The 84,170-nt window shown below is 69.0% G+C and carries 86 protein-coding genes; 36 read left to right on the top strand and 50 right to left on the bottom strand.

The genetic code is table 11. The features are described 5' to 3' along the window. Window positions 1-244 precede the first annotated feature (244 nt). The 3 genes from G7A98_RS14680 to G7A98_RS14670 form a co-directional block, all read right to left on the bottom strand. Window positions 245-2,539, bottom strand: a complete 2,295-nt coding sequence (locus G7A98_RS14680; protein WP_163650424.1) for an ATP-dependent DNA helicase — start codon at window positions 2,537-2,539, stop codon at window positions 245-247. Next, complete coding sequence (locus tag G7A98_RS14675; RefSeq protein WP_163650423.1) at window positions 2,536-4,185, bottom strand: VRR-NUC domain-containing protein; 1,650 nt, start codon at window positions 4,183-4,185, stop codon at window positions 2,536-2,538. Before G7A98_RS14675 ends, G7A98_RS14680 begins: the two co-directional genes overlap by 4 nt. A gap of 227 nt (window positions 4,186-4,412) precedes the next feature. Beyond that, window positions 4,413-5,036: a YbhB/YbcL family Raf kinase inhibitor-like protein gene (locus G7A98_RS14670; protein ID WP_163650422.1), complete on the bottom strand. Its 624-nt coding sequence runs from the start codon at window positions 5,034-5,036 to the stop codon at window positions 4,413-4,415. A gap of 143 nt (window positions 5,037-5,179) precedes the next feature. Between G7A98_RS14670 and aguA the strand changes: the two genes are divergently transcribed. From aguA to G7A98_RS14655, 3 genes are all read left to right on the top strand, one after another. Further along, a complete protein-coding gene (gene aguA, locus G7A98_RS14665) occupies window positions 5,180-6,292 on the top strand; it encodes an agmatine deiminase (protein WP_163650421.1) in 1,113 nt (370 codons plus the stop codon). Between the two features lie 120 nt (window positions 6,293-6,412). Next, window positions 6,413-7,915 carry a CoA-acylating methylmalonate-semialdehyde dehydrogenase gene (locus tag G7A98_RS14660; protein WP_163650420.1) on the top strand — a complete coding sequence of 501 codons (1,503 nt, stop codon included), beginning with the start codon at window positions 6,413-6,415 and terminating at the stop codon, window positions 7,913-7,915. Window positions 7,916-8,027: 112 nt separating this feature from the next. Continuing rightward, window positions 8,028-8,453, top strand: coding sequence for a hypothetical protein (locus tag G7A98_RS14655; protein WP_163650419.1), 426 nt, complete (start codon window positions 8,028-8,030; stop codon window positions 8,451-8,453). A 5-nt stretch (window positions 8,454-8,458) separates the two neighbouring features. Here the strand turns inward: G7A98_RS14655 and G7A98_RS14650 are convergent, their stop codons facing one another. Both G7A98_RS14650 and G7A98_RS14645 read right to left on the bottom strand, forming a co-directional pair. After that, window positions 8,459-8,644: a hypothetical protein gene (locus G7A98_RS14650; RefSeq protein ID WP_163650418.1), complete on the bottom strand. Its 186-nt coding sequence runs from the start codon at window positions 8,642-8,644 to the stop codon at window positions 8,459-8,461. A gap of 111 nt (window positions 8,645-8,755) precedes the next feature. Beyond that, window positions 8,756-10,390, bottom strand: coding sequence for a BCCT family transporter (locus tag G7A98_RS14645; protein WP_163650417.1), 1,635 nt, complete (start codon window positions 10,388-10,390; stop codon window positions 8,756-8,758). Window positions 10,391-10,651: 261 nt separating this feature from the next. Between G7A98_RS14645 and G7A98_RS14640 the strand changes: the two genes are divergently transcribed. The 6 genes from G7A98_RS14640 (at window position 10,652) to G7A98_RS14615 (ending at window position 16,176) form a co-directional block, all read left to right on the top strand. Further along, a complete protein-coding gene (locus tag G7A98_RS14640) occupies window positions 10,652-11,353 on the top strand; it encodes a thermostable hemolysin (protein ID WP_163650416.1) in 702 nt (233 codons plus the stop codon). Beyond that, window positions 11,346-12,842: an AMP-binding protein gene (locus G7A98_RS14635; protein WP_163650415.1), complete on the top strand. Its 1,497-nt coding sequence runs from the start codon at window positions 11,346-11,348 to the stop codon at window positions 12,840-12,842. Before G7A98_RS14640 ends, G7A98_RS14635 begins: the two co-directional genes overlap by 8 nt. Continuing rightward, the gene (locus G7A98_RS14630) at window positions 12,839-13,522 is read left to right on the top strand and encodes an iron-containing redox enzyme family protein (RefSeq protein ID WP_163650414.1); all 684 of its coding nucleotides are present in this window, start codon (window positions 12,839-12,841) and stop codon (window positions 13,520-13,522) included. The genes G7A98_RS14635 and G7A98_RS14630 overlap by 4 nt, the downstream gene beginning before the upstream one ends. Beyond that, window positions 13,509-14,294: an SDR family oxidoreductase gene (locus G7A98_RS14625; protein ID WP_163650413.1), complete on the top strand. Its 786-nt coding sequence runs from the start codon at window positions 13,509-13,511 to the stop codon at window positions 14,292-14,294. Before G7A98_RS14630 ends, G7A98_RS14625 begins: the two co-directional genes overlap by 14 nt. Before the next feature lie 27 nt (window positions 14,295-14,321). Continuing rightward, the gene (locus G7A98_RS14620; protein ID WP_205596285.1) at window positions 14,322-14,987 is read left to right on the top strand and encodes a hypothetical protein; all 666 of its coding nucleotides are present in this window, start codon (window positions 14,322-14,324) and stop codon (window positions 14,985-14,987) included. A gap of 196 nt (window positions 14,988-15,183) precedes the next feature. After that, entirely contained in the window at window positions 15,184-16,176 is a 993-nt protein-coding gene (locus G7A98_RS14615; RefSeq protein ID WP_163650412.1) for an LLM class flavin-dependent oxidoreductase, read from the top strand. Window positions 16,177-16,218: 42 nt separating this feature from the next. Here G7A98_RS14615 and tal (G7A98_RS14610) read toward each other — a convergent pair whose 3' ends face one another. The 16 genes from tal (G7A98_RS14610) to G7A98_RS14535 form a co-directional block, all read right to left on the bottom strand. Next, a complete protein-coding gene (tal, locus tag G7A98_RS14610; RefSeq protein WP_163650411.1) occupies window positions 16,219-17,172 on the bottom strand; it encodes a transaldolase in 954 nt (317 codons plus the stop codon). Window positions 17,173-17,213: 41 nt separating this feature from the next. After that, window positions 17,214-18,710, bottom strand: a complete 1,497-nt coding sequence (xylB, locus tag G7A98_RS14605; RefSeq protein WP_163650410.1) for a xylulokinase — start codon at window positions 18,708-18,710, stop codon at window positions 17,214-17,216. Window positions 18,711-18,732: 22 nt separating this feature from the next. Then, on the bottom strand, window positions 18,733-20,205 hold the full coding sequence (locus tag G7A98_RS14600) for a mannitol dehydrogenase family protein (RefSeq protein WP_163650409.1): 1,473 nt from the start codon (window positions 20,203-20,205) through the stop codon (window positions 18,733-18,735). A gap of 128 nt (window positions 20,206-20,333) precedes the next feature. Continuing rightward, a complete protein-coding gene (tal, locus tag G7A98_RS14595) occupies window positions 20,334-21,287 on the bottom strand; it encodes a transaldolase (protein WP_163650408.1) in 954 nt (317 codons plus the stop codon). Between the two features lie 30 nt (window positions 21,288-21,317). Further along, window positions 21,318-22,805, bottom strand: a complete 1,488-nt coding sequence (locus G7A98_RS14590; protein ID WP_163650407.1) for a mannitol dehydrogenase family protein — start codon at window positions 22,803-22,805, stop codon at window positions 21,318-21,320. A gap of 76 nt (window positions 22,806-22,881) precedes the next feature. Continuing rightward, the gene (locus tag G7A98_RS14585; RefSeq protein ID WP_163650406.1) at window positions 22,882-23,505 is read right to left on the bottom strand and encodes a nucleoside triphosphate hydrolase; all 624 of its coding nucleotides are present in this window, start codon (window positions 23,503-23,505) and stop codon (window positions 22,882-22,884) included. Between the two features lie 2 nt (window positions 23,506-23,507). After that, window positions 23,508-24,296, bottom strand: coding sequence for an L-iditol 2-dehydrogenase (locus tag G7A98_RS14580; protein ID WP_163650405.1), 789 nt, complete (start codon window positions 24,294-24,296; stop codon window positions 23,508-23,510). A gap of 27 nt (window positions 24,297-24,323) precedes the next feature. Next, window positions 24,324-24,995 carry an HAD-IA family hydrolase gene (locus tag G7A98_RS14575; RefSeq protein WP_163650404.1) on the bottom strand — a complete coding sequence of 224 codons (672 nt, stop codon included), beginning with the start codon at window positions 24,993-24,995 and terminating at the stop codon, window positions 24,324-24,326. Between the two features lie 10 nt (window positions 24,996-25,005). Beyond that, complete coding sequence (gene ugpC / locus G7A98_RS14570) at window positions 25,006-26,151, bottom strand: sn-glycerol-3-phosphate ABC transporter ATP-binding protein UgpC (RefSeq protein WP_163650403.1); 1,146 nt, start codon at window positions 26,149-26,151, stop codon at window positions 25,006-25,008. A gap of 106 nt (window positions 26,152-26,257) precedes the next feature. Next, on the bottom strand, window positions 26,258-27,079 hold the full coding sequence (locus tag G7A98_RS14565; protein ID WP_163650402.1) for a carbohydrate ABC transporter permease: 822 nt from the start codon (window positions 27,077-27,079) through the stop codon (window positions 26,258-26,260). Between the two features lie 8 nt (window positions 27,080-27,087). Next, complete coding sequence (locus tag G7A98_RS14560; protein ID WP_205596284.1) at window positions 27,088-27,939, bottom strand: sugar ABC transporter permease; 852 nt, start codon at window positions 27,937-27,939, stop codon at window positions 27,088-27,090. 126 nt (window positions 27,940-28,065) lie between these two features. Beyond that, window positions 28,066-29,376, bottom strand: coding sequence for a sugar ABC transporter substrate-binding protein (locus G7A98_RS14555; RefSeq protein WP_163650400.1), 1,311 nt, complete (start codon window positions 29,374-29,376; stop codon window positions 28,066-28,068). A gap of 154 nt (window positions 29,377-29,530) precedes the next feature. Then, complete coding sequence (locus tag G7A98_RS14550) at window positions 29,531-30,487, bottom strand: sugar-binding transcriptional regulator (protein ID WP_163650399.1); 957 nt, start codon at window positions 30,485-30,487, stop codon at window positions 29,531-29,533. Window positions 30,488-30,565: 78 nt separating this feature from the next. Then, window positions 30,566-31,942, bottom strand: coding sequence for a HAMP domain-containing sensor histidine kinase (locus G7A98_RS14545; RefSeq protein WP_205596283.1), 1,377 nt, complete (start codon window positions 31,940-31,942; stop codon window positions 30,566-30,568). Continuing rightward, window positions 31,939-32,610: a response regulator transcription factor gene (locus G7A98_RS14540; protein ID WP_163650398.1), complete on the bottom strand. Its 672-nt coding sequence runs from the start codon at window positions 32,608-32,610 to the stop codon at window positions 31,939-31,941. The genes G7A98_RS14545 and G7A98_RS14540 overlap by 4 nt, the downstream gene beginning before the upstream one ends. Window positions 32,611-32,617: 7 nt before the next feature. Continuing rightward, window positions 32,618-32,956 carry a PepSY domain-containing protein gene (locus G7A98_RS14535; RefSeq protein WP_240464761.1) on the bottom strand — a complete coding sequence of 113 codons (339 nt, stop codon included), beginning with the start codon at window positions 32,954-32,956 and terminating at the stop codon, window positions 32,618-32,620. Between the two features lie 181 nt (window positions 32,957-33,137). On the opposite strand from G7A98_RS14535, the gene G7A98_RS14530 reads away from it, so the two are divergent. Beyond that, a complete protein-coding gene (locus tag G7A98_RS14530; protein ID WP_163650396.1) occupies window positions 33,138-33,548 on the top strand; it encodes a hypothetical protein in 411 nt (136 codons plus the stop codon). A 38-nt stretch (window positions 33,549-33,586) separates the two neighbouring features. Beyond that, complete coding sequence (locus G7A98_RS14525) at window positions 33,587-33,961, top strand: hypothetical protein (RefSeq protein WP_163650395.1); 375 nt, start codon at window positions 33,587-33,589, stop codon at window positions 33,959-33,961. 217 nt (window positions 33,962-34,178) lie between these two features. Here G7A98_RS14525 and G7A98_RS14520 read toward each other — a convergent pair whose 3' ends face one another. Further along, on the bottom strand, window positions 34,179-35,024 hold the full coding sequence (locus tag G7A98_RS14520) for an ion transporter (protein ID WP_163650394.1): 846 nt from the start codon (window positions 35,022-35,024) through the stop codon (window positions 34,179-34,181). A 132-nt stretch (window positions 35,025-35,156) separates the two neighbouring features. Beyond that, window positions 35,157-36,341 carry a 4-hydroxybenzoate 3-monooxygenase gene (pobA, locus tag G7A98_RS14515; RefSeq protein ID WP_163650393.1) on the bottom strand — a complete coding sequence of 395 codons (1,185 nt, stop codon included), beginning with the start codon at window positions 36,339-36,341 and terminating at the stop codon, window positions 35,157-35,159. A gap of 167 nt (window positions 36,342-36,508) precedes the next feature. Between pobA and G7A98_RS14510 the strand changes: the two genes are divergently transcribed. Together G7A98_RS14510 and G7A98_RS14505 are read left to right on the top strand one after the other, a co-directional pair. Further along, window positions 36,509-37,393: a helix-turn-helix domain-containing protein gene (locus G7A98_RS14510; RefSeq protein ID WP_163650392.1), complete on the top strand. Its 885-nt coding sequence runs from the start codon at window positions 36,509-36,511 to the stop codon at window positions 37,391-37,393. Between the two features lie 128 nt (window positions 37,394-37,521). Beyond that, window positions 37,522-38,964, top strand: a complete 1,443-nt coding sequence (locus G7A98_RS14505; RefSeq protein ID WP_205596282.1) for a multicopper oxidase domain-containing protein — start codon at window positions 37,522-37,524, stop codon at window positions 38,962-38,964. A 112-nt stretch (window positions 38,965-39,076) separates the two neighbouring features. Here G7A98_RS14505 and fghA read toward each other — a convergent pair whose 3' ends face one another. Together fghA and G7A98_RS14495 are read right to left on the bottom strand one after the other, a co-directional pair. Next, complete coding sequence (gene fghA, locus G7A98_RS14500) at window positions 39,077-39,931, bottom strand: S-formylglutathione hydrolase (RefSeq protein ID WP_163650391.1); 855 nt, start codon at window positions 39,929-39,931, stop codon at window positions 39,077-39,079. A 129-nt stretch (window positions 39,932-40,060) separates the two neighbouring features. Next, complete coding sequence (locus G7A98_RS14495) at window positions 40,061-41,170, bottom strand: S-(hydroxymethyl)glutathione dehydrogenase/class III alcohol dehydrogenase (RefSeq protein ID WP_110062489.1); 1,110 nt, start codon at window positions 41,168-41,170, stop codon at window positions 40,061-40,063. 146 nt (window positions 41,171-41,316) lie between these two features. Here G7A98_RS14495 and G7A98_RS14490 point away from each other — a divergent pair, with 146 nt between their 5' ends. Further along, window positions 41,317-42,219, top strand: a complete 903-nt coding sequence (locus G7A98_RS14490; RefSeq protein ID WP_110062490.1) for a LysR substrate-binding domain-containing protein — start codon at window positions 41,317-41,319, stop codon at window positions 42,217-42,219. Here G7A98_RS14490 and G7A98_RS14485 read toward each other — a convergent pair. Together G7A98_RS14485 and G7A98_RS14480 are read right to left on the bottom strand one after the other, a co-directional pair. Next, complete coding sequence (locus G7A98_RS14485) at window positions 42,205-42,942, bottom strand: Crp/Fnr family transcriptional regulator (protein ID WP_163650390.1); 738 nt, start codon at window positions 42,940-42,942, stop codon at window positions 42,205-42,207. The genes G7A98_RS14490 and G7A98_RS14485 overlap by 15 nt on opposite strands. Window positions 42,943-43,112: 170 nt before the next feature. After that, the gene (locus G7A98_RS14480; RefSeq protein WP_110062492.1) at window positions 43,113-44,492 is read right to left on the bottom strand and encodes an L-serine ammonia-lyase; all 1,380 of its coding nucleotides are present in this window, start codon (window positions 44,490-44,492) and stop codon (window positions 43,113-43,115) included. Window positions 44,493-44,636: 144 nt separating this feature from the next. On the opposite strand from G7A98_RS14480, the gene G7A98_RS14475 reads away from it, so the two are divergent. Next, on the top strand, window positions 44,637-45,572 hold the full coding sequence (locus tag G7A98_RS14475; RefSeq protein ID WP_163650389.1) for a LysR substrate-binding domain-containing protein: 936 nt from the start codon (window positions 44,637-44,639) through the stop codon (window positions 45,570-45,572). A gap of 63 nt (window positions 45,573-45,635) precedes the next feature. Here G7A98_RS14475 and rpoD read toward each other — a convergent pair whose 3' ends face one another. The 3 genes from rpoD to rpsU form a co-directional block, all read right to left on the bottom strand. Next, window positions 45,636-47,498: an RNA polymerase sigma factor RpoD gene (rpoD, locus tag G7A98_RS14470; protein ID WP_163650388.1), complete on the bottom strand. Its 1,863-nt coding sequence runs from the start codon at window positions 47,496-47,498 to the stop codon at window positions 45,636-45,638. Window positions 47,499-47,732: 234 nt separating this feature from the next. Then, complete coding sequence (gene dnaG, locus G7A98_RS14465; RefSeq protein WP_163650387.1) at window positions 47,733-49,550, bottom strand: DNA primase; 1,818 nt, start codon at window positions 49,548-49,550, stop codon at window positions 47,733-47,735. A gap of 145 nt (window positions 49,551-49,695) precedes the next feature. Continuing rightward, window positions 49,696-49,911 (bottom strand): 30S ribosomal protein S21, encoded by a 216-nt coding sequence (gene rpsU / locus G7A98_RS14460; RefSeq protein ID WP_031382407.1) that lies wholly within the window; start codon window positions 49,909-49,911, stop codon window positions 49,696-49,698. 433 nt (window positions 49,912-50,344) lie between these two features. Between rpsU and tsaD the strand changes: the two genes are divergently transcribed. Further along, entirely contained in the window at window positions 50,345-51,382 is a 1,038-nt protein-coding gene (tsaD, locus tag G7A98_RS14455) for a tRNA (adenosine(37)-N6)-threonylcarbamoyltransferase complex transferase subunit TsaD (protein WP_163650386.1), read from the top strand. Further along, window positions 51,372-51,518, top strand: a complete 147-nt coding sequence (locus tag G7A98_RS14450) for a hypothetical protein (protein WP_163650385.1) — start codon at window positions 51,372-51,374, stop codon at window positions 51,516-51,518. The genes tsaD and G7A98_RS14450 overlap by 11 nt, the downstream gene beginning before the upstream one ends. Window positions 51,519-51,524: 6 nt before the next feature. Here the strand turns inward: G7A98_RS14450 and plsY are convergent, their stop codons facing one another. After that, window positions 51,525-52,121 carry a glycerol-3-phosphate 1-O-acyltransferase PlsY gene (gene plsY, locus G7A98_RS14445; protein WP_163650384.1) on the bottom strand — a complete coding sequence of 199 codons (597 nt, stop codon included), beginning with the start codon at window positions 52,119-52,121 and terminating at the stop codon, window positions 51,525-51,527. A gap of 87 nt (window positions 52,122-52,208) precedes the next feature. Here plsY and folB point away from each other — a divergent pair, with 87 nt between their 5' ends. Both folB and folK read left to right on the top strand, forming a co-directional pair. Continuing rightward, on the top strand, window positions 52,209-52,562 hold the full coding sequence (folB, locus tag G7A98_RS14440) for a dihydroneopterin aldolase (protein WP_163650426.1): 354 nt from the start codon (window positions 52,209-52,211) through the stop codon (window positions 52,560-52,562). Beyond that, window positions 52,562-53,101 carry a 2-amino-4-hydroxy-6-hydroxymethyldihydropteridine diphosphokinase gene (gene folK / locus G7A98_RS14435; protein WP_163650383.1) on the top strand — a complete coding sequence of 180 codons (540 nt, stop codon included), beginning with the start codon at window positions 52,562-52,564 and terminating at the stop codon, window positions 53,099-53,101. Before folB ends, folK begins: the two co-directional genes overlap by 1 nt. 15 nt (window positions 53,102-53,116) lie before the next feature. On the opposite strand, the gene G7A98_RS14430 is transcribed toward folK, so the two are convergent. Genes G7A98_RS14430 through G7A98_RS14395 form a run of 8 tightly spaced genes read right to left on the bottom strand, consistent with a single transcriptional unit; the run spans window position 53,117 to window position 61,498 of the window. Continuing rightward, entirely contained in the window at window positions 53,117-54,259 is a 1,143-nt protein-coding gene (locus G7A98_RS14430) for a polynucleotide adenylyltransferase (protein ID WP_163650382.1), read from the bottom strand. After that, complete coding sequence (gene glpE, locus G7A98_RS14425) at window positions 54,256-54,585, bottom strand: thiosulfate sulfurtransferase GlpE (RefSeq protein ID WP_163650381.1); 330 nt, start codon at window positions 54,583-54,585, stop codon at window positions 54,256-54,258. The genes G7A98_RS14430 and glpE overlap by 4 nt, the downstream gene beginning before the upstream one ends. A 33-nt stretch (window positions 54,586-54,618) precedes the next feature. After that, window positions 54,619-55,446, bottom strand: coding sequence for a symmetrical bis(5'-nucleosyl)-tetraphosphatase (locus G7A98_RS14420; protein WP_163650380.1), 828 nt, complete (start codon window positions 55,444-55,446; stop codon window positions 54,619-54,621). Window positions 55,447-55,476: 30 nt separating this feature from the next. Beyond that, window positions 55,477-55,860 (bottom strand): Co2+/Mg2+ efflux protein ApaG, encoded by a 384-nt coding sequence (apaG, locus tag G7A98_RS14415; RefSeq protein WP_163650425.1) that lies wholly within the window; start codon window positions 55,858-55,860, stop codon window positions 55,477-55,479. Next, window positions 55,860-56,681, bottom strand: a complete 822-nt coding sequence (rsmA, locus tag G7A98_RS14410) for a 16S rRNA (adenine(1518)-N(6)/adenine(1519)-N(6))-dimethyltransferase RsmA (RefSeq protein ID WP_163650379.1) — start codon at window positions 56,679-56,681, stop codon at window positions 55,860-55,862. Before rsmA ends, apaG begins: the two co-directional genes overlap by 1 nt. A gap of 52 nt (window positions 56,682-56,733) precedes the next feature. After that, window positions 56,734-57,765: a 4-hydroxythreonine-4-phosphate dehydrogenase PdxA gene (gene pdxA, locus G7A98_RS14405; protein ID WP_163650378.1), complete on the bottom strand. Its 1,032-nt coding sequence runs from the start codon at window positions 57,763-57,765 to the stop codon at window positions 56,734-56,736. Further along, the gene (locus G7A98_RS14400) at window positions 57,762-59,063 is read right to left on the bottom strand and encodes a peptidylprolyl isomerase (RefSeq protein ID WP_163650377.1); all 1,302 of its coding nucleotides are present in this window, start codon (window positions 59,061-59,063) and stop codon (window positions 57,762-57,764) included. Before G7A98_RS14400 ends, pdxA begins: the two co-directional genes overlap by 4 nt. Before the next feature lie 17 nt (window positions 59,064-59,080). After that, on the bottom strand, window positions 59,081-61,498 hold the full coding sequence (locus tag G7A98_RS14395) for an LPS-assembly protein LptD (RefSeq protein WP_163650376.1): 2,418 nt from the start codon (window positions 61,496-61,498) through the stop codon (window positions 59,081-59,083). 135 nt (window positions 61,499-61,633) lie between these two features. Between G7A98_RS14395 and G7A98_RS14390 the strand changes: the two genes are divergently transcribed. The 3 genes from G7A98_RS14390 to G7A98_RS14380 are packed head-to-tail and all read left to right on the top strand — an operon-like array spanning window position 61,634 to window position 63,812. Then, complete coding sequence (locus tag G7A98_RS14390; RefSeq protein ID WP_163650375.1) at window positions 61,634-62,668, top strand: phosphotransferase; 1,035 nt, start codon at window positions 61,634-61,636, stop codon at window positions 62,666-62,668. After that, the gene (gene murU / locus G7A98_RS14385) at window positions 62,665-63,333 is read left to right on the top strand and encodes an N-acetylmuramate alpha-1-phosphate uridylyltransferase MurU (RefSeq protein ID WP_163650374.1); all 669 of its coding nucleotides are present in this window, start codon (window positions 62,665-62,667) and stop codon (window positions 63,331-63,333) included. The genes G7A98_RS14390 and murU overlap by 4 nt, the downstream gene beginning before the upstream one ends. A gap of 53 nt (window positions 63,334-63,386) precedes the next feature. Next, entirely contained in the window at window positions 63,387-63,812 is a 426-nt protein-coding gene (locus G7A98_RS14380; protein ID WP_163650373.1) for an OsmC family protein, read from the top strand. 65 nt (window positions 63,813-63,877) lie between these two features. Here the strand turns inward: G7A98_RS14380 and coq7 are convergent, their stop codons facing one another. The 6 genes from coq7 to phaR form a co-directional block, all read right to left on the bottom strand. Beyond that, window positions 63,878-64,519: a 2-polyprenyl-3-methyl-6-methoxy-1,4-benzoquinone monooxygenase gene (coq7, locus tag G7A98_RS14375; protein WP_163650372.1), complete on the bottom strand. Its 642-nt coding sequence runs from the start codon at window positions 64,517-64,519 to the stop codon at window positions 63,878-63,880. 121 nt (window positions 64,520-64,640) lie between these two features. Continuing rightward, window positions 64,641-64,982, bottom strand: coding sequence for a histidine triad nucleotide-binding protein (locus G7A98_RS14370; RefSeq protein WP_163650371.1), 342 nt, complete (start codon window positions 64,980-64,982; stop codon window positions 64,641-64,643). A gap of 36 nt (window positions 64,983-65,018) precedes the next feature. After that, complete coding sequence (locus G7A98_RS14365) at window positions 65,019-65,891, bottom strand: phosphoribulokinase (RefSeq protein WP_163650370.1); 873 nt, start codon at window positions 65,889-65,891, stop codon at window positions 65,019-65,021. Window position 65,892: 1 nt separating this feature from the next. Beyond that, on the bottom strand, window positions 65,893-66,336 hold the full coding sequence (locus G7A98_RS14360; RefSeq protein ID WP_163650369.1) for a thioesterase family protein: 444 nt from the start codon (window positions 66,334-66,336) through the stop codon (window positions 65,893-65,895). Window positions 66,337-66,363: 27 nt separating this feature from the next. Continuing rightward, window positions 66,364-67,650 (bottom strand): phosphoribosylamine--glycine ligase, encoded by a 1,287-nt coding sequence (gene purD / locus G7A98_RS14355; RefSeq protein WP_163650368.1) that lies wholly within the window; start codon window positions 67,648-67,650, stop codon window positions 66,364-66,366. A 95-nt stretch (window positions 67,651-67,745) separates the two neighbouring features. Next, on the bottom strand, window positions 67,746-68,198 hold the full coding sequence (gene phaR / locus G7A98_RS14350) for a polyhydroxyalkanoate synthesis repressor PhaR (protein ID WP_163650367.1): 453 nt from the start codon (window positions 68,196-68,198) through the stop codon (window positions 67,746-67,748). A 118-nt stretch (window positions 68,199-68,316) separates the two neighbouring features. Between phaR and G7A98_RS14345 the strand changes: the two genes are divergently transcribed. Continuing rightward, a complete protein-coding gene (locus tag G7A98_RS14345; RefSeq protein WP_163650366.1) occupies window positions 68,317-69,030 on the top strand; it encodes a 16S rRNA (uracil(1498)-N(3))-methyltransferase in 714 nt (237 codons plus the stop codon). A gap of 231 nt (window positions 69,031-69,261) precedes the next feature. Further along, the gene (locus G7A98_RS16840; protein ID WP_163650365.1) at window positions 69,262-70,599 is read left to right on the top strand and encodes a methyl-accepting chemotaxis protein; all 1,338 of its coding nucleotides are present in this window, start codon (window positions 69,262-69,264) and stop codon (window positions 70,597-70,599) included. A gap of 2 nt (window positions 70,600-70,601) precedes the next feature. On the opposite strand, the gene G7A98_RS14335 is transcribed toward G7A98_RS16840, so the two are convergent. Next, on the bottom strand, window positions 70,602-71,879 hold the full coding sequence (locus tag G7A98_RS14335; RefSeq protein WP_163650364.1) for a lytic murein transglycosylase: 1,278 nt from the start codon (window positions 71,877-71,879) through the stop codon (window positions 70,602-70,604). 140 nt (window positions 71,880-72,019) lie between these two features. Between G7A98_RS14335 and G7A98_RS14330 the strand changes: the two genes are divergently transcribed. Then, entirely contained in the window at window positions 72,020-72,949 is a 930-nt protein-coding gene (locus G7A98_RS14330) for a co-chaperone YbbN (RefSeq protein WP_163650363.1), read from the top strand. Between the two features lie 82 nt (window positions 72,950-73,031). Here G7A98_RS14330 and G7A98_RS14325 read toward each other — a convergent pair whose 3' ends face one another. Continuing rightward, window positions 73,032-74,186 carry a PatB family C-S lyase gene (locus G7A98_RS14325; protein WP_163650362.1) on the bottom strand — a complete coding sequence of 385 codons (1,155 nt, stop codon included), beginning with the start codon at window positions 74,184-74,186 and terminating at the stop codon, window positions 73,032-73,034. 52 nt (window positions 74,187-74,238) lie between these two features. Here G7A98_RS14325 and G7A98_RS14320 point away from each other — a divergent pair, with 52 nt between their 5' ends. From G7A98_RS14320 to G7A98_RS14285, 8 genes are all read left to right on the top strand, one after another. Further along, window positions 74,239-74,664 carry a hypothetical protein gene (locus G7A98_RS14320; protein ID WP_163650361.1) on the top strand — a complete coding sequence of 142 codons (426 nt, stop codon included), beginning with the start codon at window positions 74,239-74,241 and terminating at the stop codon, window positions 74,662-74,664. A 401-nt stretch (window positions 74,665-75,065) separates the two neighbouring features. After that, on the top strand, window positions 75,066-75,881 hold the full coding sequence (locus G7A98_RS14315) for a hypothetical protein (RefSeq protein ID WP_163650360.1): 816 nt from the start codon (window positions 75,066-75,068) through the stop codon (window positions 75,879-75,881). 48 nt (window positions 75,882-75,929) lie between these two features. Further along, window positions 75,930-76,340: a thioesterase family protein gene (locus G7A98_RS14310; protein WP_163650359.1), complete on the top strand. Its 411-nt coding sequence runs from the start codon at window positions 75,930-75,932 to the stop codon at window positions 76,338-76,340. Then, window positions 76,337-76,807, top strand: a complete 471-nt coding sequence (gene ybaK / locus G7A98_RS14305; RefSeq protein ID WP_163650358.1) for a Cys-tRNA(Pro) deacylase — start codon at window positions 76,337-76,339, stop codon at window positions 76,805-76,807. Before G7A98_RS14310 ends, ybaK begins: the two co-directional genes overlap by 4 nt. Before the next feature lie 26 nt (window positions 76,808-76,833). Continuing rightward, complete coding sequence (locus tag G7A98_RS14300) at window positions 76,834-77,163, top strand: hypothetical protein (protein WP_163650357.1); 330 nt, start codon at window positions 76,834-76,836, stop codon at window positions 77,161-77,163. Then, the gene (locus tag G7A98_RS14295; RefSeq protein WP_163650356.1) at window positions 77,132-77,653 is read left to right on the top strand and encodes a DUF501 domain-containing protein; all 522 of its coding nucleotides are present in this window, start codon (window positions 77,132-77,134) and stop codon (window positions 77,651-77,653) included. The genes G7A98_RS14300 and G7A98_RS14295 overlap by 32 nt, the downstream gene beginning before the upstream one ends. Before the next feature lie 24 nt (window positions 77,654-77,677). Next, a complete protein-coding gene (locus G7A98_RS14290) occupies window positions 77,678-78,232 on the top strand; it encodes a TIGR00730 family Rossman fold protein (protein WP_163650355.1) in 555 nt (184 codons plus the stop codon). Window positions 78,233-78,287: 55 nt separating this feature from the next. After that, window positions 78,288-79,274, top strand: coding sequence for an NAD(P)H-quinone oxidoreductase (locus G7A98_RS14285; protein ID WP_163650354.1), 987 nt, complete (start codon window positions 78,288-78,290; stop codon window positions 79,272-79,274). Window positions 79,275-79,295: 21 nt separating this feature from the next. Here the strand turns inward: G7A98_RS14285 and G7A98_RS14280 are convergent, their stop codons facing one another. Beyond that, window positions 79,296-79,814 (bottom strand): hypothetical protein, encoded by a 519-nt coding sequence (locus tag G7A98_RS14280; protein ID WP_163650353.1) that lies wholly within the window; start codon window positions 79,812-79,814, stop codon window positions 79,296-79,298. A 175-nt stretch (window positions 79,815-79,989) separates the two neighbouring features. Beyond that, the gene (locus tag G7A98_RS14275; RefSeq protein ID WP_163650352.1) at window positions 79,990-80,499 is read right to left on the bottom strand and encodes a tetratricopeptide repeat protein; all 510 of its coding nucleotides are present in this window, start codon (window positions 80,497-80,499) and stop codon (window positions 79,990-79,992) included. A 221-nt stretch (window positions 80,500-80,720) separates the two neighbouring features. Between G7A98_RS14275 and G7A98_RS14270 the strand changes: the two genes are divergently transcribed. From G7A98_RS14270 to G7A98_RS14260, 3 genes are all read left to right on the top strand, one after another. Beyond that, on the top strand, window positions 80,721-81,752 hold the full coding sequence (locus G7A98_RS14270; RefSeq protein WP_163650351.1) for an NADP(H)-dependent aldo-keto reductase: 1,032 nt from the start codon (window positions 80,721-80,723) through the stop codon (window positions 81,750-81,752). Between the two features lie 93 nt (window positions 81,753-81,845). Continuing rightward, the gene (gene yaaA, locus G7A98_RS14265) at window positions 81,846-82,628 is read left to right on the top strand and encodes a peroxide stress protein YaaA (protein ID WP_163650350.1); all 783 of its coding nucleotides are present in this window, start codon (window positions 81,846-81,848) and stop codon (window positions 82,626-82,628) included. A gap of 107 nt (window positions 82,629-82,735) precedes the next feature. Further along, complete coding sequence (locus G7A98_RS14260) at window positions 82,736-83,560, top strand: TIM44-like domain-containing protein (protein ID WP_163650349.1); 825 nt, start codon at window positions 82,736-82,738, stop codon at window positions 83,558-83,560. 83 nt (window positions 83,561-83,643) lie between these two features. On the opposite strand, the gene G7A98_RS14255 is transcribed toward G7A98_RS14260, so the two are convergent. Further along, window positions 83,644-83,841 (bottom strand): hypothetical protein, encoded by a 198-nt coding sequence (locus tag G7A98_RS14255; protein WP_163650348.1) that lies wholly within the window; start codon window positions 83,839-83,841, stop codon window positions 83,644-83,646. Window positions 83,842-84,170: the final 329 nt, after the last annotated feature.

Raw genomic sequence — 84,170 nt, 5'->3', positions numbered from 1 at the left:
CCCTCCACCCCGGCAAGTCTTCTCCATACTGCCCGTGTTGGGTCATTTCCAACATACAAGCGACTTCAGTCGCGATGCACCTGCCACCGGACCCGTCGTCGGGGATGAATCCCCTCCCACAAGGTGGTGCCCGATTGCACCGGAGAACCGGCCCTTTTGTGGGAGCGACTTCAGTCGCGATGCACCTGCCACCGGATCCGTCGTCGGGGATGCTGTCGGCCTTGGCGCTCCACTCTGTCCCGACTCATGCCTCCTCGGGGTCGAGCCGCCACCAGGCCGGCAGCAGCCGCTCCACCTCGCGGCGGCGAAAGCGATCGTCGATCAGGTGCACCACGCCGCGATCCGCCGGGGTACGGATCACCCGGCCGGCCGCCTGGACCACCTTCTGCACGCCGGGATACAGGTAGGCGTAGTCGTAGCCGCGGCCGAACAGCGCGGCCAGCCGCTCGCGCAGCTGCTCGGTGACCGGGTTGACCTGCGGCAGGCCCAGCGTGGCGACGAAGGCGCCGATCAGTCGCTCGCCGGGCAGGTCCACGCCCTCGGCGAAGGCCCCGCCGAGCACGGCGAAGCCGATGCCCTGCCCGCCCGCGACGAAGCGGTCGAGAAACGCCTGGCGGGCCGCCTCGTCCATGCGACGCTGCTGGCACCAGACCGGAATCTCGGGGTGGTGCTGCCGAAAGCGCTCGGTCACCTGCTCGAGATAGGCGTGGCTGCTGAAGAACGCCAGGTAGTTGCCCGGTCGGGCGCGGTACTGCTCGGCCATCAGCGTGGCGATGGGGGTGAGCGACGCCGGGCGATCGGCGTAGCGGGTCGAGATGTGCGCGCTGCGCCGCACCGTCAGCTGCGCCGCCGAAAAGGGGGACGGCACGGCCTGCCAGGGCGTGTCGGCGGGCAGCCCGAGCAGATCCCGGTAATAGGTGCTCGGCCCGAGCGTCGCCGAGAACAGCACCGTGGCATGGGCCGCGGCGAAGCGCTCGGCGAGGAACGCAGCCGGCAGCACATTGCGACAGCACAGCCGCGACAGGCGCGTGCCGCGCCGCCCCGGCCACTCGTGACAGTCGAACAGCGAGTGCGCGCCGAAGCGCTCGGTCAGGCGCACCAGCTGCAGGGCATCGAGCATGAAGGACAGCAGCGCCGGGTCGGGCATCGGCGTGCCGGCCGTCGGTGCCTGGGACAGATGGTCGGCGATCGCCTGCACGAGTCGCTGCAGGGCGCCCAGCCATTGCGTCGGCGGGCCGTCGAGCACCCGGTAGCCCGCGTCCGTCTCATCCTCCGCGTGCAGCGCCCGCCACTGCCGATCGAGCGCCTCCAGCGGGCGACGCAGCGCGCCCGGTGCGTGCCGCTTCAGGGCCAGCAGCTCGCCCCGGTCGAGCGCGGCGGTGTACATGCCGCGCCCGCGTTCGACCAGGTTGTGGGCCTCGTCGACCAGCACCGCGACGCGCCATTCCTGCTCGCGGGCCAGGGCGTGCAGCATGGCATGGGTGTCGAAGTAGTAGTTGTAGTCGCCGATGACCACGTCGCACCAGCGTGCCAGTTCCTGGGCCAGGTAGTAGGGGCAGACCTCATGCGCCAGGGCGATCTCGCGCACGCTCTCGCGGTCGAGCCGGGCCTGGTGTACCGCCGCCTCGCGCGCCGCGGGCAGCCGGTCGTAGAAGCCGCGGGCCAGCGGGCAGGCCTCCCCGTGGCAGGCCTTGTCGGGATGCTCGCAGGCCTTGTCGCGGGCCACCAGCTCGAGCACGCGCAGCGGCAGGGCCGACGCCGGTGCCTCATCGCCCGCGAGGGTGGCCAGGGCGTCCAGCGCCAGCCGCCGCCCCGGGGTCTTGGCGGTCAGGAAGAACACACGGTCGAGTTCGCGGCGCGGCAGTGCCTTGAGCGCGGGAAACAGCGTGCCCAGCGTCTTGCCGATGCCGGTCGGCGCCTCCAGCAGCAGCGCCCGCCCGGTGGCCGCCGCCTTGTAGGCGGCCTCCGCCAGTTCGCGCTGGCCGGGGCGAAAGGCGGCGTGGGGAAAGCCCAGCGCCTCGAGGGCCGCATCGCGCGCGACGCGATGCGCCGCCTCCTGCCGCGCCCAGGCCAGGAAACGCGCGCAGTGCTCGACGAAGAAGGCCTCCAGTTCGGCGGCGTCGCACGTGACCTCGAGCGCCGTCTCGCGCTGGGTGGCGATGTCGAGATAGACCAGCGCCAGCGTCAGCTCGGCATGGCCGCGCTCGCGGCACAGCAGCGCCCCGTAGAGCTTGACCTGCGCCCAGTGCAGCGCGCGCTGGTTGTCGGGCATCAGCGCCAGGTCGCCGCGATGGGTCTTGATCTCCTCGAGGCGTCGCCGCTCGGGATCGAAGCCGTCGGCGCGGCCGCGCACGACCAGCTCGCCGTGGCGACCCTCCAGCGGCAGTTCGCGCTGGTAGTCGGCGCCGCGCCGGGCGGTCACCAGGGCGTGCCCGGCCATGCCCTCCTGGGCCGAGGGCGCCGGGGTGAAGCGCCGGTCGAGATCGCCGCTGCGCGCGGTGAAGGCGCACAGGGTACGCACCGCGACGCACAGGGTCATGACGCCATGTCCCGCCAGCGCACGTGGCACACCGCCGCCGGCAGGTCGTGACGGGCGAAGAACTCGAGCCAGTGGCGCTGGTTGTCCTGCAGGCGGTCGCCCGGCCCCTTCACCTCGAGCATCCGGTAGCGCCGCTCGTCGGGCCAGAACTGGATCAGGTCCGGCAGGCCGGCGCGATGGGCCACCGGGTCCTGAAGCAGCCGCCCGAAGCACAGCCGCAGGTGCGCGGCCGGCAGGCAGGCCAGCGCCCGCTCGAGCAGCGTGTCGTCGAGCAGCGCCCAGTCGACGAAGGGCGACTGCAGCCCGGCCTTGTCGCGATGGTGGCGCCGGATGGCTTCCTGATAGGTGCCGTCATCGAGCCGGGCCAGGCAAGCCTCGAACAGCGCCGCCCGCCGCGTGCAGAAATCGCCCTGGGCGAGATCGGCCGGCCCGCGCTGGAAGGGGTGAAAGAAGGCCCCGGGCAGGGGCGCGAAGATCGCCTCCCAGCACAGCAGGCCGAACAGGCCGGGGATCAGGCCGTTCTCGACGTAGTGCACCGGCGCCTGCGGGGTGGCGAGATGCTCGCGCACCGCCCATTCGACGCGCCCGGGCCCCGGCGCCAGTGCCAGTGTGTGGGTCGCGACCGCCGGGGCCGCCGCCGCAGGCAACGGCGCCCGCCCCAGCCGCCGATGCAGGCGCGCCTGGATGCGTCGGGCCTGGCGGCGCTCGACGTCGCCCCGCGGGTCGGCGGCGATCGCCTCGGCCAGCGCCAGCGCCCGTTCATGGCGGTCGCTGCGCTCGAGCACCCGCAGCCACCGGCAGCGCGCCTCGGGGTGCGTGGACTCGGTATACAGCGCCTCGGCCTCGGCCAGCTCGCCGCCGCGCTCGGCCTCACGCCCCAGCCGGTAGAGCAGCTTGGCCCGGCGCGCCTCGAGCCAGGGGTGAGCCTGTCTCGGCGGCACCTCGGCGCACAGCGTCGCGACCGCCTCGCCGGCCTCGAGCCGCTCGCGGCAGCGCTGCAGCTGCAGGTAGGTGTCGACGTCGGCCCGGCCGGCGAAGGCCCGCGCCTCCGGCGGGAAGGCCACCGTCTCGTAACGTGCCCGGCCCAGTTCGGCGAGCACGAAGGTCGACCAGTCCTGGCGCAGGTTGCCGAAGAACATCAGGCGCAGCCGCTCGCACAGCGCATCGATCGTCAGCGTGTAGACCGCGCCGTCATCCAGCCCCCAGTCGCGCGGCGAGTGCGGCTCGGCGAAGCGCTCGCCCAGCGCCGCGAGCCACTGCGCCTTGCGGGCGCGGCGCAACCCGGCCGCGGCCAGCGGTTCGGCGAACAGCCGGGCCAGGTCCGCGCGGGGCAACAATGCAAACAGCGCGTCCAGCGACAGGGCAGCATCGGCGCTCACCCAGCCTTGATCCAGCAACGGGCCGATGGCCGGCGCGAGCGGGCCGATCTCTGCATAGTCGAGGGTGGCGGGCCGAAAGTGGCGCCCCTTGCGCATCACCATGCGCGCCAGCAGCGCCTGGGCGGGCACCGGCAAGTTCGGGAAACGGCTCAGGAAGTCACGCTCGGCGGCGTCGAACAGGTCAGCGTAGCGCCGCTCGAGCCAGTCCAGCACGAAGCGGAAGTTGTGCAGGTAGTAGAGCGGGTCGTCGAGGGTCGGACGGACCATGGCGCCCCCGGAAACTGGATGGGCATCCATGGTACGTCGCGCACGGGCCGGCGGCAATCGCCGTTGGCTCTGACGAGGGCGCCGGGAGCAGGTTGAAGAGGGGGTCCTACGCCATGGATGGCGTAGGTAGCGCCCATGGAGGGGTTCACAGCGCCCCCTCGCAGACCTGCCGACGGATCAGCCCGAGTCATGTGGCAGCCATCAGCCATAGCCCTGCCGGGACGTGCTCAGCGCAGCTCGGGATTCAGGGTATAGGTGCCGGTGACGGTGGCCTGGCCCAGGATATGGCCCTGCATCGCGCCCAGCGCCTCGTCGCCGGTGAACGTGCATTTCATGTCCAGCGACTCGACGTCCAGCGCATAGACGGTGAAGTGATAGCGGTGGACGAGGGCGTCGTTCCACGGCGGGCAGGGGCCGTCGTAGCCGCCGTAGGTACCGCCCATGTCCGGGTCGCCGGCGAGAAAGTCGGTGAAGGTGTTGATGCCTTCCAGCCCCAGCGCGCTCCTGCCGGACTGCTTGCCCTTGGGTGTCACCCCGTCGGCGGCGGCGCCCTCCTCGATGCCGTGCGTGGAGGCCGGCACATTGACCAGCACCCAGTGGTAGAAGTCCACCCGCGGCATGTCGGCGGCGATGGTCTTGCCCTGCTGGTTGGCGTCCGACGCATCGCTGGGCACGTCGGGGTCGCAGACGATCACCGCGAAGCTTTTGGTGCCCTGGGGGATATCGGTCCAGTGCAGGGCCGGGTTGCGGTTGGGGCCCAGCGTCATCGGCTCGCCGTCGCCCGGCACGCCGAAGGCGAATGTCTCGGGAATCGGCTGCTGATCCTCGATACCCTGAACGGTCAGCTTCATCACCACCTCCATGGTTGCAGGAAGAGTTGCAGGAATAAGCGCATATCAGCCTAGCCCAGACGACCGGGGCTCGACCAGACGCCCGGCGGCGGAACAATGCTAGGCTGAAGGCCTGTCCTTCCGATGCGGCGCTACGCGACACCATGAACCACCCTGTTTCTCCTCTTACTCCCGCCGAGCTGGGCTTTCGCATGCCCGCCGAGTTCGCCCCGCACGAGGCCTGCTGGATGCTCTGGCCGCAGCGCCCCGACAACTGGCGCTACGGCGCCAAGCCGGCCCAGGCCGCATTCGTCGAGGTGGCCACGGCCATCGCCGAGAGCGAGACGGTGTTCGTCGGCGTCAACGACGACCAGTACGAGAACGCTCGCAATCGCCTGCCGAGCCACATTCGGGTGATCGAACTCTCCAGCAACGACGCCTGGATGCGCGACGTAGGGCCGACCTTTCTCACCCATGCGGACGGCCGCCTGGCGATGGTCGACTGGGAGTTCAACGCCTGGGGCGGGCTCCACGGCGGGCTCTACTTCCCCTGGGACAAGGACCGCCGCATTCGCCGCAAGATCGCCGACGTACTCGGCATTGAGCGCTTCGTCGCCCCGCTGGTGGTCGAGGGCGGGGCCATTCACGTCGACGGCGAGGGCACCCTGATCACTACCGAGGAGTGCCTGCTCAACCCCAACCGCAACCCGGATCTCGGCCGGGCCGAGATCGAACGGTTGTTGCGTGCCTACCTGGGGGTCGAGACGATCATCTGGCTACCGCGCGGCTGCTATCAGGACGAGACCGACGGCCACGTCGACAACCTGTGCTGCTTCGTCGCCCCCGGCGAGGTGGCGCTGACCTGGACCGACGACGAGCACGACCCGCAGCACGCCATCTCCCGCGAGGCGCTGGCGATCCTCGAGGCCGCCACCGACGCCCGCGGTCGGCGGCTCACCGTGCACCGGCTGCCGATGCCCGGCCCGCTGACCATCGCCGAAGCCGAGGCCGGCGGCGTCGACCGCCTGTCGAGCTCACGGCCGCGCCAGAGCGGCGACCGCCTGGCCGGCTCCTACGTCAACTTCTACATCGGCAACTCGGTGGTGGTGATGCCCCGGCTCGACCCGGCCCACGACGACGCGGCCTGGGCGATCCTCGAACGGCTGTTCCCGGGCCGCCGGGTGATCGGCATCGACGCCCGCGAGATCCTGCTCGGCGGCGGCAACATCCACTGCATCACCCAGCAGCAGCCGGCCGCACGCCCCTGCCGGCCATGAGACTCTCGTCGGTCTGCCCGCCGACCACCGGCTGTGCGAGACTGGATGGCCCGGCTGGCCCTGCGACCGGGCCGCACAGGCAGTCCCACCGACACTACGCGACGAGCCAAGGACCTTCCCATGCACCAGATTCCGCACTACCTCAACGGCAAGATCGTCACCGGACGCAGCGAACGCGTCGCCCCGGTCTACAACCCCGCCACCGGCGAGCAGCGCGCTCAAGTTTCCCTGGCTTGCGCCGACGAGGCCCGCGAGGCCGTGCGTATCGCCGACGCGGCGTTTGCCGAGTGGTCGAAGGTCTCGCCGCTCAAGCGCGCCCGCGTCCTGTTTCGGTTCAAGGCGCTGGTCGAGCAGCATGCCGACGAGATCGCCACCCTGATCTCGCAGGAGCACGGCAAGGTGTTCTCCGACGCCAGGGGCGAGCTGACCCGCGGCCTCGAGGTGGTCGAGTTCGCCTGCGGCATCCCCCACCTGCAGAAGGGCGAGCATTCGATGAACGTCGGCAGCGGCGTCGACAGTTTCTCGCTGATGCAGCCGCTGGGCGTGTGCGCCGGCATCTCGCCGTTCAACTTTCCGGCGATGGTGCCGATGTGGATGTTCCCCATTGCGCTCGCCTGCGGCAACACCTTCGTAATGAAGCCCTCCGAGAAGGACCCGTCGACGCCGCTGCGCCTCGCCGAACTGCTCACCGAGGCCGGCCTGCCCGACGGCGTGTTCAACGTGATCAACGGCGACAAGGAGGCGGTCGACGTGCTGCTCACCGACGAACGCGTCCAGGCGGTGAGCTTCGTCGGCTCCACGCCGATCGCCGAGTCCATCTACGCCACCGGCTCGGCCCACGGCAAGCGGGTCCAGGCGCTGGGCGGCGCCAAGAACCACATGGTGATCATGCCCGACGCCGATCTCGATCAGGCGGTGGATGCGCTGATGGGCGCCGCCTACGGCAGTGCCGGCGAGCGCTGCATGGCGATCTCGGTGGCCGTGCCGGTGGGCGAGCAGACCGCCGAACGCCTGCGCGGGAAACTCGTCGAGAAGCTCGCCACCCTCCGCGTCGGCCCGGGGCTGGTCGACGGCCCGGACAACGACATGGGGCCGCTGGTCACCCGCGAGCATCTGGAGAAGGTCCGCGGCTATATCCAGACCGGCGTGGACGAAGGCGCCGAACTGGTCATCGACGGCCGCGAGACTGTGGTCGACAACGCCGGCAACGGCTTCTTCATCGGCGGCACCCTGTTCGATCACGTCAAGCCGGGCATGCGCATCCACCGCGAGGAGATCTTCGGCCCGGTACTGGCGATCGCCCGGGCGGCGAGCTTCGACGAGGCGGTGGCGATGATCAACGCCCACGAGTACGGCAACGGTACGGCGATCTTCACCCGCGACGGCGACGCCGCACGCCAGTACTGCGAGCGGATCCAGGTGGGCATGGTCGGCGTCAACGTGCCGATCCCGGTCCCCATGGCCTTCCACAGCTTCGGCGGCTGGAAGCGCTCGCTGTTCGGCCCGCTGCACATGCACGGCCCCGACGGCGTGCGCTTCTACACCCGCATGAAGACCATCACCCAGCGCTGGCCCAGCGGCATCCGTGAGGAGACCAACCACTTCACCATGCCGACCCACTGAGCGGGCGACGCCGGCGTCTGGCCTGGGTGCCGAGGCGCCGGCACAACATCGGGGCTGATTCCGCCCGATCGTGAACCATACTGGCAGGGGCACTCATCCCCGGGAGCCCGCCATGTCTCGCTTCATCCTGCTCGCCTTCGTCGCCGGCTTTCTCGCCGTGCTCTGCTTCCATCAGCCCGCGGTGGGCCTGCTGCACGCCTACGGTGTGATCCCCTTCGCGCCCTACGGCACGTCGCCGGTGGCGCCACTGGGCGTGCCGCAGTGGCTGTCGGCAAGCTTCTGGGGCGGCGTCTGGGGCGTGGTCATGCTCGGCCTGTTCGCCCGCTGGCGCGTCGAACACGGCCTGTGGTGGAAGAGCGGGCTGTTCGGCGCCATCGTGCTGACCCTGGTCGCCCTGCTGGTGGTGTTCCCGCTCAAGGGTCGCGGCCTGGTCCCGGCGGTCCTGCCGATCGGCGCTATCGTCAATGGCGCCTGGGGGCTGGGCATGTGGATCTTCATCCGAAGCATCATCGCCCGTCAGGGGGCGCCGCGACCCTGAGCGCCTTACAGCAGCGCCATGCCCAGGGCGACGGCGCCGACGATCAACGCCGTGACGACGCTGATCGTCACCAGGATATCGAGCCACCGATCGCCGTTGCCGAGCCGGCGGCCGAGCGCCGGGCGGCGCGGTTGACGCCGCCGGGTGGCGCCGCGACGGGCATGACGGGGAGTGCGTCCGGCCTGGGGCATGGGAAGGCTTCGTTGCTCGGGGTCATCGCCTCACCATAAGCATCCGCCGACCGCTTCACCAGTGCCGAATGCGGCGAGGCCGTGCCCGGCACCGGGCCGGGCACGGCAGGCTCAGAAGCCCTCGCGGGGATTGATGCGGCGATTGACCACCTCCGGCGCGCGCCGGTAGCGATCGGCCTCGGCGAGCTCGTCTGCCTCGAAGACGTCCGCCCCCACCGGCGTCTCGCCGTGACGACGATAGAGGGCGGTGAGCATCGCCTTGCGGTCGCCGCGCAGCTCCTTGAGCAGCACGAACACCATGCCGTAGAGGATGAAGGTGAACGGCAGCGCCGAGAGCACCGAGGCCGACTGCAGCCCCTTCAGGCCGCCGGCGATCAGCAGCGTCAGGCAGATCGCGGCGATCAGCAGCCCCCAGCTGATGCGCTTGTAGAGCGGCGGGTTGATCGAGCCGCCGTCGGTCATCTGGGCGACGATGTAGGTCGCCGAGTCGGCGGAGGTCACCAGGAAGATGAAGATCAGCAGCAGCGCGACGATCGACAGCACCGGGGTGAACGGCATCAGCTCGAACATCTGGAACAGCGCCGAGGTGATGTTGTCGTCGGTGGCGGCGGCCAGGCCCACGTCCCCGGTCAGCTCCATGTTGAGCGCCGCGCCGCCGAACACGCCGATCCACAGGCAGGCCAGCAGCGGCGGCATCACCAGCACGCCGAACACGTACTCCTTGATGGTGCGCCCCCGCGAGATGCGCGCCACGAAGGTGCCCACGAACGGCGACCAGGCGATCACCCAGGCCCAGTAGAAGACCGTCCAGTTACGGGCCCATCCACTTTCCTCGAAGGGCGAGGTGCGCAGACTCATGCCGATGAAATGCTGCAGGTAGTCGCCTATGCCCAGGGTGATGGTCTTGAGGATCGCCAGCGTCGGCCCGGTGGCCAGCACATAGAGCATCAGCGAGAAGCACAGCACCAGGTTGATGTTGGAGAGCCGCTTGATGCCCTTGTCGAGCCCGCCCCAGGCCGAGGCCATGTAGCAGACGAACATCGCGCCCATGATGCTGAACTTCCAGAAGGCGCTCTCCTCGACGCCGAACACCGACTTCAGGCCGCCGTTGATCTGCAGCACGGCCAGGCCGATCGAGGTGGCCACCCCCATGATCGTCGCCACCACCGCGAAGACATCCAGCGCCGGCCCCAGCTTGCGCAGCCCGGGTCGCTTGGCGGTCACCGACGACAGCACCGACGACACCAGCCCGGCCTGCCCCTTGCGGAACTGGAAGTAGGCGATGATCAGCCCGACGATCGAGAACGCCGCCCACTGGTGGATACCCCAGTCGAAGAAGCTGTACTGGATGGCGTAGCGCGCCGCCTGGGCGGTTTCCGGCTCGCGATCGCCGAACGGCGGGTGCAGGAAGTGCGTCATCGGCTCGGCCATGCCGTAGAACACCAGCCCCACCCCGAAGCCGGCGGCCAGCAGCATGGCCACCCAGGAGAAGAAGCTGTACGAGGGCTTGGAATCCTGGGGCCCCAGGCGAATCTTGCCGTACTTGCTCAGCGCCAGCGCGATCAGGAAGATCACGAAGCCGAACACCGAGAACAGATAGAACCAGCCGAAATAGCGGCCGATGGCATCGAGCGCCGTGTTGGCGGCGGCGCCGAACCGGTCGGGGAAGGCCGCTCCCGTGCCGACCAGCACCATGATGATAAGGGCAGACGCGAGAAATACGCGCTGCCGACCCAGATTGGCCATGACGTCTCCTCATCCTGAGAATTCGCAGTCAATCGCCGCAGCGATCACCCACTGACTGCCGTGGTTTCCGCGCATCCGTCGCGCCCCACGGGCAGGCGGGCCCCGACACTACCGGCGGCGTCCCGACCTGTCACCACCAAGGTCGTTCAGATCGCCGAGGCGCGCCACCCTGCAACCGTATCGTTCTGTTCGCCGCCATTAAGAAACCGTTAAGGCGCGGCCATCAGGCTATCTCCGAGCTTCCTTCCCGAGGATGATGCCATGCACGACTCCAAGCGCCCGGCCGCACCGCTGCCACGCCCATCGACGCGGGTCTGGCGCGAGGCCAGCGACGCCGAACGCCCCACGCTGCAGGCCTTCATCGCCGATGGCTATGCCCGGGAGCACGGGGCCCGGCTGCAGCACTTCCAGCCGCGCCTGTTCGGGCTGTGGCAGGACGGTGTGCTGCAGGCCGCCCTGGGCGTGAGTCGCGCCGGCGATCATCCGCTGTTTCTCGAGCACTACCTGGACATGCCCGTCGAACGACGGCTGGCCGAGGTGCTGGCCACCCCCGTCGACCGCTCGCGGCTGGTCGAGGTCGGCAACCTGGCCGCCCGGCGCCGCGGGCTGCTGCGGCCCCTGATCATCCGGCTGATCGAGACCCTGGTCGCCGAAGGCATGCAGTGGCTGGTGTTCACCGCCACCCGCCAGGTCCGCAACGCCTTCCGGCGGCTGGGCCTGGAGGCCTGGCCGCTGGCCGAGGCCCACCCGGGCCGACTCGGCGACGCCGGCCAGGATTGGGGACGCTACTACACCCATGCACCGCTGGTGATGGGCGGCGACATGACCCGCGCCTGGCGACACCTGCAGGCGCCTCGTGCCGACGTCACCGCCTCCCTGGCCGCCCGACCCTCGTCACTCCGGCAAGCGCCGCCTCCACACGGCCATGACGACACCGCGTTGCCGGAGTGTGCCCATGTCTGAGCGCTTCCACCGCCACCTCACGCACCTGGCCCGCACCCGCCCGGCGGCCATCGCGCTCGAGGACGCCCGTCGACGGCTGAGCTACGCCGCGCTGGTCGCCGAGATCAACACCCGCGTCACGCGCCTGCAGGCCGTCGATGCCGGGCGTGTCGGCCTGGCCCTGGACAACGGCATTGACTGGGCGCTGTGGGATCTGGCGCTGCTGGTCACCGGCCGGGTCAACGTGCCCCTGCCGGGCTTCTTCTCGCCCGCCCAGCTCACCCATGTCACCGGGCAGGCCGGGCTCGACTCCCTGATCGGCCCGCCCGAACTCGGCGAGGCGCTGGGCTTCACTCCCGGCCCCGACCCGGCGCTGGCCCGGCGCCGGGTCGACACGCCTCCCGCCCTGCCCGCCGACACCACCAAGATCACCTTCACCTCGGGCACCAGCGGCACGCCCAGGGGCGTGTGCCTGGACGCCGAGGCCCCGCTGCGGGTCGCCGAGAGCCTCGCCGCGATCGCCACCGAGTGCCGCGTGCAGCGCCATCTGGCCCTGCTGCCACTGGCCACCCTGCTGGAAAACGTCGGCGGGCTCTACGCCCCGCTGTGGATGGGGGCGACCAGCGTGCTGCCGGGGCTGGCCACGCTCGGCTGGCAGGGCGCCAGCGGTTTCGACGTGACGGCCGCGCGGCGCCAGCTCGAGCACCACCGGCCGCACAGCCTGATCCTGGTGCCGCAGCTGCTCGAGGCGCTGCTCGCCGACCCCGGCGGCCCGGCACGCTTTCCCGGGCGCTTTATCGCCGTGGGCGGCGCCCGGGTCTCGCCGCACCTGCTGGAACGCGCGCGCGGCATCGGCTGGCCGGTCTTCGAGGGCTACGGGCTCTCCGAATGCGCCTCGGTGGTCAGCGTCAACCGCCCCGGCGACGACCGGCCCGGCAGCGTGGGCCGCCCCCTGCCCCATGTCCGCGTCACCCTCGCCGAGGATGGCGAGATCCAGGTCGCCGGCAACCTGATGCTCGGCTACCTGGGCGACGAATCGCCGATGCCGACGGCCTGGCCCACCGGCGACCTGGGCCGCCGCGAGGCCGGCCGCCTGATCCTCGAAGGGCGACGCAAGCAGCTGTTCATCACCGCCTACGGCCGCAACGTCGACCCGGCCTGGGTCGAGGCCGAACTCACTGCCGAGCCGGCGATCGCCCAGGCCTGGGTGCATGGCGAGGCGCTGCCCGCCAACCGCGCCCTGCTGGTGCCGGCCCACGGCGGCATCGACGAGGCCCGGCTCGCGGCCGCCGTCGCCGCCGCCAACGCGCGCCTGCCGGACTACGCCCGCATCACCCACTGGCGGCGCAGCGCCCCCTTTACCCCGGCCGAGGGCCTTTGCACCGCCAATGGGCGGCTGCGGCGCGAGGCGCTGGCCGCACGCTATCGCGACTGGCTCGACGCCCCACTCGAGGCCCAGGCGGCCCCGCTGCCGACCGAACGATCGACCGAATCGGAGAACACACCATGAGCGCCTATCAGGAACTCGAGCAGGCGACCCAGCCCGAACGCGACTGGCTGCTCGCCACGCCGGTCATCCAGCGCGCCCTCGACGGGCGCATCGACCGCGCCACCTACCTGGCCTTCCTCGCCCAGGCCTATCACCACGTCAGCCATACGGTGCCGCTGATGATGGCCTGCGGCGCCCGGCTGCCCGCCCACCACGAGTGGCTGCGCGAGGCGCTGGTCGAATACATCGCGGAGGAGCATGGCCACCAGCAGTGGATTCTCGACGACATCCGCGCCGCCGGCGGCGACCCGCAACAGGCCGCAGCCGGCCGCCCCGCCCCGGCCACCGAGCTGATGGTCCGCCATGTGCGCGACGTGATCACCCATGACAATCCGGTGGGCTTCTTCGGCATGGTCTTCGTGCTCGAGGGCACCAGCACCGCGCTGGCCACCCGGGCCGCCGGGGCGATCCGCGAGGGGCTCGGCCTGCCGCCGGAAGCCTTTCGCTACCTGGCCTCCCACGGCGAGCTCGACGTCGGCCACCTGGCCTTCTTCCAGGGGCTGATCGACCGACTCGATGCCACCGACCTGGCTGCCGTGATCGACACCGCACGCATGGTCTACCGCCTCTACGGTGCCATGTTCCGCGGCCTCGACCACCCCGCCGACGCCACCGAGGAGCTCGCGCATGCACTGGTCTGAACGTCGCATCCTGCTCACCGGTGCCTCCGGCGGCATCGGCCGCGCCCTGGCCGAGACCCTGCGCGACGCCGGCGCCTACCTGCTGCTGGTCGGCCGCAACACCGGCGTGCTCGAGGCCATGGCCGCCCAGGCGCCGGAACGCAGTGACTGGTTCGCCGCCGACCTGGGCCGCGCCGAGGAGCGCCAGGCGCTGGTCGAGTTCGCCCGCGAGCAGGGCATCGACACACTGATCAACGCCGCCGGCGTCAATCACTTCGGTCTGTTCGCCCAGCAACCGGCGGAAAGTCTCGACACGCTGATCCACCTCAACGTCACCGCCACGCTGCAACTCACGCGGGCGCTGCTACCGCTGCTCGAGACCGCCGACGACGCCTGGATCGTCAACATCGGCTCGACCTTCGGTGCCATCGGCTACCCGGGGTACGCCGGGTACTGCGCCAGCAAGGCCGCATTGCGCGGCTTCTCGCAGGCCCTGCGCCGCGAGCTGGCCGATACCGCGATCCGCGTGCACTACATCGCCCCGCGCGCCACGCGCACGGCAATGAACGATACCGCGGTGGAGGCCCTGAACGCCGAACTCGGCAATGCCATGGACGCCCCGGAAAGCGTCGCCCGCGCCGTGCTCGACAGCGTCGAACGCGGCATCCCCGAGCGCCACCTGGGCCGGCCCGAGCGCCTGTTCGTGCGTCTCAACGCCCTGCTGCCCGGCGTGGTCGACCGCGCCCTGCGGCGTCAGCTGGCCACCATCCAACGCTTCGCCGGCCGCTCCTGAGCGCGGCGAGAATCCCGGAGACCGATCATGTCAGCCACCTCCCGCTTCTTCCGTCATGGTCGCCGCCTTGCGGCGATCGCCGGCCTGGCCCTGACCCTCTCGCCCGGCGCCTGGGCGATGAGCGACGCCGTCGCCGGCGGCGTCCACGAGCTGCAGAGCCGCTGGGCGCGGATCCAGTACCGCACACCGGAGGGCAAGCGCGTCGACGGCTTCGACCAGCTCTACCGGCGCGCCGAGACGCTGATCGACGAGCACCCCGGCGCCGCCGAGCTGTACGTCTGGGCCGGGATCATCCGCAGTAGCGAGGCCGGTGCCAAGGGCGGGCTGGGCGCGCTGTCGCTGGTCAAGGAGGCCCGGAAGGACCTGGAGAAGGCCCTGTCGCTGGACGGCACGGCGCTCGACGGCTCGGCCTACACCAGCCTCGGCGCCCTCTACTACCAGGTGCCCGGCTGGCCGATCGGCTTCGGCGACGACGACAAGGCCCGGGCGATGCTGCAGAAGGGGCTGTCACTCAACCCCGACGGCATCGATCCGCTCTACTTCTGGGGCGACTACCTGCATGACCAGGGCCACGACGCCGAGGCCCGCCAGGCCCTGGAAAAGGCCCTGAAGGCCGCGCCGCGCCCGGGCCGCGAGGTGGCCGACCAGGGGCGGCGCCAGCAGATCCACGAACTGCTCGGCAAGCTGGACTGACCTCTCCTGCGGCGAGGCAGGACTATTGCAGATAGCTGAAACATGACCGGGCTGAGCCGGCGGCAGGCCTCGTCAAAGCCAATGGCGATTGCCTTGGGCGGCGAGGCCGGGGCTTGTGTTGCCGGCCCCGCGCCCCCAGAGTGGAGCAATATTGAGCCGACTAACGACTCACCCGATCGCTCCACCGAGGTTCCGCATGTCCCGACTCGCTTCCACCCCGCTGTCCGTGCTCGACCTGGCGCCGATCCGCCAGAATGCCAGCATCGCCGAGACCTTCGCCGCCAGTGTTGACCTGGCCCGCCAGGTCGAGGCGCTGGGCTTCACTCGCTACTGGCTGGCCGAGCATCACAACATGGACGGCATCGCCAGTGCCGCGACCAGCGTGCTGATCGGCCACATCGCCGGTGCCACCTCGCGGATTCGCGTCGGTGCCGGCGGCATCATGCTGCCCAATCACCCGCCGCTGGTGATCGCCGAGCAGTTCGGCACCCTCGAGACCCTCTACCCCGGACGCATTGACCTGGGCCTGGGCCGCGCCCCGGGCTCCGACGGCGCGACCATGGCGGCGCTGCGCCGCGACCCCTACGCCGGCGTCAACGACTTCCCCGACCGCCTCGAGGAGCTGCGTGGCTACCTCGACGACCCGGCCCCGAATCAGCGCATCCGGGCGGTCCCCGGCCAGGGCACCCACGTGCCCCTCTGGCTGCTCGGTTCGAGCGGCTTCAGCGCCCAGCTGGCCGCCCGGCTGGGCCTGCCCTTCGCCTTCGCCTCGCACTTCGCCCCCGGCTACCTGCTCGAGGCGCTGCAGCTGTATCGCAGCCAGTTCCAGCCCTCGGCGGTGCTCGACGCGCCCTACGCCATGGTCGGCCTGCCGCTGATCGCCGCCGACAACGACGCCCACGCCGCGTATCTCGCAACCACGGCCCAGCAGAAGTTCCTCAACCTGATTCGCGGGCGCAGCCTGCGCTCGGCCCCGCCGGTGGAGAGTCTCGACTGGACGCCCCGCGAGCGGGCCGCGGTAATGCAGAACCTGGGCGCCGCCGTGGTGGGCGGCCCGGAGACCGTCCGCCAGGGGCTGGACACGATTCTGGAGCAGACGCAGGCCGATGAGCTGATGCTGGTCACCGATGTCTACGACCCCGAGGATCGGCAACGCTCCTTCGAGATCGTCGGCGAGCTGCGTCGGTAACCCGCAAAGCGCCGGCCCTGGCGGGGCCGGCGATGCCATCATTCAGCCCTCGAGACGCTCGGCGATCAGGCCCTCGAGCTTGCGCTGGTCGTCGGCGAAGCGGCGGATGCCCTCGGCCAGCTTGTCGTTGGCCATGGCGTCCTGGTTGTGACCCCAGCGGAACTGGGCCTCGGTAAGCGGCGTCAGGCGCTCGGTCGTGTCGCCGATGTCGCTGACCTTGCGCTCGACCTCGCCCTCGCTCGAGGCCAGTTCCTCGAGCAGCGCCGGCGAGATGGTCAGGCGGTTGCAGCCGGCCAGCGCCAGCACCTGCCCCGTGTTGCGGAAGCTCGCCCCCATCACCACGGTGGCATAGCCGTAGCGGCTGGCCACGTCGCACACGCCGCGCACGAAGCGCACCCCGGGGTCAGTCTCCGGCGTGTAGTCCTCGCCGGTCTCCTTCTTGTACCAGTCGGTGACCCGGCCGACGAACGGCGAGATCAGGTACACGCCGGCGTCGAAGCAGGCCTGCGCCTGGGCCTCGCTGAACAGCAGGGTCAGGTTGCACTGGATGCCTTCCTTCTCGAGCACCTCCGCGGCGCGGATGCCCTCCCAGGTCGAGGCCAGCTTGATCAGGATGCGCTCGCGGCCCACGCCGTGGCGTTCGTAGAGCTCGATCAGCTGGTGCGCCTTGGCAATGCTCGCCTCGCGATCGAAGGACAGTCGCGCCGGCACCTCGGTGGAGACGCGACCGGGCACGATCCCGGCAATCTCGCTGCCGATCGCCACCGACAGCCGGTCCACGGCCTGCTCGATGCGCGACTCGGCATCGGCGACGTCCTGTTTCACCCGCGCCAGGGTCTCGTCGATCAGCGCCTGATGGCCGGGCAGGTCGAAGGCCTTGAGGATCAGCGACGGGTTGGTGGTGGCATCGTGGGGTTGATAACGGCGGATGGCCTCCAGATCACCGGTATCGGCAACCACCAGGGAGAGGCGTTTCAGCGCGTCGAGTTGGTTCATGGCTTGTCGTCCTGACTGTCGTTCAATGAATGCATCCGCGATCACGGCGCCACGGCATGGTGCCTCTGCAGCGCCTGCCGGTAGCGGTGATAGAGTTCATCATACCGCGCCCTGGCCTCGGGCTGGGGACGCGTTCGCGTCTGCGCGTCGAGGCTCACCAGCCGCTCGCAGAGCGCGGCCAGCGACTCGCCCGAACCGCGCGCGGCGGACTCGCACCAGGCGGCCTGGATCGCCGCGCCCAGCGCCGCGGCCTCGGTGAGCGTCGGGCAGACTACCTCCACGCCCAGCACATCGGCGACGATCTGTCGCCATACCGCGCTTCGCGCGCCGCCGCCGACCAGGCGGACCTGGCTGGCTTCCGCGGCCAGCGGCCCGAGCAGCTCGAGCCCGTAGCGCATGCCGAAGGTGGCGCCTTCCACCACCGCCCGGCACAGGTTGGCGGCGGTGGTGTTGAGGCTGGTCAGCCCCAGGAAGCTGGCGGTGGCGTGCGGCAGGGCGGGCACCCGCTCGCCGTTGAAGAACGGCAGCACCATGACCCCATCGGCGCCCACCGGCGCCGACGCCACCCGTTCGCCGAAGGCGGCGACGTCGAGGCCGAACAGCTCGCGCACCCGGGTGGTCGCCGAGGTCACGTTCATGGTGCACACCAGCGGCAGCCAGCCGCCGCTGCTGGCACAGAAGTTGGCGACCAGGCCCGCGTCGTCGATCACCGGGGCCTCGGCAAAGGCGCACACCGTCCCGGAGGTGCCCAGGCTCAGCGTCACCAGCCCGGGGGCGATGTTGCCGGTGCCGATCGCCGCCATCATGTTGTCGCCACCGCCGCTGGCGACCAGCACGTCGTCGGCGAGCCCCAGCTCCCGGGCCACCGAGGAGCGCACCCGGCCCACCGCCTCGTGGGACTCGATCAGCCGCGGCAGCACATGCCCGGGGTCGAGTTCCGGCGCGATGGCCGCGAACACCTCAGGGTGCCAGCGACGCGCCCGGGTGTCGAAGTAGCCGGTACCCGAGGCATCGCCGCACTCGGTGACCCGTTCGCCGGTGAGCCAGAAGTTGAGGTAGTCGTGGGGTAGCAGCAACGTGTCGATGCGCCGATAGGCCTCGGGATGCCGCTCGCGCAGCCAGGCCACCTTGGAGGCGGTATAGCCGGTCTGCAGCAGCAGGCCCAGCGTGTCGAGGCAGCCCCGGGGCCCGCCCAGCGCCTCGATCAGCGCCTCGTTGTGCAGCGCCGTCTCGGTGTCGCACCACAGCTTGGCCGGGTACACCGGCTCGCCCTCGGCGTCCAGCGCGACCATGCCGTGCTGCTGGCCGGAGACGCCGATGGCGCGGATCAAGCGGGCGTCGATGCCCGCCGCGGCGACGGCCTCGGCGAAGGCACCACGCAACGCGTCGAGCCAGTCGTCGACGGCCTGCTCGCGACGCCCGCCCTCGCCCTCGATCAGCCGATGGGCCCGGCTGCCCTCGCCGACGATGGTGCCTCGCTCGACGTCGACGATCACCACCTTGGTGCTCTGGGTACCGCAATCCACGCCAACATACATGCCTACTCTCCCACGGTTTTGCTCATTCTTCAGCAACATAGCGCCTGATGGCGGCACGAACGCCCTGGGCGTCGATGATATCGAGCCACTTGGCAAAAGCGCCCAGGAATGGCCGCGACTCGGCCAGATCGTTGAAAACCTCGCGGATCGCCAGAAAGGCGCGAGGCTCGCGAACGGATTCCCGTGCCCCCGCCATCAGGCGTGCCGACAGGGGGTCGGAGAGCGCCGCTACCCCTGTCGACCCGCCGGCCACCCGGCAATAACAACACCAGAGTGCCAGCTCGAGCGCCAGCCCGCCGACGGGGAAACCACGGCCCAGCGCATCTCTGATCGCGGGCAGGATGAACTTCGGCTGCCGCGTCGAACCGTTGGCACACAGCCGCGACACGGTATCGCCAATCTCGGCGTTGCCGAAGCGCTCGACGATCCGCGCCAGGTACGCCGGGTAGGCGACACCCTCGATTTCCTCCAGGGCGGGCATGATCTCCCGCTGCTGCAGCGCGAGCAGCCAGTCGCGAATGTCCGGGTCGGCCATGGCGCGATGCACGTGATGGTGTCCCAGCAGGGCCGACGCATAGGCGATGCTGGCATGGCCCGCGTTGAGGATTCGCAGCTTCATCGTCTCGTAGGCCGCCACGTCGTCGACGAACTCGACGCCCACCCTCTCCAGCGGCGGACGACCGGCACAGAATCGATCCTCGATCACCCATTGCCGGAAGGGCTCACACACCACGGGAGCGGCATCCTCGATGCCGAAACGCCGGCTGACCAGTTCACGCTCGCGGGCAGTGGTGGGGGGCGTGATGCAGTCGACCATCGAGTTGGGGAAGGTCGCCTCCCGCCGGATCCATCCGGCCAGGTCAGCGTCGATGAGCTCGGCCAGGCCGACGACCGACCGGCGCGTCACGTCGCCATTGCCGGGAAGGTTGTCGCAGGAAAGCACGCTGAAGGGGGGCAGGCCCTTCGCCCGACGCTCGGCCAACGCCTTGACCATCATGCCGAAGACGGTCCGGGGACGCGCCGGGTCGGCCGCGTCGGCCCGGATTCGGGGATGACTGGCATCGAATCGGCCGGTGGCGGCATCGAGAAAGTAGCCCCCTTCGGTGATGGTCAGGGAGACGATACGCACACGCGGGTCGGCCAGCGCCCCGACGATGGCCGTCGACACGACGGGAACGAAGTCGACCATGGCGCCCACTACCCGGGCGGACACCGCCCCCGGCCCGAGATCGACCACGGTGGAGAGCCAGTCCTGCTGGCGCAAGCGCCTGCGCATCCGGACATCCGCCGGCATCACCCCGGAGCCGACGATCGCCCAGTCATGGGCTTCGCCCTGCGCGAAGAGGCGATCCAGGTAGGTCGCCATGTGCGAACGGTGAAAGTTGCCCAGCCCGATATGGAGGATCCCCGGGCGCAGTCCGCGACGATCATAGGCCGGCACCGCCACCCGGTGCCGGACGGCGGCCAGCGACTTCTGCGTAAGCGCATCACCCATTCACTTCTCCCGGCCCCTTCAGGCTGGCGCCCCCTGCAAGCCCCGTCGGTCGATACACTGTAGCATCGCCTTGCCTTCCCGTGATGATGCCCCCGGCGCCAGGCGCCGCGCCCGGGGCGGGCCTGCGATCAGCCCAGCCGCTCGGCGAGGCGTGCCTCCAGGCGGCGCTGGTCCTCGTCGAACCGGCGGATGCCCTCGGCCAGCTTGTCGTTGGCCATGGCGTCCTGATTGTGGCCCCAGCGGAAGGCGGGCTCGGTGAGCGGCCCGGGGCGCTTACCGGCGGCGGCGGGGATCTCCACCGCCCGAGCGACCTCGCCTTCCTCCGCCGCCAGCTCTTCGAGCAAGGACGGCGAAATGGTCAGTCGCGGGCAGCCCGCCAGCGCCAGCACCTGGCCGACGGTGCGGAAGCTCGCGCCCATCACCACGGTGTCGTAGCCGCCATGCCCGGCCCGCTGGCACACGCCCTGCACGAAGCGTACGCCGGGGTCCTCCTCGGGGGCATAGTCGCGGCCGGTGGCCTTCTTGTACCAGTCGGTGACCCGGCCGACGAAGGGCGAGACGAGGAAGACGCCGGCGTCGAAACAGGCCTGGGCCTGGGCCTCGCTGAACAGCAGGGTCAGGTTGCACTGGATGCCCTCGCGCTCGAGGCGCTCGGCGGCGCGGATGCCTTCCCAGGTGGAGGCCAGCTTGATCAGCACGCGATCAGGATCCACGCCGCGCCGCTCGTAGAGCTCGATCAGCTCAAGGGCCTTGCGCACGCTGGCCTCCTCGTCGAAGGAGAGGCGTGCGGCCACCTCGGTGGAGATCCGCCCGGGGATGTGCCGGGCGATCTCGGCCCCCTTGGCCACGGCAAGGCGATCGACGGCGTGCTCCACCCTCGCCTGGCGATCCTGAAACTCGGCCCGCAGGGCGGCCAGCTCCTCGTCGATCAGTGCCTGATAGCCCGGCAGGTCGAAGGCCTTGAGCAGCAACGAGGGATTGGTGGTGGCGTCATGGGGCCGGTAGCGCTTGATGGCCTCCAGGTCGCCGGTGTCGGCGACCACCAGGGAAAGCGTCTTCAGACTATCGAGTCGCGTGGTCACGGGAGGTTCCTCCTGGGGAGCGGGATGCGATCAGGAAATGCCGTGGCGGCCGGCCAGGGCCTCCAGGGTGGCCCGCGCGCCCTTGGCGTGCAGACTCGCCAGGACCCCGAGATAGGCCTCGCGGAAGCGCTCGTCGTCGGCCAGATCGCCGAACAGCCGGCGGTTCTCGATGAAGGCCGCGGGCCGCGTGCGATTGTCGGCGGCGAGCGTCATCAGCTCGTCCCTGAGCCGGTCGACCACCTCGATCGGCTCGCCCTGCTCGTCGACGCCCTCGGCGTAGCGCGCCCAGCTCGCCACCACCGCGGCACTGCGCCGGAACTCGCCGCCGCGCTCGAGCTGCTCGCGGATCACCGGCAGCAGCCACTTGGGAATCCGGTCGGAACTCTCGGCACACAGCCGCGCCAGGGTGTCGCGGATCTCGGGGTTGGCGAAGCGCTCGATCAGCGTCTGGCGGTACGCGGCGAGATCGACGCCCGGCACCGGCGCGAGGGTGGGCGTGGCCTCGCGGGTCATGTAGTCGAGCAGGAACTCGACGAACAGCGGGTCCTGGCAGACCTCATGGGCGTAACGGTAACCGGCCAGATAGCCGAAGTAGGCCAGTGCCTGGTGGCTGGCGTTGAGCAGGCGCAGCTTCATCAGCTCGTAGGGAATCACGTCGTCGACCATCTGCACGCCGACCCGCTCGAGCGGCGGGCGGCCCAGGGGAAATTGATCCTCGAGCACCCACTGGGTGAACGGCTCGCAGACCACCGGCCAGCGGTCGTCGATGCCGAAGCGTTCACTCAGTGCGGCGATGTCGTCGGCCGTGGTCACCGGGGTGATGCGATCGACCATGGCGTTGGGAAAGCTCACCTCGGTCTCGAGCCAAGCGCCCAGCTCGGCGTCGAGCGCCCGGGCATGGGCGGTGAACATCTTGCGGGCGACGTCGCCGTTGCCCTGGATGTTGTCGCAGGACATCACCGTGAACGGCGCGATGCCGCGCTCGCGACGCCGGCGCAGGGCGGCGACCACCAGCCCGAACGGAGTGCGCGGCGCGTCGGGCTCGGCGAGATCATGGGCGACGTCGGGCTGGCTCAGGTCGTAGTCGCCGGTGACGTGATGGAAGTTGTAGCCACCCTCGGTGACGGTCAGCGAGACGATGCGCGTCGCCGGGTCGGCCATGCGCTCGATTACCGCCTCGCGATCGTCGGGCGCGTAGAGATAGTCGACGATCGAGCCGATCACCCGCGGCTCGTAGCGTCCGTCGGGGTGCTTGACCACCAGGGTGTAGAGGTGGTCCTGCGCGGCCAGGGCATCGCGCATGCGCGTGTCGCCGGGCATCACGCCGACGCCGACGATGCCCCAGTCGAGCGCCTCGCCGCGATTCATCAGTTCATCCAGGTACATCGCCTGGTGGGCACGGTGGAAACCGCCCACGCCGAAATGAACGATGCCCGGCGTCACCCGACGCCGGTCGTAGGCGGGCACGGCCACCGGCGGACCGAGACGATCCAGGGTGGCATTGCTGAGAGTGGACATGAAGGGCACTCCTTGCCGCAAGCGGCAATCGAGAATGAGTGAACGGGGGCTGAGGCGAGCGCGGTCGGCGACTGCCCTAGCTCCAGCGAAGGTCGGGCTGTATCGACTCGGCCTTGATCAGCCGCGCATTGAGCATGTCCTTTTGACAGGCCTTGGCGAAGGCGGCCTGGCGATCCTGGCCCATGTCCAGCCAACGCTGGATCAGGCGCGCCTCGAGCACCTCGTCGGCCACTTCCAGAAACAGCGTCATGTCGAACAGCGGATGCAGCTCGCGCCAGGGGTCGCGCTCGAGCAGCAGGTAGTTGCCCTCGACGATGACGATGCGGTGTTCGAGGGTGATCAGGCGTCCGCCGGCACGCGCCAGGTCGAGGGGTCGATCGAACACCGGCACGGCGACACTCTTGTCCGCACGCCGGATACGCATCAGATCCTGATGCAGGCCATCGACATCGAAGGTCTCCGGCGCGCCCTTGATGGGCACCATTTCCTGGCGTTCCAGCACCGCATTGTCGAAGTGATAGCCATCCATGGGCACCACCGCGGCGATGCCTGGCCGTCGCTCGTTGATCTCGCGGCACAGCCACTCCGAGAGAAGCGACTTGCCAGCGGCGGGCGGCCCGGCCATCGCAACGATGAAGCGTTCGCTGTCGGCGGCCATGTCGAGAAGATGCGCCGCCATGTCTTGGATATTCGGATTCATGTTCAGCTCATCCAGTTGCCGCCGTCGACGTTGAGGGTCTGGGCGACGACATAGTCGCTGTCGTCGCTGGCCAGGAACACCGCCGCCCCCACGTGATCCTCCGGGCGGCCCATGCGGCCGTAGGGCACCGCCTCGCCCACCAGGCGCTTCTTCTCGCCCGGCGGGCGATCCTCGTAGCGGGCGAACAGGGCATCGACCTCGTCCCACATCGGCGTGTCGACCACGCCGGGAGCGATGCCGTTGACGTTGATGCGGTGCTTGATCAGGTCAAGCCCGCAGGATTGAGTCAGGCTGATCACCGCCGCCTTGGAGGCGCAGTACATGCTGACCAGCGCCTCGCCGCGCCGCCCGGCCTGCGAGGCCATGTTGATGACCTTGCCGCCCTCGCCGCGCGCGACCATGCGCGCCGCCACCGCCTGCAGGGTGAAGAAGGTGCCCTTGACGTTGACCCCGAACTGCCGGTCGTAGCTGGCCTCGCTGACCTCCAGCACCGGCGCCATGTCGAACACCGCAGCGTTGTTGACCAGGATGTCGATGGGCCCCAGCTGCGCCTCGACGGTGTCGATCATCGCCTCACGCGAGGCCGCGTCGCAGACGTCGAGCGCCACCGCCATCACCGGTGCGTCGCTGCCGCGGACGGCCTTGAGCTCGGCCACCGCCCGCTCGGCGGCGGCGAGATCGATGTCGGCGATCGCCACGCGGGCGCCCTCCTCCAGATAGCGGGTGGCGATGGCCAGACCGATGCCGCGCGCCCCGCCGGTTACCACTGCCGTACGCTTGTCGAGTTTCATGGAATGTCCTTGTCGATGGTGGCGTCGTCACCCGCGGCGCTGCCGCCAGCGGGCGACGCAGTCGCCGAGTTGCGTCATGTGCGTGAGCACGTCCCGGGCGCCGGCCTCGCGCAGCCGCTCGGCGTGGCCGTCCTCGATGTGGCTGGCGCCGGTGAAGCCGATGACCGTCATGCCCGCGGCCCGGGCCGCCTGCGCCCCCGAGACACTGTCCTCGACCACCAGGCAGTCGCCGGGCGCGACATCGAGGCTGCGCGCCGCCAGCCGATAGACATCCGGCGCCGGCTTGGGACGGGCCACCTGCTCGGCGGTGAACAGCGGCGCCTGCCCCAGCCGGGCGTCGAGCCCGGTGCTGGCCAGCGAGGCCAGCACCCGCCGCCGGCTGCTGTTGGAAACGATCGCCAGCGGCAGGTCGAGGGCGTCGATCGCCTCGGCAACCCCGGCCATGGCCTCGAGCTCCTCGGCCAGGCGGGCCTCGATCGCCGCGTCGATACGCGCCAGGGCATCGCCGGGCAGGCGGTGGGCGCTGAGCCCTTCCAGGTGCTCGAGGATCGCCGCCGTGGTCATGCCCAGCGCCAGGCGCAGCTCGTGCTCGGCGGCGAGGTCGGGCAGCCAGGCGGCGAGGCGTTCGCGCAGCACGCCCTCGGCGATCGCCTCGCTGTCGACCAGCACGCCGTCGCAGTCGAAGATCAGCAGATCCACGTGCGCCTCCTCAGCGGTCATTGCCGGACGGCGAGGCGCGGTTCTCCTTGCGCTCGACGTTGACCAGCGGGTGACGCTCGAGGCTCGCCAGCGCCAGGCCGTCTTCCGCGAACAGGTGCGCGCGGCCCGGCTCGAAGCTGAAGCGAACCTCGTCGTGGACGCGATGGCTGACGTCACCGTCGGCCACCAGGATCCATTCGCCGCCATCGGCGTCCAGATACAGGGAGGTGACCCCGCCGAGGCGCTCGATCACCACGATCTTTCCGCTCAGCGGGCCGCGGTCATCGAGGGTCAGGTGTTCGGGGCGGATACCCAGGGTCAGGGTATCGCCGGACCGACAGTCGCTGCCGTCGACCGGCACCCGGCACTCGCCGCCACCGGGCAGGCGTACCGAGACGCCCTCGGCGTTGGCGTCGAGCACTTCGACATCGGCGAAGTTCATCTTCGGCGAGCCGATGAAGCCGGCCACGAATCGGTTGCGCGGGTGGTGGTAGAGCTCCATCGGCGAGCCGACCTGCTCGACCACTCCGCCCTGCAGCACGACGATCTTGTCGGCCATGGTCATCGCCTCGATCTGGTCGTGGGTGACGTAGATCATGGTGGCGTCGAGCTCGTCGTGCAGGCGCGCCAGCTCGATGCGCATCTGCACGCGCAGCGCGGCATCGAGGTTGGAGAGCGGCTCGTCGAACAGGAAGATGCTGGGATTGCGCACGATCGCCCGGCCAATCGCCACGCGCTGGCGCTGGCCGCCAGACAGGGCCCTGGGCTTGCGATCGAGGAGGTTCTCGAGCTGCAGGATGCGCGCCGCCTCGAGCACCTTCTGACGGCGCTCGGCCTTGGACACGCCGGCCAGGCGCAGGCTGAAGCCCATGTTGTCCTCGACGGTCATGTGCGGATAGAGCGCGTAGCTCTGGAAGACCATCGCCAGACCGCGTTCGGCCGGGCCGACCTCGTTGATGCGCTGGCCGTCGACCTTGATGTCGCCGCTGGAGGCGCTCTCCAGCCCGGCGATCATGCGCAGCAGGGTCGACTTGCCGCAGCCGGAAGGCCCGACGAAGACCACGAATTCCCGGTCCTTGACCTCCAGGTCGATCCCCTTGATGACCTGGGTGTCGCCGAATTCCTTGACGATGTTGTTGAGTTCGAGCGTTGCCATGGTGAATTCCTTGTTTGACGGCGCCGAAGGTCAGGCCACGGACCCTCTGTTTCTGCCTGTATTCGAGAGCTCCAGCCGAGGATCGGCGATGCCGCATCGTCGAAGCCTATTTCACCGCACCGAAGGTGAGACCGCGAACCATCTGTTTCTGGGTCATCCAGCCCAGGATCAGGATCGGCGCGATGGCCATCGTCGAGGCGGCGGAGAGCTTGGCCCAGAACAGCCCCTCGGGGCTCGAGAACGAGGCGATGAAGGCGGTCAGCGGGGCCGCGTCGGAGGTCGTCAGGTTGAGGCTCCAGAAGGCCTCGTTCCAGCTCAGGATCACCGACAGCAATCCAGTGGAGGCGATGCCCGGCAGGGTCAGCGGCATCAGCAGGTAGAGGACCTCCTGCAGGGTGCCGGCACCGTCCATGCGGCCCGCCTCGAGGATGTCCCTGGGCACGTCCTTGAAGAAGGTGTAGAGCATCCACACCACGATCGGCAGGTTCATCAGCATGTAGACGATGGTCAGCCCGGTCAGGCTGTCGAGCAGCCCCAGATCGCGGAAGATCAGGTAGATCGGCATCAGCACCCCGACCGGCGGCAGCATCTTGGTGGAGAGCATCCACAGCAGGGTGCCGCGGGTGCGCGGCGTGGGCAGGAAGGCCATCGAGTAGGCCGCCGGGACCGCCACCAGCAAGGCCAGCAGCGTCGAGCCGACCGAGACGATCACGCTGTTGAGGGCGAACTTGACGTAGTCGGCCCGCGCCATGACCTCGTGATAGCCGGCCAGGGTCGGGTCGAAGAACAGGCTCGGCGGCGTGGCCACCGCCTCGCCCTCGGTCTTGAAGCTGGTGAGGATCATCCAGAAGATCGGGAAGAACACCACCAGCGCGATGAACCAGGCCAGCAGCGTGAGCACGAGTTTCTTGGAGAGTGTCTGATTCATGGTCCACCTCAGGTCTCGAGATTCTTGGCCACGGTGCGGACCAGGAAGATCGCCACGATGTTGGCCAGGACGATGGCGATGACGCCGCCGGCCGAGGCCCCGCCCACGTCGAAGTCGAGCAGCGCGCGGATGTAGATCAGGTAGGCCAGGTTGGTCGAGGCCAGCCCCGGGCCGCCCGAGGTGGTGACGAAGATCTCGGCGAAGATCGTCAGCAGGAAGATCATCTCGATCATGATCACCACGCTGATCGCCCGCTTGAGGTGCGGCAGGGTGATGAACCAGAAGATCGCGATGGGGCCGGCACCGTCCATGCGCGCCGCCTCGACCTGATCGTCGTCAAGGGACTGGATGGCGGTGAGCAGGATCAGCAGCGCGAACGGCAGCCACTCCCAGGAGACGATGATCACGATCGAGGTCAGCGGCAGCGACGAGAACCAGTCGACGGCGTGGAAGCCGAACAGGTTGAACAGCCAGGCCAGTACCCCGTTGACCGGGTGCATCATCATGTTCTTCCAGATCAGCGCGCTGACCGTGGGCATGACGAAGAACGGCGCGATCACCAGCAGCCGGGCGATGCCGCGGCCGAAGAATTCCTGCTGGAAGAGCACCGCCAGCAGCGTGCCGCCGACCACGGTGATCGCCAGCACCCAGCCGACCAGCAGCAGGGTGTTGCCCATCGCCGTCCACAGCGCCGGGTCGGTGAGCAGGTAGGTGTAGTTGTCGAGTCCGGCGAAGCCGGAAATCATCGGGTTGAGAAGGTTGTAGCGCTGGAAGGAGAACCACAGGGTCATGCCCAGCGGTACCAGCATCCACAGCAGCAGCATGGACACCGCGGGCGCCTGGAGGAAGAGCGTACGCATCCCTCCGACGGTGCGGCCGGAAGCTCTATCGCGCATGGCTGAACCCATCTGAAAACGTGACTGGGGAAAGGGGCCGGGGGCGGGCCCCGGCCAAGGACACGGCACGCAGGCCGTGCATTTGCCTGATCAGTAGTAGCCGGCCTGGCGCATGGTGCGATCGGCGGCACGCTGGGCGGCGCTCAGGGCCTGATCGACGCTGCGCTGCCCGGCCAGGGCGGCGGCGATCATCTGGCCGACCTGGGTGCCGATGGCCTGGAACTCGGGAATGTCGGCATACTGCACCCCGGTGTAGGGCACCGGCTTGGCGCTCGGATCGGTGGGATCGGCGGTCTGGATCGCCTTGAGCACGAAGTCGGCGAAGGGCGCCGCCTTCTGGTAATTGGCGTTCTGATATGTGGATTCACGGGTGCCCGGCGGCACGCTGGTCCAGCCCTTCTTCTCGCCCACCAGCTTCACGTAGTCCTTGGAAGTCGCCCAGGTGATGAAGGTCTGCGCGGCGTCCTTGGCGTGGGACGATTTGGGAATCGCCAGCGCCCACGACCACAGCCAGTGCGAGCCCTTGGGCGTCTCGGCGATCGGCGCCGGGGCGAAGCCCAGCTCGTCGGCGACCTGGGATTCGTCGGGGTTGTAGATGCGCCCCGCGGCGGAGGTGGCGTCGACCCACATGCCGCACTTGCCGCTGGAGAACAGCGCCTGGTTCTCGTTGAAGCCGTTGGAGGTCGCCCCCGGCGGACCGTAGTTGTTCATCAGGTCGACGTAGAAGTTGATCGCCTTGTGCCAGGCCGGCGAGTCGATCTCGGGGTGCCAGTCCTCGTCGAACCAGCGGCCGCCGTAGGTGTTCACCAGGGTCGACAGGAAGGCCATGTTCTCGCCCCAGCCCGGCTTGCCGCGCAGGCAGATGCCGTAGACGCCGTTGTCGGGGTCGTTGACCTGGCTCGCCCAGTCGTGCACCTCGTCCCAGGTCGGCTGCTCGGGGACCTCGATGCCGGCCTTGTCGAACAGGTCCTTGCGGTAGTACATCATCGAGCTCTCGCCGTAGAACGGCAGCGCGTAGAGCGAGCCGTCATGGCTCAGGCCGTCGCGGATCGGCTTGAGGATGTCGGCCTTGTCGTAGTCCTCGGGCAGGTTGTCGAGCTGGGTCAGCCAGCCCTGCTTGGCCCAGATCGGGACCTCGTAGGTGCCGATGGTCATGACATCGAACTGGCCGCCGTCGGTGGCGATGTCGGTGGTCAGGCGCTGACGCAGGACGTTTTCCTCGAGCACCACCCAGTCGAGCTTGATGTCCGGGTGGGCCTTCTCGAACTCGTCGGTCAGCCCCTGCATGATGATCATGTCGTTGTTGTTGACCGTGGCCACGGTGATGGTCTCGGCATTGGCGGAGACGGAAGCCAGGGCCATGGCTCCCGCCAGCGGAATGATGGCGTGCTGTAACCGCATGTCGCGCTCCTTGGAGGAGATTGTTGGGCTTGTTTTTGATCAATCTACTCAATGACCTTTCAAATGATCATTTACGACCCCAAAAAAAGCAAACCGCCGCCCTTAGACTTTGGCCGCACGTCGCCCGACGAGGCCGCGCTCGTCGGCCGCGGCGTCACGGCTCCCCCTGCTCGAGAATGTAGCGCGCCGCCGCCTCGTCGGTGACCAGGCCCTGCAGCCAGCCGCCGCGCAACGCGGCGAGAATCGCCGGCCCCTTGTCGCGCCCGCCGGCCAGCCCGACCAGCGTCTGCCCGGCGAGCCGCTCCAGCGGCAGGCTGGTGATCCGTCGGGTGATCGGACAGTCGATCAGTTCGCCGCGGGCGTCCATCGGCCAGCCCAGCAGCTCGCCCACCGCCCCCGCCTCCAGCAGCTCGGTCAGTTCCGCCGCGCTGATGAAGTGGTCCTGAAAGAGCGTGGCCTGCGGATCGATGCGACCGATGCCGATGAAGCCGGCCTCCGCCTGCATGGCCACCGCACTCACCGCCTGGACCAGGTGCTGGGCGAGCAGCGCCTCCTTCTCGGTCACCGAGGCGGCGACCACCGGCGCCGGCAGCAGGAAGCGCTCGGCGCCGGTCTTGTCGGCGAGCACCATGACGCCGTCGTAGCGGTTGGCCGAGCCGTCGCGGGCGACGTTGCCCACCAGCGAGACGAAGCGGTGCTGCGGGCGCTCGAGGCGGCTGAGCGCCTCGACCGTGGCACGCACCACCCGCCCCGTGCCCAGCGACAGGGTCAACGGCTGGTCGCGATCGATGTAACGCGACAGCCGCTCGGCACCGGCCAGGGCGAGGAAGGCCGCGCTGTCGTCGTGATGCTCGGGGTCGGCGGGCACCACGTCGCAGAAGGCCAGACCGAACCGCGACACCAGCGCTTCACTCATGGCCATGCAGTTGGCCAGCGGGTGGTCGATGTGCACCTTGACCAGCCCTTCCTGACGCGCCAGCGCCAGCAGGCGCTGCACGCCGGGGCGCGACACGCCCAGCTGGCCGGCGATCTCGTCCTGGGTGCGTCCGCCCACGTAGGAGAGCCAGGCGGCGCGCGCCGCCTGGTCGAGCTTGCGTTCGTACTTGTCCATGCCGCAGAGAATCCTCCTGGCGAGTGATTTCGGCCATCAGGCTGACGAATGCGGCGATACCCTACACCACGCCGGGCCTCAGCGCCGCCCCGGCGCTCGCCCGCCGGGCAGCACGGCCCGGGCCGCCAGGCCGCCGAGCGAGGCCGTCTCGAGGCTCAGCGAACCGCCGTAGAGACCCATCAGGTCCTCGACGATCGCCAGGCCCAGCCCCGAGCCCGAGCGGTGCTCGTCGAGGCGGGCACCACGGGCCAGGGCCGCGCGACGCTGTTCGGCGGTCATTCCCGGGCCGTCGTCCTCGATGCACAGTACCACCGTGCCGGCCTCCTCGTGCAGGCTCAGCCGCACCCGCGAACGCGCCCAGCGCAGGGCATTGTCGAGCAGGTTGCCGACCAGCTCCTGCAGGTCCTGCGGGTCCATGCGCACCGTCAGTTCGGGATCGAGCTCGCGCTCGAGGGCGATCCCGCGACGACCGGCCAGCCGTGCCAGGCCGTCGACCACCGGGGCGACCGCCTCGCCGACCCGGACCCGGCCGGTGAGTGTCGAGCCACCCGCCGCCGAGGCTCGGGCAAGATGGTGGCGTACCGCCTCGTCGATGCGCCCCAGCTCGTCGTGCACCTGGCGGCGCTGGGCCTCGGGCAGGCGCTCGGAGACGGTCCTGAGCACGCTGACCGGGGTCTTCAGGGCATGCGCCAGGTTGCCGGCGGCACTGCGGCCGCGCTCGATCAAGCGGCGATCGCGCTCGAGCACCTCGTTCATGGCCCCGGCCAGTTCGCTGAGCTCCCCGGGCAGACGGGTATCCAGACGCTCGCCGGCGCCGGACTCGACGCGCTCGAGATCCGCATGCAGGCGCCGCAACGGCGCCAGTCCCCAGCGAATCTGCAGCGCCAGCCCGCCGAGCAGCAGCGCCCCCAGCGCCAGCAGCGACAGGCCCAGCAGCCACTCGAAGCGCGCCACCTCGGCATCGAGTTCCTCGCGGGAGACGGCCACGCTGACGTGCAGCGGGCGCGGCCAGCCCGGCAGCCGCACATCGCGCTCGATGACCCGCAGCAGTTCGCCGCGCGGCCCCCGGATATTGCGCACACTGACCCCGTCGACCGTCGTCACCGGCAGCCGCTGGTCCCACAGCGAGCGCGAGACCAGCGCGGTGTCGTGGCGGTCGGTGACCTGCCAGTACCAGCCGGAGAACACCCGCTCGAAGCGCGCATCGCCCAGCGAGCGCGTCATCGTCAGCTGGTCGTGCTGGGCATCGTAGCCAAGGTCCGCCAGCACCACCTGCAGCAGCGAGGACAGCCGCTGATCGAAGGCGGCGGTCGCCGATTCGCGGAAGTTGTAGGCCAGCCCCAGCCCGGCCAGCGGCAACACCACCAGCACCAGCGCCAGCGCCGCGGCGAGCAGCCGCTGGCCCAGCGTCCAGCCGGCCGGCCGCGCCAGCCAGGCGCGCAGGCGTGCCGTCACCCCTCGTCCTCGAGGGCCACGGCGCGATAGCCCTGACCGCGCAGCGTCTCGATGCGCCCGCTGCCCAGCTTGCGGCGCAGCCGGCTGATCTGCACGTCGATGACGTTGGAGTCGGGCTCCTGATCACGGTCGTAGACGTGTTCGGCGAGCTCGGCACGGCTGACGATGCGCGGCGCGGCATGCATCAGGTAGGCGAGCAGCCGCGACTCCTGCGCGGTCAGCGTCACCGGCCGCCCGGCGACGCTGACGCTGGCGGAGTGAGTGTCGTAGGTCAGCTCGCCGAGCGTCAGCACCGGATGCGCATGGCCGTGGCTGCGCCGTACCAGCGCCCGCAGGCGGAACAGCACCTCGGCGGTCTCGAACGGCTTGGTGACGTAGTCGTCGGCACCGGCGGAGAAGCCCGCCGCCTTGTCCGACCAGCGCTCGCGGGCGGTGAGCACCAGCACCGGCAGGTCGATGGCGGCGTCGCGCCACTGCCCCAGCCAGCGGGTGCCGTCGCCGTCGGGCAGCCCCAGGTCGAGCACCACGGCATCGTAGCGCTCGGTGCGCACCAGGAAGTCGGCCTCGCCGCCGGTGCCGGCGATCTCCACGAGCAGGCCGGCATCGCGCAGGGCCTCGCCGAGCGCCTCGGCCAGTGCCCGATCGTCTTCGACCAGTAGAATCTTCATGGTGTTGTCAGCGTCGCTTCATGGCTTCGATATCCGGCCCCCGGCTGTCGACCAGCTCGCCGGTCGCGGCGTCGAAGACGAACTCGACCAGCTGTCCGTCGGGGCCGATCATCTCGATATCGTAACGGATGGCGTCGTCCTCGTGCTCGAGCTCGACCTCGAGAATCTGCCCCGCGTAGCGCTGCTGCAGCCAGTCGAGCACGCCGGGCAGCGCCACCAGCCGACCGGCGCGGACGGCGTCGTGCAGGCCGTGCCAGTCATCCTCGGCCGCGGCCGGGGGCAGGCTGACCAGCGTCGTGCCCAGCACGACGACACCGGCCGCCAGGATGCGGTTGCATGCGTTCATGGCCCCCATCCTGCCAGCGCCCGCCTGAACGCCTGATGAATCGTCCGGCCGCATGAACCCACCATGAATGCATTCTTCAGCTCACGGCAAGGTGGCGCGGCGTACAACGGGTCATGACGCCGACGGTCACCGCCCGGCGGACCGACGCATCGGCATTCGTTGCACGACAAGGAGACTCGCCATGACACCCCTGCGCCTGATGATGCTCCCCGTCGCCTTCACCGGCGGACTTTCCGGCCTGGCCCTGGCCGACGAGGGCGGTCTCGCCTCCGACAGGCTCGACGCCCTGCTCGCCCGGGGCGAGCCGCAGGGTCACCTGGCCTATCGGCAGCTCGATGCCCGTCCCGGCCATCTGGCACTGGAGGGGCGGCGCGACGACGCCTGGCAGGCCTCGACCGAGCGGCTGGTGCGCGACGGGTCGCTGACCGGCCGGGTCGACGGCATCGCCGGCTGGCAGCTGTCCGGCACCGCATTCACCCGCGCCCTCGACGCGGCCCGTCACGCCCCCGTGCAACAATTGGCGTCTCTCGCTGTCGACGCCACGGGCCATGCCGAACTCGACAGCCCGACGGCTTCCATTGACGCGGCCTGACCGCGCCTCGACCTCCTTACCGGCTACCGGAGTGAACCATGACGGACCATCACGACACCCTCAATGCGCGCAGCCAGCGTCACAATGCCGCCTGGCAGGCGGCACGCAACTGGCAGCAGCGGGCGCATCGCGCTCGCCCGTCGTCGGCCACCGGCGGCCTGCGGCTGGTCGTCACCTGGCTGCTGTTCGGCGCCCTGATGGTGCTGGGCTCCCTGCTGGGGCTGGTCTTTCTGGTGGCGGGCTGGCTGATGATGCCGCTGATTCGCCATCGCCTGAAGAAACAGGCCGAGGCCTACCGGGCCGGCCATGCCCGCGATATCGGCGGCAATACCGCCTACCGCCATGACGCCGACCACAGCGGAAATCACCAGGTTCTCGAGGGCGACTACCAGGTACGGGGGCCACGCGACTGAGCGCACGCTGCGAGTGTCACTACCGGCCCGGGCAGCGTGACGGTGCGAGGCAACAAAAAAGGCCCGCGCAGGGGTTGCGCGGGCCGAGGCACAGGGAAGCGGATGCCGTGGAAACGCCATCCGGGCGTCCGGCGTGGATCCCGGACCCGGAAAGTCTCGCCCGCCGCGACTTATAGTTCCAATACATTGTCAGAATAGGAAAGATAGCCATTTCGCATCACCGGCGATGCGAGGTCTCCGAGGCCGCCACCGAGTCGTCGGCCGGCTCCGCGGGCGGCGCCTCGTCCGGCGGATCCGGCGGCGCCATTTCCGGGTAGCGTCGCGCCAGCATTTCCCGCAGGGTCCGGACCTCCTCGTTGAGGACCGCCACCTGCTGGTTGAGATGGCGCATCATCTCGCGGTCCGCGCGGTGCTGGCGCGACTCGCGTTCGCCCTGGTCGGCCAGGAACAGCGAGCTGATATAGGCCGCGAAGCTGCCGAACAGCCCCACCCCGCAGACCATCAGCAACACCGCCACGACCCGCCCCAGCGTCGTCACCGGATAGTAGTCGCCGTAGCCTACCGTGGTCACCGTGACGATCGCCCACCACAGCGCCTCCTCGGCGGTGTCGATCGGGCTGTCGGGATTGGGGCTCTCGACCAGCAGCATGGTCAGCGCGCCGAACGCCACCAGCAGCAGCGTCGCCGTGGCCGCCGAGGCGAAGAAGCCCTTGGCGCGATTGCGGAAAAGGATCCGCCAGATCAGCTGCATCGACTTCAGCGCTCGCAGCAGCCGAATCAGCTGCACCACACGGAACGCCTTGGCCCCCATCAGCCAGCCGGCGGGGACGCTCGCCAGCAGGTCGATCCACCCCCAGCGCATGTAGTGCCACTTGTTCTTCGCCGCGCGAAAGCGCAGGCAGAAGTCGATGAAGAAGCACACGCAGACCAGCAGGTCGATGTACTGCAGCAGGCGCGAGACTTCCGGCGAAAGCGTGAAGAAGGTATCGGCGATCAGCGCGCCGAGCACGTAGAAGGACAGGACCAGGATGAACAGCTGAAACGGCGTGATGCGATCTTCCATGGGCGGCGCAAGCGACTCCGGGGCGAGTGATCGAGGGTCCGGGCATGTTCGCAGGATACCCCCGTCGCCCGCCCCTGACGACCCGCCGGCCCGGCTGCCGGCGAATCGGAAGCGCCATGCCTGCCCTCCTGGTCACTCCAGGGCTTCGTAGGGCAGCCCCACGTAGTTCTCGGCGATGGTGGTCAGCCCAGCCCGCGAGCGAGTGTAGTAGTCGAGTTCGGCCTGCTGGATGCGCCGGTTGAAATCCTCTTCCTCGGAGAAGGTGTGCAGGTTGGAGGTCATCCACCAGGAGAAGCGCTCGGCCTTCCAGATACGCCGCAGGCAGACCTCGGAGTAACGGGCGATGAGGTCGTCGCGCCCCTCGTGATACACCTTGACCAGCAGCCGGTAGAGCGTGCTGACGTCACTGGCGGCCAGATTGAGCCCCTTGGCACCGGTCGGCGGCACGATGTGCGCGGCGTCACCGACCAGGAACAGCCGGCCGTGCTGCATGGGCTCGGCGACGAAGCTGCGCAGCGGGGCGATGCTCTTCTCCAGCGAAGGCCCGGTGACCAGGTTGGCGGCGACGTCGTCGGGCAGGCGCGAGGCCAGCTCGTTCCAGAAACGCTCGTCGGACCAGTCCTCCACCTTCTCGTCGGCATCGACCTGGACGTAGTAGCGGCTGCGGGTGGCCGAACGCATGCTGCACAGCGCGAACCCGCGGTCATGGGTGGCGTAGATCAGCTCGTCCGAGACCGGCGGCGTGTCGGCCAGCAGGCCCAGCCAGCCGAACGGGTAGACCCGCTCGAAGGTCTTGAGCCGATCGGCGGGAATCGAGCGCCGCGAGATCCCGTGATAGCCGTCGCAGCCGGCCACGTAGTCGCAGTCGAGGCGCAGCGTCTCGCCGTCCTTCTCGAAGGTCACGTAGGGATGGTCGGTCTCCAGGTCGTGCGGCTGCACGTTCTCCGCCTCGTAAATGGTGGTGGCACCGACCTCCCGACGCGCCGCCATCAGGTCGCGGGTGACTTCCGTCTGGCCGTAGACCATCACCCGCTTGCCGCCGGTGAGCTCGGCCAGGTCGACGCGCACGCGACGGTTGTCGAAGGCCAGCTCGAAGCCGTCGTGGGGCAGCCCCTCGGCGTCCATGCGCTCATCGACCCCGGCCTCGCGCAGCAGGTCGACCATGCCCTGCTCCAGCACGCCGGCACGAATGCGGCTCAGCACGTACTCGCCGCTGCGCCGCTCGAGAATCACGTTGTCGATACCCCGGCGCTGCAACAACTGCCCGAGCAGCAAGCCGGACGGACCCGCCCCGATAATGGCCACCTGTGTCTTCATGATTCTGCCTCCATAGCTGCACTCGCCACGGCAAGCTCGGCCGCGGCGTCGATGAATTGCATTTTTCATCGATTCCGCATCCCGAGTAAGGCAAAATCCCTGTCCAGCCTTGGACTTTTACAAGAACCACCCCTGACTTTGGTCGGAGCTTCCACGAACGGTACGCCATGCAGAACTCGCCGGACGACCGCGTCCCCGTCTTTCAACTCTACGGCGAAACCGGCCGCTGGCCGACGCCCGACCTGCTGCACTGCGAGTCGATCGCCGCGTGCAGCCGCCTGCACGACTGGCACATCAAGCCGCACCGCCATGCCGATCTGCTGCACCTGCTGCACATCCGCCACGGCGAGGTACGCCTCACCCTCGAGGAGGACGAACGCCGCCTCGACGGCCCGCAGGTCATCATCGTGCCGCCGGTGGTGATCCACGGCTTTCGCTTCTCGACGGACACCGACGGGCACATCATCAGCCTGGCGCCGCCGCTGGCCGGCCACCTGCGCGAGCGCCTGGCAGCACTCGGCGAGGTCTTCTCGCGGGCGGCTCACTACCCACTGGCCGACCAGCCGGAGGCGAGCCCCATCGCCACGCTGATCGAGACCCTCGTCGGCGAGTATCACCGCCCGGCCCCCGGGCGCGAGCCGCTGCTGCATGCCCTGATGCAGGCACTGGCGGTACAGGTGGCCCGACGCGCGTCACGGCGGCGCACGCGGCACGCCACACTGCGTCAGGACCGGGGGCGGGCGCACCTCGAACAGTTCCTGGCACTGATCGACGACCACTACGCCGAGCAGCCCACCATCGACGACCTCGCGGCCCGGGTGGGCATCACCAGTGCGCACCTCAACACCCTGTGCCGCCGCCTGGCGGGGCGCAGCGCCCTGCAGCTGCTGCACGAACGCCTGCTGCTCGAGGCCAAGCGCCAGCTGACCTACACCAACATGACCATCGGCCAGATCGCCGACCAGCTGGGCTTTTCCGAGCCGGCCTACTTCACGCGCTTCTTCAAGCGCCTGAGCGGGCAATCGCCCAAGGCCTTCCGACAGTCGCGTTGAATGGCAAATTTGCGGATCGCCAAGGAGTGCCGCCTTGTGGCCGACCTCTTTGAGAAAACAGGACGCGGCGATATCGTTGGCTCACCCCATCCCCCGCTTTCTCGACGCATTTCCAGGAGTGACCGTTCATGATGTTGACACGCCGATCCTTCCTTGCTGCAACGTCTCTGGCAGGAGGTGCTGCATTGGTGGGCCCTTTTGCCTGGCGCCAGGCAATAGCCAACGAGCCCAGCGAGCTGAAGATTCCCGAGCTGATTGATGCTCGCAATCACGGCCAATCGATTTCACTGAAGGCGCAACCGGGGAAAACCTCGTTCTATCCTGGGCGAGAAAGCGAGACGCTTGGCTATAACGGAAGCTATCTTGGCCCGACGCTACGCGTCCATCGTGGCGATGACGTCGAGGTCGCCGTCAGCAATACCCTGGGTGAGGATACCACCGTTCATTGGCATGGCTTGCTGATTCCCGGCGAGCTGGATGGCGGCCCCCACCAGCCCATCGCGAATGGAGCTACCTGGCGGCCGGTACTGCCTATCCGTCAGCCGGCCGCAACCCTGTGGTATCACTCGCATGCCTATGGCCGCACTGCGGAGCAGGTCTATGCCGGTCTGGCCGGCCTCATGATCGTGACCGATGACGAGGAAAAGGCCTTGGGGCTTCCCTCGGAATATGGCATCGATGATATTCCCCTGGTACTTCAGGACCGGCAGTTCGAGGATGGCGTCCTTACGATTCCACAGGGCATGATGACGATGATGCATGGGCGTCAAGGCAACACCCTGGTGGTGAATGGAACGGTCAACCCATTTGCCCGAGTCCCTCGCCGGCTGGTGCGGCTGCGTCTGCTGAACGGGGCCAATGCAAGGTTCTTCAACCTGTCCTTCTCGGACGGCCGATCCTTTCACTGGGTGGCTTCCGAAGCTGGCCTGCTTGAGAACTCCGTTGAATTGCGCTCACTACACCTGGCACCAGGCGAGCGGGTTGAAATCCTGGTCGACTTCTCCGATGGGCGTCCTACGACTCTGGAGACAGGACAGAACAGCAGTACCTCCATGATGAGGTCACGCAGCGCCGGCGCCGAAAAAGAGGCCGTTGTCAGATTCGAACCCCAGGGCGCTGAAGCCTCCCCCATCCAGATTCCAGAACAGCTCTCGAGCCATGCACACCTCGAGGCCTCCCAGGCCATCCGGCGGCGCCACTTCGAAATGACCATGGACATGAGACAAATGATGAGCGGCAGATCGGGAAGTTTCGGCATCAATGGGCGCTCTTTCGACAGGGGACGGATCGATCAGCGCATCGGCCTCGGCGATGTAGAAATCTGGGAAGTCTCATCAGCGATGATGGTGCACCCGTTCCACATTCATGGCGTGCACTTTACCGTTCTGAGCCGAAACGGCTCGCTTCCGGATGTTCGAGACCAGGGCCTCAGGGACACCATCGTGGTTCAGGAACCCGTCGAACTGCTCGTGAAATTTACACAGCCGGCGGAAACCCTCCCCTTCATGTATCACTGCCATATCCTTGAGCACGAGGATAACGGGATGATGGGGCAGTTCTCCGTAAGCTGAAGCTGCTCGAGGCCGGCCGTTCAAGACTGGTCGGCCCATGGATCACGGCAGATACAGCACCGCCGCCCCACTCCTGAGGCGGGGCGGCGGTTCGACAATCACGCGAGGGCAATCAGTGGCGCTTGAGATGCTCGGCGTGGTAGCGCAGGTGCTCTTCGATGAAAGTCGCGATGAAGAAGTAGCTATGATCGTAGCCCGGCTGACGACGGAGTGTCAGCGGATGATCATGCTTCTCACAAGTAGCTTCGATACGCTCAGGCATGAGCTGTTCGTCGAGGAAGTTATCCGCTTCGCCCTGATCGATGAACAAAGGCTGGCGCGAGGCCCCCTTGGCAATCAGTTCGCAGGCGTCGTATTGCGTCCATTTGCCATGATCCTCGCCGAGATAGGCCGTGAAGGCCTTCTGCCCCCAGGGTGAGACGATGGGATTGACCACCGGGGCGAATGCCGAGACCGAGGCGTAACGTCCAGGTTGACGCAAGGCCAGCACCAGCGCGCCATGACCGCCCATGGAATGTCCACTGATGGCTTCCCGCCCGTTGAGCGGGAAATGCTGACGTGCCACCGAAGGCAGCTCCTCGGTAACGTAGTCGTACATGCGATAGTGCTTGGACCACGGCGCCTGATTAGCATTGACGTAGAAGCTCGCGCCGGAGCCGAAGTCATAGCTATCGTGCTCACCGGGGAGATCGGTGCCGCGAGGGCTGGTATCTGGACAAATAATGGCCATGCCAAGCTCAGCTGCCACGCGTTGCGCGCCCGCCTTTTGCATGAAGTTTTCGTCGTTGCAGGTCAGTCCCGAGAGCCACCACAACAATGGCACCTTGTCGGTTTCCGCCTGAGGCGGCAGATAAATGGCGAAGATCATATCGCAGTCGAGCGCACGTGAGTGGTGCTTGTAGCGCTTCAGCCAACCGCCGAACGACTTGGTGGCGGAGACCAGCTCCAGCGATTCGGACATGGTCATGGTTCTCTCCCTAAGAAACCGACGGCATCGAGCCGCCGGCGGATGGAACGACGTCGGGGCGCGCCCGGCCGCGACGAATCACCACAGGCACATACCAAGCGCCTGTCGCGCGGTACCGGGCGCGACGAATCAATAGTGCAGCACGGTACGGATGCTCTTGCCGGCGTGCAGCAACTCGAACGCTTCGTTGATCTCCTCGAACGCCATATCTTGGGTGACGAACTCATCGATCTTGAGCTTGCCGTTCATGTAGTCGTCGACGTAGCCCGGCAGTTCGCTGCGGCCCTTGACGCCACCGAAGGCGGAACCCTTCCAGACGCGCCCGGTGACCAGTTGGAACGGCCTTGTGGAGATTTCCTCGCCGGCCCCGGCCACGCCGATGATGATCGACTCACCCCAGCCCTTGTGGCAGCACTCCAGCGCCGAGCGCATGACGTTGACGTTGCCGATGCACTCAAAAGAGTAATCGACGCCGCCATCGGTCAGGTCGACGATGACCTGCTGGATCGGATCGCTGTAGTCCTTGGGATTGACGAATTCCGTCGCCCCGAACTGACGTGCCAGGTCGAACTTGTCCGGATTGACGTCGATGGCGATGATCCGGCTCGCCTTGGCCATCTGCGCGCCCTGGATGACGGCCAGGCCGATGGCACCGAGCCCGAACACGGCAACAGTGGCACCCGGCTCGACCTTGGCGGTATTCATCACCGCGCCGATGCCCGTGGTGACACCGCAACCCAGCAGGCAGATCTTGTCCAACGGCGCCTCGGGCGAGACCTTGGCCAGCGAGACTTCCGGCAGCACGGTATATTCGCTGAACGTCGAGCAACCCATGTAATGATGCAGCGATTGGCCGTTTTTGGAAAAGCGCGAGGTGCCATCGGGCATCACGCCTTTGCCCTGTGTCGCGCGAACCGAGCTGCACAGGTTGGTCTTGCCCGAGAGGCAGAACTTGCACTGGCCACACTCGGCGGTATACAGCGGAATGACGTGATCGCCAGGCTTGAGGCTGGTGACGCCCTCACCGACTTCCTGAACGACGCCTGCCCCTTCGTGACCCAGCACCGCCGGGAAATTGCCCTCCGGATCGGCCCCGGAGAGGGTAAAGGCGTCAGTATGGCAGACGCTGGTCGCCTTGATCTGCACCATGACCTCGCCGGCCTTGGGACCCTCGACGTCGATCTCGGCAATCTCCAGCGGCTTGCCGGCTTCCCAAGCGATAGCGGCGCGTGATTTCATCAGGTATTCTCCTTCGTCGATCGTGGCGGCGCGCGAGGCACCAGCAAAGGCAATCCAGGCGCGCGGGGTTAACCCCTCCAGTCTAGGCAATCGGCGCGCCTGGATAAATGCTTACGACGTCACAACATTATTGCCATGGAGCAACAATGCAGCGCTGGGATCGCATCGAAGCCTTCATCGAAGTTGCCCGACTGGGCACGTTTTCCGCCGCGGCCCGTCATCTGCAGGTTTCCACGTCCCATGTGAGCCGCTTGATCGGGCAACTCGAAAGCCAGCTCGGCACGACGCTCTTGTATCGCACCACGCGCCAGACGCGCCTCACCGATGCCGGCGCGCTCTACTACCGGCATTGCCGCCACCTGTTCGACGGTTTTCGCGAGGCCGAGGAGGCCATCGTCGACTTCCAGTCTCGGCCCAAGGGCACCTTGCGGCTGACCTGTGCCACCACCTTCGGCGAGCGCTACATCGCCCCGCTGGTCAACGATTTCCAGCGCTTGCATCCACAGCTCGAAGTCGACATGCACTTCACCAACCGTCAGGTCGAGTTGATCGAGGAAGGTTTCGACGTTGCCATTCGCATGGGCGTGCTGCGTGACTCGAGCCTAATCGCACGGCGGCTATGCGAGCGTCGCGAATACGTCGTCGGCGCGCGGGAATACTTCGAGCGCGCCGCACCGCCACATTCGTTGGCCGAGCTGTCTCATCACAACTGCCTGCGCGGCTCCCGCGATAGTTGGCTGTTCGAGGTCAACGGTCAGCGCCGGGAAGTCCGCGTCGAGGGCCGCTGGCGTGCCAATTCAGGGCCGGCGTTGCTCGATGCGGTCTTGAAAGGGTTGGGGCTGGCGCAGTTACCGGATTACTACGTGGCGCCGTACTTGGCGCACGGGCAACTGGTGCCGGTGTTGGATGCCTATCAATTCACCGACACCGCGGTGTGGGCGATCTATCCGCGCCACCGGCACCTCTCGCCCAAGGTGCGTCAGTTCGTCGATTTTCTAGTCGATCACCTGCCGGCGACGCTTCAAGGGGAAGGTTCATTCCCCCGATAACGGTCCCAGACCATCGCGCAGGTACCTTCCGGCGAACTCGCCCTCACGCGCCAGTGCGTCGGGGTCGAGCAGCTCCACCCACTGGCGGTCACGCAGCAGGATGCCCTTTTCGCGAAAGCCGCTCAGGGTGCGGCTGATGTGTACCGAGGTCAGTCCCAGCGCATCGCCGAGCTGCTGCTGCGACAGCGGCAGGCGAAAGCGCCGCGAGGAATGCGGCATGATGCGCTGCAGGCGCATGTACATTTCGTAGATCAAGTGCGCGATCTTTTGACGCGCGCTGCGCCGTGCCAGATTGACCAGGCGCTCGGTCAGCAGGGCCTGTTGATGCGAGGACACGGCGAAGAAGATCATCGACAGCGTGAAGGATTCGCGAAACACCTCTATCAAGCGCCGATGCGGGAAGTCACAGACGACACCGTCGTCGATCATCGTCACGCCCGCCAGACGTTCATGAAAGGCGAACTCGCGCAGACCGATGACGTCGCCCGGCAGGTAGATCTCCAGAATCTGACGCGAGCCGTCCTCCATATCCCGGAAGGAGTATGCCCAGCCCTTGGAAAGCGTGCAGAACCGACCCGCCGGATCGTCGGTCTGCCAGAGTGACTCGCCACGGGCGACCTCACGTGGCTCACGCTCCAGCGAATCCAGCAAGGCCTCATCGCTGTCGGATAGATTGGCGTAGTGCCGAAAATGGCGGATGATGCAGCTATCGTTTTCGCTCATGAGCGACCTTTTATCTTCTCGATCCCTAGATGGTGCGTCGGGCATCCAGAAGAACGCCGGTGCCCGACATGTTCCGACGAAATAAAACCATACCAGGCGCGACGGCGCGATCCCGAAACAAAAAAAGGACGCCGAGCGGCGTCCCAAAGGGTTGATCGAGCAAGCAGGCTTCAGCATTCGATGGCATTGACCGCCAGGCCGCCGCGGGAGGTCTCCTTGTACTTGTCCTGCATGTCACGCCCTGTATCGCGCATGGTGCGGATGACCCGGTCGAGAGAAACGAAGTGCTCGCCATCGCCGCCAAGCGCCATCTGCGCGGCGTTTATCGCCTTCACCGAGGCGATGGCATTGCGTTCGATGCAAGGGACCTGCACCAGGCCCCCGATGGGGTCGCAGGTCAATCCCAGGTTGTGCTCGAGGCCGATCTCGGCGGCGTTCTCCACCTGGGCGGGCGTTCCGCCCATGACCTCGGCCAGTCCGGCGGCGGCCATCGCGCAGGCCGATCCGACCTCGCCCTGACAGCCGACCTCGGCGCCGGAAATCGAGGCATTCTTCTTGCACAGAATGCCGATCGCTCCCGCCGCCAGCAGGAAGTCGACGACATCGCGCTGGCAGGCACCGGGCTGGAAACGCATGTAATAGTGCAAGACCGCCGGCACGATGCCCGCCGCCCCGTTGGTTGGCGCGGTGACCATGCGCCCGCCGGCGGCGTTTTCCTCGTTGACCGCCAGGGCGAAGACGTTGACCCAGTCCATGGCCGAAAATGTCGAGGCGATCACGCTAGTGTCGTCTTTGGCCGCTTGCAGACGCCGATGCAGCGCACTGGCACGGCGCTTGACGTTGAGCCCACCGGGCAGGACGCCATCGTGACGCAGGCCGTTGTCGACGCAGGCTTTCATCGCCTCCCAGATATGCCACAGCGCATCGCGGACGCTGGCCTCGTCGCGCCAGGCCTTCTCGTTCTCGAGCATCAGCTCGGAGATGCGCAACCCATGGATGCGGCACAGCGACAGCAATTCATCCGCCGTCGCAAAGTCATAGGGCAACGTGGTGGTGTCGGTATCCAGCGCGCCATTGGCGGCCTGGGCCTCATCGATGACGAAACCGCCGCCGACCGAATAATAGGTGTTGCGATAGCACTCTCCGTCGTGCGCATGCGCGATCAGGCGCAGCGCATTGGGATGATAGTCGAGCGAGTTCTCGTGCCATTGCATGTCCCGCGACCAGGGAAACGATACCGGCACCTGGCCGCCCAGCAGCAGGGTCTGCGATTCGTGCAGTTCCTCGATGCAGGCGGGCACGATGTCGGGGTCGATACTCTCGGGACGCTCGCCCATGAGCCCCATGATCACCGCACGGTCCGTACCATGGCCTACGCCGGTGGCGCAGAGCGATCCGTGAAGATGAACCTCGACGCGAGTCACGCGCGACAACGCATCGCGGGCACGCAATGCCTCGACGAAATCGTGAGCGGCACGCATGGGACCCACGGTATGCGAACTGGACGGGCCAATCCCCACCTTGAACAGATCGAATACACTGATGGCCACGTTGCCTCCCTTGTCGTCGCGACAGTCGGATGAATCAGATTGGCTAAACCCGGCGCCAAAGCACCGCCATTGACTCTAGGTTGCGCGGCGTTTATACGGAGGACAACGGAGAATTCCTGGCCACCCCTTTAGAAACACTAAATCATGAGCCGTACCCTCAACGCCCAGACCCACGCCTGGCTGAAGGTCTTCGCGGTCAGCGCCCGCCATTTGTCCTTCACCCGGGCCGCCGAGGAGCTGCACGTCACCACCGGCGCGGTCAGCCAGCAGATCAAGCAGCTCGAGGAGCGCCTGGGCTTCAAGCTGTTCCGCCGCCTGCCGCGGCGCCTCGAACTGACCGATGAAGGCCGACGCCTGGCCGGCGTGGTGGACGACGCCTATCAGGCGGTCGGCCAGGAGGTCCGGCGCCTGCGTTCGGGGGTGATGAGTGGCGTGCTGCGCCTGCGCTGCGTGCCCTCCTTCCTGGCCAAGTGGCTGATGCCGCGCCTGCCACGGCTGCAGGCGCGCTTTCCCGACATCGAGCTGCACGTCAGCGCCGAGGACAGCAACCTGTCGCTGCGCGATGGCGACTTCGACCTGGCCATCGACCTCAACGACGGCCACTACCCCGGGCTCTCGATCACCCCGCTGATGGACGAGGTGATCTTCCCGGTCTGTGCACCAGGCCTGATGCGCGGCCGGCCGCCGCTGCGCCGCGCCGAGGACCTTGCCTGGTACCCGTTGCTGCACGACGTGACCGCCTGGCGCGGCAGCCACGACTACGCCGAGTGGGAGCACTACCTCACCGCGATCGCCGCGCCGCACATCAACGTGCGCCGCGGCTACACCTTCAACCGCAACCAGCTGACCATGGAGGCCGCCATCAGCGGCATGGGCGTGGCCATCGCCCGACGCACGCTGATCACCACCGAGCTCAAGACCGGCGCGCTGATCGCCCCCTTCCCGGAGCAGGTGGCCACCGACAAGCGCTACGGCATCGTCCATGCCCCCGGGGCGCTGGACGACCGCCGCCTGCGCGCCGTGCACGACTGGCTGGTCGAGGAGGCCCGGCGCCACCAGGACGCCGTGGGATGCTCATGAAAAACGCCCGCGAGACAGGCTCGCGGGCGTCGAGGGAGGCTGCAGCGGCGTCGGCCGTGTGGCTCACTCGTCGAGGAAGGAGCGCAGCGGCTCCGAGCGCGACGGGTGGCGCAGCTTGCGCAGCGCCTTGGCCTCGATCTGACGGATGCGCTCGCGGGTGACGTCGAACTGCTTGCCGACCTCCTCGAGGGTGTGGTCGGTGTTCATGTCGATGCCGAAGCGCATGCGCAGCACCTTGGCCTCGCGCGCGGTCAGACCGCCCAGCACGTTGCGGGTCGCCTCGATCAAGCCTTCGCCGGTCGCGGAGTCGATCGGCAACAGCATCGTGCCATCCTCGATGAAATCGCCGAGATGCGAGTCGTCGTCGTCGCCGATCGGAGTCTCCATGGAGATCGGTTCCTTGGCGATCTTGAGCACCTTGCGCACCTTGTCCTCGGGCATCTCGAGACGCTCGCCCAATTCTTCCGGTGTCGGCTCGCGCCCCATCTCCTGCAGCATCTGCCGCGACACGCGGTTGAGCTTGTTGATGGTCTCGATCATGTGCACCGGAATACGGATGGTGCGCGCCTGGTCGGCGATCGACCGCGTGATCGCCTGACGAATCCACCAGGTGGCATAGGTCGAGAACTTGTAGCCACGACGATACTCGAACTTGTCCACCGCCTTCATCAGGCCGATGTTGCCTTCCTGGATGAGATCCAGGAACTGCAGGCCGCGGTTGGTGTACTTCTTGGCGATCGAGATCACCAGGCGCAGGTTGGCCTCGACCATCTCCTTCTTGGCGCGGCGCGCCTTGGCCTCGCCGATGGAGAGCCGGCGGTTGACCTCCTTGATCTCGCTGACCGGCAGCTGGATCAGCTCTTCCTCGAAGGCGATCTTGCGCTGGGCACGCTGGACGTCGCCGCGGAACGGCCCCAGCTTGTCGGCATAGCGCGGATTGTCCGCCAGGAAGGCGTCGAACCACTCGAGCCGCGACTCGTTGCCCGGGAAGGACTTGATGAAGGTCTTGCGCGGCACCTTGCCCTTCTTGACGAAGAGCTGCAGGACCGCCTTCTCCTGCTCGCGGACCTGCTCGACGCTGATCCGCACCTGACCGACCAGCCGCTCGAAGTGCTTGGGCACCAGCTTGATCGGCGAGAACAGCTCGGCCAGACGTGCCTGCTCGGCATTCGCCTCGGCCGAACCGAGGCCGTGCTTGGCGATGGCCGCCTTGGCCCGCTCGTTCTGCTCGCGGATCTGCTCGAAGCGCGCCCGCGCCTCTTCCGGGTCCGGGCCGCCCTCGTTGCTGCTGGAATCGTCCTCGTCGTCCGCCTCGTCGGCGTCGCCGTCATCGTCGCTCTCGCCGTCGTCGAGGTCGGCCACCGGCTCCTCCTCGGGAACCTCCGCCTCGGCGACCCCCGGGATGCCCTCGTCGGGGTCGATGAAGCCGGAGAACAGGTCGGACAGGCGGCCCGGCGCCTCCTCGTCCTGGGTCGCGTCGTAGGCCTCGAGGATCGAGTCGACGGCACCCGGCAGATAGGCGAGCGAGGACATCACCTCGCGGGTGCCCTCCTCGATGCGCTTGGCGATCTCGATCTCGCCCTCACGGGTCAGCAGCTCGACGGTGCCCATCTCGCGCATGTACATGCGCACCGGGTCGGTGGTGCGACCGACATCGCTCTCCACCGCCGCCAGCGCGGCCACCGCCTCCTCGGCGGCGGACTCGTCGGTGGAGTGGTCCGCCATCATCAAGGTGTCTTCATCAGGGGCTTCCTCAACGACATTGATACCCATGTCGTTGATCATGCCGATGATGTCTTCCACTTGGTCCGGGTCGGCGATATCCTCGGGGAGGTGGTCGTTGACCTCGGCATAGGTCAGGAAGCCCTGCTCCTTGCCGCGCGCGATCAACTCCTTCAGACGTGACTGCTGTGTATTTCCAGCCATAGAAACCCTATATCGACGAAGAAGAATGGAGCACCTGAACGAAAAGGCGGTGAAAATCGAGTAAGCCCGCTAGTATAGCGGATTAGCGCCCTGCCCTGCCACTTTTTCTATTTGCGCCGCATTTCAGGTGTGTTAGTTTGTCCGGTTACGTTGCCGTTCGCTTTTCCTTTAGATGGGGGAAGCGGGCAATAATTCAACCCCCCCGCCCGCTCGACCGTCGCGCCCGCGACCGGCTCACCGGTTGAGCGACATCAGCAGCTCCATGAGCCGCTGCTTCTCTTCCCGGGACAATCGCTCGCCGCCACGCTCCTTGGCCAGCAACGCCGCGTACTCGCTTTCCGGCGTCTGCCGCGAGCGTCGCCGCCGAAAGTGGGCGACCAGCCCGTCGATCTCGGTGGCGCGCGCGCTGCGCGGGATCAGCAGCTCGCGACGCGCCAGCGCCTCCAGGTGCTGCCCCTCCCGCGTGCCGTGGAAGTGCGCCAGCAGCACCTGAGGGCTGCGATAACGCCCGGCGCGGAGCAGCTCGATCACCTCGCGGCACAGGGCGCCGTCGCCGTCGCCCTCGGTGCACCAGTCGAGCTCGTCCGGCAGGCGCTCGACCAGCGTCGGCTCGTGCACCAGCAACTGCAGTACCCGGTCGAGCATCGACAGCGCCCCGGCCAGCCGCGGCCCGGGCTGCGACACCGGCGCCATCGGCCCCGTCGCCGGCTCGGCGGGCTCGCCCGCCGCCTCGGCAGCGCCCGCCGGCGCGTCCGCCATCAGCGCTGTGAAGCGCGCCTGCTCGATGCCGGTACGCTTCGACAGCTCGCCGAGCAGCAGCGACTTCAGCACGCCCTCCGGAAGCCGCTTCAGCGCCGCCAGCACCGTACTGGCGAAACGCTCGCGTTCCTCGATGCGCTGCAGGTCGCGCCCCTCGGCCGCCTGCTCGAACAGGAACTCCGACAGCGGCATGGCACAGGTGATGCGATCGCGGAACGCCTGCGTCCCCTCGCGTCGCACCAGGCTGTCGGGGTCCTCGCCGTCGGGCAGGAACAAAAAGCGCACCTGGCGACCGTCGATCATCTGCGGCAGCACCGCCTCCAGCGCGCGGCGCGCGGCCTGGCGCCCGGCGGCATCGCCGTCGAAGCAGAACACCACCTCGCCGACCAGCCGGAACAGCCGCTGCACGTGCTCCTCGGTGACCGAGGTGCCGAGCGTGGCGCAGGCGTTGCGAATGTCGAACTGCGCCAGCGCCACCACGTCCATGTAGCCTTCCACCACCAGCAGTCGCTCGAGCCGGCGATTGGCCTGACGCGCCTCGTGAAGGCCGTAGAGCTCGCGCCCCTTGTGGAAGACCGGGGTCTCCGGCGAGTTGAGGTACTTGGGCTTGGCGTCGCCCAGCACGCGCCCGCCGAACCCCAGGGTGCGCCCCTTCCAGTCACGGATCGGGAACATCACCCGGTCGCGGAAGCGATCATAGACGCGCCCGCTGTCCTCGCGCTGCACGAGCAGACCGTACTCGACCTGCACGGCGTCATTGATGCCCTGGTCGTGAAGGTGACGCCGCAGCGCCTCCCAGCCGTCGGGCGCGTAGCCGATGGCGAAGTCGCGCAGCACGTCGGGCGACAGCCCGCGTCGCTCGAGATACTCGCGCCCGGCTCGCCCCTCGCTCATGGTCAACCGCTCGCGAAAGAAGCGCGTCGCCAGTTCCAGCAGATTGACCCCTTCTCGGCGCTGGCGTTCCCGCGCCTGGGCGCGCGGATCATCCTGCCCCTCGCGCGGCACCTCCAGCCCCAGGCGCGAGGCCAGCTGCTCGACCGCCTCGGGAAAGCGCAGGTTGTCGTATTCCATCAGAAAGCGTAGCGCATTGCCGTGCGCGCCACAGCCGAAGCAATGGTAGAACTGCTTGTCCTGACTGACGGTGAACGAGGGCGACTTTTCCTGATGGAAGGGGCAGAGCCCGGCGTGGTTGCGGCCCGCCTTCTTCAGCTGGACGCGTTCGCCCACCACGTCGACGATATCGACGCGTGCCAGCAGGTCATCGAGAAAGCGCTGCGGAATGGGTCCGGCCATGCTCGAACTCTGTGTGGAGACGATGCCGTCACGGTTCCTGGCCGTCCGGGACGCATGCCGCCCCGGGGCGGACACAAAAAACAAACGGCCGCCGAGGCGGCGGCCGCTTGGAGTCCCTCTGAGGCAGCAACTGCCTCAAGTACGATCAGTACAGCCGTTCGAAACGCTTGCGCTCACGCTGCAGCTTCTTGGCGTGACGCTTCACGGCCGCTGCCGCCTTGCGCTTGCGAACCGCAGTCGGCTTCTCGTAGCTCTCGCGACGACGCACTTCGGACAGAACGCCGGCTTTCTCGCAGGAACGCTTGAAGCGACGCAGAGCGACGTCGAACGGCTCGTTATCACGTACTTTGACAGAAGGCATTAAGCACTCACCTACCTTGGAATCATGAGTTCGGTTTGAACGCACGCCCCATGTCTGACGCATTCCGTGGCGATGCGTGCCAGGCATGAAAGCTGGCACGACCGGCGATCGTCGGGAATCGGGCGCACGACCCAGTCTTGCAGAGTCGGGTATTTTAGTGACGAACCGCCAGCTTTGCAAACCTCGCCGCTCGCGCCCCAGAGCAATCGCAGTTGGCTTCGACGAGGGCGCCGGAGGCAGGCTGGAGAGGAGGTCCGATGCCAGGGACGGCATCGGTAGCGCCCAGGTAAGGGTTTACAGCGCCTCCTCGCAGGCCTGCCGTAGGCTCAGCCCAAGCCATGTTTCAGTTATCTGCAATAGCCCTGGCTCGCGCCCTGCCGAGGGATCGCCGAAAAGGTTAGAATGCCCCTTTCACCGATCGACGAGCCGAACCATGCGCGTACTGGGGATCGAAACCTCCTGCGACGAAACCGGTGTCGCCCTCTACGACACCGAGCACGGCCTGCTGGCCGACGCCCTCTACAGCCAGATCGCGATGCACGCCGACTTCGGCGGCGTCGTGCCGGAACTCGCCTCCCGCGACCACACCCGCAAGCTGCTGCCGCTGATCCAGCAAGTGCTCGACGATGCCCGCCTGTCCCGCGGCGATCTCGACGGCATCGCCTACACCGCCGGGCCCGGCCTGGTCGGCGCGCTGATGGTCGGCGCCACCACCGCCCACGGCCTGGCTCGTGCCCTGGACCTGCCGGTGCTCGGCGTGCATCACATGGAAGGTCACCTGCTGGCGCCGATGCTCGAGGCCGACCCGCCCGCCTTTCCCTTCGTCGCCCTGCTGGTCTCCGGCGGCCATACCCAGCTGGTGGCAGTGAAGGGGCTCGGCGACTATCGCCTGCTCGGCGAGTCGGTCGACGATGCCGCCGGCGAGGCCTTCGACAAGGCTGCCAAGATGCTCGAGCTGCCCTACCCCGGCGGCCCGCAGGTGGCGAAGCTGGCCGAATCCGGCGACCCGGGGCGCTTTCGCTTCCCGCGACCGATGACCGATCGCCCCGGGCTCGACTTCAGCTTCTCGGGGCTCAAGACCCACACCCTGACCACCGCCCGCGCCCTGCGCGAGGCCGGCGAGCTCGACGACCAGGGGCGCGCCGACATCGCCCGGGCCTTCGAGGACGCGGTGGTCGACACCCTGGTGATCAAGTGCCGCCGCGCGCTGGACGAGACCGGCCTCAAGCGGCTGGTGGTGGCCGGCGGGGTGAGCGCCAACCGGCGCCTGCGCGAGCGGCTCGACGCCGAGCTGACCAAGCGCCGCGCCCGCGCCTACTACCCCCGGGGCCGCTTCTGCACCGACAACGGCGCGATGATCGCCTACGTGGGCGCCCAGCGCCTGCTGGCCGGGGAGCGTGACGCCGACGCCATGCGCGCCGTGCCGCGCTGGCCGCTGGCCGAGCTGACCGCCCCGACCATTGCGTCCTGAAACGACAGGCGATGATCGCGCTCTCCATAACTCCAGCGCCCAGCGCCTGCTGGCCGGCGAGCGCGACGCCGACGCCATGCGCGCCGTGCCGCGCTGGCCGCTGGCCGAGCTGACGCCGCCGCGCGGCGAGCGCTGAGCGCGTTCAGTGCTCGCCAAGGTCGGGACCGCTACGCCCCAGCCGGCGAATGTTCCAGGCATGGCGCAGCAGCACCAGCGCCGCCAGCACGCCGATCACGCCGACGTACTCGGGGGCCAGCCACAGGCCGAGCAGCGGCGCGGCCAGGGCGCTGACCAGCGACGCCACGGCCGCCGTGCGCACCCGCCAGGCCAGCAGTGCCCAGAGCGTCGCGCAGCTCAGCGCCACCCAGGGGGCCAGCACCAGCAACACGCCGAAGGCGCTGGCCACCGCCTTGCCGCCGCGAAAGCCGTACCACAGCGGGTAGCTGTGCCCCAGCAGCACCCCGAAGCCGACCACGCCCTGCGCCCAGGGCGGCAGCTCGGCGGCCCGGGCCAGCCACAGCACCGGCATGCCCTTGGCGGCGTCGACGGCCAGCGTCGCCAGCGCGAGCCGCGCGCCGTGCAGGCGCAGCACGTTGGAGAAGCCGGGATTGCCCGAACCCGAGACACGCGGGTCCGCGACGCCGGCCAGCCGACAGACCCACACGGCGCCCAGCAGGGTGCCGCAGGCATAGCCCAGCCCGGCGAGAACGACGAGGGCGAGAACGAGAGCATCAGGCATGGCGGCAATCCGGAACGCGGCGGCACCCGAGATTCTGCCATGGCGATTCGGTACAATCGACGCTTTACCCATCAGCGGGAGAACGACGTGGACCGCGTGCTGATCGAAGGGCTGACGGTGGAGACGGTGATCGGCGTCTACGACTGGGAGCGCACCATCCGCCAGCGTCTCGAGCTCGACCTGGAGCTGGCCACCGACATCCGCCCCGCCGCGGCGGACGACGACCTGACCCACACCCTCGACTATGCCGCCATCTGCGAAGCCATCGCCGGCTTCGCCGCGGCGAGCCGCTTCGGCCTGGTCGAGACCTTCGCCGAGCGTCTCGCCGCGCACCTGCGCGAGGCCTTCGGCATCAGCGGGCTGCGCCTCACCGTGCGCAAGCCCGGCGCCGTCGCCGCCGCCCGCGCGGTGGGCGTGAGCATCGAGCGGGGGACCCTCTGATGGCGCGCGTGGTGGTCAGCATCGGCAGCAACATCGAGCGCGAGCACCATGTGTGCCGCTGCCTGGATGCGCTGGATGCCGCCTTCGCGAACCTGCGCCTGTCCCGGGTCTTCGAGAGCGTGCCGGTCGGGTTCGAGGATGGGCGCAACTTCTACAACCTGGTCGCGGCCGTCGACAGCGAGGCCACGGTGGGCGAACTGCGGGCCTGGTGCAAGCGCCTGGAGTTCGTCCACGGCCGCCGCCCGGACAGCCCCAAGTACAGCCCCCGGCGCCTCGATGTCGATCTGCTCACGGTGGGCGAGCTGACCGGGCACATCGACGGCGTCGACCTGCCCCGCGACGAGATCCTCACCAGCGCCTTCGTCCTGCAGCCGCTCGCCGAACTGCTGCCGGAGGCCCGCCACCCAGGCCGCGGCGAGCGCTACGCCGACCTGTGGTCGCGCTTCGACGCCGGCGACCAGCCGTTGTGGCCGGTCGCCTTCACCTGGCGCGGCCGGCGCATCTCGAGCCCCGACCCGGCGCCCGCCTCCGGCCGATGATGTCGCGGGGACGATTCATGCCACGTCCAGCGCCGCGGCGATCGCCGCCTGCCGCCGCCGGGCGAGCTCCGCGCCCAGCGCCCCGCCCTTGAAGCCCTCGTCGAGCAGATCCCGCGGCGACACCGCGGCCGCCGCCCGCCAGGCCCGCGAGACGGGCACGGCCAGCGCGGCGTGCTCGCGCTCGAGCAGGGCCAGCAGCGGTGCCACCCGCTCGCTGCGCCGCCAGGCATCGATGCCGTCGAGCCAGGCGCGAAGCCGCTCGGCGGTCAGTGCCTGCGGCGTCGACGCCTCCCGCCACAGCCGCCGGGTCAGCGCCACCTGACGCGCCAGGTCGGAAAAGGCGTTGGGCACCTTGAGCCGGGCCTGCAGCGCCGCCCGCGCCGGGTCGTCGAGAGACTCGCAGAGCCGCGCCCAGCGCCACTGTGCCGACGTGCCAGCCTCGGTTTCCGGCAGACGCTCGAGGCGCGCCAGGGCCGCCTCGAGCACGGTCCGGTCGGCGGCCAGCTCGGGCATCAGCACGGCGAGCGCGCCGCAGTCCATCAGGCAGGCGAAATAGGCCGCCGCGTCCCGCTCGCCCAGCGCCTTCTCGGTTTCGGTCCATACCCGTTCGGCCACCAGGTGAGCAAGCTCGCCGCTCTCGGCCAGCCGGCGCATCAGCGCGACGGTGTCGTCGGCGATGCGAAAGCCCAGCGAACGATAGCGGGCCAGAAAGCGCGCCGTGCGCAGCACCCGCAGCGGGTCCTCGACGAAGGCCGGGGAGACGTGGCGCAACCGCCGTGCCGCGAGATCGACGCGGCCGTGGAAGGGGTCGACCAGGGTGCCGTCCGGCGACTCGGCCATGGCGTTGATGGTCAGGTCGCGCCGCTCGAGATCCTCCTCGAGCGTCACCGACGGGTCGGCATGGACCACGAAGCCGGTATAGCCGTGGCCCTGCTTGCGCTCGGTACGCGCCAGGGCATATTCCTCGTGGGTCTCGGGATGCAGGAACACCGGAAAGTCGCGTCCCACCGGCTTGAAGCCGCGCCGGGTCATGGCCTCCGGCGTGGCCCCCACCACCACCCAGTCCCGATCGACCACCGGCCGGCCGAGCAGCGCATCGCGCACCGCGCCGCCCACCCGGTAGACCGCGAGCCCGTCGAGACGCGGGTCGCGGGTCATCGCGCGACCCGCTGCGGGTGGCGGTGCTCCCAGTCGGTGAAGCCGCCGTCGAGGCTGTAGACACGCTCGAAGCCCTGTCCCGCCAGCCAGGTCGCGGCCTGCTGGCTGGAATGGCCGTGGTAGCAGACCACCACCAGGGTCGCGTCGTGGGGCGTGGCGTCGATCAGCTCGCCGACGGTGGCGTTGTCGACGTGGCGGCTGCCGGGGATGTGCCCGCGCGAGAAGCTCAGCGGGTCACGGATGTCGACCAGGGTCACGGCGGCGCCGTCGTCCAGCCAGCGGGTCAGGGTGGCGTGATCGAGGTGTTCGAAGGCGGGTTGCGTCATGCAGACCTCCCGGGAAAGTGTGCGGGCGACGCGTCAACGCCGCGTCGTGCAGGGTACGCTGACCCGTGTGCCGTCGGCCAGGTCCAGGGCGGTGAGAGAGCCGCCCCACACGCAGCCGGTGTCCAGCGCCTCGACCCGCACCGCGGCCTGCGGCGCCTGCCCTTCCAGCGCCGCCCAGTGGCCAAACAGGATGCGCGGATCGTCGTCGCGGGCATAGCGGAACCAGGGGGCATAGCCCGGCGGCGCCGAGTCCAGCCCCTCCTTGGCGTCGAAGTCGAGCGTGCCGTCGGCGGCGATGAAGCGCATGCGGGTGAAGACGTTGACGATCGCCCGCAGCCGGTCGACGCCCGTCAGGTCGTCGCGCCAGCGCGCCGGGGTGTTGCCGTAGAGTTGCGTGAGAAACTCGCCGGCCCGCTCGCCACGCAGGCAGGCGGCGACCTCGTCGGCCAGCGCGCTGGCCTGGTCGAGCCCCCAGTGCGGCAGCAGCCCGGCATGGGTCATGAGGGTGCGGTCGGCGGTGCCGCGACCGTCGTCGACCCACAGCGGGCAGCCCTGCAGCCAGTCGAGCAGTGCCGTGGCGTCGGGTGCCTCGAGAATCGGCGCCAGGGTGTCCTTGCGCTTGAGCCCCTGCCCGCCGCGCGCCACGGCCAGCAGGTGCAGGTCGTGATTGCCCAGCACCACGCGCGCCGCATCGCCCAGCGCGGCCACTTCGCGCAGGCAGGCCAGCGAGCCCGGACCGCGGTTGACCAGGTCGCCGGCGATCCACAGGGTGTCGCGGCCCGGGTCGAAGCTCAGTCGCTCGAGCAGGGCGACGAACTCGGCATGGCAGCCCTGCAGGTCTCCGATGGCATAGGTCGGCATGAAATCCTCGCACTCGGGTCGGTGAAACCGTCAGTGAACCTGGTTGGGGCCGGCCAGGCGGAACGGCGCGATGGGCACCTCGAAGGGCCGGCTGGCGGCCGTGTCCAGGCAGGTATAGGCCCCTTCCATGACCCCCACCGGCGCTTCCATGACGGCGCGGCTGGTATAGCGGAAGGTCTGCCCCGGGGCGATCATCGGCTGCTTGCCGACCACCCCCTTGCCGCGCACCTCCCGCACCTGGCCGCTGCCCTGGGTGATCCGCCAGTAACGCGCCAGCAGCTGGATCGACTGCGACGAATGGTTGTGCACGGTGATGGTGTAGCTGAAGACGTAGCGCTGCTCGGCGGGCGATGATTCATCGGCCCGGTACTGCGGCACCACATCGACATGCACGGCCTCGCTCAACGCCTCGATCACGATGCTTCTCCCGCCAGGTGGTTGGTGATGGCGACCAGTTCGGCCACGCTCAGGGTCTGCGGCCGCCGCGAGGGATCGATGCCCAGTGCCTCGAGCGCTTCGCCGGACAGCCGCCCCTTGAGGTTGTTGCGCAGCGTCTTGCGCCGCTGATTGAAGGCCTCGCGCACCACGTCGGCGAACAGCGCCTCGTCCGTCGCCGGATGCGGCAGCTCGGCGTGGGGCTCCAGCCGCACGATCGCGGAATCCACCTTGGGCCGCGGCGTGAACGCCTCGGGCGGCACGGTGAACAGCGCCGTCACGCGGCAGTGATACTGGGCCATGATCGACAGCCGCCCCCAGTCGGTGCTGCCGGGCGTGGCAGCCAGCCGGTCCACCACTTCCTTCTGCAGCATGAAGTGCATGTCGGCGATCGCCGCGCGCGACTCGAGCAGATGGAAGATCAGCGGCGTGGAGATGTTGTAGGGCAGGTTGCCCACCACCCGCAGCGGCTCGCCGTCACCGCGCAGTGCCGCGAAGTCCAGGGTCAGGGCGTCGCCCTCGTGGATCACGAACTCGGGATGGTTGAAGAACTGCACGCGCAGGCCCGGGATCAGGTCGCGGTCCAGCTCGATCACCTCCAGCACGCCGTCGGTCGCCTCGACCAGCGGCTCGGTCAGGGCCCCCTGGCCGGGGCCGATCTCGACCAGGCGCTGCCCGGGGCGCGGCGCGATGGCGCGCACGATGCGCGAGATGACGCCCGGGTCGCGCAGGAAGTTCTGGCCGAAGCGCTTGCGGGCGCGGTGCCGGGGCGGCCGAGTGTCGGTGGTGCGAGAAGGCATCGAAAGCGAATTCCTTGGATAAGACGAACGTCGGGCGAACCGCCGGGCAGCATCAGCCCCGACGGGCTCGCGCCATGTCGGCGGCCATGCTCAGCGCGACCTGCAGGCTGCCCGTGTCGGCGCGGCCGCTGCCGGCCAGGTCGAGCGCCGTGCCGTGATCCACCGAGGTACGGATGATCGGCAGCCCCAGGGTGATGTTGGCGGCGCGGCCGAAGCCGGCGTACTTGAGCACCGGCAGCCCCTGGTCATGATACATCGCCAGCACCGCATCGATCCCGTGCAGGTGGCGCGGGGTGAACAGGGTGTCCGCCGGCAGCGGGCCGACGAGATCGAGACCGGCTTCGCGCAGCCGCGCCAGGGTCGGCTCGATCACCTCGATCTCCTCACGCCCCAGGTGCCCGCCCTCGCCGGCGTGAGGATTCAGACCGCACACCGCGATACGCGGCCGAATGATACCGAACTGGCGCTTGAGATCCGCGTCGAGGATCGTCAGCACGCGGCTCAGCCCCGCGGCGTCGATGGCATCGGCCACCTCGCGCAGCGGCAGATGGGTGGTGGCCAGGGCCACGCGCAGCGCCCGGCCGGCGGCGTCATCGCCGTGAGCGAGCCGGGTGGCGAGCATCATCACCACCTCGTCGACACCGCAGGCGTCGCGCAGGTACTCGGTATGCCCGGTGAAGCCGGCATGGCCGCCGTCGATGATCACCCCCTTGTGCAGCGGCGCGGTGACCATCGCCTGCGCCCGCCCGTCGCGGCAGGCGGCGATGGCCACGTCGAGCGTCTCGAGCACGTAGCCGGAGTTGGCCGGGTCGAGCACGCCCGGCTCGGCGGGCGCCGCCAGCGCCACCGGCCAGACCGGCAGCACGCCGGGGCGCGGGGCGGGCAGCGCCGCACCGGGGTCGCAGGGCTCGAGCACCAGATCGAGTCCCAGTCGCCGGGCACGCTCGGCGAGCAGCGCCGGATCGCCGATCGCCACGATCCGCCCGGGCAGCGCCGATGCCGTGGCGGCCAGCTGCAGGGTCAGGTCGGGGCCGACCCCGGCCGGCTCGCCGGTGGTCAGGGCCAGCACGGGCGTGGTGCTCATGACGAGGTGTCGAGGCGCTCGTCGACATAGGCCTCGGCGCGGATCTGCTGCTGCCAGGCCTCGAGCTCGTCGTTGACCTTGCGCTGGAACAGCGTCTGGCGAACCTTGTCGCGACGGGCCTCGTCGCTCACGTCGCGCTGGCGCCGGTTCTCGACCTGGATGATGTGATAGCCGAAGCGCGAGCGTACCGGCTGGCTGATCTCGCCGACCGCCAGGCGGCTGGCGGCATCCTCGAAGGCCGGCACCATCTGCCCCGGGCGCACCCAGCCCAGCTCGCCGCCGTTGAGCGCGCTGCCGCGATCGTCGCTGACCTGCTGGGCGACGCTGGCGAAGTCCTCGCCGCCCATGATGCGCGCCCGCGCCTGCTCGGCGAGCCGGCGGGCCTGATCGGCATCGCGGTTGGGATTGGTCTGGATCAGGATGTGGCGGATCTTCTGCTCCTGGACCAGCGTGGGCTTTTGATCCTGGCCGCCCTTGCGCTCGAGCAGCTTGACCAGGTGGAAGCCGCTGGGGCTGCGCAGGGGCTGGCTGACATCGCCCACCGCCAGCGTCGGCACCACATCGGCGAAGACCGTGGGCAGCTCGGCGCCGCTGCGCCAGCCCAGGTCGCCGCCCTGCAGGGCGTTGGCACCATCGGATTGCGCGGCCGCGAGCTCGGCGAAGTCGGCGCCGTCCTGCAGGCGCTGATAGAGCGACTCGGCCTGCTGCTGCGCCTGACGCACCTGGTCCGGCGACGGCGACTGGGGCAGCGCCACCAGGATGTGGCCCAGGTGATAGCGGACATTGGCATCGGCGCCCTGCTGCGCCAGGTAGCGATCGACTTCCTGGTCGGAAATCTTGACCTGGCTGGCCACGCGGCGCTCCTGGAGCTGGCGGATCAGCATCTGGCGGCGCACCTGGTCGCGCACGTCGGCCAGCGTCAGGCCGTCCTTCTTCAGGGCCTCGGCGAACTGGTCGAGACTCATGCCATTGTTCCTGGCGACCGAGCGCACGGCCCGGTTGAGCTCGGTATCGTCCACCGTCAGGTTGGCCTTCTTCGCCATCTGCAGCTGGATCTGCTCGAGCACCATGCGGTCGAGCACCTGCTGGCGCAGCACCGAATCGGGCGGCAGGTCGATGTTGCGCTTGGCCAGCTGGCTGCGCGCCTGGGCCACCCGGTCGGCGAGTTCGCTGGCCATGATGGCGTCGTCGTTGACCACCGCGACGATCCGGTCGAGCGGCTGCTCGGCGGCCGACGCCACGCCGGAGACGGCCAGCACCAGCGCCAGACCGAGCGATGCAAACAGACCTCTGCGCATGAAAAACCTCGTTACGTTCAGAATCGGGTCGGTTGATATCCGGGAATGGACTGCACGAAGACGTTGTCGGTTCCCTGGCCGACGCCGCCCAGCCCCTTGAGCACGAACCGCAGGAACAGCCCGCTGTCCGTGTAATCGTCGGCGATGGTATTGGCAGTGTCGTTGTCCTCGATCCATTCGCGCCAGGCCACCTGGACACCGTAGCAGCAGTCGTTCCACTGCACGCCGAGCAGCTTGTCCAGCGCCCGGCGGTTGGTGTTGTCGTAGGTGTAGCGGCCGATCAGGTCGAGCTGCGAACCGGCCTTGTAGGCGAAGGACACGTCGAAGTCCTCGCGATTGTAGCCCAGCTGGTCCTCGGGGTCCCCGGAGGGATCGAAGCCCTGGAGCTCCCAGCGATAGCCCAGGTTGAGGACATGCCCCGCCGGATGCCGGTAGCGCAGGTAGGCGGCGCTGCGTTCGGTCAGCTGGCGATGCGCATCGTAGAGCCACTCGTAGCGGGTGCTCCAGCGCTCGCTGAGCTGCCAGTCGAGGCGCGTGACCACCGGCGAGTGATCCCGCGTGGCATCGTACCAGCGGGCGGGCTGGGTCTGGCGATCCGGCAGCGCGAGATCACCCTCCATGCCGATGACCCGGTCGTCGAAGTAGGTGCTGCGGCCGACGCTCAGCGCGAACCGCTCGCGACCGCTGGCATCCTCGAGAAAGCGTGTGCTCAGCCCGTAGGAGACCTTGTTGACGTCGCCCACCCGGTCGCTGCCGACGAAGCGGTACGGCGACCACAGCCGGTCGTAGGAGAACGCCTGGGCGTCGGTGTCGAAGTCGGGAAACTCGCTCTGGTCGCGCGCCGGCACGTAAGCGTAGTAGAGGCGCGGCTCCAGCGTCTGCCGCCAGGCCTCGCCGAACAGCTGCGCATCGCGCTCGAAGGTCAGCCCCGCATCCAGCGAGGAGACCGGCACGGTGCGACTCAGCGAGGTATCACGCGTGGTGTCGAGCTCCTGGTAATCGAGCTGATAACGAGTGTCACGCAGCGTGAAGCGCGGCTCGAGAAAGCCCCAGGGGCGCTCGAAGCGCCAGCCCACCGTCGGCGCCAGGTCCAACCGGGTGCCCACGGCCGCCTCGCGGATCGGCACCTGGCGCGCATCCACGTCGCGCCAGAAATAGGTCACGTTGGACCGCCACTGGGTGTAGAAGCCGCCGGGCCGGCTCCAGCGGGCATCGGCGGTGAGGCTGGGCAGCCGGTAGAAGGGCTTGTCGCGGTCGAGCAGCGGGTAGTCGAGATACTGGTAGCCCTGCGCCCTGGCCTGCAGGTGCCAGGTGTTGCCGTTGTAGTCGAGCTGCGCCAGCCGCGGCAGGTAGTCGGTGCCCATCTCGGCGAAGCTGCGGCCGAAGTCGTCGAAGTAGCGGCCATCGCTGGCGGCGCCGTAGCGCAGCCGATACGGGGTTCGCGACGAGAAGCGCCCGGCGTGGCGATAGTCGATGTACCAGCGATCCTCCCCCTCGAAGGCGTTGGCGGGATCGTTGGGATTGGCGTGGCTGCCGCCCTGATCGTTGGCCAGGTAGGCGCCCTCGATCTGGCCGGCATCCTCGCCGAACAGGTAGCGGAACTGGCCGCCGAGCATCATGCCGTGATTGCTGATCCAGCGCGGCGTGAGGGTGGCGTCGTAGTTGGGCGCCAGGTTCAGGTAGTAGGGCTGGGTATAGTCGAGCCCGCCCCCGGTGAAGCCGAAGGTCGGCCACAGGAAGCCGGACTGGCGGCGATCGTCGAGCGGGAAGCGGACCCACGGCCAGTAGAAGACCGGCACGTGGCCGACCTCCAGCCGGGCGTGCCTCGCCGTGCCGTAGCCCGCCTGGCGATTCAGGATCACGTCGCTGCCCACCACCCGCCACAGCCGGCTGCCGGGCTCGCAGGTGGTGAAACTCGCCTCGCGCAGGCGATAGCGGCCATCCGCGAGGCGTGCCAGGCGCACCGCGTCGCCCCGCAGACGCTGGCCGTGGAGCACGTAGTGGGCGGTATCGACGCTCGCGGCGTCGCTGTCCAGGGACAGCTGGCCGGCCCCGCCGCGCACCAGCACGCCCTGGTCGCGCAGGGTCAGCGGCCCTTCGGCGAAGGCGGTATCACGCGCCGCGTTGACCCGCACCTGCGGCGCCTCGAGCTGGCTGCTGCCGCGGCGCAGCACCACCTCGCCGCGCAGGATCGTCTCCCCCGAATCGCCGTACTCGGCCTGGTCGGACGTCGAACGCACCTCGCGGGGCGTATCCCCCGGGGGCAAGCGATAGGCCGGCATCACGTAACGACCGCGACAGACGGCACCGGCCGGAGCATCGTCGCCCCACGGCTGCCAGTCGAGCTGGGCCGCCGGCAGGGGGGGCGGCGGCGCGGCCTGGGCACCGTGGGCGACCAGGCCGGCCAGGGCAGTCCACAACAATCGCTTGCCCATGGGTCCTCGTGTCCTTGGCGTTTGGAATCGGTATTATACAGTCCCCGTGACGCACGTCCTCCCCGAGCGCGGGGCGCGACGTGGCAGCCCCTGAGCATGCGGCGGCGAATCCACCCCGTCAACCAAGGAGAGCGCATGTCCGACGCGCCACACACCGCCCGCCGTGAGGCCCTGCGCCGCTGGGCCGGGCGGCTTCATGACCGTCCTCCCGAAGCCCTGGACATCGCGCCGGCGGCCGGCGACGCCAGCTTCCGGCGCTACTACCGGCTGTGGCTGGACGACGCCACCTCGCGCATCCTGATGGACGCGCCGCCCGAGCAGGAGGACAGCCGCCCCTTCGTGGCCATCGCCGAGGCCTGGCGCGCGGCCGGCCTGCCGGTGCCGGCGATTCACGCCCGGGACCTGACGCAGGGTTTCCTCGAGCTGGAAGATCTCGGCGACGCGCCGCTGCACACCTGCCTGGGCGCCGGCGAGATGAGGGACGCGGCCTGCTACGACGACGCCCAGGCCCTGCTCGGCGAGTTGCAGAACCGCGCGCCCGGCGAGGCATTGCCTGTCTACGACGCCGCCCTGCTGGGACGCGAGCTGGACCTGTTTCCCGAGTGGTGTCTGACGCGTCTGCTGGACATGCCTCCGCCCCCGGGGTGGACGGCGCTGCGCGAGCGGCTGATCGAGGTCGCGCTGGCTCAGCCACAGGTCGTCGTGCACCGCGACTTCGATGCCATGAACCTGATGCGCCATCGCGACCGGCTGTGGCTGATCGACTTCCAGGATGCCGTGCTGGGACCGCTGAGCTACGACCTGATCTCGCTGCTGCGCGGGCGCTACCGGCGCTTCTCGCGCGCGGCCTTCCGCGAACGCGTCGAGGCCTTCCGCCGGCGCGCCGTGCTCGACGGCCGGCTCAGCGGCCAGCTCGACGCCGAGACGTTCCTTTTCCAGGCCGACGCCATGGCGGCGCAGCGCTCACTCAAGGTGCTGGGCATCTTCTGCCGGCTGACACTGCGCGACGGTCGCCGCGGCTACCTCGAGCGCCTGCCGCGGTTTCTCGACCACCTGCGCGACAGCCTGACGCCCTGGCCGGAATTCGCCGCCTTCGATGCCTGGCTGGCGGACACCTTCACGCCGGCCCTGGCATCGGCACTCACTGCACGCCGGGAGCCGACGCCATGAAGGCGATGGTGCTGGCCGCCGGGCTGGGCACGCGCATGCGCCCACTCACCGATCACTGCCCCAAGCCGCTGCTCGAGGCGGGCGGCCGGCCGCTGATCGTTCACCATCTGCAGCGCCTGGCGGCGCTGGGCATTCGCGAGGTGGTGATCAACGTCAGCTACCGCGCCGCGCAGATCGTCGACGCCCTGGGCGACGGCGCGGCGCTGGGCCTGCGACTGCACTTCAGCCACGAGCCCGAGCCGCTGGAGACCGGCGGCGGCATCCGCCAGGCGCTGGGGCTGCTCGGCGAGGCACCCTTCCTGCTGGTCAACGGCGATGTGTGGTGCGAGCTGGACCCACGCTGGCTGGCGCCGCTCGACGGCGACCTGGCGCGGCTGGTGCTGGTCGACAACCCGCCGCACCACCCCGGAGGCGACTTTCACCTCGACCCGCAGGGCCGCGTGCGGGCCGACGGCCGGCCCCGACTGACCTTCGCCGGCGTCAGCCTGCTCGACCCGGCCCTGGTCGCCGACCAGCCACCCGGCGCCTTCAAGCTGGCGCCGTTGCTGCGTGCGGCGATGGCAGACGAACGCGTCGCAGGCTGTCATCATGACGGCCACTGGGTGGATGTCGGCACACCGCAGCGCCTGGCGGAACTGGATAGCTGGCTGCGCCGCCACGGGTAGTCTTTTCGTCGCCGACACACTCCCACCGACTCACGATACAGGAGCCCGCTTTCATGAAAGCCCACGTCAAATGGACCGATGGCCGCCAGTTCGTCGCCGAATCCGGCAGTGGCCACAGCGTGGTCATCGACGGCCCGCCCGATCACGGCGGCCGCGACACTGGCCCGCGCCCCATGGAGATGCTGCTGATGGGCATGGGAGCCTGCACGTCATTCGACGTGCTGGAGATCCTCGAGAAATCCCGCGCGCCGGTGAGCGACTGCGTCGCCGCCCTCGAAGCCGAGCGGGCCGACAGCGTGCCGAGCGTGTTCACCAGGATCCACGTGCACTTCACGGTCACCGGCCGGGGCCTCAAGGACAAGCAGGTCAAGCGTGCCGTGGAGCTGTCCGCCGACAAGTACTGCAGCGCCTCGATCATGCTCGCCCAGGGTGGCGTCGAGATCACCCACTCCTACGAGATCGTCGAGGAAGACGCCTAACCCCAGCGTCTCGACGTCACCGCGAACCCGCCGCCCGCCCCGTCACCGGGGCGGGCGGCGGCGTTTCACAGCCGGTAGACGCTCTTGGTCATCACCTTCGACATCAACGCCATGCCGAACTTCACCGGCGCCGGGAAGGGCGTGCCGCCGGCCTCCAGCGCCCAGCGGGCATGGTGGGCCTCGTCCTCGCGCATCTGCTCAAGTACCGCCCGGGAGCGATTGTCGCCCCGGGGCAGCTTGCCCAGATGCGCCTCGAGGTGCTTACCGACCTGTTCCTCGGTGGCGTTGACGAAGCCGAGGCTGACATGGTCGCCGACCGCCCCGGCCACCGCGCCCATGCCGAAGGAAGCCGCATAGAACAGCGGGTTGAGGTAGCTGGTACGGCTGTCAAGCTCCACCAGACGAGCATCGCACCAGGCCAGGTGGTCGATCTCCTCCTGGGCGGCCTGCTCCATCTGCGCCCGGGTATCGGCCAGCCGGGCAGTCATGCCCTGGCCCTGATAGAGCGCCTGGGCGCAGACCTCGCCGGTGTGATTGATGCGCATCAGCCCGGCGGCATGGTGGCGCGCCGCGTCGTCAAGGGGCTCGTCGCGGATGTCGTCGGCCGGCGAGGGGCGCGAGGGCTGGGCCGCGTGGGGGACCAGGGTGCGCAGCACGGTGTCGAATTGATGAATCAGCTGGTCGGTTCGCGTCAACTTGCGAAGCATGCGGCAATTCCTGTGATCGTCAGCGAGTCACGGCGGGAAGACCGGGCACAGCGCCCGTCGGGCGGCAAGACGGCCGCCTGACGGGCATCGCGCACCGGCGAGAGGGCGGCCATCGGGCCAGCTAGCCGGCCGGCCAGGTAAAGCGGCGCCCGCCCATCAAGTGCATGTGGATATGGTAGACCGTCTGCCCGCCCTGTTCATTGCAGTTCATCACCACCCGGTAGCCGTCGTCGGCGAAGCCGAACTTGCGGGCCAGCTGGGCGGCGGTGTACTGCAGTCGGCCGACCAGCGCCAGGTCGTCGCCATCGATGTCGTTGAGGGTGGCGATGTGCTTCTTGGGCACGATCAGCACATGGGTCGGGGCCTGGGGATTGATATCGCGGAAGGCCAGCACGTGCTCGTCCTCGTGGACGACGTCGGGCTCGATCTCGCGATTGACCATCTTGCAGAACAAACAGTCCATGCGTCACCTCGTGTAGCGAATTGCGATGCCGAGCCGTCAGCGAAAGCGGCGCTGCGCCAGCAGGTGGCGCACCAGAGGTGCCAGGATCAGCTCCATCGCCAGCGACAGGCGCGCGCCGGGCACCACCAGGGTGTGCGGACGGCTCATGAAGGCATCCTGAATCATCGTCAGCAGGTAGGGAAAGTCCACCGTCGAGGGATCGCGGAAGCGGATCACCACGAACGACTCGGCATCGGTGGGGATGTCCTGGATCTCGAAGGGGTTGGAGGTGTCCACGGTGGGCACCCGCTGGAAGTTGATATGGGTCCGCGAGAACTGCGGCTGGATGTAGCGCACGTAGTCGTGCATCCGCCCGAGGATGGTGTCGATCACCGCTTCCTGGGAGTAGCCGCGCAGCTTGGTGTCGCGGTCGATCTTCTGGATCCATTCCAGGTTCATGGTCGGCGCCACGCCGATCAGCAGGTCGACGTGGCGGGCGATGTCGTGATCGGCGGTGACCAGACCGCCGTGCAGCCCCTCGTAGAACAGCAGGTCGGTGCCCATCGGCAGCGCCTGCCACTCGGTGAAGGTGCCGACCCGGTAGCCGGCCTCGATCATCCGCTTGTCCTCGGCGTGGATGTAGTGCCGGGAGGTGCCGGTGCCGTGCTCGCCGTACTCCTGGAACAGCGTCTCGAGATCGTCGAGCAGGTTGGCCTCGACCGCGAAGTGGGACAGCTCGTCGGTGCGCTCGGGCTCCTCGCGGAAGATCCGGGTCAGCTCGTCCTTGGTGTAGCGATGGAAGGCATCGCCGTCGACCAGGGCGGCGTGCACGTCCTCGCGCTGGAACATGCGCTCGAAGGTACGCCGCACGGTGGTGGTGCCGGCCCCGGAGGAGCCGGTCACGGCGACGATCGGGTATTCCCTGGACATCTCAGTCGCTCCCCGGCGCTCGGCTACGCTGCACCGCCTGTACCAGCACCGGGGGCACGGCGATCGGCCGGTGGCTGGCCGGATCGAGCCACAGCAGGGTGACGCAGGCCACGGCCACGGTCCGCGCGTCCGCCTCGCGCACCAGCCGCTGGTAGACCGGCATGCCCTTGCCCGTCGGCGTCGGCATGGCCGTTTCGGCGACCAGCACGTCGCCCCAGTGCGCCTCGGCGCGGTACTGCACCGTCAGTTCGGCCACCACGCTGGGCGAGCCCGCGACATCGGACTCGCTGAACCCCAGGGCCGCGATGGCCCGGGCGCGCGCCTCGTGGAGCAGCGTGACCAGGGCATCGTGCCCCAGATGCCGGCCGTAGTTGATGTCGCCGAGACGCACCGTGAGGGGCTGGCGATGGATGCACTCCGCCTCGGGAAACGCGAGTCGCTGCATGGCTCTGCTCCGGGCGCCGTGGCGCACTCAGGCCTCGCGGGCAATGGCCCGATAGGCGATGTCACGGCGGTAGAGAACGTCGTCCCAGTGGATCGCCGCCACGCCGTCGTAGGCGCGGTCGCGGGCCCGGGAGACCCGCTCGCCCAGCGCCGTGACGCACAGCACGCGCCCGCCGCTGGTGACCACGCGCCCCCGGGCGTCCTCGGCGGTACCGGCGTGGAACACCTTGCAGCCGGCGGCCTGGGCCGCGTCCAGCCCGTCGATGACATCCCCCTTGCGATAGCTGCCGGGGTAGCCGCCGGCGGCCATGACCACACCCACCGCGGCGCGCGGATCCCACTCGCAGGTCTCGCGGTCCAGCTGCCCCTCGACGGCGGCCAGACACAGCGTGACCAGGTCGCTCTTCAGGCGCATCAGGATCGGCTGGGTTTCCGGGTCACCGAAGCGGCAGTTGTACTCGATCACCTTCGGCGCGCCCTGGGCGTCGATCATCAGCCCGGCATACAGGAAGCCGGTGTAGGGCGTGCCCTCCTCGGCCATGCCGCGCACCGTGGGCAGGATCACCTCGTCGAGGATGCGCTGATGAACCGCTGCGGTGACCACCGGCGCCGGCGAGTAGGCGCCCATGCCGCCGGTGTTGGGGCCGGTGTCGCCGTCGCCGACGCGCTTGTGGTCCTGACTGGTGGCCATCGGCAGCACGTGCTCGCCATCGACCATGACGATGAAGCTGGCTTCCTCGCCCTCGAGATACTCCTCGATCACCACCCGGGCCCCGGCGTCGCCGAAGGCGTTGGCCTCGAGCATGTCGCGGATGGCCGCCTCGGCCTCGATCTCGGTCATGGCGACGATCACCCCCTTGCCCGCCGCCAGGCCGTCGGCCTTGATGACGATCGGCGCGCCCTGCTCGGCGAGATAGGCCAGCGCGGCGCCGACCTCGCTGAACGTGGCGTAGGCCGCGGTGGGAATGCGATGACGGGCCAGGAAGTCCTTGGAGAAGGCCTTGGAGCCCTCGAGCCGGGCGGCGTCCCGGGTCGGGCCGAAGGCCTTGAGTCCGGCCTCGCGGAAGCGGTCGACCACCCCGGCCACCAGCGGCGCCTCGGGGCCGACGATGGTCAGGCCCACGGCCTGCTCGCGGGCGAAGGTCACCAGGCCCTCCAGGTCATCGGCGGCGATGTCGACGTTGGTCAGCTTGGACTCGCGCGCCGTGCCGGCATTGCCCGGGGCCACGTAGACGGTCTCCACATAGGGCGACTGCGCCGCCTTCCAGGCCAGGGCGTGTTCGCGGCCACCGCCGCCGATGATCAGAACCTTCATGGACAAACCTTGCTCGAAAGTGGGAATCGACTGGCCGGCATTATGTCAGAAAGCGGGCGCCGCCGCTGCATGGCGCCTCGTCCCGGGCCGGCCGGTCAGCGCGACTCGTCGTCCTCGTCGTTGCCGCGGGGCGTCATGGTCTTCTGCCAGAAGCGCATGTTCTCCTCGGCCATCTCGCGCATCATCTCCATCGGCGAATGGCGCATCGCCTGCTGCCACTGGTCCTGGAAGCGCTTCTGCTGTTCCAGCATCAGGTGGGTGCCCTGTTCCAGATAGCGCGCCAGCGGCAGCGGCTGGGCCATGTCGTAGACGCGGATGAACTGGGCCAGCAGGTCGTTGGAAAAGACCTCGGCCCCCCCATCGGCCTGTTCCTGCTCGATGATGATCGACAGCAGGATGGTGCGCGTCAGGTCCTCCCCGCTCTTGGCATCCTCGACCCGGAACGGCTCGTCCTCGAGCACCAGGCGCCGCAGATCCTCGAGCGTGACGTAGCGACTCTGCTGGGTGTCGTAGAGTCGACGGTTGGCATACTTGCGTATCACTCGCACGGCGCTGTCCCTCTCGGTTGTCGGTATTCCTGCATTGTGCATTGCCCCCCGGGGGTTGCAAACCACTGTCAGCGCCCCGCGGGTCGGCTATCATGGCGGCCTGCCGCCTGGAGAGCCCATGAACCTGATCCTGCTCGAACCCGGCGACTGCGGTCCCGACGGCCGCGTCCGCCTCACCGACCCGCGCCGCCTGCGTCACCTGCACGAGGTCCACCGCGCCGAGGCGGGCGACACCCTGACCGTGGGCGTGCGCGACGGCCGGCGCGGGCGCGCCCGGCTCGAGCGCTTCGAGCGCGAGGCGGCCTGCTTCACGCTGCTCGACCTCGACCAGCCGCCCCCGGCGCCGCTGCCGGTGCACCTGGTGCTGGCGCTGCCCCGGCCGCGCATGCTGGCGCGGACCCTGGAGCATGTCACCGCCCTGGGCGTCAAGCAACTCACGCTGCTGCACACCCGCCGGGTCGAGAAGAGCTACTGGCAGTCGCCGGAACTCGACCCCGCCCGCATCCACGATCACCTGGTGCTGGGCCTCGAGCAGGCCGGCGACACCATGCTGCCGACGGTGACGGTCGAACGCCGCTTCAGGCCCTTCGTCGAGGACCGGCTGCCGGCGCTGCTCGCCGGGCGCCGCGGCCTGCTCGCTCACCCCGGCATGCCCGATCCCTGCCCGCGCGGCCTCAGCGAGCCCTGCACGCTGCTGGTCGGCCCCGAGGGCGGCTTCATCCCCTACGAGGTGGAGCGCCTGCGCGAGGCCGGCTGCGAGGGCATTCACCTCGGCGAGCGCATCCTGCGCGTGGAGACCGCCGTCACCGCGCTGCTGGCCCGCCTGTTCTAACGCCCTTCCGCCAGCCGCCGCTTTTTCTGACGCCTGCTCTGTCACCGTCATCCGGACGCCCCCGGCGCCGGACGACGGTGCGCACCGTTGAATCCCGGTTTTGCTTTCCACAAGTTGGACAACGTATAGTTTTTGTATAACTATTATCGGCGACGCCGGTCACCGACGCGACATCGCCCGGTCCCCTTCCCTATCCCACGGGGCCGTCACCGCCAGCACACGGAGTCCCGCATGCCCTTCTCACGCACCGCTCGACGGAACGCCGCCATCATCGATGCCCTCGACCGCTCCCAGGCGATGGCCGAATTCGCCCCCGACGGCACCCTCCTCGAGGCCAATGACCGCTTCCTGGAGGCCAGCGGCTATCGCCTCGAGGAGTTGCGGGGCCAGCACCATCGCCGGCTCTGCGCACCCGACTACGCCGCCAGCCCCGAGTATCGCGACTTCTGGGCACAGCTGGGCGCCGGTCGCAGCCTCTCGGGACGTTTTCTCCGCGTCGACAAGGCGGGCCGCGAGCTGTGGCTGGAAGCCACCTACAGCCCGGTGCTCGATCGCGCGGGGAAGGTGCGGCGGATCATCAAGATCGCCCGTGTCATCACCGATAAGGTGCGCCGGGAGCAGGACATGCGCAGCCGCCTCGACGCCCTGGACCGTTCCACGGCGATCGTCGAGTTCACGCCGGACGGCCATATCCTGACCGCCAACGACAACTTCCTGGCCACCGTGGGCCACGACCGCGACACCCTGATCGGCGCCCACCACCGGACGCTCTGCGATCCCGAGTACGCGGCCAGCGCCGAGTACCGGGACTTCTGGACCCGGCTCAACGCCGGCGAGTTCTTATCCGGGCAGTTCCGGCGTCTCGACAGCCGAGGAAACGAGCTGTGGCTGGAAGCCACCTACAACCCGGTCTTCGACGCCCGGGGACGCCTGTACAAGGTGGTCAAGTTCGCCACCGACATCACGCCACGCGTCCAGCAGCACCAGGCCGAGACGAACAGCGCGCGCATCGCCTACCGCATCTCGGCGGCGACCGAGGTCAGCGCCAACGACGGCGCGCGCATCATCGAGAGCACCGTCGCCGAGATTCGCCACATCGCCGAGTCCATCGGCCAGGCCTCCCGTGTCATCGACGAGCTGGCCGAGCGTTCCCAGGACATCACCCGGGTGATCGAGAGCATCCACCACATCGCCGAGCAGACCAACCTGCTGGCGCTTAACGCCGCCATCGAGGCCGCCCGCGCCGGCGAACACGGCCGCGGCTTCGCCGTGGTCTCCCACGAGGTGCGCCAGCTCTCGGTCAGCACCACCCGGGCGACCCGCGACATCGTCGCCACCATCGACACCCTGCGCACGCTCGGCCAGCAGGCCCACGAAAGCATGCAGACCTGCCTGGAACGCACCGGCAACGGCGTGCAGCTGGCGGGCACCGCCGGCGAGACGATCCAGCGCATCCGCGAGGGCGCCAACGACGCCGTCGTGGCCATCGAGCGCTTCTCCGCCACCCTGGCCGACGATGCCCCGGAGACGCGGGCCGCCAGCGACCTGCCGGCGCTCGCCACGGCCTGAGGTCAGGACGCCGGACGCAGGCGCTCGAGCAGCGCGCGGGTGACGAAGCCGTCCGGCGTCTCGCCCCGCGCGCGCTGGTAGGCCCGCACGCCACCACGGGTGGCGGGGCCGATCACGCCGTCCGGCGTGCCGGTATCGAAACCGCGCGCGTTGAGGGCCTGCTGCAGCAGCCGGATCTGGTCATGCGACAGGGCCGCCTGTTCCCGGGGCCAGTCCCCCTGGACGCCCGGCCGTCCCGCCAGGCGGTCGGCCAGCAGCCCCACGGCCAGGGCATAACTTGTCGAGGCGTTGTAGCGCATGATCACCCGGAAATTGTGACCGACCAGAAACGCCGGCCCTTGGGCGCCGGCCGGGGCGATCACCGAGGCGTCGGCGAGCGCCGGCAGGGAGCCGCCATCGACCGCGGTCACGCCGCGCTCGGCCCAGTCCGCGGCCGGCGCGCGCACGTCGAGCTCCGTGCGGGCGTAGTCGAATCCCCGGGGCAGTCGCACCTCGACGCCCCAGGGCTCCCCGGGGCGCCAGCCGGCCTCGGCCAGGTAATCGGCGGTGGAGGCCATGACATCGGCAATGCTGCCCCAGATATCGCGGCGCCCGTCACCGTCGGCGTCCCGGGCGTGCCGCTCGAAGCTCGACGGCAGGAACTGGGTGTGCCCCATGGCGCCGGCCCAGGAGCCGCGCATGTGCGCACGGTCGATGTCGCCCCGGGCGAGGATGCGCAGCGCCGCCATCAACTCGCGCCGCGCGAAGTCCGGCCGCCGCCCGTCGTAGCCCAGGGTGGCCAGGGCATCGATGGTCGAGACGTCCCCGAAGTGCTCGCCGTAGCTGCTCTCGATGCCCCAGATCGCCACCAGGATCGGCGCCGGCACGCCGGTGCGCGTCGCGGCGGCCTCGATGACCGACCGATGGGCCTGCCAGCGGTCGTGCCCCCGGCGGATGCGGGCCGGCGAGACCGCGCCGTCCAGATAGGTCCATACCCGGCGGGAAAACTCCGGCTGGGCGCGATCACGGCGGATGACCTCGGGCAGGTAGGTGGCGTCGTCGAAGGCTGCCGCCAGGGTCGCGGCGTCGATGCCGGCGGCCGCCGCCTCGCGACGGAAATCGGCCACCCAGGCGGCGAAGCTGGGCGCCGTCGGGCGCGCCGGCGCCATGGACGCGGCCTCGCGCGAAGGCGTGCCGGCGGCGTCAGCGGCGGGAGATGCGGCGCCGGGGCCGCTCTGGCACCCCCACAAGGGCAGCAGCACAACGGACAATAGGCACAGGCGACGGGCGGAGAGGCTCATGAGGGGTCCTTGCGTACAGGGGCGGCGTGACGCTTGCCGATGACGAACAAGCGCGCCCATCTTGTCGCAAGCCGCCCCTTGAATCCACGCCCTTTCACCCGCATTGATAGGGCAAATTCGCAGCTATCAAGGCCATCACCATGCCGATCGTCGATCCCCGCACCGGAGCGCCGCTGACGTCGTCCGAATCCCAGTCCAGCCAGGGCGAGTCGATCGACCCGTCCCGCTATATCGTCGACGTCGACATGTCGAACTTCCAGCAGGTGGTGCTGGAAGGCTCTCTCGAGATCCCGGTGGTGCTGGACTGCTGGGCGCCGTGGTGCGAACCCTGCAAGAACCTGATGCCGATCCTCGAGAAGCTGGCCATGGAATACGCCGGCGCCTTCGTGCTCGCCAAGCTCAACATCGAGGACAACCAGCAGATCGCCGCCCAGCTGGGCATCCGCTCGGTGCCGGACGTCAAGCTGATCATGCAGGGGCAACTCTACGACCAGTTCCAGGGCGCCCTGCCGGAGAGCCAGATCCGCGAGTGGCTGGCCAAGTACCTGGAAGCGCCGGCCGATGCCTCGGCGAGCCCCGAGGAGCAGGCCGAGGCAGCACTGGCCGCCGGCGATGCCGCGACCGCCAGGGCGATCTATCAGGAGCTGATCCAGTCCTATCCCGACTACCCGGACTACCAGATCGGCCTGGCCGGCGCGCTGGTCGGCGAGGGTCAGGCCGACCAGGCCCGCGAGATTCTCGACAATCTGCCGCCGGAATACCGCGACGGCGCCAAGGCCCGCGGCGTGCGGGCGCGCATCGAGTTCGGCGAGGAAGCGCCGAGCCGCGAGGAACTCGCCGCACTGGAAAGCCGCGACGACAGCGAGGCCCGCTTCAAGCGCGCCCTGCGCCAGGTCGCCGACGGTGACTACGAGAACGGCCTGGAAGGCCTGCTGGCACTGCTCAAGCAGGATCGCAGCTACGGCGACGACATCGCCCGCAAGACCCTGCTGCGGGTCTTCGACGCCCTGGGCGCCGATCATCCGCTGACCGTGGCCTACCGCCGCAAGCTCTTCGCCCTGCTCTACTGAGCCTGCGGCAGCCGGGGCTCCTGTCCCCCCGCTGCCCCTGCTCCAGCGGCGCCCGTGCCTGACACCCGGCACGGGCGCTTTTTCATGCCTGACCGCCGAGCACCCCGTCCAGGCGTTCCAGGGCCGCGTCGAGCACGCTCGCCGGCGTGCCGAAGTTCACGCGCACGAAGCCCGGCCAGCCGAAGTCGGCGCCATCGGACAGCGCCACCCGGGCGTCCTCGAGCAGCCGCTGCTGGGGCGAGTCACCCAGGCCCGCCTCGCGCAGGTCGAGCCAAGCCAGATAGGTCGCCTCGGGCGGCGTGGCGCGGACGCCCGGCCAGCCTTCCACCGCCGCGAACAGCCGCCGGCGATTGTCGCGCAGCACGGCCAGCAGCGCCTGCCGCCAGGGTTCGCCGTCGGTGTAGGCCACCTCGGCGGCCAGCATGCCCAGCACGTTGACATCGGGCATGGCCCCGCGCATCGCCGCACGCCAGCGCTCGCGCAGCGCCGGGTCGGGGATCACCGCGCAGGCACAGCCCAGCCCCGCCACGTTGAAGGTCTTCGACGGCGCCCACAGGGTGACGATGCGCGCCGCCAGGTCCGGGAAGAGCGCCGCCAGCGGGCGGTGCGGGGCGTCGTCGAGGATCAGGTCGCAGTGCAGCTCGTCGGAGACGATCGTCAGATCGTGGCGCTCGGCCAGTTCGGCGAGCAGCGCCAGCTCGCCGACGCTCCACACCCGTCCGGTGGGATTGTGCGGGTGGCACCACAGCAGCAGCCGGGTCTCGGGGGTGATCGCCGCCTCCAGCGCCTCGCGCTCGAGCCGCCAGGGCTCGCCGGACGCCGCCGGTTCGGAAAGTGCCACCGTCTGCGCGAGCCGGCCGTGCTGTTCGGCCACCTTGAGAAACGGCGGGTAGATCGGCGTGACCGTCAGCACGCCCTCGCCCGGCGCGGTGAGCAGTCGGCAGGCCAGGTGCAGGGCCGGCACCACGCCGGGCAGCCAGACCTGCCACTCGGGGGCGATGGACCAGTCGTAGTGCGTGGCGCTCCAGCGACACAGGGCCTCGCGCAGGCTGTCGGGCGTGGTACCGTAGCCGAACACGCCATGCGCCACCCGCGCCTCGAGCGCCTCGACGATCGCCGGGGGCGAGACGAAGTCCATGTCGGCCACCCACAGCGGCAGCACGTCCGGCGCGTAGCGGTGCCATTTCTGCGACGGATGCTGGCGACGGTCGATGGGCGTGGCAAAATCGAAGGACATGAAACCTCCCGAGACGGATGGATCCTGCAAAAAACGGACACGTGACGCGAACATGCCCGATTCCCTCTTCTATGCCAAGGCCGTGCGCGGCACCTCGCGCCTGGTCGACCACTGGCTGCAGATCGGCCAGGCCGCACCCGACCGCCTGGCGATGATCCTCGCCGATACCGCGCGGCTGGCGGGGCTCGGCGAGCCCGAGGCCACCCCCGACGGTGCCACCCTGCACGCTTGGAGCCGTGACGACCGCCCGCCGCTGTGGGCGGCCCGCACGGCGCTGTTCCTGCTGGTGCAGATGCCCTCGCGCCCGGTGCCGCGCGACGCCTGCGAAGGCTGCGCCTGGGCCTACTGCTGGCTGCGCAACCGCGAGTTCGCCTCGCTCGAGGCGGCCCGCGACGCCCTGCCCGAGCACCTCCGGGACACGCTGGAGGCGCCGCTGGCCGAGGCCTGGGCCGACCAGCGCGCCCGGCGCCTCGTCTAGGGTTTGTCCGAAAAGTCGGCGAGCGACGATCAGGCAAGGCAAAAATCAGCGAAAAAGCGGAGTTTACAGGGTGTAAATGAGCATTTTGAGCTGATTTTTAACGCCGCATGGTCGAGCGCAGCCAGTTTTCAGACAAAGCCTAGTGCAGGAGAGATGCCCCGACAGCTCGGGCCCTGAAGGGAGGCGTGCGGGAGAGGATTCATCCTCGACTGCGGCGGCCCGGTGGCGGATTCATCGCGACTGAAGTCGCTCCCACGGCCTGGCTCCGGATGCCCCCTGTCGAGCGATCACACCCAGGGTACTACAAAGCCTAAAGGGGAATGGCGGTGCGGCCGCACTGCCTCTAGCGTAGAGGGCTTTTGCGCCGCCGAGGGCGCGGTATCCCCGTGTCGAGGAGAGTCATGGACTTCTCGTTGCTGTTGCAGGTCAGCAAGCTGCTGGTGTCGATCGGCGTGGTGCTCGGGCTGTCGCTGGTCGCCGAGCGCCTGAGCACCCGCGTGGCCGGGCTGCTGTCCGGCTACCCGCTGGGCACCGCCATCGCGCTGTTCTTCATCGGCGTGGAGATCGGCCCGGGCTTCGCCGCCGAGAGCGCCGTGCATACCCTGGCCGGCTTCACCGCCACCCTGGCGCTGGGCGGCGGCTACCTGCTGTGCGGCCGCCGCGACGGCCTGCCCGGCGTGCTGCTGGGCACCGTCGGCGGCCTCCTCGCCTGGCTGGCCGCCAGCACGGTACTGGCGGCCATCGACTTCACCCGGGTCAGCGGCACGCTGACCACCTTGGCGGCCATCGCGCTGTTCATCGGGCTCTACCGGGGCATCCCCGAGCGCCCCGCCACGGGCCGGCGGGCCTTCTCGTGGGTGGCGCTGGCGTTTCGCGCCGGGCTGGCTGCCGCCATCATCTTCCTCATCACCGGCCTCGCGCACGTGCTGCCGGCGGCCTGGGCCGGGCTGCTGTCGGCCTTCCCGGTGACCATGTTCCCGTTCCTGGTGATCCTGCACCTGACTCACGGCGCCGGGCCCACCGCCACGGTCATCAAGCACTATCCGGCGGGGCTGGGCTCGCTGCTCAGCTATGCGCTGTGCGTGTCGCTGACCTATGACGACTGGGGACTCGCCGCCGGCACCCTGGCCGGCTTCGCCGCCGCCACCCTGTGGTTGCTGATCTGGACGCGCCTGCAGGCGCTGCATCGGCGCCGGCAGCTGGGCGAGGCGGCTTGACCGGACCCGCCGCGGGATGGATACTGAGCCGTCGACAAGGAGTTCGCCATGTTTACCCAGACCCTGACGCCGACCTTCAGCGACACCGATGCGCTCGGCCATATCAACAACACCCGGATTCCGGTGTGGTTCGAGCTGGGCCGCAACGACGTCTGCCGCCTGTTCACCCCGGACCTGGACCCGCGCCACTGGGTGCTGATCCTGGCCCGCATGGAGATCGAGTACCGCGCCGAGCTGTTCTTCAATGCGCCGATCGAGATGCGCACCGGCATCTCGCGCATCGGCACCAGTTCGTTCACGGTCGAGCAGACGCTGCACCAGCACGGCCGCCTCGGCGCCGAGGGGCGCACGGTGATGATCCATTTCGACCATGCCGCCAAGCAGGCCCGGCCGATTCCCGACGCGATCCGCGAGGCGCTGGAGGGCCACCGCATCGCCGCCGCCGAGGCGGCCACGTGACCCCGGCCATCCGCCGGCTCGAGCAGGCCGGCGTCGCCTTCGCGGTGCACGAGTACGCCCACGACCCCGCGACGCCGGCCTACGGCCAGGAGGCCGCCGAGGCGCTGGGCCTGTCGCCCGACGCGGTCTTCAAGACCCTGCTCGCCCGGCTCGACGGGCAACGCCTGGCGGTGGCGATCGTGCCGGTCTCCGCCAGCCTGGACCTCAAGGCGCTGGCACGCGCCGCCGGGGCCAAGAAGGCCGCCATGGCCGAGGCCGCCGATGCCCAGCGCGCCACCGGCTACGTGGTCGGCGGCATCAGTCCGCTGGGCCAGAAGCAGCGCCTGGCGACCTTCCTCGATGTCAGTGCCGAGCCCCTGGAACGCCTCCACGTCAGCGGCGGGCGCCGGGGCCTGGAGATCGCCCTGGCCCCCGCCGACCTGCAGCGCCTCACCGGGGCGCGACTGGCCGCCATCGCCCGCCGCTGAGCCGCACCCCGACCGGGAGCTTTCCCATGGCAATCCGTTACGACCTGTGGCTCTTCCCCGACGACGTCGAGCGCCACCGTCGGGTGGAGGGCGAGCTCGAGCGCTACTTCCTCGAGCGCTTCGCCGACTATCCGCACATCCGCTTGTTCGACGCCGACCCCTACGATTATGATGCGCCGTTCAATCGTCTTTACGATGCCCTGATCGCCCGCGCCACCGACTATTGCGCACGGGAGTGGGCCTACACGCCGACCCCCGCGCAGCTCAACCAGGCCTTCTTTCGCGCGGTGGCGCGCTCGACCAAATTCCTGCGGAACCCCAGTGATGCTGATCCGAACCGACGTCCCCCCCGATGAGCGGCAACTGGCGATCATCGCCGAGCAACTCGGCCGCGCCCCGCGCGGCATCCAGGCCGTCACCGCCACCGATGGCGAAGGCACCCCGCTGGTGCTGCGCATGGAGTCGATCGTCGACGACAAGCCCTTCCCCACCCTCTACTGGCTGTGCTCCGAGCGCCTCAAGATCGAGCTGTCGCGGATCGAGGCGGCCGGGGTGATCAAGCAGCTCGAGGCGCGCCTGCAGGACGACGCCGAGTTCCTCGCCGCCTATCGCCGCAGTCACGAGGACTATGTCGCGCGGCGCTGGGCGAGCATGCACCCCGAGCACCGCCGCCTGGCCGCCGAGCGCGGCTACGAGACGCTCTTCCGCGAGCGCGGCATCGGCGGCATCGCCAACTGGAACCAGGTGCGCTGTCTGCATACCCAGTACGCCCATCATCTGGCCGGCGACAACGTGATCGGCCAGTGGCTCGACCGGGAGTACGGCGTGATCGACTGCCTGCCCTGACCCCGCCGCCTCAAGGAGTTCTGCATGCCCAACGTCTGTGTCTATCTGGGATCCCGCGAGGGCAAGGCCCCGCATTTTCGCGACGCCGCGATCGCGCTGGGCCGGGCGATCGCCGAGCGCGGCTGGGGGCTGGTCTACGGCGGCGCCCGGGTCGGCCTGATGGGGGCCGTCGCCGATGCCGCCCTGGCCGCCGGCGGCTGGGTCATCGGCGTGATTCCGCATCACCTGGTCGATCGCGAGATGGCCCACGAGGGGCTGAGCGAGCTGATCCGGGTCGACGACATGCACGAGCGCAAGGCCGCCATGGCCGCCCAGGCCGATGGCTTCGTCGCCCTGCCGGGCGGCATCGGCACCCTCGAGGAGCTGTTCGAGGTGTGGACCTGGCAGTACCTGGGGCTGCACGACAAGCCGGTGGGCGTGCTCGACGTCGACGGCTTCTACCGGCCGCTGCTGCAGTTTCTCGATCATGCCGTCGACTGCGGCTTTCTCAACGCCGAGACCCGCGCCCGCCTCGTCGCCGCCGAGACCCCTCCGGCGCTGCTCGACCGCCTGCTGCCCGCCGACGCCCGCCTGTCGTGACGACGACCGCCTCGCTTGGGTAGAGTGGAACGTCCCCACCAGCGAGGAGAGACGCATGTTCGCCATCGCCATCGATGACCAGCAGGGGCTGAACTGGCAGGAACAGAAGGCACCACCGCGACCCGGCCCCGGGGACGTGCGGATTCAGGTGGCCTGGGCCGGCATGAATCGTGCCGACCTGATGCAGCGGGCGGGCCGTTACCCCCCGCCGCCGGGGGTGACCGACACCCTCGGCCTGGAAGTCAGCGGTACGGTGGTCGAGGCCGGCCCGCGCGTCGAACGGCTGCGCCCGGGCGACAAGGTCTGCGCCCTGCTGGCCGGCGGCGGCTACGCCGAGGAGGTGGTCGTCGACGCCGCCCAGGTGCTGCCGCTGCCCGCGGGCCTGGGGCTGCGGGAGGCCGCGGCCCTGCCCGAGGTCTTCGCCACGGCCTGGCTCAACCTGTTCATGGAGGGCGGGCTGCGCCACGTCGACGGCAGGCCCGAGCGGGTTCTGCTGCATGCCGGGGCCAGCGGCGTGGGGACCGCCGCGATCCAGCTCTGCAAGGCCTTCGACTACCCCTGCTTCGTGACGGTGGGCAGCGAGGCCAAGGTGGAGGCCTGCCGCCGCCTCGGCGCCGAGGCGGGCTGGAATCGCCACGACGGCAGCTTCGTCGACGCGGTCCGCGACTGGGGCGGTGCGGATGTCATCCTCGACCCGGTGGGGGCCGGCTACCTGGCGGACAACCAGCGCGTGCTGAACCAGGACGGCCGGCTGGTGCTGATCGGCCTGATGGGCGGGCGCACCGCCGAGCTGGACATGGGCCGCATGCTCATGAAACGCCAGCGCTTCATCGGTTCCACCCTGCGCAGCAAGTCGCCGCGCGCCAAGGGGGCCATCCTCGACAGCCTGCACACCCACGTCTGGCCGCGTCTGAGCCGTGGCGAGATACGCCCGCTGATCGACCGCGACTGGCCGATCCAGCAGGCGGAGGCCGCGATGACCTATCTGGAAAGCAACGAAAGCACCGGCAAGGTGCTGCTGGCGGTCAGCGGCGAGGGCTGACGACGCCACACCAGAGGCGGTTCAACGGGGCGTGTCGCGGCGCATCGCCGCGACCGCCTCCCGGGTGCGCAGGTAGGTCAGCTGCAGCAGCCGGGCGTCCTCCCCGGCGCGGTGGCGCTGGATGCCGCGCTCCCGGATCAGACTTTCCTTGGTGCGCTTCCAGGCCGCCAGCTGCGCATCGCACAGCAGGGAGCGCAGCGCCTCGAGGCGAAAGCGGGGCAGCATCCCGGCGTGGTGGAACAGCAGCGACAGCCAGGTATTGTCGTAGCCCCAGCTGTCGCTGTAGGCGATGCCCGCCTCGCTCAGTTCGTCGTTGAGCCAGCGCGCCACTTCCTTCACCGGGTAGCCCTCGCGGGCCAGGCGATCGCGACTGATGCCGTGCAGCAGCTCCGCCTTGGGATCCCAGTGCGTCCATTCCGCCTGCGGCTGGATCAGGAAGGCACAGACGCTGCCGTCGCCCCGGGCCAGGCCGATCTCGATGGGATAGCTGCCGCGGCCAAAGCCGGACGCTTCGATATCGAGGAGAATGGGCAGCGTCACATCAGCGGTCCTTTGTCATTGACGAACGATGCCCGGCCCGGAGTCGGGACATTCCGGAGCGCGAGCAGACGAGCGCGCCGGTGACTGCCGCCCGGGGCGCAGTCACCGGCTCTCGCCAGCTATCTAGCCTAAGGGGTTGTGGCCTCGGGGGCGAGCCCCGGGAGCCGAATTCCCGTCAGTGGGTCAGCGCACCGGGCTCGGCGTGAGTCTCGCCGAGCTGGTGGCGCTCGGCCAGCGCCTGCCACTGGGCGGCCCGCCGCGGGTCCACGGACAGGCCCAGCTCGCCACGCCGATAGGCCTCCGCCAGGCGCCGGGCCGCCGGGGCATAACCGGCCTCGCCGGCACGGGCATACCAGGTCACGGCATGGTCGTCGCGGCGCGGGTACTGCGCGCAGCCATGCTCGTAGATGGAGGCCGCCTGGTACTGGGCCTGGACATCGCCGGTCTGGGCGGCCTGCAGCACGTAGCGGGCGCCCCGGGCCTTGTCCTGGGGAGAGATGCCGCGCTGGAAGAGCATGTGCCCGTAGACCGAGAGCGCGGTGATGTGACCGGCATCGGCACAGCGCTGGAGCAGGCGCAGCGTCAGACGCTGGGTACGCGGCGAACGCGGTAGCCAGCGGGTATGGAAGAGTTGTTCGGCCAGCCGAAATTCGAGCCGGGTGAACAGGGAAGATGCCTGCGGCATGGCGATAGACCTTGATCGAGTTTGCCTTGGGTGACGACGCCGACCTTGCTCCACTCCTGAGCCCAGCCCACGCCTCATCTCCTGACTGCCAACCGTCCGGACCTCCGCCGGAGCGACGGGGCGCAAGCATACGCCCACCACAGGCCCGACTCAACCCCTCGATTGCCGCCCTTTTCGCCCCCCGTTACCATGCCGTTTTCCCCACTTCACGGAGCCCCCTCATGGAGTACCGTCCGCTAGGCGATACCGGCCTCGATGTCAGCCGCCTGTGCCTGGGCACGATGACGTTCGGCGAGCAGAACAGCGAGGCCGACGCCCACCAGCAGCTCGATCGCGCCGTCGCATTCGGCATCAACTTCATCGACACGGCCGAGATGTATCCGGTGCCGCCCAGGGCCGAGACCCAGGGGCTGACCGAAGCCTACATCGGCACCTGGCTCAAGGCGCGCGGCAAGCGCAATGACCTGATCATCGCCACCAAGGCGGCCGGCCCCCGCCTGAGCCACATCCGCGGCGGCCCGCGCTTCACCCGCGAGCATCTGCACGCCGCGGTCGACGCCAGCCTGGCCCGGCTGCAGACCGACTATATCGACCTCTACCAGCTGCACTGGCCGGACCGCAGCACCAATACCTTCGGCAAGCTCGGCTATGCGCCCGACCCCGACGAGGAGGTCACGCCACTGGAGGAAACCCTGGCCGCGCTCAAGGAGCTGGTGGACGCCGGCAAGATCCGCGCCATCGGGCTGTCCAACGAGACGCCCTGGGGCGTGATGCGCTGCCTTCACCTGGCCGAGACGCAGGGCCTGCCGCGGGTCGCCAGCATCCAGAACCCCTACAGCCTGCTCAACCGCAGCTTCGAGGTGGGGCTGGCGGAGATCGCCCACCGCGAGAACGTCGGCCTGCTGGCCTACTCGCCGCTGGCCTTCGGCGTGCTGTCGGGCAAGTATCTCGACGGCGCGCGCCCGCCGCAGGGCCGGCTGACCCTGTTCGAGCGTTTCCAGCGCTACACCTCCGATGTCGCCGAGAAGGCGACCCGCGCCTACGTCGACATTGCACGCCGTCACGATCTGGACCCGGCGCAGATGGCACTGGCCTTCGTCAATTCGCGTCCCTTCCTGACCAGCAACATCATCGGTGCCACGACCCTGGAGCAGCTCGAGAGCAACCTGGCAAGCGAGTCCCTGTCGCTCGACAGCACCGTGCTCGAGGAGATCGAGGCCGTCCACCGGCGGATTTCCAACCCCTGCCCGTGAGCCCATGAGGCCGATAGCGGGGGCCGTATCGGCCCCCGCCGCCACGCTTGGTATACTCGCCGGCCTGACCCCGCGCTGCTTCAGGAGCCCCGCATGCTGAGCGTGATTTCTCCGGCCAAGACGCTGGACTTCGATACCCCGCCGACCACGGCGCGCTATACCCAGCCGGACTATCTGCAACACAGTCAGGCGCTGATCGACATCCTGCGCGAGTACTCGCCACAGCAGCTGGCCGAGCTCATGGGCATCAGCGACAAGCTGGCGGGTCTCAACGCCGCCCGCTACGGCGAATGGCAAACGCCCTTCACGCCCGACAACGCCAAGCCTGCCGCCCAGGCCTTCCAGGGCGATGTCTACCAGGGCCTCGATGCCGCGAGCTTCAGCGAGGCCGACAACGACTTCGCCCAGGCGCATCTGCGCATTCTCTCCGGCCTCTACGGCCTGCTGCGCCCGCTGGACCTGATTCAGCCCTATCGCCTGGAGATGGGCACGCGCCTGCCCAACCCGGCCGGCAAGGACCTCTACGCCTTCTGGAAGGCGCGCCTGACAGCGGATCTGGAGGCGGCCGTGGCCGACAGCGGCACGCCGGTGCTGGTCAACCTCGCCTCCAACGAGTACTTCAAGGCTATCGATACCCGGCGGCTTGCGGCGCGGGTCATTTCGCCGGTGTTCAAGGATGCCAAGAACGGTCAGTACAAGATCATCAGCTTCTACGCCAAGAAGGCCCGTGGCCTGATGAGCGCCTGGCTGATTCGGGAGCGCATCGACGACCCCGAGGCGCTGAAGGCCTTCGACGTGGCGGGCTACCGCCATGCACCGGAGCTGTCCCGGGAGAACGCCCCGGTCTTCGTGCGCGAGGAGCAGGCGCGCGCCTGACCGGCCAGCGGCGGCCGGCGCCGCCGATTTTCCGCACTGCGGTTCACGCCATGTTCAGTCAGAGCCGGTAGAATGGGAGAGCTGTTTCACCCTTCTGGAGACTGTCCATGCGTAACCTGTTCGTCATGCTGCTGGTCGGCCTGCTCGGCTTCGGACTGGCGGTTGATCACGCCGAGGCGCGCCGCCTGGGAGGCGGCAAGAGCATCGGCTCCTATTCCCGCTCCACCAGCAGCCACAGCACTACCACCCAGCGCAGCACCGGCACCACTCACAGCAAGCCGTCCAAGGGGCTATCGCGCTTTGCCGGCCCGCTGGCCGGCATGCTCGCCGGCGGCCTGCTGGCCTCGCTGTTCTTCGGCGGCGCCTTCGATGGCTTCCGCTTCATGGATATCCTGCTGATCGCGCTGATCGCGTGGCTGGCCTTCCGCTTCCTGCGGGCACGCCGGGCCGCGACCGCCAGTGGCCCGCATCATCAGGCTCGCAACACTCACACGTTCGGCAACGACGACACCGCACCCGGCTCCTTTGGCGCTGCCGGCGGCATCGGTGGCGGCGCGGCGAGCACACCGAGCTGGTTCAACAAGGAGCGCTTTCTCAACGAGGCCAAGCAGCACTTCATGGAGCTGCAGCGAGCCTGGGACAACAATGACCTGCCCAAGATCCAGGACTATGTGACGCCCTCGCTCTACAACCTGCTGCGCGAGCAGCGCGCCAACGAGCCGGCCAACAACCGCACCGAGATCGTGCGCCTGTTCGTCGAGCTCGGCGACGTGCGCGAGCACGGCACCCAGGCCGAGGCCTCGGTGATCTTCCACGGCATCATGGACGAGAACGGGGAACACAACGAGTTCAACGAGACCTGGCACCTGATCCGGGAGCTTCGTGACGGTGCCCCCTGGCACATCCAGGGCATCGAGCAGAACCCGAGCTGATCCTCGTCCGCAAAAACGCAAAAAGCCAGCCGATGTCGGCTGGCTTTTTTGAGGGACGGGGCTCTCGTTACTGAAACGCGGTTTCAGTTCTGGGCATTCTCCGCCGCGTCCTGAACGTCCTCGCCCATTTCCTCGACGCTGTCACCGGCATTCTCCGCCGCCTGGTCGATGTTCTCGCCGGCTTCCTCGGCCGGGCCGTCATCATCACAGGCCGCCAGACCACCCAGCGTCAGGGCCATCAGCAGAACCAGTCCCGCCTTGCGCAGCATGCTTGCGTGCATCTTCTCCTCCTGAGAAACGTGTCGGGTTTGCCCTGTCCACCATAATCGGCTCATGCGAAAAACGCCAACAGGGACTGCCGGACAAGATCAGCCGCAGCTCGTGCCCGTTTCGGGATGGCGGACTAAGTGGCGTGTCCAGCGCTGGCGAGCTGGAGAGTCCAGGTGAGGGTCAGGTCGGAAATCCGCGAAGCGCCCGCGGCAGGTTTTTCGGCCCCTGAAACGCAAAAACCCCGGCCGTTGGGCCGGGGTTTTCGGGATAGATGCCTGACGATGACCTACTCTCGCATGGAGAAGCTCCACACTACCATCGGCGCTAAGCGGTTTCACTG

Origin of the sequence: Modicisalibacter sp. 'Wilcox' (genome assembly GCF_010993675.1) — a bacterium.
GTDB classification, from domain to species: domain Bacteria; phylum Pseudomonadota; class Gammaproteobacteria; order Pseudomonadales; family Halomonadaceae; genus Modicisalibacter; species Modicisalibacter tunisiensis.
Note: the sequence above shows the minus strand (reverse complement) of the source record. Positions and strands in the feature narration are given on the sequence as shown.

Excerpts from the sequence above, each read along its gene's own strand:
- G7A98_RS14680 (WP_163650424.1), bottom strand. The coding sequence starts at position 2,539 with ATGACCCTGTGCGTCGCGGTGCGTACCCTGTGCGCCTTCACCGCGCGC.
- G7A98_RS14675 (WP_163650423.1), bottom strand. The coding sequence starts at position 4,185 with ATGGTCCGTCCGACCCTCGACGACCCGCTCTACTACCTGCACAACTTC.
- G7A98_RS14670 (WP_163650422.1), bottom strand. The coding sequence starts at position 5,036 with ATGAAGCTGACCGTTCAGGGTATCGAGGATCAGCAGCCGATTCCCGAG.
- aguA (WP_163650421.1), top strand. The coding sequence starts at position 5,180 with ATGAACCACCCTGTTTCTCCTCTTACTCCCGCCGAGCTGGGCTTTCGC.
- G7A98_RS14660 (WP_163650420.1), top strand. The coding sequence starts at position 6,413 with ATGCACCAGATTCCGCACTACCTCAACGGCAAGATCGTCACCGGACGC.
- G7A98_RS14655 (WP_163650419.1), top strand. The coding sequence starts at position 8,028 with ATGTCTCGCTTCATCCTGCTCGCCTTCGTCGCCGGCTTTCTCGCCGTG.
- G7A98_RS14650 (WP_163650418.1), bottom strand. The coding sequence starts at position 8,644 with ATGCCCCAGGCCGGACGCACTCCCCGTCATGCCCGTCGCGGCGCCACC.
- G7A98_RS14645 (WP_163650417.1), bottom strand. The coding sequence starts at position 10,390 with ATGGCCAATCTGGGTCGGCAGCGCGTATTTCTCGCGTCTGCCCTTATC.
- G7A98_RS14640 (WP_163650416.1), top strand. The coding sequence starts at position 10,652 with ATGCACGACTCCAAGCGCCCGGCCGCACCGCTGCCACGCCCATCGACG.
- G7A98_RS14635 (WP_163650415.1), top strand. The coding sequence starts at position 11,346 with ATGTCTGAGCGCTTCCACCGCCACCTCACGCACCTGGCCCGCACCCGC.
- G7A98_RS14630 (WP_163650414.1), top strand. The coding sequence starts at position 12,839 with ATGAGCGCCTATCAGGAACTCGAGCAGGCGACCCAGCCCGAACGCGAC.
- G7A98_RS14625 (WP_163650413.1), top strand. The coding sequence starts at position 13,509 with ATGCACTGGTCTGAACGTCGCATCCTGCTCACCGGTGCCTCCGGCGGC.
- G7A98_RS14620 (WP_205596285.1), top strand. The coding sequence starts at position 14,322 with ATGTCAGCCACCTCCCGCTTCTTCCGTCATGGTCGCCGCCTTGCGGCG.
- G7A98_RS14615 (WP_163650412.1), top strand. The coding sequence starts at position 15,184 with ATGTCCCGACTCGCTTCCACCCCGCTGTCCGTGCTCGACCTGGCGCCG.
- tal (WP_163650411.1), bottom strand. The coding sequence starts at position 17,172 with ATGAACCAACTCGACGCGCTGAAACGCCTCTCCCTGGTGGTTGCCGAT.
- xylB (WP_163650410.1), bottom strand. The coding sequence starts at position 18,710 with ATGTATGTTGGCGTGGATTGCGGTACCCAGAGCACCAAGGTGGTGATC.
- G7A98_RS14600 (WP_163650409.1), bottom strand. The coding sequence starts at position 20,205 with ATGGGTGATGCGCTTACGCAGAAGTCGCTGGCCGCCGTCCGGCACCGG.
- G7A98_RS14590 (WP_163650407.1), bottom strand. The coding sequence starts at position 22,805 with ATGTCCACTCTCAGCAATGCCACCCTGGATCGTCTCGGTCCGCCGGTG.
- G7A98_RS14585 (WP_163650406.1), bottom strand. The coding sequence starts at position 23,505 with ATGAATCCGAATATCCAAGACATGGCGGCGCATCTTCTCGACATGGCC.
- G7A98_RS14580 (WP_163650405.1), bottom strand. The coding sequence starts at position 24,296 with ATGAAACTCGACAAGCGTACGGCAGTGGTAACCGGCGGGGCGCGCGGC.
- ugpC (WP_163650403.1), bottom strand. The coding sequence starts at position 26,151 with ATGGCAACGCTCGAACTCAACAACATCGTCAAGGAATTCGGCGACACC.
- G7A98_RS14565 (WP_163650402.1), bottom strand. The coding sequence starts at position 27,079 with ATGAATCAGACACTCTCCAAGAAACTCGTGCTCACGCTGCTGGCCTGG.
- G7A98_RS14560 (WP_205596284.1), bottom strand. The coding sequence starts at position 27,939 with ATGCGTACGCTCTTCCTCCAGGCGCCCGCGGTGTCCATGCTGCTGCTG.
- G7A98_RS14555 (WP_163650400.1), bottom strand. The coding sequence starts at position 29,376 with ATGCGGTTACAGCACGCCATCATTCCGCTGGCGGGAGCCATGGCCCTG.
- G7A98_RS14550 (WP_163650399.1), bottom strand. The coding sequence starts at position 30,487 with ATGGACAAGTACGAACGCAAGCTCGACCAGGCGGCGCGCGCCGCCTGG.
- G7A98_RS14540 (WP_163650398.1), bottom strand. The coding sequence starts at position 32,610 with ATGAAGATTCTACTGGTCGAAGACGATCGGGCACTGGCCGAGGCGCTC.
- G7A98_RS14535 (WP_240464761.1), bottom strand. The coding sequence starts at position 32,956 with ATGAACGCATGCAACCGCATCCTGGCGGCCGGTGTCGTCGTGCTGGGC.
- G7A98_RS14530 (WP_163650396.1), top strand. The coding sequence starts at position 33,138 with ATGACACCCCTGCGCCTGATGATGCTCCCCGTCGCCTTCACCGGCGGA.
- G7A98_RS14525 (WP_163650395.1), top strand. The coding sequence starts at position 33,587 with ATGACGGACCATCACGACACCCTCAATGCGCGCAGCCAGCGTCACAAT.
- G7A98_RS14520 (WP_163650394.1), bottom strand. The coding sequence starts at position 35,024 with ATGGAAGATCGCATCACGCCGTTTCAGCTGTTCATCCTGGTCCTGTCC.
- pobA (WP_163650393.1), bottom strand. The coding sequence starts at position 36,341 with ATGAAGACACAGGTGGCCATTATCGGGGCGGGTCCGTCCGGCTTGCTG.
- G7A98_RS14510 (WP_163650392.1), top strand. The coding sequence starts at position 36,509 with ATGCAGAACTCGCCGGACGACCGCGTCCCCGTCTTTCAACTCTACGGC.
- G7A98_RS14505 (WP_205596282.1), top strand. The coding sequence starts at position 37,522 with ATGATGTTGACACGCCGATCCTTCCTTGCTGCAACGTCTCTGGCAGGA.
- fghA (WP_163650391.1), bottom strand. The coding sequence starts at position 39,931 with ATGACCATGTCCGAATCGCTGGAGCTGGTCTCCGCCACCAAGTCGTTC.
- G7A98_RS14495 (WP_110062489.1), bottom strand. The coding sequence starts at position 41,170 with ATGAAATCACGCGCCGCTATCGCTTGGGAAGCCGGCAAGCCGCTGGAG.
- G7A98_RS14490 (WP_110062490.1), top strand. The coding sequence starts at position 41,317 with ATGCAGCGCTGGGATCGCATCGAAGCCTTCATCGAAGTTGCCCGACTG.
- G7A98_RS14485 (WP_163650390.1), bottom strand. The coding sequence starts at position 42,942 with ATGAGCGAAAACGATAGCTGCATCATCCGCCATTTTCGGCACTACGCC.
- G7A98_RS14475 (WP_163650389.1), top strand. The coding sequence starts at position 44,637 with ATGAGCCGTACCCTCAACGCCCAGACCCACGCCTGGCTGAAGGTCTTC.
- rpoD (WP_163650388.1), bottom strand. The coding sequence starts at position 47,498 with ATGGCTGGAAATACACAGCAGTCACGTCTGAAGGAGTTGATCGCGCGC.
- dnaG (WP_163650387.1), bottom strand. The coding sequence starts at position 49,550 with ATGGCCGGACCCATTCCGCAGCGCTTTCTCGATGACCTGCTGGCACGC.
- rpsU (WP_031382407.1), bottom strand. The coding sequence starts at position 49,911 with ATGCCTTCTGTCAAAGTACGTGATAACGAGCCGTTCGACGTCGCTCTG.
- tsaD (WP_163650386.1), top strand. The coding sequence starts at position 50,345 with ATGCGCGTACTGGGGATCGAAACCTCCTGCGACGAAACCGGTGTCGCC.
- plsY (WP_163650384.1), bottom strand. The coding sequence starts at position 52,121 with ATGCCTGATGCTCTCGTTCTCGCCCTCGTCGTTCTCGCCGGGCTGGGC.
- folK (WP_163650383.1), top strand. The coding sequence starts at position 52,562 with ATGGCGCGCGTGGTGGTCAGCATCGGCAGCAACATCGAGCGCGAGCAC.
- G7A98_RS14430 (WP_163650382.1), bottom strand. The coding sequence starts at position 54,259 with ATGACCCGCGACCCGCGTCTCGACGGGCTCGCGGTCTACCGGGTGGGC.
- glpE (WP_163650381.1), bottom strand. The coding sequence starts at position 54,585 with ATGACGCAACCCGCCTTCGAACACCTCGATCACGCCACCCTGACCCGC.
- G7A98_RS14420 (WP_163650380.1), bottom strand. The coding sequence starts at position 55,446 with ATGCCGACCTATGCCATCGGAGACCTGCAGGGCTGCCATGCCGAGTTC.
- rsmA (WP_163650379.1), bottom strand. The coding sequence starts at position 56,681 with ATGCCTTCTCGCACCACCGACACTCGGCCGCCCCGGCACCGCGCCCGC.
- pdxA (WP_163650378.1), bottom strand. The coding sequence starts at position 57,765 with ATGAGCACCACGCCCGTGCTGGCCCTGACCACCGGCGAGCCGGCCGGG.
- G7A98_RS14400 (WP_163650377.1), bottom strand. The coding sequence starts at position 59,063 with ATGCGCAGAGGTCTGTTTGCATCGCTCGGTCTGGCGCTGGTGCTGGCC.
- G7A98_RS14395 (WP_163650376.1), bottom strand. The coding sequence starts at position 61,498 with ATGGGCAAGCGATTGTTGTGGACTGCCCTGGCCGGCCTGGTCGCCCAC.
- G7A98_RS14390 (WP_163650375.1), top strand. The coding sequence starts at position 61,634 with ATGTCCGACGCGCCACACACCGCCCGCCGTGAGGCCCTGCGCCGCTGG.
- murU (WP_163650374.1), top strand. The coding sequence starts at position 62,665 with ATGAAGGCGATGGTGCTGGCCGCCGGGCTGGGCACGCGCATGCGCCCA.
- G7A98_RS14380 (WP_163650373.1), top strand. The coding sequence starts at position 63,387 with ATGAAAGCCCACGTCAAATGGACCGATGGCCGCCAGTTCGTCGCCGAA.
- coq7 (WP_163650372.1), bottom strand. The coding sequence starts at position 64,519 with ATGCTTCGCAAGTTGACGCGAACCGACCAGCTGATTCATCAATTCGAC.
- G7A98_RS14370 (WP_163650371.1), bottom strand. The coding sequence starts at position 64,982 with ATGGACTGTTTGTTCTGCAAGATGGTCAATCGCGAGATCGAGCCCGAC.
- G7A98_RS14365 (WP_163650370.1), bottom strand. The coding sequence starts at position 65,891 with ATGTCCAGGGAATACCCGATCGTCGCCGTGACCGGCTCCTCCGGGGCC.
- G7A98_RS14360 (WP_163650369.1), bottom strand. The coding sequence starts at position 66,336 with ATGCAGCGACTCGCGTTTCCCGAGGCGGAGTGCATCCATCGCCAGCCC.
- purD (WP_163650368.1), bottom strand. The coding sequence starts at position 67,650 with ATGAAGGTTCTGATCATCGGCGGCGGTGGCCGCGAACACGCCCTGGCC.
- G7A98_RS14345 (WP_163650366.1), top strand. The coding sequence starts at position 68,317 with ATGAACCTGATCCTGCTCGAACCCGGCGACTGCGGTCCCGACGGCCGC.
- G7A98_RS16840 (WP_163650365.1), top strand. The coding sequence starts at position 69,262 with ATGCCCTTCTCACGCACCGCTCGACGGAACGCCGCCATCATCGATGCC.
- G7A98_RS14335 (WP_163650364.1), bottom strand. The coding sequence starts at position 71,879 with ATGAGCCTCTCCGCCCGTCGCCTGTGCCTATTGTCCGTTGTGCTGCTG.
- G7A98_RS14330 (WP_163650363.1), top strand. The coding sequence starts at position 72,020 with ATGCCGATCGTCGATCCCCGCACCGGAGCGCCGCTGACGTCGTCCGAA.
- G7A98_RS14325 (WP_163650362.1), bottom strand. The coding sequence starts at position 74,186 with ATGTCCTTCGATTTTGCCACGCCCATCGACCGTCGCCAGCATCCGTCG.
- G7A98_RS14320 (WP_163650361.1), top strand. The coding sequence starts at position 74,239 with ATGCCCGATTCCCTCTTCTATGCCAAGGCCGTGCGCGGCACCTCGCGC.
- G7A98_RS14315 (WP_163650360.1), top strand. The coding sequence starts at position 75,066 with ATGGACTTCTCGTTGCTGTTGCAGGTCAGCAAGCTGCTGGTGTCGATC.
- G7A98_RS14310 (WP_163650359.1), top strand. The coding sequence starts at position 75,930 with ATGTTTACCCAGACCCTGACGCCGACCTTCAGCGACACCGATGCGCTC.
- G7A98_RS14300 (WP_163650357.1), top strand. The coding sequence starts at position 76,834 with ATGGCAATCCGTTACGACCTGTGGCTCTTCCCCGACGACGTCGAGCGC.
- G7A98_RS14295 (WP_163650356.1), top strand. The coding sequence starts at position 77,132 with ATGCTGATCCGAACCGACGTCCCCCCCGATGAGCGGCAACTGGCGATC.
- G7A98_RS14290 (WP_163650355.1), top strand. The coding sequence starts at position 77,678 with ATGCCCAACGTCTGTGTCTATCTGGGATCCCGCGAGGGCAAGGCCCCG.
- G7A98_RS14285 (WP_163650354.1), top strand. The coding sequence starts at position 78,288 with ATGTTCGCCATCGCCATCGATGACCAGCAGGGGCTGAACTGGCAGGAA.
- G7A98_RS14275 (WP_163650352.1), bottom strand. The coding sequence starts at position 80,499 with ATGCCGCAGGCATCTTCCCTGTTCACCCGGCTCGAATTTCGGCTGGCC.
- G7A98_RS14270 (WP_163650351.1), top strand. The coding sequence starts at position 80,721 with ATGGAGTACCGTCCGCTAGGCGATACCGGCCTCGATGTCAGCCGCCTG.
- yaaA (WP_163650350.1), top strand. The coding sequence starts at position 81,846 with ATGCTGAGCGTGATTTCTCCGGCCAAGACGCTGGACTTCGATACCCCG.
- G7A98_RS14260 (WP_163650349.1), top strand. The coding sequence starts at position 82,736 with ATGCGTAACCTGTTCGTCATGCTGCTGGTCGGCCTGCTCGGCTTCGGA.
- G7A98_RS14255 (WP_163650348.1), bottom strand. The coding sequence starts at position 83,841 with ATGCACGCAAGCATGCTGCGCAAGGCGGGACTGGTTCTGCTGATGGCC.